The organism is Streptomyces roseirectus, from assembly GCF_014489635.1.
Classification (GTDB): Bacteria; Actinomycetota; Actinomycetes; order Streptomycetales; family Streptomycetaceae; genus Streptomyces; species Streptomyces roseirectus.
The window spans coordinates 856,022-971,364 of the sequence record NZ_CP060828.1; the positions used below are offsets into that span (position 1 = coordinate 856,022).

Below are 115,343 nucleotides of genomic sequence, written 5' to 3' on the forward strand. Positions count from 1 at the left end.
CCTCCTCGTCGGGCCGCAGCTTCTCGGGGTACTTGACGATCAGCTCGTACAGGGTCTTGAGCGCGTTGTACTTGGCCTGGACGGGGCAGATCGGGATGCAGCTGGAGTTGCCCTCGCAGCGCTGGCCGCGTTCGGCGTTCCCGGCGGCGCCGGTGATCCTGTAGTCGGGGGTGGTGGGCGTGGAGTTGCGGGCGACGGGGGTGTTGCTGATCTTGACCGGGAAGGTGTGCGTGGGCTTTTTCAGGTCGGGCAGCTTGATCTTCAGGTCGCCGATGGTGTGGCTGATGTACCGGTCGAGGTAACTGGAGGGGATCTCCGCCATCGGGAAGCTGTAGACGCCGTTCTTGAACTTGTCGGTGTTCGCGCTCTTGAAGTACGTCTTCGGGTCGTCGCCGATGCCCGGGTAGTACTGGTGGGCGACGTCCGCCGCGACGCCGAGGATGTCCCACTCGGCGCGCTCGTAGTACGGCTTGAGGTCGTCGTAGGTGAGCGGCCAGTCGACGGCCCGCTGGTAGACGGTGCGCATCCGGAAGTCGTTGGGCAGCATGCGCAGGCAGGTGCCGAGCCAGTGCAGGGTGGTGCCGCCGAGCGAGCGGGCGTAGTCGCTGCCGAAGGGCAGGGGGCCCTTCTGGACGAAGTAGCCCTGGGCGCTGGTGACCGTGTTGCCCTGCGCGTCCTTGAGCGGCCGGATGTCGAGGACGTCCGGCTGGGGCGCGGAACTGCTCGCCGGGTAGGGGGAGTTGGGGACCTTGAGGAGGGCTTCGTGGTACGCCTCGACGTAGGTGTCGTACTTGTCGGCGCTGAGCGCCGTGGCGCGGCCGGCCTCCAGGATCAGGATCCTCGGGTGCTCGTCGTCCGCCGCGCACTTCTCGATGACGGTCTTGGCGACGACGGCGCCCGAGATGCCGCCGCCGACGATGACGAGGTCGTAGTCGGGCTCGGTGGTCTCGGCGGGGTCGGTCATGGTTCCACCTCGGGTTCTCGGGGTCACAGGGGCAGGGCCGGGGGTTCGCCCCAGGAGCCGAAGCCCGGGGGTTTGGCGCCCATGGGGTGCGCTCCGGCGGCGACCCACACCAGGCCCTCGCGGTGGCTCTGGCCGGAGACGACGTGTTCGACGTCGTCGGCGGTCGAGCCGAAGCGGTCGCGGTAACCGGCGGGCAGGGGGTACCAGCGGCCGAGGTACCAGAGTTTGACCAGGGCGGCGGCGACCGGTCCGAAGCGGTCGCTGTCGACGATGGCCTCCTTGAACGCCTCGCCGGCGCCGGGGGTGGTCTCGCCGTCCTCGGTGAGGGCGTCGTCCGCGTAGCGCAGGAACTGGCCGGCCTCGCGTTCGCCGATCATCCGCAGGAGGGTCGCGTAGTAGGTGTCGATCATGCCGGTGCCGGCGAGTTCCGCGCGGTCGAAGCCGGTGAGTTCGACGGAGAGGTCGGTGAAGATGTTCTTGGGGGTGCGGGGGGTGTCGTTGCCCATGCGGGTGCTCCCGTGGGGTCAGAGGAGGGTGCGGTTGAGGGGGCTGAGGTCGAGGGGTGCGGACAGGTCGGGTTCGAAGGCGGAGTCGACGGACTGCTGGAACGTGAAGAAGCCCTCGGGGTCGGCGGCCTTCTTGATCCGCCGCAGCTCGGCCAGGTTCCGCTCGCCGTAGTAGGCGGTGGCCCACTTCTCCTGGAGGGGGTCGATGTAGTTGACGTAGGCGCCCTGGAAGTCGTCCTTCATCGCCTCGCCGAGGCGGACGGCCCACTCGACGTTGGCGCGGGTGTCGGCGGGGTCGGCCCAGATGGCCTTGACCTCGAAGACGTACCGCTTGTCGCGGTGCGGGTAGGGGCCCTGGCCCGCGAGTGCCGGGTCGGCGACCTTGCCCCGGCCGTGCGTCCACACGGCGAAGGTGTCGGTCGAGGGCGCGGTGGCCATCGCGTCCCGGAGGGTCCTGATCATCCCCGGGGTCCAGCCCTGCTGGTCGCCGATCATGCCGGAGCGGATGTACGCCAGCCGGTCGCCGACGAGGGTGGAGCGGCCGATGGCCATCTCCAGCCTGGGCAGCGGCATCGAGTGCAGGCGGACGTCGAGGGGGTTCAGCTTCAGCATCGGCGCGAGCAGCGCGGCGCCCTCGGCGTAGGGGCCGTTGTGGACCGGCGTGATGCGGAACACCGGGATCCTGCGGGTGGGTTCGGCGGGGTCGGGGTCGTGGCCGACATAGCCGTAGGCGGCCATCTGCGGCGGGAGTTTCGCCGCCCACGCGTCGTAGGCGGCGATGACCTCCTCGGCGCGCTCCAGGCGGTAGGAGAGGGCGCCGCCGAGGACGGTGTCGGCGGGCGGTTTGTGCAGTCGCAGGGTCATCTCGACGGCGACGCCGAAGTTCCCCCCGCCGCCGCCCCGGCACGCCCAGAACAGGTCCCGGTCCTCCTTCGCGGCGGCGTCGGCGGTGAGCGTGCGCAGGGTGCCCGAGGCGTCGACCAGCTTGATCATGGTGACGTTGTCGCTGCCGAGGCCGTAGGAGCGGGAGACGAAGCTGTAGCCGCCGCCCAGCAGGAAGCCGGGCAGCCCCACGGTGAGGCAGCCCCCGCCGACCGGGATCAGCCCGTCGCCGGCGCGGTCGGCGTACCCGTACACGTCGTTCCACAGGGCGCCCATCTGGACGGTGAGCTGTCGCGCCTCCTTGTGCGGGGTGATCGTCCGCATCAGGCCGAGGTCGAGGACGATGCCGCCCCGGTTGAGGCAGTACCCGGCGGCGCTGTGGCCGCCGCCGCGCACCGTCAGGGGGCGTTCGGTGTCTTTGGCGAACGCGAGGGCGAGGGCGACGTCGGCGGTGGAGTTCGCGCGGATCACGAGGGCCGGGGGTGTGCGGGTGCGGCCGTTGTCGATGGCGACCGTCCTCGCGTACTCGGCGCTGCCGGGTTCACAGACGTAGCCGCTGAGCCTGCGGGCCAGCTTGTCGACGGCGGTGCGGAAGCCGGGCACGGTCACTTCTCCTCCGCGGTGCCGAACGCGGTGAGCGCGCTCAGGCTCGGGACGAAGAAGTACTCGCCGCCGCGCATGGTCACCCACTGGCCGACGGCCTGCGTGAAGGTGTGGCTCATCGGCGTCGGGAAGTGCGGGGGCTCCGGCTGCGGCTTGGCGAAGTCGAGCTGGTTGTGGGAGGCGTAGATCTTGGGCCAGGGCTGCGGGACCTGCGTGGGCGGCGGGGTCCGTCGGGGCAGGGTGCCGATCACCGGGTCGAGGCCGCTGCCGGGGACGAGGAAGTCCTGGTAGTTCGCCCAGGCCGCCTGGATGAACTCGAACTGGTCGGGGATGCTGCTCTGCGCGCACAGGAACAGCAGGCCGACCTTGCCGTCCTCCGGCTTCGGGTCCAGGGTCACCTTGCCGTAGCTGATGCCCCGGCGGACGATCCGGTTGGCGCGCTCCTGGGTGAGCGGCACCCCGAACTGGCGCTGTTTGTCGCCGCGCGGGTTGGTCTTGCGGATGTGCGCCTGGAAGGGGCAGCGGACGGCGTCGACGTCCTCGTCGTAGGCGAAGTTGTTCGGCTCGGCGCCGAGTCCGGCCGTGTCGCGCTCCAGGACCGGGGTGCCGTCCTGGAAGCGGCCCACCATGTAGGCGCCGGCGAGGGCGACGTCGTGCGGGGTGGCCGGGGGTGTCGTGGGGTGGGCGTGCTGGGCGATCTTCGCGGCGAGGGCCTTCTCGCCGGCGCGGAAGGCGGGGACGTCCTGCTCCAGCTTGCGGTACACGAAGTAGGAGCCGTAGGCGGTGGACCTGTCGCCGCCGGGGTCCTTGAGGAGGACCAGGTCGAGGGGGGCGCTGGGGTCGTAGCGGTCGATGCCGCCCTGGCGGGTGCGGGCGCGGTCGATGTCGTCGGCGAAGAAGAGGGGCTGGCTGATGCCGTCGACGAAGCCGAAGTGCTCACGTACGGGGGCCTGGGCGTTCCACTGGCCGGACGCGTCCAGGCGCATCGCGGCGCCGGTCTCCTCGTGGAGGTGGGCGGCGATGTCCTTGAGGTCGTTCCTGAGCCGCTTGAGGAGCGGGTCGAGGCGGTTGGTGGCGTGGTCGTCTGCGGCGACGAGCAGGACGTGCAGGGTGTTGCGGAAGCCCGGCTCCCACTGGTCGTCCTTCGGGTCGTTGAGGAACCCCGCGCGCTGTTTGGCGCCGGCGAGGAAGGACGGGTCGTCGGGGGTGGCGTCCGGGCCGAGTCCCAGGTCGCGGTAGCAGGCGGCGGAGAGCATCACGCCGACGAAGACCTTGCTCGCGTCCTCGACCGCTTGCTGTGCTCCGGCGGGGTTCGCCTCGGTGGCCGCCAGCGTCGCCCGGTAGGCCCGCGCTTCCTCCCGCTGCCGGTGGGCGGAGGTGACGAGCTTCGAGGTGACCAGTCCGGCGAGCCACTGTCTGGCCTTCTTCCGGTCGGCCGCGTCGGCCGTCTTGAAGGTGACGAACAGGTGGCGGCTGTGGTCGCGGCCGTGGCTCTTGAGGATGTTGCCCTGGAGGTCCTTCAGCACCGCCACCAAGGCGGCCTGGGTGTTGCGGGTCGGCGGGATCTCCGGGAGGTCCGGATTGATGGCGGTCTGTTTGAGGTCGATGGCCATGCCGCCCTTACTGTCCGCGACGACCCGTGACTAATCTTGGCCAGCTCCTCGCCCTCCGCATCCGCCATGGGTGAGGAGAAACGTCGCGAACTGCACGGATGTGCGATGCCGCGGGGGGCCTGCGAGGCACGGGAACATCACTCGTTCGGTGTCGTGTGCCGAGGCTCAAACGCGCCGTGCGGGTGATGCCCGGTGAACACCTGAACGGGCGGCCGACCGGACCTCGCACAGGCGTGCGGCAGCCGGTCAGGCTGAGGAGGGGGGCGGTCGGTCGCCCAGGAGGCGAGCAGGCGCAGGCTGTCGTGAGTGGGGGTGCCGGCCTCGGCGGTCCAGACGATGATCTGGAGGTCCGGGTCGGCGGCCCAGGTGACGGCGTTCCAGTCGAGGTGCAGGTCACCGGCGACGGGGTGGCGCAGGTGCTTGGTGCCGGTGTCGCGGACGGCGACGTCGTGGGCGTCCCACCAGGCGAGGAACTGCTCGTCGCGGGCGGAGAGTTCGCGTTCCACGCGACGATCTCGGTACGCGGGCCGATCACGAACGCCGGGGTGTGCGCCATGTCGTCGATCATCCGCTGCGGTTGCGGCCGCGCCTCGCTCCTCGGCCGACTGCGCCGGGGCGGACGGAGGTGAACACGGCCATGGGTAGGTGTTGCGGACCGCGCGCAGGGGGTCGTCCTCGGTGCCGGCGCGCCACTCGCCGATGAGGGGCGGGAGGCAGGCCATGGTGGGCGTGACGAGGATGTCGAAGTTCGCGAGGAAGCCCTCGACGATGCGCCGGGACAGCTCCTGGGTGCGGCCCGGCCCTTCCGTGAACGCCCAGGAGTCGACGGCCCGTGCCGCCTCGCGCAGGGCGCGGTCGTGCGGTTCGACGCGGTCGGGGTCGGTGAGGCGCCGCCGACGTTCCACAGGGTCGTGAACGCCGTGACGAGGCCGTCGGCCGGCGGCAGCGGGAGCGGGGTGTCGACGAGGTGGTGGCCGGCCGCTTCGAGGGCCCGCAGGACGGTGTGGACGGCTTCGACGCGCGCCGGAGGCCGACGAGGCCGGTGCAGGAGGCGGGGATGCGGATCGAGCCGCCGCCGCCCTCGGCGTGGGCGAGCGGCGACGGCGACGGCTGCCCCGCTGGACGAGCCGCCGGGTGTGCGGTCCGGGTCCCAGGGGTTGCGGGTGATGCCCAGGGTGTCGTTCTCGGTGACGGGCAGGCTGCCGAACTCGGAGGTGGTGGTCTTGCCGAGCGGCACGAACCCGGCCTCCTCCAGGCGCCGCACGACCGGGTCCGGCTCCTTGGCCGGGGTGCGCGCGGTGGCGGCGGAGCCGTAGGTGGTCGACGTCGACGCAGCCTTGAAGGGCAGCGGCACGCCGTGGAAGGGCGGGAGGTCGCCGGTGTGCGCGGCGCGGGCCGCGGCGGCGGTGCGGTGGCAGAAGGCGTTCAGGCGGGGGTGAACGGGTCGATCGGCGGACGGGTCACGGGTGTTCCTCTCCTGACGGGACCGCCCCTGACGCACCCTGACATCCGTCAGGACCGCGATCGGCGTGCGGGTTCCTAGGGTTCGTGGTGTCTTCGAGCACCGCCCCGATCGACCGACCGAAAGGCATGCCCATGCGCGGAATCCTCCGGGGCGCCACCGCGCTCGCCGGTGCCGCCGTCCTGACCGCCGCGCTGCTGGTGACGGGCGGCGCGGCGGGCACCGCGCGGGCGGACGCGGCGTCCGTCCAGGTGCCCGCCGGCGTCACCGCGGGCGTCGCCGTGTTCGACCGGCGGACCGGCGCCTACACCGAGCAGCTGAACGCGAGCGCCCGTTTCCGGTCCGCGTCGGTCGTCAAACTGCTGCTGGCGCTGGACTTCCTGTGGGACCGGGGCCCCGAGTACACCGTGCCCGCCGCCGACCGGGCACGGCTGGAGCCGATGCTGCGCGGCAGCGACGACAGCGCCGCCAACCACTACTGGTCGACGTACGGGGGTTCGGCGATCGTCACGCGCATGGTCGCCCGGCTCGGCCTGAGCGACACGGCGCCGCCGCCCGCCGGGTACGAGGGCTACTGGGGCTACACCGCCCTGTCGGCCCGCGACACGGTGACCGTCTACCGGTATCTCCTGGACCAGGCCCCGGCGCCCGTACGGGACTTCGTCATGGGCAACCTGCGCCAGTCGACGCGCTGCGCCTCCGACGGCTTCGACCAGCACTTCGGCATCGCCGGGGCGTTCGACAAGCCGTGGGCGGTGAAGCAGGGCTGGGCGGGGTCGTCGTTCCCGGAAGGCACGTGCGGCACCCAAAGCACGGCGAGCACGGCGAGCGTGTCCAAGACGGCCGCCGCCATGGACGTCGACCTGTCCCGGCCCGCGCTGCACAGCACGGGCACGGTCGGCGCCGGGGACCGGTCGATCGTCGCGGTGTTCACGCTGCACCCGGCGGGGACGTCGTACGGGAAGGCGTTCACGGACATCGGGCGGCTGACGCGCTCGCTGGACGTGCCGGGGGCGGCGCGGCCGGCGGGGTGGTGGTACGGCACGTGGAGCGAGCAGGTGAACGTGCGCCGCGACCCCTCCACCGCGAACGCGCCGATGACACGGCTCCCGGCCGGCGTGGAGGTGCTGATCGGCTGCCAGAAGCGGGGGCAGGAGGTGCGCGTGCCGCCGTACACGAACGACTGGTGGGCGTACCTCCCGCAGTACGGCGGCTGGATCAGCAACGTCTACGTCACCTCGCCCGACAACCGGATCCCGGATGTCAGGGAGTGCTGAGTCACCGCCCGTAGACGGCGAGTTGGCGGAGTACCTCGTCCACGTACGGCTGTACGCGGGCGGGGACTCCGCGCTCCTCGATGACGGTGCGGTCGCTGGTGCGCCAGCCGGCCGCGATCAGGGCGGGGAGGTCGGCGGCCGGCAGTCCGGCCTGTTTGAAGCGCTGGTCGAGCCAGCAGACGTACAGGCTCATCGTGGAGATGGCGTCGGGCGGCGACCAGTAGTCCTTGTCGCCGTCCCCGTCGCCGTCGACCGCCCAGGCGCGGAACACGGACGGCGTCCACATCGCGATGCCGTACTCGTCCCGGCGGGAGGCGCGCGGGTCGAAGCCGCTCTCCGTCTTCAGCATCGCGGCGAGCAGCGCGGGGGTGACCTCGGCGTCGGAGCAGTGTTGCGCGGCGTCGACGATGACGGGGCGCAGGGCCTGGGGGACGTCGGAGTCCTCGGCGATGTTCCCGGCGGGGGTGACGACGGCGGGGGTGACGGAGGCGGGGGTCCGTCGCGCCGGCCGCTCCTCACCACCGTCCCCTAGCAGCGTGAACCCCGTGGCGGCGAGGGCTCCGGCGAGCGTCACCGCCGCCACGGCCGGCAGCAGCGCGCGCCGGGCGCGTTTCTCGCCAGCGAGCGCCCGGACGCGGGCCTCGATGCTCGCGGCGGTGTGTTTCAGGCGGGCCGCGTGGTCCGGGGCGAGGCAGTCGGCGACGATGCGGCGCCAGTCCTCGTCGAGCCCGGCGTCCAGGCGCAGGGGGGCGGTGCCGCGCGCGTACGCCTGGGCGGCGAGCGAGCGGGCGCGGGCGGTGGCGCCGGGGAAGGGGTGCAGGCCGCCGGTGAGGACCTGGTGGGCGAGGACGCCGAACGCCCAGATGTCGGCGGTGGGGCGGACGACGGCCCCGTCGGCGCCGGTCCGCTGGGACCACCACTCGGGCGGGAGGTGGTCGAGGGTGCCGAGCGGGGGCATGTGGGCGTGGGTGCCGTCGAGTTCGGTGGCCAGCCCGAAGTCGGCGAGCCAGACCTCGCCGGAGGCGCCCAGCAGGACGTTGGCGGGTTTCAGGTCGCCGTGCACCCAGCCGGCGCCGTGCATGTGGGCGAGGCCGGCGATGACGCCGCGCAGGACGCGCACGGGGTCCGGGAGCCGGCCGTCCTCGTCCAGGCTCTGGCGCAGGCTGGTCTCGGCGCGGTCCATGACGAGGGCGATCGCGCCGTCCAGTTCGGGCAGGTGAGGGGCGTCGACGGTGCACACGGCGTGGGTGCGGATCAGGTGGGGGTGGTCGGCCTCGGTGCTGAAGCGGACCTCGCGGGCGACGAGTTCGCCGAGCGCGGCCCGCTGGCCGGGGCCGAGGGCGCCGGTCGGCAGGACCTTGACGGCGGCGGGGGTGCCGTCGGCGAGGGCGTGGGCCTCGTGGACGGTGCCCCAGCCGCCCGAGCCGATGACGCCGCCCAGCTCCCAGCCGTCGATGCGGAAGCCCTCGGGGAGGGGGGCGGTCATGCGCAGGCTCCCTTGCGGGACGGCAGCAGGGCGAGGTGTTCCTCGCGGACCAGGCCGAAGCGCAGGGCGAGGGAGGCGAGGCGGGCGCGTTTGGCGCCGGTGCCGCCGGGGTCGTCGCCGGTGTCCAGGCGCAGTTTCGCGAACGCCAGGTAGTCGATGTGGTAGTTGACGGCGGAGCGGGTCAGGCCCCGGCAGCTGTCCAGCGGGCGCAGCCGGTCCGCGATGTCCCCGGCGCCGGGGAGGGTGGTGTCGGCGGGGTCGCGCAGGCGGGGTTCGCACAGGGCGACGAGGACCAGGAAGTACTTCGCCGTCGCGTCCAGGGCGTACGGGTGGACGGTCAGCTCCCCGGCGCCGGGGGCCGACCGCTCGTCCAGGTAGGCGTGTTGCGGGGCGAACACCTTGAAGTCGGCGGTGCCGCCCAGGGCGGGCAGGACGACGCGGGAGAACTCGAAGGGGACGGGGGCGCCGAGGCGGCCGGGGGCGACGGTGATGTACTCGCCGGCGCCCTCCAGGTTCTCGACGACGTACGCGGTGTCCCTGCTGTAGTTCGACAGCCGCCAGTAGTCCTCGGCCGCCTCCAGCCTGCCCGCGCGCCGGGAGATCCCGGGGTCGGGCAGGGTGATCGGCATCGTTTTGCCGGGGGCGCCCCGGCCGAACTCCGCGATGTCCCCCGGTCCCATGCGCAGCAGGTGCGGTCTGCCCGTGCCCGCGGCGTCCGGCCGCGTCGGACCGGGCGGCTGGACGATGATCGTTTCCATGCCGGCTCTCCCCCGATGTGTTTCCCGTGAATCCTACGGAGCGTTCAGGTCCGCGCCGCCGCGCTGTCGTGTGCGATACGTGAAGGGATGCCGGGGCTCCGGCGAAGACGGCTGCCGGTCGCGGCTACCACCAGGCGCCGGAGGTGTCCCGCAGGGTGTTCGTCCCGCAGTGCACCTCGCCCATGCCGAGGTGGTACGTGTAGTAGTCGTCGATGTAGGAGACGGTCAGGCCCGCGCCCCGGTAGGCGGCGGTGACGGCCTCGGTGAAGAGGTCCTTGCCGGCGACGACCGGGCCCCACTGCTTGGGGGCGAGGTAGTGGGTGCGGGAGAGGACGACGCCGTTGACGGCGCCGGGGACGTAGGCGCTGGTCTGGACGGTCGGGGCCTTACCGGCGGCGTCCGCGAGGTACTTCTGCTGGCCGTGTTCCCGCAGGGCCTGGGTGAGGCCGGCGCCCACGCGGGTCAGGCGGGGGACGCTGAGGTCGCCGCTGGGCTGGGTCTCGCGGAGGTAGAGGGCGGGCACGCGGACCACCTCGGCGTCGGTGACGCCCGTCTCGCGCCTCAGGATCGCCAGGTTCGCGGCGACGCGTTCGGCGGCGAGCTGGTTGTCGGCGACGAGGTGGGGGTTGGCGAGGGCCTGGTCGATGGTCTCCTTCGGGGCCTGGGCGCCGGACACCTTGGGGACGGAGAACATCTTCGTGCGGCCGTGGCCCGCCCGCTGGGCCTCGCGCAGCAGGCGCAGGCCCGCGTCGGGGTCGGCGAGGCCGACGCGCCAGCCGCGCGGGGTGTCGGCGGGCAGGAACTGGACGAACTCGTCGACGTGGCCGACGCCGAGCCAGGACGTGTCCAGCAGCAGGGGGTTCTGTAGGCCCTGCGAGGCGAGGAGGGTGCGCATCGCCTGGGAAGGGCGGGCGCCGCTGTCCTTGCGCTCGCCCATGATGATGCGGCCCGCCGGGTAGGAGCGGCCGGCGTGCGTGTGGGGCGGGATCGTCTCCAGGTTGCCCATGGAGTTGAGGGACCAGTCGGGGACGGTGTCCGGGCGGGCGATCTCCACGACGCCGGTGTCCCGGCCGCGCAGCTTCTCGAAGAGTTCCCGGCCCGCCTCGCGGCCGGGCTGGGCCGAGCGGAGCATCACGCGCATCGCCTGCCGCTTGCCGCTTGCCGCCGGGGCCGGTCATGCTCACGTACGCCGGTTCCACGAAGTCCTGCGCCCACGGGTCGTTGTACGCGTCGAAGGTGACCAGCGGGGCCGTGATCCCGGCCTTCCTCACCTCGCCGGCCAGGTTCTTCACGAACTTCCGCTGCTCCTGGCCGTACAGGTCGTCATCGTCGTTCGTGATCCGCGTGACCATCACCTGCCGGGCGTTCTGGAGGTGGTGGTGCGTCAGGAGGGGGGCGACGCGCAGGGTGACCTCGTCGGTCGTCGAGCCGGCCGGCGAGGTGACCGTCAGCCGGACGACGGCCCGGCCGTCCCACTTCTTCGTGTCCCGGATGACGTCCGTGGCCTCGACGCCGAGTTCGACGCCGACGCGCAGGTCGGCGGCGAGCAGGCGGGTCCTCGGGGTGACGAGGGTCCACTCGCCGTCGCGCTTCAGGAAGAGGCGCGTGTGGGTGGCCCCCACGGTGACCGCCACCCGCCCCCGCACGTTCGGCTTCACCCCGGCCAGCGGCGCCGTCCGGATCCGCGCCAGGTCGGCGGCGTCCGCCTCGCCGTTCACCACCAGGTCCTTCGCGTCGTCGCACGCCGCGAGCCGCGCGTCGGACAACGGCTTCCCCCCGGGCCCGGCGACCGGACAACGTCTGGAGTCATCATCGATGTTGGGCAGGAACACGGCCCCCCTCCCGACGCTCCACCCGTCCTCCCCCGCCGCGTCCGTGTCCCCAGCGACATCCACCCGCCCGTCCCGGTTCACGTCCACCCGCAGGTCCGCCCGCGGCACCTGCCCCGCGGCCACCGCCGGCACCACCAGCACCGACCCCGCGGCGGCCAACGCCAGCACCAGCGAACCAGCCGGGTGTATACGCGTACGACAACGCACGGAATCTTCCTCTCAGTTGGGGGTGTCGCCCAACTAGAGGGGTGCGGGTGGCTGTGAGTTCCCTGTGAAGGACGGATTCTTGACGGGGTGAAGGGCAGTCCCGGCACGCTGTCGCGGGCCGGGCTGGACGCCTACCGGGTTCCCGGGCGGCCGGCCCTGCTCGGCGGGCGCTTCGAGGCGGACGCGGTGCCCGGCTGGGGCACCACCGTCACCGGGGCGTGGGCCCGGCGCGCCGGATCCCCCAGGACCAGCGTCATGTCTTCGGGTACGACCGCGCCCTCCACCGGCACATCGCCGTCCTCCTGAATCACGTGGCCCGCCTGCGTGCCGCCTGGGTGAGCCCGGCCCGCAGGATCACGGCGTCCTAGTGTTCGTGCGGTTCCGGGCGGTGAGCGGGGCCGTGGGTGGTGTCGCGGTGGGGGGTGTCGGGGGTGTGGTCGAGCTGGAGGGTGGTGTGGGTGAGGGTGTGGTGGTCGCGGAGGACGTGTTCGAGGTCGCGGCGGACGGCGTGGCAGTCGGCGTCGGGGGTGACGAGGACGTGGGCGGAGAGGGCGGGTTCGCCGGAGGTGATGGTCCACAGGTGGAGGTCGTGGATCTCGACGACGTCGGGCCGGGCGGCGAGTTCGTCGCCGATGGCGTCGGGGTCGAGGCCGGCGGGCGCCGCCTCCAGGAAGATCCGCCCGGAGTCGCGGACGAGCCCGTAACCGGCCCGGACCATGAGGGCGACGACGACGAGGGTGGCGATGGCGTCGGCGCGCGCGAACCCGGTGAGGACGACGACGAGCGCCGCCACGGCCGTCCCGATGAACGCGAACAGGTCGTTGAGGATGTGCTGGTAGGCGCCCTCGACGTTGAGCGAACTCCGGTTGGCCTTGGACAGGCACCAGGTGGCGGCGAGGTTGACGGCGATCCCGGCGAGGGCGGTGGCCAGCATCAGGCCGCCTTCGACGTCGGGCGGGTCGATCAGGCGCCGGATCGCCTCGTAGGCGAGCCAGGCGCCGAGCAGGAGCAGGGTGAGGCCGTTGGCCTGGGCGGACAGGATCTCGGCGCGTTTGAGGCCGTAGGTGAATCCGCCGCGCGCCGGCCGCGCCGACAGCCGCATCGCGAGGAGCGCGAGGACGATCGAGACGGCGTCGGTGAGCATGTGGGCGGCGTCGGAGAGCAGCGCGAGGGAGCGGGCGGCGATGCCCACGACGACCTCGGCGGCCATGAACACCGTGATCAGGGCGAGGGCGGTGCCCAGCCAGCGGCGGTCGGCGTCCGCCGTCACTCCGTGGGAGTGCCCCGCCGTGTCGTGCCGTTCCATGCCGCCCGCCTTCCACCCGACGCTTTTCGGCCACTCACAGAAACTTTACGTGCGCACACCGTTAAGGTTTGCGCCCATGCGAGCCGCGTCAGCCAGCCGAGGCGTCCGCTCCGTGCACAGGGCCGGAGCGGTGCTGGTGTTCGCGCTGGTCGTGCTCGTGCACGTCTTCGGCTGCGCGCACGGGCCCACGGCGGCGGAACACGTGCGCACGGACGCCCTGGCGCTGACCGCCCCCGCCGCCTGCGAACCCCCGCCCGGCCACCCGAAGGCCCCCTCGCACGGCACCGAGTCGCACTGCTGCACCGAGGACGCCCCGCTCCTCCAGTCGGCCCCCGACCACGGCACCGCCGTGACCACCGCGGCCCCCGCGGACCTGCCGGCCGCGCCCGCGCTCCCCCACCTCTCCGGCACCCCTCCCCCGCCCCTGTCGCCCGGCAACGACCGGGCCCGTCTCGGCGTGTGGCGGACCTGATCGGACCGGCGTCCGATCAGCTTCCGACCACCCTTCGACCCACGGCCGGCGCCCCCGCGCGCACCGGCCGCAGGAGAGACACGCCATGACACGCCACACCCCCCACTCGCCGACCCCCTCGCCCCACGCCCCGGCTCCCTCCCCGGCCCACGCCCCGGCTCCGTCTCCGGCCCACTCGGCCAACTCCCAGGCTCCGTCCCCGGCTTCTCCCCCGGCCCACGCCCCGGCTCCCTCCCCGGCCCACTCGGCCAACTCCCAGGCTCCGTCCCCGGCTTCTCCCCCGGCCCACGCCCCGGCTCCCTCCCCGGCCCGTCTGCTGGCCGACGCGAAGCATCCCCTGCACACCCCCGCCGGGCTCGTCGGCGACACCCCGGTCCTGTGGATCGGCGAGCCCTTCACCGCCCCCGGGCGCGGTTTCTGGGCGAAGCTGGAGGGTCACAACCCCGGCGGTATCAAGGACCGCACCGCCCTGTTCATGGTCGACGCGGCCCGCGAACGCGGACTGCTGCGCCCCGGCGCCCGCATCGTCGAGTCGACGTCGGGCACGCTCGGCCTCGGCCTGGTCCTGGCCGGCGCGACCTACGGCCACCCGGTCACCGTCGTCACCGACCCCGGTATGGAGCCCCTGATGACGGGCCTGCTCACGGCGTACGGCGCCGAGGTCGACCTCGTCACGGCCCCGCACCCGCGGGGCGGCTGGCAGGAGGCCCGGCGCGAGCGCGTCGAGGAACTGCTCGCCCGGCACCCCGGCGCCTGGTGCCCGGACCAGTACAACAACCCGGACAACGTGGCCGCGTACACCCCGCTCGCCCACGAACTCGTCGCCCAGCTCGGCCGGATCGACACGCTGGTGGTGTCCGTCGGCACCGGCGGCCACTCCGCCGGGATCGCGTCGGTGCTGCGCGGCTGGTTCCCGTGGCTGAGGGTCGTCGGCGTCGACACCACCGGTTCGACGATCTTCGGCCAGCCCGCCGCGACGCGTCTGATGCGCGGGCTCGGCTCCAGCATCTACCCGCGCAACGTCGCCTACGACCTGTTCGACGAGGTGCACTGGGTCGCCGCCCCCGAGGCGGTGTGGGCGGCGAGGCACCTGGCGCGCCACCACTACGCGACCGGCGGCTGGAGCGTCGGCGCGGTCGCGCTCGTCGCGCGCTGGCTGGCGCGGACCCTGCCCGCCGAGAACCGCGTCGCGGCGGTGTTCCCGGACGGGCCGCAGCGGTACGTCGGGACGGTCTTCGACGACGACTACTGCCGCCGCAACGACCTGCTGGGACGGGCCCCGGCGGACGATCCGGACGAGATCGCCGCGAGCCACGAGCGGGTCGTCACCCGCTGGACGCGCTGCACCCACGTCGTCGACCCCCTCGCGGTCGCCGGGGCCGCCCGATGAGGAACCTGTGGCGGCAGACCGCCTCCTTCCCGCCGGCCGTCCGGCTGCTGATGGTCAACCAGTTCGCGATCAACCTCGCGTTCTACATGCTCATGCCCTACCTCGCCGCCCATCTCTCGGACGGGCTCGGGCTCGCCGCCTGGGCCGTCGGGCTGGTGCTCGGGGTGCGGAACTTCTCGCAGCAGGGGATGTTCCTGATCGGCGGCACGATCGCCGACCGGTTCGGGTACAAGGTGCCGATCATGGCGGGGTGCCTGCTGCGGACGGTCGGCTTCGGGCTGCTCGGCTGGGTGGACAGCCTGCCCGCGCTGATCGCCGCGTCGGCCGCGACCGGGTTCGCGGGGGCGCTGTTCAACCCGGCGGTGCGCGCGTACCTCGCCGCCGAGGCGGGCGACCGTCGGGTGGACGCGTTCGCGGCGTTCAACGTGTACTACCAGGCGGGCATGCTGCTCGGGCCGCTGGTCGGACTCGCCCTGCTGGCCGCCGACTTCCGGCTCGTGTGCGCGCTCGCCGCCGCGATCTTCGCGGGGCTGAGCCTGCTCCAGTGGCGGGCGCTGCCGGTGCGGCGCGGGGGCACTTCGGACGAGCGGGAGAGCGTGCTGGCGCAGTGGCGGACCGTCGTCGCCAACCGGCCGTTCCTGCTCTTCTCGGCGGCGATGATCGGCTCGTACGTCCTGACGTTCCAGGTGTACCTGGCGCTGCCGCTCGCGGCGGACGACGCCCTCGGGGCGCGCGGGACGGCGGTCACCAGCGGGCTGTTCGTGGTGTCCGCCGCCGTCGCCGTCGTGGGGCAGTTGCGGCTCACCGGCTGGGCGAAGGGGCGGTGGCGGGCCGACGAGGCGCTGGTGCGGGGGCTCGCGGCGATGGGGGTCGCGTTCCTGCCGCTGGCGCTCGTGCCGCGCGGGGTGCCGTACGCGGTGCTCGTGGGGCTGGTCGCGGCGGTGGTGCTGCTCGCGGTGGGGTCGGCGATCGTCTACCCCTTCGAGATGGACACGGTCGTCGCGCTCTCCGGGAACCGGCTCGTCGCCACGCACTACGGGCTCTACAACACCGTCTCCGGACTCGGCATCACCCTCGGCAACCTCCTCACCGGGGCGCTGTGGGACTTCGCGCGCCGGCATGACGCGCTCTGGCTGACGTGGACGGCGCTCACCCTCACCGGCCTCGCCTGCGCGGCGTCGGTGGCGGCGCTGGCCCGCCGCGGGCGGCTCGCCCCGCCGGTCGCGGCGTAGCCTTCGCCCCTACGGAAGGGGCGGTCCATGACCACGTACGAGTCCATCCAGGTGGAGACCCGCGAACGGGTCACGACGGTGGTCATGGACCGCCCCGAGCGGCGCAACGCCGTCGACGGGCCGATGGCCGCCGAACTCGCGGACGCGTTCCGTGAGTTCGACGCGGATCCCGACGCCGACGTCGCTGTGCTCTGGGGCGCCGGGGGGCATTTCTGCGCCGGCGCGGACCTCAAGGCGGTCGGGACCGGGCGGGGCAACACGGTCGCCGTCGACGGGGACGGTCCCATGGGGCCCACGCGGCTCCGTCTGAGCAAGCCGGTCATCGCGGCCGTGGAGGGGTACGCCGTCGCGGGCGGCCTGGAACTCGCCCTCTGGTGCGACCTGCGGGTGGCCGCCTCCGACGCCGTCTTCGGCGTCTTCTGCCGGCGCTGGGGCGTCCCCCTCGTCGACGGCGGCACGGTCCGGCTGCCCCGGCTGATCGGCCTCAGCCGCGCCCTGGACATGATCCTCACCGGACGCCCCGTCCCCGCACCCGAAGCCGCCGCCTCCGGCCTCGCGAACCGCCTCGTCCCCCCGGGCACCACCCGCCCCGAAGCCGAATCCCTCGCCCGCCAACTCTCCGCCTTCCCCCAGACCTGCCTCCGCAACGACCGCTGGTCGGCCTACGAACAGGCCGGCCTACCGGAAGCCGAGGCCCTACACGCCGAGACCGAGGTGGGACTCGCGTCCCTGCGCGCGGACGGGGTGGCGGGGGCGGCGCGGTTCTCGGCGGGGGAAGGGCGGCACGGGGTGTTCGGGTGAGGGGGCGGCCGGTGCCGTGGCAAATCACGTCCCGGACCCGGTCCGCGCTGGTGAACGACACTTCGTCGATCTCGCGTACCCGCACCGCTCCGTCACCGATCAGCAGCCCGACCGATCCGTCCGGCCCACAGCAGGCCCTTCGCCGCCGACACGGCGCCGCAGCCACGCCGCCTCCGCGGGCGTCAGATTCGGGTCGTCCAGTCTCGCCCGGACCACCTCCCGCATCCGTCCCGCCGGGTCGGTCCGGCAGCCGCTGCGTATACCGCGCAGCAGCAGCCCTCGTGCGAGGCGGGTGGTGAGTCCCGGTACGTTCGCGCCGCCTACGGTCACCATGGTCATCGCCACGTCGGCAGCGGGATCGCCGGCGCCCGCGTTGCACCAGTCGATCACCACCGGGCCCCGCCCGGTCAGGATGACGTTGCCTGGGTGCAGGTCCAGATGCAGTACCCGGTCACCGTCTCCTGTGCTGAACCGCTTGGGCAGCCACTCCGGTGCCGGCAGTGCATGGAGTCGGTCGTGGAGGCGGCCCAGCTCCCGGCCGAGAGAACCGACCCGCCACGGGCGCCTGGCCAGCTCGTCCAGCATCGTCGGCCCGGCCAGCCGCTCGAGAACCATGTCGGTGTCGGTGATCTCGTACACCCGTGGCACCGGATACCCGCATGCCGCGAGGTGCGTCATCAAGCGTGACTCCAGACCGGTGGGCCCACCACGCCGGTATCGCCGCAGCACCCTGGACTCGTCCAGGGCATACACATCAGCATCACGGCCCTGCGCGATCAACTCCATGCGGTGCAGTGTGCATTGACGGCCCGGCCCCCGCCAACAGGGTGGGCCGGTGAGGGTGAGGAGGTGTTCGAGGGAGTGGGCCGTGGTGTATCCGATGCCGGCCGGTGCGGTGCGCGCCAGCGCCCCGGCCGTCAGCATGAGCGTCGGCACGAGAGCGCGACGAGGCCGTAGAGGTGAGCGTTCACCGGACCACCTCGCGCCGCAGTTGCCACGTGTACGCCGGCGGCAGGTTCGCCCACACCGTCCAGCGGCCGACCGCGTGGCGGCGCTGGTACGTGGTCAGTACGTCGTCGACCTCGGCATGGCGGCGGGCCTCGGTGCGGGAGGAGGTGAGGGTGCGGGCGCGGCGGGTGCCGAGGTAGGCGAAGTAGGTCAGGGTGCCGCCGGGGTGGAGGAGTTCGAGGAGGCGGGACATGATCTTGTCGACGTCGGAGGGGGCGAAGTTGGTGAGGGGGAGGCCGGAGATGATGACGTCGTAGCGTTCGTCGGTGTCGAGGTCTTCGATGCGTTGCTCGTGGACGGTCGTGTGCGGGGGCAGGCCGGGAAGGGCGCGGAGGCGGGCGGCGAAGCGGGGGTTGGCCTCGACGAGGTCGAGACGGCTGCCGCGCGGCAGGTCGGCGGCGAGGACGCGGGTGACCGCGCCGGTGCCCGCGCCGACCTCCAGGACGGACAGGGGGCGCGGCGCGCGGGCGCGGACGGGTTCCGTGAGGGCGCGGGCGAGGGCCCGCCCGCTGGGGGCGACGGCCCCGGTGGTGCGCGGATCGCGGGCCGCCTCCCGCAGGAACGCCCAGCTGTCGTGATCGGTCATGGATTCGACGCTAGGAATCGGCGCCGGACATCGAATCAGCCGTTGTGCCGTGGCTTCCCCCTACGAAAGTCGGGGGTGGGCGTCGTCGTTCGTCGAGGGCGGGGCGTCCGCGTGCTGCCTAGGATGAGCGGCGTGAGCGGGACGGAGAGCCGCGGGTGGGCCCGGTACGGGCGGGCGTTGGTGATCGTGCTGTGCACGGTGACCACGCCGGTCGGGCTGGACACGGGGTTCCTGGTCCTGGCGACAGCCGTGGCGGCGGTGTGCGGGGCGCTGCTGCTGGTGCCGGCGCTGCGGTGGCCGGTCGCGCCGCTGGTCGTGACGGTGGCGACGGCGTGCCTGGGCCGGCCGCTGCTGCCGTTGCTGGCGGTCGCCCTGTTCGACACGGCGGTGGCGCTGCGGACGCGGGCGGCACTGGGGCTCGCGGTGGCGGCGCTGGCCGGGAACGTGCTGGGCCCCCGGGCGACCGCGCTGTGGACGGCGGACACATACGCCGCGTCGCTGCTGGGACCGGGCCTCGCCGTCGTCAGCGGGCTGTGGCTGGGCAACCGGCGCCGGCTGCTGGCCGCGCTCACCGCCGACCTCGGGCACCTGCGGGTCGAGGCGGGGCTGCGGGAGGAGGCGGCGCGGGCGGCGGAGCGGTCGCGGATCGCCGCCGAGATGCACGACGTCCTCGCGCACCGGCTCAGCCTGATCGCCCTGCACACGGGCGTCCTGACCACCCGGGACGACCTGCCCGCGCCGGTCGCCGAGCGGCTGGCGCTGCTGCGGTCGACGTCCACCGAGGCGCTGAACGACCTGCGGGACGTGCTCGGGGCGCTGCGCGACACCGCATCCCCGGCGGCTCCGGCGTCCGCGGCGCTGACGCCGGTCGTGCGGGACGTGCGGGAGCTGGTCCGGGAGGCGCGGGCGGCCGGTCAGCAAGTGGCGCTCGCCGTCGACGGTGCGCCGGAACTCGCGCCCACCACACATCGCCTGGCCGTCTACCGCCTCGTCCAGGAGGCGCTGACGAACGCCCGCAAGCACGCGGACGGGGCCCCCGTCACCGTCCGCGTCTCCTACAGTCCGCCGGCCACGCTCGTGGAGGTGGTCAATCCGCCCGGGGAGAGCCGGGCGGACGCGGTGTCCGGGTACGGCATCGTGGGGCTGCGGGAGCGGGTGGCCGCGCTCGGCGGGCATCTGGGCGCCGGTCCGGCGGGCGCGGGCGCGTGGCGGCTGGCCGCGCGTCTCCCCCACCCCTCGACCCCGGGACCGCCATGATCCGCGTGCTGATCGTCGACGACGACGCCCTGGTCCGCCTCGGTCTCGCCGACCTCCTCGGCGCCGACCCCGGCATCACGGTGGTCGCGCAGGCCGCCGACGGCCTCGACGCGGTCGCCCTCGCGACCGCGCACCAGGTCGACGTCGCCCTCGTCGACGTCCGCATGCCCCGGATGGACGGCATCACCGCGACCGCGCGGCTGCGGGCGCTGCCCCGGCCGCCGAGGGTGATCACGCTGACCACCTTCGATCTCGACGAGTACGTGTACGACGCGCTCGCGGCGGGGGCGGACGGATTCCTCCTCAAGGACACCGACCCGGCGGAGATCCTGCGGGCGGTGCACCTGGTCGCCGGGGGCTCGGCGATGCTGCACCCCAGTGCCGCGCGCCGGCTGATCGACCGTTACCACGCGGCCGGCGGGCCCCGCGCGAGCGCCGCCCACACCCTGCTGGCCCGCCTCACGCCACGCGAGCGCGACGTCCTCGCGCTGGTGGCACGCGGCGACACCAACGCGGACATCGCCGAGCGGCTGGCGATGCGCGAGAGCACGGTCAAGGCGCACGTCAGCCGCATCCTGACCGCGCTGGAGGTCACGAACCGGGTACAGGCGGCACTGCTGGCGCGTGACGCGGGGCTGGGCGGCTGAGACGGGGGCGCCCGTGAGGTGCACGGACGCCCCCCTCCTTCACCTCAGCCGCGACGTCAGCCGGTACGAGCCCGAGGTCAGGCGGTAGGAGGAGACGCCGGCCTCGTGGCCGAGGAACTGCGCGCCCTGTGCCCGGGACAGCGGGGTGCGGCCCTCGCGGACCGCGTCGGGGGACGCGGCCGGCAGGGAGAGGGTCGCCTCGCTGCCGGGCGGCACGGCCGCCTCGTAGCTGAGGGTGCGGGCGTCGGCGTCGAGCGACCACTCGCTGCGGATCTCGCCGTAGGGGGAGAGGTGGGTGGCCGCGACGTGGCCGATACGCCCGGTGGGGTCGAGGTGGGGGCGCAGGACGAACCGTCTGAAGCCGGGGTGCGCGGGGTCGCGGGCGATGCCCGCCATGTAGGCGTACATCCACTCCATGATCGCGCCGTAGGCGTAGTGGTTGAAGGAGTTCATGCTGACGGGCCCGAACCCGTCGGCGCGGGAGTAGGAGTTCCACCGCTCCCAGACGGTGGTGGCCCCGCCCCGGACGGAGAACAGCCAGGAGGGCATGGCGTCCTGGTGGAGGAGTTCGTAGGCGAGGTCGGAGCGGCCCTCGTCGCTGAGGACGGGGGCGAGGACGTTGACGCCGAGGAAGCCGACGGAGAGCGTGTTCTCGGCGTAGCGCACCCGGCTGCTGTCCGGGTGGGCGGCCTTGTACGCGGCGTCGTTGCCGATGTTGTCGGCGAGCAGGCCGATCAGGCTGCGGCGTTGGGCCTCGGTCTCGTAGAAGCCGAGTTTGAGGACCCACAACAGGGCGCTCTGGGTGTTGTCCTCGGTCTTCTCGTTCGGATCGGCGCCCGGTTCGATCGGGGAGGCGGGGCCGAGGCTGGACTTGACGACGGTCCGGCCGCCCTCGGTGGCGAGGTACTTGGCGATGAAGGCCCGCTTGATGTGCGCGAACAGCTCCTCGTAGGCCCGGCCCTCGGCGGCGCGGCCGATCGCGGGCGCCATCTGGGCCATGAGGCGGGCGACATAGCCGTAGTAGACGTCGCTCATGAGTTGGGCGCTGGTCTTCTGCGGGGCGAGCCAGTCGCCGGTGAGGGAGCCCTGTCCGGCGTAGGTGTCGCCGGTCCGCTGCCGGATCCAGTCGAGGTACCTGACCATGGCGGCCCAGTTGTCGCGCACGACGGTGTCGTCGCCGGTCATCTGCCAGAGGGTCCAGGGCAGGACGACGCCGCAGTCGGCCCAGCCGCTGCCGCCGCCGGGGAAGTTGTAGCGGCCGCCGGGGGCGACGCCGGTGAACTGGAGCTTGTCCTCGCCGTAGAGCGTCTGGGAGTCGACGACGGTGTCCTGGAAGTGGGCGAGGAAGGGGCCCGCGTCGGCGTTGTAGAGGCCGGTGGTGGCGAAGATCTGGGTGTCGCCGGTCCAGCCGAGGCGTTCGTCGCGCTGGGGGCAGTCGGTGGGTACCCAGAGGTAGTTGCCGCGCTGGCCCCAGCGGATGTTGCTGATCAGCTGGTTGACGTCGGCGTCGTCGGTGGTGAGGGTGGACCGTTCGTGGATCGCGGAGGTGGCGACCTTGCCGGTGAACGAGGTGAGGGTGACGGTCTCGCTCGCGGTGACGGCGACGTACCGGAAGCCGTAGAAGGTGAGGGAGTCCTGGTGGGTCTCGCCGTGCGGGTCGCCCTTGAGGACGTAGGTGCTGGTGGCCTTGGCGCTGCGGAGGTTGGCGCGGTAGACGGAGCCCTCGGGGCCGTCGGCGCCCGCGCTGTCGTCGTTCAGCATCTCCGCGAACCGGAACTCGACCCGGGCGCCCGCCGGTCCGCGCAGCCCGTAGCGGGGGACGCCGACCATGTTCTGGCCGAGGTCGAGGACGGCGGTGTCGCCGGCGCCGATGGTGACGTGCGCGGTCGCGGCCTTGGCGGGGTCGATGACCGTGCGTCCGGGGTCGACGACGACCCGGCCCCGCCCGCCCGCGCTGCCCTCCTCGCCGGTCACACCGGTGCTGACGGTGACGGACTGCGGGCGGCGGTCCCAGCGCGCCATGAGACGCGCGGTGTCGGCCGGGTAGGCGAGCAGCTTGGCGCCGGGGTGGGCGACTTGTTCGACGTCGCCCCAGGAGCCGGTGTCGTAGCCGGCCGCCGTCCAGCCGGGGAGTTCCTGGCGGGCGTCGTAGGTCTCGCCGTCGTAGATGTCGTCGGCCCGCCAGGGTCCGGTGTCGGTGGCCTTCCAGGCGGCGCCGGGAGTGGTGACGACGGATTCGGTGGTGCCGTCGGTGTAGCGGATCAGGAGCCTGGCCTTGAGGGCGAGGGGGTTGCCGTCGGGCCTGTAGTAGGTGCTGCCTTCGGAGATGCGGCCGTTGTACCAGCCGTTGCCGAGGACGGCGGCGAGGGTGACCGTGCGCGCGCCGCCGATGTGGCCGGTGACGTCGTAGGTGAGGTAGTGGGCGCGGACGTCGTAGTTGGTCCAGCCCGGGGGCAGGAGTTCGACGGTGGTGGCGTCGTCCTGGGGGACGGTGAGGCGGCGGCCGTTGACGTGGACGTCGTAGACGCCGAGCGCGGCGACGTACAGGCGGGCCGCGCGGACCCGGCTCCTGAGGGGGGCCTCGGTGCGCAGCAGGGGGGCGCCGGGGGTGTGGGGGGTCTTGCCCTTCATGCCGATCCAGCGGGCGTCGTCCCAGCCGGTGGTGCCGTCGGTGCTCATGAGGCCGGTCTCGAACCAGGCGGCGAGCGCGGTGCCGACGGTGCGGCCCTCGGCGTCCCAGACGGTGACCGTCCAGTGGTAGCGGGTCGAGGGGCGCAGGGCGGGGCCCGCGTAGCGGACGGCGACGGAGTCGGTGGAGGTGACGCGCCCGCTGTTCCAGACGTCGGCGCGGGCGGGGGTGAGCCGGTCGGGGGAGGACGCGACGAGAAGCTGGTAGGCGCCCTGACCGCGGCCCCGGGTGAAGGCGCGCACGCGCCAGCCGAAGCGGGGGCGGGCGGCGTCGATGCCGAGCGGGTCGGTGCGGTGCTCGACGGTGAGGCCGGTCACCGCGCCGCCCCGGGCGCGAGGAGCCGCCGCTGCCGGGGGTGCGGGGATGCCTGCGCCGGCCGCGGTGACCGTGCCGGCGGTCGCGGCGAGGACGGTTCGGCGAGGGAGACCCTGGGCGCTGTGTGGGTCATGGTTCACACCGGTTTCCTTTCGGGTGGGGGGTTGGTCAGCGGTTTCGTCCGGCGCGGTGGTCGGCGTCCATGTCCTTGAGGAGCCGGTCGGGGGCGGACTGGCCGCTGAAGATCTCCTGGAGGCCGCTGAGCAGGGTCTGCTGGACCTTCGGGGAGGGCCACAGCTGGTCCATGAAGGGCACGGTGCGGCCCGCTTCGACGTAGGCGGCGAGTTCGGCGAGCGCGGGGTCGGCCTTGTTGCCGGTGTCGGGGAGGGAGGGGAGGCTGCCCTGTCTGCCGGTGAAGAGGTTCATGCCCTCGGGGGACATGACGAAGTCGACGAATTCCAGGGCCAATTCCTCGTTCTTGGCCTTGGCCTTGGCGTTGACGCCGTAGCCGGCGCCGGCCGCGGCGGGGACGAGGGTCGCGTCCGGGTCGTCGGTGGCGGGCAGTGCCTTGAAGGTGAAGGTGCGTCTCGTCACGGGCCGACCTCTTCTATGAAACGTTTCAAAGAGTCGTGCGGGCGGGCGTCGGCCGGGTTCGGCGTCGGGGAGCGTGGTGCGTGGTGAGTGGGTAACGTTTTCCAAGGGGTGCTGCCAGACCCTAAGGACCAGCTCGGGGGACGTCAAGACACTGCGCAGTACACTGCCGGGCAACGTTTTCCGCCCGCCGGAAGGACACCGGGATGCCCGCGCCCACGCCGCCCCGCCGCGTCACGATCGTCGACGTCGCCCGGCACGCCCAGGTGTCGACGACCGCGGTGTCCAAGGTGCTGCGCGGGGCGTACGGGGCGAGCCCCGAGATGCGGGCCAAAGTGCGGCGCGCCATCGAGGAGTTGGGCTATCGGCCGCTCGCCGCCGCGCGGGGGCTGCGGGGGCGGACGTACACGGTCGGGGTGATGCTGCCCGACATCCGCAACCCCTTCTTCCCCGAGGTCCTGGACGGGATCACCGCGCGGCTCGCCGCCACCGAGTACCAGGTGTTCCTCGGGACCGGCTGCAACGGGGAGGCCGCCGAGGCGCGGGTCACAGAGGCGATGATCGACCGCGGCATGGACGGGCTCGTCCTCATCGCGCCGGTCTCCTCGCGGGGGCATCTGGAGCGGGTCGCCGCGGCCGTGCCGACCGTCGTCGTCGGGCGGCACGGGCGTTCCGACGCGTACGACACCGTCGTCGACGACGACGTCCTCGGCGCCCGTCTCGTCGTCTCCCACCTCGTCGGGCTCGGGCATCGGCGCATCGCCCACATCGAGCATCACGACACCGACCCCACGCGGGTCGCCGAGATGCCCAACTCCCTTCGCGCCGACGGCTATCGGCGCGCCATGCGCGAGTTCGGCCTCGTGGACGACATCGTCTCCACGAGTTACACGCACCAAGGCGGCTACGACGGCGCCCGCGAACTGCTGGCCCGTGTTGAGGTACCCACCGCGATCTTCGCCGGCGCGGACATCGTCGCCATGGGTGTCCTCCAAGCCCTCGACGAAGCCGGTCTGTCCGTCCCCCACCACATCTCCCTCGCCGGCTACGACAACACCGCCTTCGCCGCCCTCTCCCCCATCTCCCTCACCAGCGTCGACCAAGCGGGCCGCCAGATCGGCGACAACGCCGCCCGCCTGCTGCTGGAACGCGTCGAGGACCGGGGGAAGGGCACGGAACAGGTCAAGTTGGAACCGGGGTTGGTGGTACGGAGGAGCACGGGGGTGCCGGCGGGGTAGGGGGTGGGGGTGGCGGCAGGAAGGTCTGGGGGCTTCCGGTGGGGTTGGCGGGGCGGCGCCTCGGCGCAAGGGCAGGGGCAGGGGCAGGGGCAGGGGCAGGGGCAGGACATCGTCTGACGAGGCTCGGTGCTGTGCGGAAGACCGCCGCGGGAAGGGCCGGCCCGTGGCGAGAAGGCGTGCCGCACTCGACACCGGCGTGGAGAGGGCGCGTCGGGCGACAGCCCCCTCCTCACAAGAAGCACCGGCCCATGCGGGCGGCTCCCGGCGAGAAGGCACGCCGCGCGGAGCGCTCGGCGCAGGACGCTCGGCGCGGGGCGGTGTCCGTCGGGGCTCACGGGGCGAAGGGCGTCGGGCGGCAGCCCGCCTCACAAAAACACCGGCCCGCGCGGGCGGCTCCCGGCAAGAAGACGCGCCGCGCGGAGCGCTCGGCGCGGGGCGGTGTCCGTCGGGGCTCGTGGGGCGGGTGCGCGGGGCTTCGCTGCGCGGGGTTGCCGGGTGGCGCCCGTTCGAGTCGAGGGGGCGTCACCTTCCCCATGTCCACGCCCCGCCGGGTGGTGTGCCCCTGCGGGGTTGTCGGCCTCCGCCTGGAGCCGTAGCGGGCGTCGCGGGTCTGTTCGCCCGGTCATAACGCGTGCTGTTCAAGGCGTCAGTGCCCCGGTGCGGTCCACCGGCGACGGCCCCGGCGAACTGGCCTGCCAAGCCATCGGCTGCACGCCGGTCCGCCGCCCCCCTCGCGCGCGGCCCGTCACCAATGCCGGCTCGGGGGTCTTAGTGCTTTCTGCTGAGGGGTGATGCGTCGGGAGACCGATCTTTTGTGGGGGGAAGGTTCGTAGGGTCGGGGCATGAGTGACGCGGCGGAATTCGCCTCTCGTGATCGTGCCCTCGGGGTTCTGCGGGCGTATGCGGATCGTGATGCAGATGGGGTGGAGGGGGCGCTCGCGGGGTTGGGGGAAAGTGGGTGGGTGGAGGTTTACGCCGTGCTCAGTGGGCTGTTGCACACCACCGTGGGGATTGTGGAACTGACCGGGATTCGGGAGCAGTTGGGGCGTGTGGTGCGGTGTGCCGATGAGGTCGCCGCGGTGGCGCCGCCGCATTACGAGTTCGCGATCGCGGAGGCGACCAGGGCGTGGGCGCGGGGGGATCAGGGGGCGATGCGGGCGGTGTCGGGGCGGGATCTGCCGGGGGCGGTGCACATGACGGCCGTGTTCGTGACGGTTCTCGGGGTCGCGTTGTGGGGTCGGAGCGGGTTCCTGGGGGTACTGCGGACCTTCCACGACACGCTCTCTTCCCTCGATCAGCCGCCCGCGCCATGACCACTCACCGACTTCACGAAGCCCCGCTCGCCCCATCATGAACCTCGCCGGCTTCATGAAGTCCCACTCCCCCTTGGACCTCGCCGCCCTCTGAGATCTCGCCGGCACCATGAACTCCCGCCGGCCCTCTGAACTCCCGCCGCCCCCATCCCCCCGTCCACCCCACAAACTCTCGCCGGTCGCGTCGTCGATGCCACCCGTCTTCGGGGCCGGCGAGAATCCCCCGTCAGGAGTGCCGTGAATTTCGAGTCGCCTCTTTCCGCGCTCTTCCCCGGCACCTCAGGCCGGCTGGTCGGCGCGCTCGTCGGTCACCATGTCATGGAACCCGAACGCCCGCTTCCGCTGGTCGAGTTGACGAGGCGGGCGGCGGTGACGGGGACGCAGGCGGAGGCGGCGTTGTTTCGGCTGGGGCTGTTGGGGCTGCTTGCGCCCCGGCGTCAGGGGGAGGACGTGTGTCTGGTGCCGGGGCATGTCGTGTGGGGTGCGCTGCGTCAACTCGCCGATCTGCGGGGCCGCGTGGCGGAGAGGGTCCGTGCGGAGGTGGGCGCGTCTCTCCAACCCCCGCCCCTGCACCTCGCGTTGAGCGGCCCGGTCGCCGAGGGCAGGGCCACCAGCCCCTCGGACGTCCTGGAGCTGGTCGCCGTCCCGCCGCCGGACGCGCCGGACGAGTGGACGGAGGCCGTGCGCGCGTTGGCCGTCCGGCTCTCCCGGGACCTGGGGAACGTGGTCGTCCACCGGAGCGTGATCGGGCCCGGCGAGACGGTGACCCTCTGGTGAGGCGGGCGGGCTCAGAGGGGGTACAAACTCGACCTCCCTCTTCGCGCGCGCGTGGCTACCGTTGAGGGCATGGACCACTCCGACGACAACCGGGCGCAGATCCGCGACTTCCTCACCAGCAGACGGGCCCGTATCACCCCCGAGCAGGCCGGGATGGCGGCGAGCAGCAGGCGCCGGGTACCGGGCCTGCGCCGCGAGGAGGTCGCCGTGCTCGCCGGGGTGAGCACGGAGTGGTACACGCGGCTGGAGAAGGGCCACATCGCGGGCGTCTCCGAGGACGTGCTCGACGCGGTCGCGCGGGCGCTGCGGCTGGACACGGACGAGCGCACGTACCTGTTCGACCTGGCCCGCGCCGCCCGTCCGGCGCGGCATGCGCCCGCCCGGCGCAAGGAGGTCGCGGCGCCGCCGCGCGTGGAGTGGCTGCTGGACTCGATGACGCTGTCGGCGGCGTACGTCCGTGACGGCCGGATGGACGTCATCGCCTCGAACGCGCTGGCCCGCGCCCTGTTCGCGCCGTTGTTCGAGAGTCCCGCCACGAAGGAGCGGGGGCGGGCCAACATCGCCCGGTTCATCTTCCTCGACCCGGCCGCCCGGGACTTCTACGTCGACTGGGACCGGGCCGCCGTCGTGACGGCCGCGCTGCTGCGGGCGCAGGCGGGGCGCGAGCCGCACGACCCGGTGCTGCGGGAGCTGATCGGTGAGCTGTCGACGATGAGCGCGGTGTTCCGTACGCACTGGGCGGCGCACGACGTCCTGATCCACCACCACGGGACGAAGGAGCTGCGCCACCCCGCGATCGGGGACGTCGAGCTGACCTACCAGTCGGTGGACCTGCGCCTGTCGGACCGGGGCACGCCGCACGACATGACCTTCTACACCGCCGAACCGGGAACCCCGGACGAGGAACGGCTGCGCCTGCTGGCGAGCTGGGGCGCGCCCGGCGGAGGCGAGGGGGCGGCGGGGTCCCCCGGGAAGGCGACGGCGTCCCCGGGGGCCTGATCAGGCGGTCGCGGCGATGAGGGCCGTGAGGTCGTCCTCGTAGGTGAGGTAGCGGCCGGTGAGGGCGTCCGCCTCGCCGGAGGCCAGGCGCAGGAGGTTGGTGAGGGCGACGGGGAGGGTGGTGTAGCGGCCGGCGCGGCGCTGGGCGGCGAGCCAGGAGTCGACGCGGCGCTGCCACGGGTCGCCGACCTCGCCGGCGGGGGCGGCGCCGATGCCGGTGTCGAGGAGGCCGGGGTGGTAGCTGAAGGCGGCGATGCCGTGCGGGAGGAGTTCGATCGCCAGGTTCTCGGTGAGCTTGTTGACCGCCGCCTTGGACACCGAGTACCCGCTGACGTACGGCCAGCGGGTGTGCCCGGCGTGACTGGAGATCGTGATCACCCGGCCCCGGCCGCGTTCGATCATCCCCGGCAGCACCGCGCGGCACGCCGCGAGGGCGCCGCCGAGGTTGACGTCCATCACGCGCTGCCACTCGGCGGGGTCGCTCTCCCACGCGGGCCCCGCCGGGCCGGGGATGCCCGCGTTGTTGATGAGGACGTCCACGCCGCCCAGGCGGTCGGTGGCGAGTTTGACGGCGGCGGCCAGTTCGGCGGCGTCGGTGACGTCGGCGACGGCCGTCAGGACCTCGGGGACTTGGTCGAGCCCTTCGGCGGCGCGGGCCTGCGAGTCGGCCGTCCGCGTCGTCAGGACCAGGTGCGCGCCGGCCGCGTGGGCGGCACCGGCGATCGCCCGGCCCAGGCCGCCCGCCGCGCCGGTGAGCATGATCCGCAGGCCCGCCAACGCTGTCGGGTCCGCCGGGCTGAGTGACATCACGACCTCCATCGCGCTCTCATGATCGACTTCTGTTCCGGTCATCCGACCACACCGTCCGCGGCCGCCATCTCCCGGCCCAGACGCTCCGCGAGGCCCCTCGGCTCGGAGTGGTCGAACACCAGCGTCGCGGGCAGCCGCAGGCCGGTCAGCGCGCTCAGCCGGTTGCGCAGCTCCACCGCCGTCAGGGAGTCGAGCCCGAACTCGTGCAGGCTCGCGTCGAGCGGCAGTGCCTCGGCGTCCTCGTGGCCCAGCAACTCGGCGGCGATCGCCCGGACTTCGGTCAGCAGCCGCTCTGCGCGCGCGGCCGGGTCCAGGTCCCGCAGGCGGACGGCGGGTGCCGGGGCCGGCGTGGCCGGGACCAGGCCGCGCAGCAGGGCAGGCGCGCCGCGCGTCCGCAGCTTGCCGAGGTCGAAGCGGGCCAGCGTCAGGGCGGCGTCGTCCTGGCGCAGCGCCTCGTCGAACAGGGCCAGCGCGAACGGCGTCGGCAGGGGCAGCGTCCCGTCGGGGAAGTCGCGGTCCCGTACGACGGCCGTCATCGCGGAGATCTCCTCCCAGAAGCTCCACGCCTGGGCCTGCGCCGGCAGCCCCTGGGCCCTGCGCCACTCGGCGAACGCGTCGAGGAACGCGTTCGCGGCCGCGTAGTTGCCCTGGCCGCCGCTGCCGAGCACCCCGGCGACGGACGAGAACAGCACGAACGCGGCCGGCGGCCGGTCCCGGGTCAGCTCGTGCAGGTTGAGGGCGCCGTCGACCTTGGGCCGCAGCACGCGCTCCACCTGGTCCTCCGTCAGCCCCGTCACCACGCCGTCCGCCAGCACGCCGGCCGCGTGCACGACCCCGGTCAGCGGGTACGCGTCCGGGACGAGGTCCAGGGCGTTTGCGAGGGCGTCCCGGTCGGCGACGTCGCACGCGGCGACGGTCACCTCGGCGCCCAGCTCGCGCAGTTCCCCGGCGAGCGTGTCCCCTCCCCCGCTTCTGCTGGTCAGCAGCAGGCTGCGCACGCCGTACTCAGTGACCAGGTGGCGGGCCAGCAGCGAGCCGAGGGTGCCGGTGCCGCCGGTGATCAGGACGGTGCCGGCGGCGAGGTCCGGGCGTTCGGCGCGGGACGGGGCGACCCTCGCCAGCGCCGGTTCCCTGAGACGGCCCTCGCTGATCCGCACGTGCGGGCGAGCCGCCGCCACCGCCTCCGCGACCCGCCCCGCCGAACGCGGGTCGTCGTCCGTCTCGACGACCAGGAAACGGCCCGGGTGCTCGGACTGCGCCGACCGCACCAGGCCCCGCGCCGCCGCGTGCCCGAGGTCGTCGACGCGGGTCAGGACGGCGAGGGGAGTGTCCGCGTCGGTCTCCAGCGCGCGCTGGATACGGCGCAGGGTGGCCATGGTCGCCGCGCGCGCATCGCCTGCCGGCGGGGTCCAGACCTCGACGCCGGACACGGCTGCCGTGGCCGGGTCCATCGCCGGGGTCGTCGCCGGCAGCTCGGTCCACCGCATCCGGTACACCGAGTCCGTCGGGACCGCGCCGGTCAGCTCCCGCAGCGCGACGGTCCGCAGGCCGAGGGTGCCCCGGAACATGGGCTCGCCCGCGAGGGTCGTCAACGTGACGGCGACCTCCGAACCGGCAGGCGCCAACCGCACGTACGCCTCCGTCTCCTGCCGCTCCCCCGCCCACACGTCCCGCCACACGAACGGCAACCTCACCTGCCCGTCCTCGGCAGCCGCCGTGAACACGAGCGCGTGCAGCGCGGCGTCCCCGAGCACCGGGTGCAGCCCCCTCCCACCGAACCCACCCGGCGCCTCCTCGGGCAACCGCAACTCGGCGTACAGGACGTCACCGTGCCGCCACAGGGCACGTACCGCCTGGAACGCGGGCCCGTACTCGTGCCCGCGCGCGGCAAGGGCGGGGTAGTCGACGGGGAGGGATTCGGCGCCGGGGGGAGGGAAGGGGGTGGGGAGGTCACCGGAGCCTGCCGGGTCCTCACCGGCGAGAGCATGCGGTGCGGCTTGCGGCTCGGCGACGCGGGCCTCGGGGTCGCCGTGGGGCTCGACGGCGCGGGCACGCGGGCCGCTCTGCGAGCCGGCGGCCGGAGCCTCGGAACCGCCGTGCGACTCGACGACGCGGGCGCGCGGGCCGCTGTCCGAACCTGCGACGGAATCCTCGGGCCCACCACACGGCTCGACAGCGCGGGCGCGCGGGCCGCCGTGCGGCTCGGCGCGGCTCTCGGGCCCGACTGCCGTCGCCTCCACAGCGCCCCTGGACGCGGCAGCGAACGCCGCTGCGCCGCCTCCGGCTTCAGCACCCCGCACCAGCCCAGCACCACGACCCGGCTCACCACTCCCGGCCCCAGCCCCAGCCCCAGCCCCAGCCCCAGCCCCAGCCCCAGCCCCAGCCGCCAACTCCCCCGCGCTACTCCGGGATTCGGCCCCGGGCCTCAGTCCGTCGGTCCGTCCCGGCGCGCCGGTCGCCTCCGTCAGCGTCCCCTGTGCATGCCGTACCCAGCGGCTCCCGGGCTGCTCCGGCCTGCCGAAGATCTCCACGGTTCCCTGGGCGGGGTCGGTCACGACCTGGAGGTCTACGGATCCCTGGTGGGAGAGGAGGAGCGGGGTTTGGATGACGAGTTCGGTGAGAGTCGCGTCGGGGGTGGAGCGGAGGGCGAGGTCGAGGAGGGCGGTGCCGGGGAGGAGGCAGGTGCCGGCCACGGCGTGGTCGGTGAGCCAGGGGTGGTCGGAGGGGGAGACGCGGCCCGTGGCGACGAGTTCGCCGCTGCGGGCGGACTCCACCGGGGCGCCGAGGAAGGGGTGCCCGGTGCCGGTGCGGTGCGCGGTGGTCGTGGTGAGCCAGAAGCGACGGCGCCGGAACGGGGTCGTCGGCAGCGGGACGGGGCGTCCGGCAGCGGACGTGAGGCGGACGCCGTCCACGCCGCGTACGTACAGGCTCGCCGCGGACGTGAGGAATCGTGCGGGGCCGCCGTCGTCGCGGCGCAGGGTGCCGGTGACGACGGCGGTCGTGCCGGCGTCGTCCAGGATCTCCTCGGTCGCGGCGGTCAGGACGGGGTGCGCGCCGGACTCCACGAAGACGCGGAAGCCGTGCCCGGCGAGGTGTTCGACGGCCTGTTGGAAGCGGACGGGCTCGCGGAGGTTGCGGTACCAGTACCCGGCGGTGAGGGCGGCGCCGTCGGTCCAGTCGAGGTCGACGGTGGAGTACATCGGCACGGAGGGCTCCCGCGTGCGCACCTTCCCCAGCGCGGTCAGGAACTCCTCCCGCAGCGCCTCCATGCGGGGCGAGTGGGAGGCGTAGCCGATGCGGACGCGGCGCGCGTGGACGCCGTCGAGCGCGCACTCGGTGAGGAGGCCCTTGAGGGCTAGGTCGTCGCCGGCGACGGCCGTGGCGGACGGCCCGTTGAGGCCGGCGATCCACAGGCGGTCCGGCCAGCGTTCGAGGAGCCAGTCGACCTGCTCGCGCGGCGCGCCGACCGCCACCATGCCGGTACCGGCGCCGAGGCCCGCGGTGACCCGTCCGCGCACGGCGACGATCCGCGCGGCCTCCTCCAGGGACAGCGCGCCCGCGACGTGTGCGGCGGCGATCTCGCCGACGGAGTGCCCGAGCACCGCGTCCGGTTCGACGCCGTGGGCCCGCCACAGCGCGGCCAGCGCCACGGTGACCGCGAACAGGGCGGGCTGCACGACGTCGGTCCGCTCCAGCCGCTCGGGGTCGGCCAGCACCTCCGTCAGTTTCCAGTCGACGTGCGGCGCGAGGGCCCGCTCGCACGCGAGGACCGTCTCGGCGAACACCGGCACGCCCATCAGCCCTGCCGCCATCCCGGGCCACTGGCTGCCGTGGCCGGGGAACACGAACACAGTCCTGCCGTCGACGTCGGCGACACCCGCGACGACGTTCGCCGCCGCCTCACCGCCCGCCACCGCCCGTACGCCCGCGAGGAGTTCGTCCCGCCCGGCACCGACGACGACCGCGCGGTGCGGGAAGCGGGTACGGGTGGTGGCGAGGGAGTACGCGAGGTCACGGGGCGCGGCGGTACCGGTGACGGAAAGGAGGGCAGCGGCCCAGTCTCGGAGGCGGTCGGGGGACTTACCGGAGAGGGGGAGGGCGACGGGGGCGGGTTCGAGGGCCTCCGAGGGCACAGGGTCCGCCGGAGGCGCGGGGGCCGCCAGGGGCTCGGAGACCGCCATGGGCTCGGAGACCGCCAAAGACACCCGGTCCGCCGAAGGCGCGGAGGCCGCCGAAGGCACGCGGTCCGCCAGCGGCTCGGAGACCACCGAGGACACCCGATCCGCCGGAGGCACGCGGTCCGCCAGCGGCTCGGAGACCGCCATGGGCTCGGGACCCGCCGGAAGTACAGGACCCGCCGAGGGCACGCGGTCCACCGAAGGCACGCGGCCCGCCAGGGGCTCGGGGTCCGCCAAGGGCACCCGGCCCGCCGGAAGTGCAGGGCCCGCCGAGGGCACGCGGTCCACCGAAGGCACGCGGTCCGCCGGAGACGCCAGGTCCATCGGCGGTTCCTCCAGAATCACGTGCGCGTTCGTCCCGCTGATCCCGAACGACGACACCGCCGCCCGCGCAGGCCGGCCGGTCTGCGGCCACGGGATGCTCTCCGTCAGCAGCCGCACGTCCCCCGAGGCCCAGTCGACGTGGGGGGACGGCGCGTCGATGTGGAGGGTCTTCGGGAGGGTCCGGTGCCGCATCGCCTGGACGACCTTGATGACGCCGCCCACGCCGGCGGCGGCCTGGGTGTGGCCGACGTTGGACTTGAACGAGCCGAGCCACAGGGGGCGTTCGCGGCCCTGCCCGTACGTCGCGAGGAGGGCCCCCGCCTCGATGGGGTCGCCGAGCCGGGTCCCGGTGCCGTGCGCCTCGACGGCGTCGACGTCGGCGGGGGTGAGCCCGGCGTCCTTCAGGGCGAGGCGGATGACCTCGCGCTGGGCGGTCCCGCTGGGCGCGGTGAGGCCGTTGGACGCGCCGTCCTGGTTGACGGCGGAACCGCGGAGCACGGCGAGCACGGGGTGCCCGGCGCGGCGCGCGCTGGAGAGCCGTTCGACGACGGCCATCCCGGCGCCCTCGGCCCAGCCCGTGCCGTCGGCCGCCGCCGCGAACGGCTTGCACCGGCCGTCCTCGGACAGCGCCCCCTGTCTGCTGAACTCCAGGAACCCCTGGGGGGTGCCCATCACGGCGACCCCGCCGGCCAGCGCGAGCGCGCACTCGCCCCGGCGGACCGCCTGCGCGGCGAGGTGCAGGGCGACCAGCGAGGAGGAGCAGGCGGTGTCGATGGTCAGCGCGGGCCCGCGCAGCCCCAGCGTGTAGGCGATCCGCCCGGACGCGACGCCGCCCTGGACGCCGGTGGCGAGGTAGCCCTCCAGTTCGCGGGGGACGCGGCCGGCGTCGCCGAGGTAGTCGTGGAGCATCAGCCCGGCGTACACGCCGACGCGTTCGCCGCGCAGGGACGCCGGGTCGATCCCGGCGCGCTCCAGGGCCTCCCACGCGGTCTCCAGGAGCAGCCGGTGCTGGGGGTCCGTGGCGAGTGCTTCGCGGGGCGAGATCCCGAAGAACTCGGCGTCGAAGTCGGCGGCGTCGTGCAGGAATCCGCCCCGGCGCGTGTGCGAGTTCGCGGCGAGCCGTTCCAGGTCCCAGCCCCGGTCCTCGGGGAACCCGGAGGTGGCGTCGGCCCCGTCGGCGACGAGCCGCCACAGGTCGTCGGGGGTGGTGACACCACCGGGGTAACGGCAGGCGAGCCCGACGAGGACGACGGGGTCGTCGTCGGCGTCGGCCGAAGAGCCCGGAGCGGCCGATGCGGCCACGGAGGCCGGTGTCTCCCCGCCCCCGGCGAGTTCGTCCCGCAAATACCCGGCGATGGCCCGCGCCGACGGATGGTCGAAGACCAGCGTGGTCGGCAGCGGCAGCCCCACGGCGGCGGCGATCCGGTCGCGCAGCCGCACGGCGTCCGCCGAGGTCAGCCCGTACTCCCGCAGCGCCCGCCCGGGTTCGACGGCCCCGGACTCCCCCAGGACGTCGGCGACTTGACCGAGCACGAGGTCGACGAGGCCGGCGAGACCGGTGCCGGTCAGGGCCGCGCGTGCGGGCAGCGGCTCGGGGCCGGCGGCGCGCACGGCGGTGACGAGCGTGCTGCCGGGCCGCCCGACGGCGACGTCCACGGCGTCGAGGATCCGCCGCTCGCCGAGCCCGTCGGCGAGCAGCAGCGTCGTGCCGTCGACGGTGACGGTGGATCCGGTGACGGTGACGGCGAGCCCGGCGTCCGCGCGCCGCGCGCCGTGCGCGTCGGCCAGGTGGGCGGCGATCAGCTCGACGAGCCGCCGGTCGTCCCCGGTGACGGTCACCGCGCGCCCGGCGAGGGACCGCAGCGGCTCACTCCCCGGCACGGGCGTCAACTCACCTCCGGCGCCGACGAGTTGGAGCCCTTCGTGGACGCCGGGGACGCCGAGGAGGCGGCTGGGGAGGTCGGCCAGCGGGGCACGGAGCAGTTTGCCGGTGGCCGTCCTGGGCAGGGCGGCCACCGCGCGGACCTCCACCGGCACCTTGAAGTAGGCGAGTTCACGCCGGCAGCGGGCCAGCAGGTCCGCTACGTCGACGCCGCCGTCCCCGTCCGGTACCACCAGCGCGGCCGGGACCTGGCCGAACTCCTCGTCGGCGAGGCCGTGGGCGGCGGCGTCGCGGACGCCGGGGGTCTTGAGGAGGACGGCTTCGATCTCGGTGGGGTGGACGTTCTCGCCGCCCCGGATGATGACGGCGCTGCGGCGGCCGGTGATCCAGAGGTAGCCGTCGTCGTCGCGCCGTCCGAGGTCGCCGGTGCGGTACCAGCCGTCGCGCAGGGCCTCGGCGGTGGCGTCGGGGCGGTTGTGGTAGCCGAGCATCATGTTGGGGCCGCTGACCCAGATCTCGCCCTCGGTGCCGGCGGGGAGGTCGGTGCCGGTGTCGGGGTCGACGACGCGCAGGCCGAGGCCGGGCACCGGGCGCCCGCAGGAGCCGGGCCTGGGGTCCTCGCCGGGGCGCATGGTCGCCATGGGGCCGCTGGTCTCGGTGCAGCCGTAGGTGTCGGTGAGGCGGACGCCGAAGGCGTTCTCGAAGGCCGCGGCGAGCGCGGGGGTGGTGACGGCGCCGGCGACCAGGCAGACGCGCGGCGCGGGCGGGGTGCGGTCCTCGTGCGCGGCGGCCTGTTTCTCGGCGGCCTGTTTCTCGGCGGCCTGGACGAGGTTGTGGTACATCGTCGGCACCCCGACGAGGAGGGTGTAGCGGCGGACTCGCAGTTCGTCGAGGAGTTCGGCGGCGGAGAAGCCGGGCACGAGGTGCGCGGAGGCGCCGACGACGGTGACGCCGAACACGCACAGGTTGTGCCCGAAGGAGTGGAACAGGGGCAGCGGCCACAGCATCGTGTCGTGCTCGGACAGTCCGACGAGGGGCGTGTAGCAGGCGGTGATGTTCCACAGGACGGCGCCCAGCGTCGACAGCACGCCCTTGGGGAGGCCGGTGGTGCCGGAGGTGTAGAGGAGGAACGCGGGCTCGTCGGGCCCGAGGTCGTCGCGGGCCGGGGCGGCGGGGTCGCGGGTGACGATCTCCTCGTACCCGTCGTCGACGACGACGAGGTGCCGTTCGCCGGGCGGGAGCACGGCGCGGACCTGGTCGGCGTGGGCGGTGTCGGTGATGACGGCGCGGGCGTCGCTGTCGGTGAGGACGTGGGCGAGTTCGGCGTCGGAGGAGTGCGGGTTGACGGGGACGCCGACGCAGCCCGCGCGGTGGACGCCGAGGTAGCTCTCGACGATCTCGACGCGGTTGCCGAGCAGGATCGCGACGCGGGCGCCGCGCGGCAGCAGGGCGGCGAGGTGGCCGCCGAGGCGTGCCGTGCGGCGTTCGAGGTCGGCGTAGGTGACGGTGCGCCGGGGGTCGGAGAAGGCGGCCTTCGTCCCGCGCGACTCGGCGTGCCCGCGCAGCAGTTCGGGCAGCGGGCGGACCTGGTCGCTGGGTGTCGCGGGCATGTGGTGCCTCTTCTCGCGGTGCGGTCGGGGAGGGGTTCTCGTCAATGATCCGGCTTCGGCGGCCGGGACACGCCGGGCGCCGTCAGGCGAGCGCCCCGGTGACGGCTTCGACGGCGTCCAGGACGTCCCCGGAGGCGACGAGGCCGACAGTGTCCTCGATCTCGGGCGCGAGGTAGCGGTCGGGTCCTGGCCGGCCGTGTTCGCGCAGGAGTCTGACGACGGACGCGGTCGCGGCGGACGGCGCGAGGGGCGCGCGCAGGTCCAGGGCGCGGGCGGCGGTGAGGAGTTCGACGGCGACGACGCGGGTGAGGCCGTCGACGGCGCGGCGCAGTTCGCGGGCGGCGCCCCGGCCGGTCGGGGCGGGCGGCGTGAGCCGTTTGAGTTCGGCGACGATCGCGGCCTGCGTGTACTGGGCGACCATGTGGCCGCTGTCGGCGGTGGGGTCGTCGGCGAGGAAGGCGGGCAGGCCGTTGCTGCGGGCGGCGTCGAGGAAGCGGGCGGTGCGGCGTTCGCTGATGGCGGCGGCGTCGGCGACCGCGAGGGCGAGGAGGCCGAGGGCGTGGCCGACGGGCTCGGCGTGGCGGTCGCGTGGGTCGTCGGGGGTGTCCGGGCCGCCGGTGGCGAGGGCGCGGGCGGCGACGTCGGCGGCGTGTTCGACGGTGTCGCGGACGGCGCCGTGGACCTGGGGTGTGCGGCGCAGGGAGTGGGCGTCCCGGGCGGGGGTGCGGCCTTGGGGGGAGGCGAGGACGCCGGAGCCCTCCAGGACGGCGACGAGGTTGGCGCCGGCGGCGGCCCGGCCGGGGTGCGGGGCGAGTGAGTCGGGCGCGTACGCGCGGTCGGTGCCGAGCAGGGCCTCGACGGACATGGCGGCGGCGACGTCCAGGGTCTTCAGGAGCCGGCGCAGGTCGGTGACGGCGAGGACGAGGTGGGTGAGGGCACCGTCGAGGAGGGGGGTGCCGTCGAGGAGGGCGGCGGCTTCGTGTGCGCGCAGGTCGAGGGGGGTGAGTCCGGCGGCGGCGAGGGCGTCGGCGGCGGGCATGAGGACGCCGGACGCGTCGCGGGCCTCTCCTTCGCCGGTGAGGGCGGGGGCGAGGCCGCCCGTGCAGCCGAGGGCGTCGTGTTCGCGGACGACCGGGGTGATGCCTGCGGAGAGGAGGGCGGCGATCCGGCGGGCGGTCTCGGGGCGGACGCCGGTGCGGCCGGTGGCGAGGGCGGACAGGCGCAGCAGCATGGCGCCGCGCACGATCTCGGGGTCGGCCTCGGGGCCGGTGGCGGTCAGTGGTGGGGTGCGCAGGCGGGCGGGCCGGTCGTGCGGGGTGTGTCCGGCGGTGCGGTCGCCGTTGTCCAGCGCGGTCAGGGCGTCGTCGCCGAGGCGGACCTGGGCGCCGTCCCGGGTCACGGCGACGACGTCGGCGAAGGAGAGCGCGCCGGTGCCGACGGTCACGGTCCTCATCGGTCGGGGCCGGGTCCACTGGGGGTGTCCGTTCACGGCGTTCCTTCCTGTCGAACCGGTGTGGGGGGACGGTGCCGGGGCCCGGAGCGGGGGTCGACGACGCCGGTCGCACGTCGGACAGCACGTTCCGCGTCGGATCTCCCGCCGCCTTCGGTCGGAGAACTCGGGCCGTCCCCCAGGAAAGACGCTGACCATGCGGTGGTCACGCCGTCGTGCCGCACCGTGGCACGGCGGCTGAGCTGCGTACACTGCCCGGCCCGCGGTGCGGGGCCCGCGTCTACAGTGGTCGCGTGTCCTCAGGAAACGCGATGGTGGCGCACAACATCCGGCTGCTCAGGGAGCGGCGCGGCCTCTCCCTGGCCGAACTCGCGCGGCAGGCGGGGCTGGCGAAGCAGACGCTGTCGCGGCTGGAGCAGGGCACCGGGAACCCGACGGTCGACACGCTGTTCGCGATCGCGGCGGCGCTCGGTGTGCCGGTGACGCGGCTGGTCGCCGACCACGGGCAGACGGTCACCGTGCAGCGGGGCGACGAGGTGGTCTGGCAGTGCGACGCGGGCTTCGAGTCCCGTGTCCTGGGCCAGGTGTACGGGTCCGGCGTCGTCCGCAACTACCTGGTGCGCCTCGGCCGCGTCCCGGGCCGCCCCGGCTGCTCCTCCGAGCCGCATCCGGCGGGGACGCTGGAGCACCTGTACGTGGTGAGCGGGCGCGTACGGGTGGGGCCCGCCGACAGCCCGGTGACCCTCTCCGCGGGCGACTCCGCCCGCTACCCGGGCGACCGGCCGCACGTGTACGAGTCACTGGGCGGCGAGAGCGTCGTCCACGTGGTGCTGACCGTCCCGTACGGGGGCGGACGGCGGTAAGAGCCTGGTGTCGCATCCCCGGCCGGATCTGGGGGTGCCCCCTCTGGGGGAGCGCGTCGTCTGGTGCTCCCCCAAGCTCTGCCAAGCAGGGGGTACCCCCTGCTCGCAAGGCGCCGGAGCGCCCGCGATGGGGGTGCCCCCTGGTCGAGCGAAGTCGAGAGCTCGGGGGAGTGCGTGCCAGGCTGCGCGCGCCCGGCCGGGGATGCGACACAGGCTCTTGGGGCAGGCTCTCAGGCGGCCGGGCGGGTGGTGATGGCGCGGGAGGCCGCGTGGGCGACGCGGCGCAGGGCGGGGGCGTGGCGGGCGGGGTCGAAGCGGTGGTCGGAGCCGGCCACGGAGAGCGCGGCGACGGGGCGTCCTGAGGGGCCGAGGACGGGGACGGCGACGCAGGTGAGGCCGAGGGTGGCCTCCTGGCGGTCGTAGGCGATGCCGTCGCGGCGGATGTGGCCGAGGGCGGCGTGGAAGCGGCCGGGGTCGGTGAGCGTGTACTCGGTGCGGGCGGGCAGGCCCGCGGCGACGGCGGCCTCGGCGGCGTCGTGGTCGAAGGCGAGGAGGGCCTTGCCGACGCCCGTGCAGTAGGCGGGCAGGCGGGCGCCGATCCGGGAGGGCGAGCGGGTGACGCGGTGGCCCTGGATCCGGTTGACGTACACGATCTCGGTGCCGCGCAGCACCGCGAGGTGGACCGTCTCGTGGGTGAGTTCGTACAGGTCGGCGAGGTAGGGCTGGACCCGGTCCTGGAGCAGTTGCGGGGTGGGGCCGTAGACGCGGTTGCCCATCTCGAAGAGCTGGGTGCCCAGCCGGTAGTTGCTGCCGACCCGCTCGACGAGTTCGTTGCGCTGGAGGATGCCGAGCAGGCGGAACGCCGTCGACTTGGTGAGCCGTGCGCGGCGGGCCAGTTCGCTGACACCGATGTCCCCGTCCTCCTCGGCGAGGGACTTGAGGAGGACCAGCGCCTTGTCGACCGCGGTCTGCCGGGCGGGGGCCGCGCTGTCGGAAGTGGCGGGAGCAGGCATGGGGGACTCCAGGGGAAGAAGCACCTGGCGACCATTGAAGTGGACGCCTGTCCAACCTATGAGACACATGCGGCGGTTGTAAATGTCTCGTGCGCACGGCCCCGGGCCCGGCGCGCGCCCCGCGCAGGTCAGGCGCGGTCTCCTGGCATACGCCGGGCAACTCGCCCTGGAACGCGGCGAGTCGAGTCGGTGGCGGGTTCGCGGATTCGGGTCCCCCCGGGCCGGGGATGCCATAGAGTGCGGCCACTGTTCTCGGGGACGGGGGAACCCCAGTGCTGTCACATCGGCGGATCGCGGGTACGGGGACGAGCGGGCGCGGCCTGTGGATCATGCTGGCGGTGCTGGTCGTCGCGGGCAGCCCGTGGGTGCAGCGGCCCCTCTTCGACTACTACGTCCGGCACTACTTCGACCACGAGACGCTGACCTGGTTCCTGCGGGCGGCGATGGCGCCGGGCTGGGAGTACCACTCCGACTACTACGGCGGCGGCTCCTACCTCGCGGCCAACACCGCCGTCACCGCGCTGCTGTTCGCCGGGATCCTCCTGCTGCCCGCACGGCTGCCGGCCGCCGTGCCGGGGTGGCTGCGCTGCCTGCTCGGGTCTCTGCTCGCGTCGGAGGCCGTGTACGTGCTGCTGTGGACGGCGCCCGAGTGGTTCCGGCCCGACGCGGAGGAACTGACGTACAACGGCGAGGTCCTGAAGATCTTCCTGCGCTCGGGCCTCATCTTCGGGCTCGCGGCGGGGCTGTTGCTCGCACTGCTGACCAGAGGGTCCCCCGGAACACGCGTGTCCGCCAGGAGGGTGAGGGCGTTGTCGAGTCGAAGGAGCCGGATCACAGGAGCAGGAGAGGGGACCGCGATGAGGAACGTGCCACTGACCATGCCGCTCGGCCGCGCGCCGGGGGACGTCACCCGGTACCTGTGCGCCGCGGCCTACACGGACGAGAACTTCGCCCGCCGGGTGGTGGACGAGGTCCTGGCCGACGAGGCGAGCGCCGTCGCGCCGTCCCCGGACGTCGACCTGGTGGCGGTCACGCTGCACAGCCTCGCCGCGCAGAAGCTGAGATACGCCCGCGACCTGCGGCTGTCGGGGGCGTTCGCGCTCGTCGCGCTGGTCGCGCCGCTGTGGCTGCTGCCCGCCGCGATGCTGGTCGGGCTCGCGCAGCGCCCGGTGCAGCCGAGCCTGTCGACGCGCGGCCACCACCAGCCCGAGAGCCGAGTCCTGTTCGGGGCGGCGGTGACGGCCGGGATCATCACGCTGGTCACGTTCTACTTCGGGGTCCTGCTGTCCTCGCTGCCGGTGCCCGGGTTCATCGGGTGGCTGCTCGGCGCGTACGCGGGCGGTGTCCCGGCCGTCCTCGCGGCGCTGGCCGCGGCGGCGTTCGCGTACGCGCAGGTCGTCCAGCACGACCTGAGGACCGACCAGTTGCTGCGGGCGACGATGACCCGCGCGACGTTCGGCACGGTGCCGCCGCCCGCGCCGCCGAGCAAGGACTGGGTGACGCGCAGGCTCGCGGCGATCGGCGAGGCGCAGAACGGCAACGTCACGATCTACAGCGGCTACACCCCGTGGATGGGCTACGGCAACACCGTCTCCAAGTACCCGCTGACGGTGCCGCTGCTGCCCGCCGACGACCCCACCGGCCGGCCCGGCAGGCCGACGCCGTTCACGGTGACCGAGCTGATCGACCACGTCCGCGGGCGCCTCAAGGCCACCGCCGGGGAGGAGGCGCTGGGCTCCCTGACGATCGAGGACCGCGTCTTCGTCAACGGCACGACCCTCACGGACGACGAGCGGTTCCTGCGCGACGACCGGCTGACGCCGGTCACCCGGCTGTCCCCGGAGACCGTCGGCGAGATCATGCGCCGGCCCACCGGGCACGTCCGCCACTACCTGGCCGTCCATGTGCCGCTGTGGGGCGGCGATGTCGTGCCGAGCGTGCTGCTGCACTTCTCGACGGCGAGCCAGACGCTTCAACTGCACATCGACAACCACGTCATGAGCCCGGTGCGCGCCGGGTACCACGCGGTGGACCGGCTGCGCGGCTCGGGGCTCGGGAGTGACGCGAAGCGCGGGGTGCTGCTGAACGCGCTCGGGCGCACGGGCGGGGCGCTGCTCGCGGCGCCGCTGCGGGCCCTCCACCACGGCCGGTTCGAGAAGCTGCACGCGCGGCGGATGGACGACGAGCTGAAGGCGATGGAGCAGGACCCGGGGTACGACTACGGGGCGCGGGTCAGCGTGCGGGAGATGGCGCTCGGGCCCGAGTACCAGAACTATTTCCAGGTGCTCGACGCCGACCGGGTCACGGCGCTGATCCAGCGGCACACCTTCGCCGCGATCCGTGAGTTCCTGGACGCCCACGGGTACGACACGACCGACTTCCGGGCCCAGCAGCAGACGATCCTCAATCAGGGGGTCATCCAGCAGGGCGGGACGAGCATCATCGGCAACCAGGCGATCGGGGCGGGGGCGACCGCGCTCCAGGGCATCCCGCAGCAGCAGTCGGGGGCGCCGGCGCCGAGTCCGGCGGGCGGGTCCACCAAGTGAGGGGTTTCTTCCATGCGTGACGACGGGCGTCAGGGTCCGGTGATCAACCAGGGTGTCGTGCAGTACGGCGGCACCAGCAACGTCGGCAACCAGGCGCTCGGGCCGGGGGCGACGGCGTACTCGGGTGCGGTGTCCTTCCAGTCCTACGACGCCGGGCGGACCGCCGAACTCCTCGCCCGTGTGGAGGAGTTGCTTGAGGCCCACCGGTCGTCGCTGACCGATCCGGAGGGGACGAGTGTCGAGCTGCGGCGGCTGCGGGAGGAGTTGGCGGAGGACCGGCCCGAACCAGGGGTGTTGCGGCGGGCGTTGACCCGGCTGAACGATTTCGTCCAGCCGGTGACGCCGCTGGTGGTGGCGGTGGGGCAGCTCGCGCAGTCGATGCAGGGGATCCCGGGGTTCTGAGTCGGTCGGCGGGGCCTGGTCCCAGGTCCCGCTTCCCGTGTCTCAGGCCCCGCTTCCGGTCGCCGTGTCGCTTCCGGTCGCCGTGTCGATGACGTGCCGCAGGAAGCCCGCCGCCGTTCCTCCGTCGCAGACGCGGTGGTCGAAGGTCAGGGAGAAGTGGGCGACCTTGCGGATCTCGGCGCGGCCGTCGACCGCCCAGGGCCGGTCGGTGAGGCGGCCGACGGAGAGCATCGCCGTCTGGGGGTGGTTGAGGAGCGGGGTCGCGCCGTCGACGCCGAGCGGGCCGTAGTTGTTCAGCGTGAACGTGCCGCCCGTGCGGTGTTCGGCCGGGAGCGCGTCGCGGCGGGCGAGGGCGGTGAGGCGGGCGAGTTCCGCCGCCAGGGCCTCCAGGGAGAGGGCGTCGGCGTCGCGGACGACGGGGACGACCAGGCCGTGCGCGGTCTGCGCGGCGAACCCCAGGTTGACGTACGGGAGTCGGAGCGCCTGGGCGCGGTCGGTGTCGACGCGGGCGTTGAGTTCGGGGTGTTTCGCGAGGGCGGCCAGGCAGGCGTGGGCGAGTTGGGGCAGCAGGCCGATGCCGGTTTCCTCGCGGGTGGCGAGGAGGGGGGTGGCGTCGGCGTCGGCCCAGATGGTGACGGCGGGGGTGTCGCGGTGGGTGCGGAGGTATTTCTCGGCCGCGGGGTCCAAGGGGGCGGGGGTCGGGGGGAGTTGGGTGCGCGGGAGGGCGGGGAGGGTGTCGTGCGCGGCACGCTGCTCGGGCAGCACCGGCAGGGTGTCGTGCGCGGTACGCCGTTCGGACAGCACACTCGTCCGGCCGGTTCCGTACCCGGTGAGGACGGCGCCCGACTCGTCGTCCGCCGGCCGCGTCTCCGAGATCGACAGCAGGGGCGCGCCGACCTCGACGGTGTCGCCCGCGCGGCAGTGCAGGGCGGTGACCGTGCCGGCGTAGGGGCTGGGCAGGGCCACGAGGGACTTCGCGGTCTCGACCTCGGCGACGGTCTGGTCGTGGGTGATCTCGTCGCCGACGGCGACCTTCCACTCCAGCACCTCGGCCTCGGTCAACCCCTCGCCGAGGTCGGGGAGTTGGAAGGTGCGGACGGTGCGGGTGCCGGCCGGAACGGGCCGGGCGGGGCGCCGTGCGGTCACGGGGGCGGCGGGCAGGAGCCGGTGCAGGGCCGTCAACACCCTTTCCGTGCCGGGGAGATGGGCGTGTTCCAGGAGCGGCGGCGGGTAGGGGATGTCGAGTCCGGTCACGCGCAGGACGGGACCCTTGAGCGCGTCGAAGCAGCGTTCCTGGACGCGGGCGGCGATCTCGGCGCCGACTCCGGCGAACCCCTGTGCCTCGTGGACGATCACGCAGCGCCCGGTGCGGCGGACGGACGCGGTGAGGGTGGCGTCGTCGAGGGGGACGAGGGTGCGCAGGTCGACGACCTCCACGTCGATGCCGTCGGCGGCTGCCTCGCGGGCGGCTTCGAGGGCGACGGGGACGGACGGCCCGTAGGCCACGAGCGTCGCGTCGGTGCCGGGGCGGCGTATCGCGGCGGTGCCGAACGGCTGGGCGCGGTGCGGGAGTTGGACGTCGGCCTTGGTCCAGTAGAGGCGTTTGGGTTCGAGGAGGACGACGGGGTCGGGGTCGTCGATGGCCTCGCGCAGGAGGGCGTAGGCGTCCTCGACGGTCGCGGGGGTGACGACCTTCAGGCCGGCGGTGTGGGCGTAGTACGCCTCGCTGGAGTCGCTGTGGTGCTCGACGCCGCCGATGCCGCCGCCGTAGGGGACGCGGATGACCATCGGGAGGCCGAGCGCGCCGCGCGTGCGGTTGCGGAACTTGGCGACGTGGGAGGCGATCTGCTCGAACGCCGGGTAGGCGAACGCGTCGAACTGCATCTCGACGACGGGGCGCAGGCCGCTCATCGCGAGGCCGACCGCGAGGCCGACGATGCCGGCCTCGGCGACGGGGGTGTCGAAGCAGCGGTGGGCGCCGAAGTCGGCGGCGAGGCCGTCGGTGACGCGGAAGACGCCGCCGAGGCGGCCGACGTCCTCGCCGAACACGAGGACGCGGTCGTCGGCGGCCAGCGCGTCGCGCAGGGCGGTGTTGAGGGCCTTGGCCATGGTGAGGGTCATCTCAGCGCCTCTCCAACTCCACGCGCAGCGCGGCGCGTTGTTCGGTCAGGTGGGGGGTGGGGACGCTGTGGACGTGGTCGAACAGCGTGCGGGGGTCGGGCGTGGGGTCGGCGGCGAGGCGGGTGCGCAGCCGGGCGGCGTACTCCTCGGCCTCGGCGGCGACGGCGGTGACGTCGGCGTCGGTGAGCAGTCCGCGTCCGCGCAGCCAGGTCTCCAGCCGTGCGACGGGGTCGCGCCGGCGCCACAGGTCGGCCTCCTCGGGGGCCCGGTAGCGCGCGGGGTCGTCGGCGCTGGTGTGCGGGCCGACGCGGTAGGTGTGCGCCTCGATCAGCCAGGGTCCGCCGCCCGAACGCGCGTCCTGGACAGCCCTGTCGAGCACGGCGAGGACGGCGGGCGCGTCGTTGCCGTCGACCTGTTCTGAGCGGACGCCGTAGCCGATCCCCTTGTAGGCGAGGGCGGGTGCGGCGCTCTGTTCGGCGAGGGGGACGGAGATGGCGTACCCGTTGTTCTGCACGAGGAAGACGACCGGTGCCTTCAGCACGCCCGCCAGGCCCAGGGCTTCGTGGAAGTCGCCCTCGCTGGTGGCGCCGTCGCCGAGGAGGGCGAGGGCGACGGTGTCGGTGCCCTTGAGGCGTTCGCCGTGGGCGAGTCCGGTGGCGTGGGCGGCGTGGGTGGCGAGCGGGGTGCACTGCGGGGCGGTGCGGTGGCGCACGGGGTCGTAGCCGCAGTGGGCGTCGCCGCGCATCAGGGTGAGCGCTTCGACGGGGTCGATGTCGCGGCTGACGAGGGCGACGCAGTCGCGGTAGGTGGGGAAGAGCCAGTCGGTGGGGCGCAGCGCGAGGGCGGCGCCGATCTGGCACGCCTCCTGGCCGAGGCTGGAGGGGTGGACGGCGAGGCGGCCCTGGGTGGCGAGGGCGGTGGCCTGGATGTCGAAGCGGCGGCCGACGGCCATGCGCCGGTAGGCGGCGACGAGTCGTTCCGGGTCCGGGAGTTGATAGGCCGATGACGATTCCGAGGGGTCGTCTTTTCCGTCCCATGACAGAAAACGGACCGGAATTTGGGACGGTAGCCATCGCGAAGGGGAAAGCGGATTCCCCGCCTTCCCCGTTTCATGCGTGTCGCGCATTCAATCGCCGTCCTCTCGTCAAGGAGCACGCGCCCCGGGCTGCCATCCAGGACTAACACGCGCTCAGCACCACGTCTGAGAAGGGAAAATGAAGCGGAACTGAACATTCGACAGGTCTACACCACTGCGGCGCGGGTCACCGAGAATCAACCGACCGTTGGGCCGATGGACATGCGCGCTCCCCTTGCCCTTTGCGATGTCCCGGTTGCAATTGATCAGCGATGCACGGCCCTGCGGAAGGCATTGGAATGTCCGGAGTACACCCCCAGGTACCCCCGGTTGACCGGCACTACTGTCTCGTCTGCTCCTCCTGCGGAACGCGCTACGAGGACGACGGACTCGTCCTCGACTGCGCGCGTCCGCACGAACCGGCGTTCCTGCGCACCGAGTACGACGCGCCCTTCACCGGCCCCTTCGGCACCGGCCTGTTCCGCTACGGCGCGGCCCTCCCGGTGGCCCGGACGTTTCCCGGCGTGCCCGGCCCCGCCGTCCACCACGCCACACGGCTCGGCCGGCTGCTGGGCCTGGACCGGCTGTGGGTGGCGTTCAACGGCCACTGGCCCGAGCGCGGCGCCGAGTTGCCGACCTGCACGTTCAAGGACCTTGAGGCGTACACCGTGCTCGGCCGGCTGCCCGCCGAGCCGCCCACCCTGGTGATCCCGTCGGCCGGCAACACGGCCGCCGCGTTCGCGTGGGCGGCGACCCGCCACCGGGTGCCGTGTCTGATCGTCGTCCCCGCCCCGGCGCTGGACGGCATGCGCTTCCCCGGGCCGCTGGATCCGTGCGTACGGATCGTCGTCCTGGACGGCTCCGCCACCTACAGCGACACCATCGCCTGCGCCGAGCTGCTGTCCGCGCTGCCCGGCCACCACGCGGAGGGCGGCGCGCGCAACGTCGGGCGCCGGGACGGCCTCGGCACCGTGATGCTGGCCGCCGCCGACGCGATCGGGCGCCTGCCGCAGACGTACGTGCAGGCGGTCGGCAGCGGCACGGGTGCCCTCGGCGCGCACGAGGCGGCCCGCCGCGTCCGGGTGGACGGCGAGCCGCTGCCGCGCCTGATGATGTGTCAGAACGCGCCGTTCGCCCCGCTGTTCGAGGCGTGGCACGGCACCGGCACGGCGCCGGCCGACCGCGAGCACGAGCCATTGGCCCGTGAACTCACCAACCGGCGGCCCCCGTTCGCCGTGCGCGGCGGGGTGCGGGAAGCGCTCACCGAGAGCGGCGGCGATGTCCTGCGCGTGGACAACGGTTCCGCGCTCGCCGCGATGGCCCTCTTCGAGGAGACCGAGGGCATCGACATCGAGCCCGGCGCGGGCGTGGCCGTCGCCGCCCTCGCGGAGGCCGCCCGCACCGGGCGGATCGCGCGCGACGAACTCGTCCTCCTCAACATCACCGGCGGCGGCCGCGCGCGCCAGGCCCGTGACCTCACCCTCGTGCCGGCCGAGCCGTGGCTGCGGGTGCCGTGGCCGGGCGGACAGAACGGGCCCCGGCTGGTCGCGGAGCTGGTGGCCCGGCAGTTGTCGTACACCCCTGCCGGGGCGGCGAGTTGACGCACCCGCTCCCCCGCCGTACGTCCCCCCACTTCGACTCCCCCACCGGAGCCCGCCGATGACCGCCCCGCGCGAACTGACCGCCGCCCAGCGTTCCATGTGGTTCGGCCAGCGTCTCGACGACGGCACCGCCGCCTACAACGTCGGCGAGTACACGGAGATCCACGGCCCCGTGGACCCCGAACGGCTCACCGACGCGGTACGGCGGGTCGTCGCCGCGACCGAGACCCTGCGCTCGCGCTTCACGGCGGACGACGACGTACGCCTCGTCGTCGACCCGGCGCCCCGATGGGCCATGCCCGTGGTCGAGTTGGCCGATCTGGAGGCGGCGCGCGCCTGGATGGCGGCGGACTTCGCCGTCCCGTTCGACCTGGGCCAAGGTCCCCTGTTCCGGTACGCGCTCCTGCGGCTGGGCGCCGGGCACTGGATCTGGTACCAGGCGTACCACCACATCGCGGTGGACGGCTTCAGCTGCTCCCTGATCGCCCGCCGCGTCGCCGACGCGTACTCCGCGCCCGCCGCCCCGGTTCCGCCCGCGCCCCTCGCGGTCCTGGCCGACGCCGACGACGCCTACCGCGCGAGCGAGGCGTACGAGCGCGACCGCGCCCACTGGACGGACGCCCTCGCCGACCGGCCCGCCCCGGTGGGCCTCAGTGGGCGCCCGCCGCAGGTCACCGCCGGTTTCCTGCGCCGCACCGGTCATCTCCCGCACGCGGCGGGCGAGTTGGTGCACGCCGCCGCCGAGGGGTCCGGCACCCGCTGGTCGCGCGTGGTCCTCGCGGCGACGGCCGCCTACGTCAGCGCCCTGACCGGTGCCCGGGACGTCGTCCTCGGGCTCGCGGTGACCGGCCGCACGGGCGAGGCCGAACTCGCGACGCCGGGCATGGCGTCGAACGCGCTCCCGCTGCGGCTGCCGGTCCGGCCGGACGCCCCGGCCGCCGACCTCGTGCGCGAGGCCGCCCGCGCCACCCGTGACCTGCTGGCCCACCAGCGGTACCGGGGCGAGGAGTTGCGGGCCGCGCTGGACTGGCCGCAGGACGGCCGGCGGTTCTTCGGGCCGGTCGTCAACATCATGGCGTTCGGGCCGGAGTTGAGGTTCGACGGGCATCCGACGACCCGTCACAACCTGTCCACGGGCCCGGTCGAGGACCTGGCGGTCAACGTCTACGACCGCGCGGACGGCGACGGCATCCGCGTCGACCTCGACGCGAGCCCCGCGCACTACACCGACGCCCGACTCACCGCCCACCACGGCCGTTTCCTGCGCTTCCTGGAGCGGTTCGCCGAGGCCGCCACGACCGACACCCCCGTCGGCCGCGTCCCGGTCACGCTCCCCGGCGAGGACTCCCGTCTCGACGGCAGCGCCCCGCGGCCCGACCACGCGACCGTCCCGGACCTCGTCGCCCGCACCTCCGACGCCCCGGCCCTCGTCCACGGCGACCGCACCACCACCTACCGCCAACTGCACGCCCGAGCCAATCAGTTGGCCCACCGTCTCCTGCGCCACGGCATCCGCCCCGAGGAGCGCGTCGCCGTCCTGCTCCCCCGCTCCGACACCCTCCTCGTCGCCCTGCTGGCCGTCCTCAAGGCGGGCGGCGCCTACGTCGGCCTCGACCCACTCAGCCCGAATGCCCCCGCCGACACCGGCGCCCGGCTGCTCCTGACGAATGGCGACGGCGCGGCGGACTCCGGTCTGTGTGTCGTCCGCGTCGACGACCCGACGCTCGCCGACGAGCCGGACACCGACCCCGTCGTGCCGCTGTACCCGGACCAACTCGCCTACGTCAGCTACACGTCCGGCTCCACCGGCGCCCCGAAGGGGGTCGCCGTCACGCACCGGGACGTCGTCGCGCTGGCCGGTGACTCGGCGTTCGGGGGCGGGGCGCACGCGCGGGTGCTGGTGCACTCGCCGACGGCGTTCGACGCGTCGACGTACGAGATGTGGGTGCCGCTGCTGAACGGGGGCACGGCGGTGGTCGCCGGGCCCGGTGAGGACGTGGACGCGGGCGCGGTGGCCCGGCTGACCGCGCGGCACGGGCTGACGGCGCTGTGGCTGACGGCCGGTCTGTTCCGGCTGGCCGCCGAGGCGGACCCGGCGTGTTTCGCGGGGCTGCGGCAGGTGTGGGCGGGCGGCGAGGCCGTCCCGGCGGCGACTGTGCGCCGGGTCCTGGCCGCGTGCCCGGGGCTGACCGTCACGAACGGCTACGGGCCGACCGAGACGACCACGTTCGCCACCGCCCGCTCCTGTGCCGACGCCGCGTCGGTGCCCGAACTCCTGCCGATCGGCGGCCCGTTGGACGGCATGCGCGCCTACGTCCTGGACGGCGCGCTGCGTCCGGTGCCGCGTGGCACGGCCGGTGAGCTGTACGTCGCCGGGGCCGGTGTCGCGCGCGGCTACCTCGGCCGTCCGGCGGCGACCGCCGAGCGTTTCACCGCCGACCCGTACGGGCCGCCCGGCGCCCGCATGTACCGCACCGGGGACCGTGTGCTCCTCACCACCGAGGGGGAGTTGGAGTTCCACGGGCGCGGTGACGCGCAGGTCGAGCTGCGCGGGGTGCGGATCGAGCCCGGCGAGGTCGAGGCCGCGCTCACCGCGTGTCCGGGGGTCGGTCAGGCCGTCGTGCTGGTCCGTGAGGAGCGGCTGATCGCGTGGGCGGTCACGAACGAGGATCCGGCCGTCCTGCGCGCCCGGCTGGCGGACCGGCTCCCGGAGCACCTGGTGCCGTCGGCGATCGTCCCGCTGGCCGGGCTGCCGCTGACGGCCCACGGCAAGGTGGACCGGGCCGCGCTTTCGGCACCGACGGCCTCGGCCGGCGCGCGCACCCCGCTGGAGTCGGCGCTGTGCGGTCTCTTCGCGGACGTGCTGGGGCTGCCGTCCGTGGGCCCCGAGGACAGTTTCTTCGCGCTCGGCGGGAACTCGCTGCTCGCGCTGCGCCTGGTGGGCCGCGCGCGGGACGAGCTGGGGGTGCGGCTGACGCTGCGGAACGTGTTCGGGGCGCCGACCCTGGCCGCTCTGGCGGAACGTGTCGCGCCCGCCGAGGCCGCTGTTCCCGCGCGGCCTGCCGCACCCGCCGTCTCCCGGCCCGTGCCGGGTGCCGTGCCCGACGAGGCTCCGCTGTCGTCGGCCCAGCGCCGGCTGTGGTTCCTGGACCGGCTGGAGGGCGCGGGCGCCGCGTACCACATCCCGCTGGCGGTACGGCTGACCGGCCGCCTCGACCAGGACGCCCTGCGCGCCGCCCTGGCCGACCTGGTGGAGCGGCACACCGTCCTGCGGACGGTCTACCCGGACACCGACGGAACACCGCGCCAGCGCCTGCTGAAGGCGGTCCGGCCCGAGCTGCACGGCGGGACGACACTGACGGAGGCGGCGAGCCGGGAGTTCCGCCTGTCGGACGACATCCCCTTCCGCGCCCACCTGTTGCCGGACGGCCCGGACTCCCACACCCTCCTCCTCGTCCTGCACCACATCGCCGCCGACGGCCAGTCCATGCGCCCCCTCCTGCGCGACCTGGCGACCGCGTACAGCGCCCGCCGGGAGGGCCGCGCCCCGGCGTGGGCGCCGCTGCCCGTGCAGTACGCCGACTTCGCGGTCTGGCAGCAGAACCTGCTGCGGGACGGCGAGTTGACGGGCACTCAGCTCGCGTACTGGAAGGAGGCGTTGGCCAATCTCCCCGACGAGCTGCCCCTGCCCACGGACCGGCCCCGCCCGCCGCGCGCGACGCATCGGGGCGGTGACGTCCCGGTCCGCTTCGACGGGGAACTGCACGCCCGGATCCGGGAGTTGGCCGCGCGGACCGCGACGACGCCCTTCATGGTGGTCCAGGCCGCCTTCGCCGCCCTGCTGACCCGGCTCGGCGCGGGCACCGACATCCCGCTCGGGACGCCGGTCGCGGGCCGGACGGACGGCGTCCTCGACAACCTGGTCGGCTGTTTCCTCAACACGCTGGTCCTGCGCACCGACACGTCCGGCTCCCCCACCTTCCGGGAGCTGCTGGGCCGGGTCCGGGAGACGGACCTCGCCGCGCACGCGCATCAGGAGCTGCCGTTCGAGCAGGTGGTGGACGCGCTCAACCCGCCGCGCTCGCTCGCCCGGCATCCGCTGTTCCAGGTGATGCTGGCGTTCCGGCCCGGCGACACCGACCCGCACCTCGTCCTGCCCGGCCTGACGTCCGAGCCGCTGCCGGTGGAGACGGGCGCCACGAAGATCGACCTCACGCTCAACCTGGGCGAACGCGGCACGTCGGGCGGCATCGAGGGCATCCTCCAGTACAACGCCGACCTGTTCGACCGGGGGACGGCCGAGGCTCTTGCCGTCCGGCTGGACCGGCTGCTGCGGGCCGCCGTCGCCGATCCGGACCGGTCCATCGGCGCGCTGGACCTGCTCGGCGCGGACGAACGGCTCCTGCTGCTGGAGGAGTTCAACGACACGGCGCGTGCGGTGCCGGAGGCGACGTTCCCCCGGGTCTTCGAGGCGCGGGCGGCCGAGGTGCCGGACGCGGTGGCGGTGACGGACACCTCGGTGAGCCTGACGTACCGTCAACTCGACGGTCGGGCCGAGTGGTTGGCGCGGGCGCTGGTCGCGCAGGGGGCGGGTCCGGGGCAGGTCGTCGCGTTCTGTCTGCCCCGGTCGGTCGAGATCGCCGTCGCCGTGCTGGCGGTGCTCAAGGCGGGGGCCGCCTATCTGCCGCTCGACCCGGACCATCCGGCGGAGCGGACGGCGTTCCTGCTGGCCGACGCGCGGCCGGTGTGCGTGATCGCTCACGAGTCAACGGGCTTCGATCTCCCGGTAGTCGCCCCGGACGCCGAAGGCCCCGAGGTCGAACTCCCCGAGGCGCGGCCCGCCGATCCGGCGTACCTGATCTACACCTCCGGCACGACGGGGCGGCCCAAGGGTGTCGTCGTCGAGCACCGCAACCTCACCAACTACGTGGCGCGTTGCGCGCGGGCGTACCCGAGTCTGCGGGGTGCCTCGCTGCTGCACGCGACCATGTCGTTCGACGCGACGGTGACGACGCTGCACGGGGCGCTGGCGGTCGGCGGGCGCGTGCACATCGCGGCCGTCCACGAGGCGGGCGCCGAGCCGCTGCCCGGCGGGTACACGTTCCTCAAGGCGACCCCGAGCCACCTGGCGCTGCTGCCCGCGCTGCCCTACGACCTGTCCCCCGCCGAGGAGTTCATGCTCGGCGGCGAGGCCCTGGTGGGCGAGGCGCTGCGGGCCTGGCGGCGTGAGCACCCGGGCGTCCGGCTGGTCAACCACTACGGGCCGACCGAGCTGACCGTCGGCTGCACCGACCACCGCATCGAGCCAGGCGACGACCTCCCGTCCGGTCCCGTGCCGGTGGGGCGGCCGATGTGGAACACCCGCGCGTACGTGCTGGACGCGTGGCTGAACCCCGTACCGGCCGGTGTGGAGGGCGAGTTGTACGTGGCGGGCGCCCAGGTCGCCCGGGGGTATCACGGGCGGCACTCGCTGACCGCCGAGCGGTTCGTCGCCGACCCGTACGGTCCGCCGGGCACGCGGATGTACCGCACGGGCGATCTGGCGGTGTGGCGCGCGGACGGCGCGCTGGAACTGCGCGGGCGCGCCGACGGCCAGCTGAAGGTGCGGGGGCTGCGGATCGAGCCGGGCGAGATCGAGGGCGTGCTGACCGCGTACGAGGGCGTGGAGCAGGCGGCCGTGGTGGTGCGCGAGGACCGGCCGGGGGTACGGAAGCTGGTCGGGTACCTGGTCGGGACGCCCGGGGACGACGTACGGGCGTACGCGGCGGGGCGGTTGCCGGAGCACATGGTGCCGGAGGCGTTCGTCGTGCTCGACGCGCTGCCGATGACGCCCAACGGCAAGCTGGACCGGGCGGCGCTGCCGGCGCCCGCCGTGGAGACGGGGAGCCGGGCGCCGCGCACGGCGGCGGAGGAGGCGCTGCGGGGCCTGTTCGCCGAGGTGCTGGGGTGCGCGCCGGACCAGGTCGGTGTGGACGACGGGTTCTTCGACCTCGGCGGCGACAGCATCGCCTCGATCCACCTCGTGAGCCGCGCCCTCGCGGCGGGGTTCGGGCTGAGCCCGCGTGACGTGTTCGAGCACCGGACGGTCGCCGCGCTGGCGGCGGTCGCGGTGAACCGCCCTGTCACGGCACGCCGTTCGGGCTCCCCGACCGGCCCCGTGCCGCTGACCCCGGCGATGTGGCGGCTGCGTGAACGCGGGGGCCCGGTCGGCTCGTTCAGCCAGTCGGTGCTGTTCGTGCTGCCCGCCGGGACGGACGCCAAGCGGCTCCAGGACGCCCTGGACGCCGTCGTGCGCCACCACGACGTGCTGCGGATGCGGGTGGCGACCGAGGGCGACTGGACGGCGCACATTCCGCCGGCCGGTGACGTGTCGGTGCCGCTGGAGCGGGTCGCGGACCTGGCGGCGCTGCTCGACGCTCCCACGCCTCGACTGCGGCCGGACGAGGGCGAGTTGGTGCGGGCGCTGTGGTGCGAGGGCAGGCTTTTGCTGACGGTGCATCACCTCGCGGTGGACGCCGTGTCGTGGGGCGTGCTGCGCGACGACCTGGCCGCCGCGTGGCGCGGTGAGCAACTGCCGCCGTGCGGGACGCCGTTCCGGGAGTGGGCGCGCCGGCAGCAGCGGGACGCGGTGGCGCGGGCGGGTGAACTCGACGTGTGGCGCGGGGTGTTCGCCGGGTTCCCGGTCCTCGACCCGGTGCGGGACGTCGTGGGCTCGATGCGGCACCTCACCCGTGAACTGCCGTCCCCGCTGACGGCGCAGGTGTTGACGGAGGTGCCCGCCGCGTTCCACGCGGGTCCCGACGACGTGCTTCTCGCCGGGCTGGCGCTCGCCTTCGCGCGGGTGCGGCGGGAGCCCGCGGTGCTGGTGGACGTCGAGCGGCACGGCCGTGAGGGTGCCGAACTGGCGCGCACGGTCGGCTGGTTCACCAGTGTCGTGCCGACCCGGCTCGACCTCACGGGGCTCGATCCGGCGGACGCCGGGCAGGTGCTGCGGGCGGTGAAGGAGCAGGTGCGGTCGGTGCCGGACCGGGGTGTCGGGTACGGCCCGCTGCGGCACCTCAACCCCGAGACGGGCCCGGTGCTGGCCGCGCTGCCCGCGCCCCGGGTCGGCTTCAACTACCTGGGCCGCACGGCCGTCGAGCCGGTCGCGGACTGGTCGTTCGCCCCGGAGAAGCTGTCCGGCGCGCTGTCCCTGGGCGCCGCGCACGACCCTGAACTGCCGGTCGCGCACGGCCTGGAGGTGACGGCCGTGGCTGGCGCGGACGGGCTGCGCACGACGTGGTCGTGGGCGCCCGGTGCCTGGTCCGAGGCCGAGGTGGCGGCGCTCGCCGAGGCGTGGCACGAGGCGCTGGCCGTGCTGGCACAGGCCGGTCCGGCGGGCGGTCACACGCCGTCCGACCTGCCGCTGGTGTCCCTTTCGCAAGCCGAGATCGACGAACTCGAAGCCGAGTTCGGGAACGAGTGGAGGTAACTCGCGGTGACCCGGTCCGGAATCTCCGACGTCCTGCCCCTGTCGCCGTTGCAGGAGGGGCTGCTGTTCCACGCCCAGTACGACGACGAGGGCGCCCCCGACGTCTACGCCGCCCAGCTCGTTCTCGAGCTGCCGGGCGACGTCTCCCCCGCCGCCGTGCGGGCGGCCGGTCAGGCGCTGCTCGACCGGCATCCCAACCTGCGCGCCTGCTTCCGCCGCCGGGAGTCGGGGCCGCCGGTGCAGATCGTGCCGACGGACGTCGAACTCCCGTGGTCCGAGGCCGACTTGTCGGCGTCCGACGGTGCCGGCCGGGAGGCGGCCTGGCAGCGGCTGCTCGACGAGGAGCGCACCCGGCGCTTCGACCTGGCCCGGCCCCCGCTGCTGCGCCACCTCCTCGTGCGGTGGGCGCCGGACCGCTACCGGCTGGTGGTCACCAACCATCACATCCTGCTCGACGGCTGGTCGAAGCAGTTGCTGGTACGGGAGCTGGGGGCGCTCCTCGCGGGCGAGCACCCGACCGCGCTGCCGCACGTGCCGCCGTTCCGTGACTATCTGGCGTGGCTGGCGCGCCAGGACCGGCCGGCGGCCGAACAGGCGTGGCGGGACGCCCTGTCGGGGGCCGAGCCGACGCTGCTGGCGCCCGGTGTCCCGACCGCGCCGGTCCTGCCGGACGAGCTGGTCGTGGAGCTGTCCGAGGAGGTGACCGCGCGCGCCGAGGCGACGGCACGGGCGCTCGGCGTCACCCTCAACACGGTCGTGCAGGGCGCGTGGGGTGTGCTGCTGGGCCGGCTCACCGGGCGCGGCGACGCCGTGTTCGGGCAGACCGTTTCGGTGCGTCCGCCGGAGCTGGTGAACGTGGCGTCGATGGTCGGCTTCTGCATCAACACCGTCCCGCTGCGGGTGCGTTGGGACGACGGCGAGAGTGTCGCCGACCTCCTCACCGGGCTCCAGGCGCGGCAGGCGGGCCTGTTGCCGCACCAGCACATCGGCCTCGCCGGCATCCGGCACGCCACCGGCACCGGTGACCTCTTCGACACCCTCTTCGCCTTCGAGAACCACCCCGCGACGGGGTCCGCCGCCGGTCTCGCCCAGCTCGCGGGCCGCGACGCCACGCACTACCCGCTGACCCTCGCCGTCCTGCCCGGCACGCGCCTCGCGCTGCGCCTGTCGTACCGGCCCGAGGTGTTCGACGAGCAGGGCGCGCGTACGCTGCTCGACCGGTTCGCCGTGGTGCTGGAGGCGTTGACCGGCGATGTGAAGCGCCGGGTCGGTGAGGTGGAGGTGCTGCTGCCGGGCGAACGGGAGCGGCTGACGGGGCGGTCGGCGGAGGTGCCCTCGGACGACACGATCCCCGCCCTGTTCGCCCGCCAGGCGGCCCGCACGCCGGAGGCGACGGCCGTGGTGTCCGGGACGACCCGGCTCACCTACGCCGAGCTGGACGAGCGGTCGGACCGGCTCGCGGGGCTGCTGGCCGAGCGGGGAGCGGGCCCGGAGCGGCTGGTGGCGCTGGCCCTGCCGCGCGGCGCCGATCTCGTCGTGGCCGTGCTGGCGGTCCTCAAGTCCGGTGCCGCGTATGTGCCGTTGGACCCGGACTACCCGCAGGAGCGGCTGGCGTTCACGCTGGCGGACTCGGCCCCGGTGCTGGTGGTCACGGACGGCTCCGTGCCGCCGGGCTGCGCGGTTCCCGTGGTCACGGTCGCCGAGTCCCTGAACCACCCGCGTGTGCCGGTGCCGGTGTCCGCCGCCGCCGACAACGCCGCGTACGTCATCTACACCTCGGGCTCGACGGGCCGCCCCAAGGGCGTCGTGGTGCCGCACCGCAACGTCGTCCGGCTGCTCGCGGCCACGCGCGGCTGGTTCGACTTCGGGGCGGACGACGTGTGGACGCTGTTCCACTCGTACGCCTTCGACTTCTCGGTGTGGGAGCTGTGGGGCGCGCTGCTGCACGGCGGCACGCTCGTGGTCGTGCCGCACGCGGTGAGCCGTGAACCGGCGGAGTTCCTGCGGCTGTTGGCGCGTGAGCGGGTGACGGTCCTCAGCCAGACGCCGTCGGCGTTCGGCGAACTGGTGCGCGCCGACGCCGCGTTGCCCGAGGTGGGGCGGGAACTGGCGTTGCGGTACGTGGTGTTCGGGGGTGAGGCGCTGGACGCCGGGCCGGTCGCGGAGTGGTTCACGCGGCACGCGCCGGACGCGCCGGTGCTGGTCAACATGTACGGGATCACGGAGACGACCGTCCATGTCACCGCGCTGCCGCTCGCCGAGGAGGCGGCCGGTGACGGGCGGGGGCGGATCGGGCAGGCGATACCCGACCTGCGCGTGTACGTCCTGGACGCGGGGCTGCGGCTCGTGCCGCCCGGCGCGACGGGCGAGTTGTACGTCGCCGGCGCCGGACTCGCGCGCGGGTACCTGGGCCGGCCGGGTCTGTCGGCCGGGCGGTTCGTGGCGGATCCGTTCGGCGGGCCCGGGGAGCGGATGTACCGCACGGGGGACCTGGCGCGCTGGTCGGCGGACGGCGGCCTGGAGTACGCGGGACGCGCGGACGACCAGGTGAAGATCCGGGGGTTCCGGATCGAACCGGGTGAGGTCGCGGCGGCACTGGCCAAGGTCGCGGGGGTCACCCAGGCGACCGTGGTGGTCCTCGACGGAAGGCTGGTCGGCTACGTCGTCGGTGACGGCCTCGACGCCGAGACGGTCCGCCGCACCGCCGCGCGGACCCTGCCGGAGCACATGGTCCCGGCCGCCGTCGTCGCCCTGGACCGGCTGCCGATGACCGCGAACGGCAAGGTGGACCGGGCCGCGCTGCCCGCCCCCGCCGCGCACGGCCGGGGCCGCGCCCCGCGCACCCCGCGCGAGGAGATCCTGTGCGGCCTGTTCGCCGACGTCCTCGGCGTCGCGGCGCACCGACTCGGCGCGGACGACGGCTTCTTCGCCCTCGGTGGCGACTCCCTGCTCGCGATGCGCCTCACCGACCGGATCCGGGGCGCCTTCGGTACGGCGCTGCCGGTCCGCGCGGTGTTCGAGGCCCCGACCCCGGCCGGGCTCGCGACGCGGCTCGGCGCGGCGGACGGGGTGAGCCGGCCCGACCTCGTGCGGTACGAGCGCGGTCCCGCCCCGCTGCCGCTGTCGTACGCCCAGCAGCGGCTGTGGTTCCTCGGCCGCCTCGACGGCGGCAACACCACGTACACCGTCCCCTGGGCGCTGCGCCTGACCGGACCCCTCGAACGGGTCGCGCTGGAGGCCGCGTTGGGCGATGTGGTCGCCCGGCACGAGCCGTTGCGCACCCTGCACCCCGACTTCCAGGGCGCCCCCTATCAGCACATCCTCGGCCCGCGGGAGGGCCGCCCGGCGCTCACCGTCACACCGGCCACCGAGGCCGCACTGCCCGCGCTGATGACGGCCGCCGCCCGCCACCGCTTCGACCTCGCGACCGAACTCCCGCTGCGGGTCACCCTGTTCACGCTCGACGCCGACACGCACGTCCTGCTGCTGCTCGCGCACCACATCGCGGTCGACGGCTGGTCGATGGCCCCGCTGCTGCGGGACCTGTCGCAGGCGTACGCGGCCCGGCTCACCGGCGAACCGCCGCAGTGGGCCGAACTCCCCGTGCGGTACGCGGACTTCGCGCGCTGGCAGCGTGAGCTGCTGGGGTCGGCGAGCGACCCGGACAGCCTGATGAGCCGTCACATCGCTTTCTGGCGCGACGCCTTGGCCGGTGCCCCGGACGAACTGCCGCTGCCCGTCGACCGGGTGCGGCCCGAAGAGCCCAGCGGGGACGGAGCACGGGTCGCGTTCACGCTCGACGCCGAGCTGCACGCCGGGCTCGTGGCGCTCGCCGCCGAGGCCCGGGTGACGGTGTTCATGGTGCTCCAGGCGGGCCTGGCCGCCCTGTTGACCCGGTTCGGCGCGGGCACGGACGTCACGCTGGGGACTCCGGTCGCCGGGCGGGACGACAGCGGGCTCGACGATCTCGTCGGGTTCTTCGTGAACAGCCTGACCCTGCGCACGGACACCTCGGGCGACCCCGCGTTCCGTGAACTGCTGGACCGGGTCCGGGAATTCGACCTCGCCGCGTACGCCCATCAGGACGTGCCGTTCGATCTGCTGGTGGACGCCCTCGCGCCGAAGCGCAGCCTCGCCCGGCATCCGCTGTTCCAGGTCGTGCTGGCGTTCACCGGGCACAGCTCGCAGGCGGACCTCGCGCTGCCCGGCGTGGAGGCGAGCCATGAGCTGGTGGAGACCGGGGCGGCCCGTTTCGACCTGTCCCTGTACCTGAACGAACGCCGTTCCGAGGACGGCGTGCCGGCCGGGGTCGACGGGATCGCCGAGTACAGCACCGACCTGTTCGACGCGGACACCGTGGAGCGGCTGGCGCGGGCGCTGGTCCGGTTCCTCGGGGCCGTCGTCGCCGATCCGGCGGTGCGGATCGGGGCGGTGGACCTGGCGGGGGACGAGGTGCGGCGGTGCCCGGCGCCGGTCGCGCAGACGCCGGGCACGGCACTGCCCGGGGCCGCGCCGGAGCCGTCCGGCAACCCGGCCGAGCGCGTCCTCGCCGAACTCTTCGGAGAACTGCTCAACCTGTCCGAGGTCCCGCTGGACGAGGACTTCTTCGCCCTCGGGGGTGACAGCATCACCTCGATCCGGCTGGTCAGCCGGGCCGCCGAGGCCGGGGTGGTGATCACCGCGCGGGACGTCTTCAAGCACCAGACGGTCCGGGAGCTGGCGGCGGTGGCGCGGGGCCCGGTCGCCGCCGGGGGCGCGGACGACGGGGTGGGGGCCGTGCCGCTCACTCCGGTGATGCGGTGGCTGCTCGAACGCGGCGGTGAGATCGGGCGGTTCAGCCAGTCGGGGGTGCTGACGGTCCCGGCCGGGGCCGGGCTGTCCCACCTCACGGGCGCGCTCCAGGCCGTCCTCGACCGGCACGACATGCTGCGGTCCCGTCTCGTCCTGACGCCGGGGCAGGCACCGCGGCTGGAGGTGGCGCCGGCCGGCGCGGTACGGGCGGACGAGGTGCTGAGCCGACGGGACGTGTCCGAGGCGGACGCCCGCACCGAGGCGACCCCGCTCCACACCGCCGTCGCCGAGGAACACACCGACAGCCTCGCCCAACTCTCCCCCACCACCGGCGACATGCTCCGCGCCGTCTGGTTCGACGCGGGCCCGGACCGACCCGGCCGGCTCCTCCTCACCATCCACCACCTCGCCGTGGACGGCGTCTCCTGGCGCATCCTGATCCACGACCTGGAGACCGCGTGGACGGCGCTGAAGGAAGGCCGCACGCACCGACTCCCCCGGGTGGGGACCTCGTTCCGCCGCTGGGCGCACGCCTTGGAGGAGCAGGCCCGTACCCGCGCCTCCGAGGTGGACCTCTGGCGCGGCATCGTCCAGGCCCCGCAACTCCCCCTGGGCGCCCGCCCCGTGGACCCGGACCGGGACACCACGGCCACCGCCCGCACCCTCCGCGTCTCCCTCCCCCCGGAGACCACCGCCTCCCTCCTCACCACGGCCCCGGCCGCCTTCGGCACCGGCGTCCAGGACGTCCTCCTCACCGCCCTCGCCCTGGCGGCGGCCGCCCGCTACGGCACCCGGCACGCCGTGATCGACGTGGAGGGCCACGGCCGCGAGGAGCTGACCCCGGACCTCGAACTCTCCCGCACCGTCGGCTGGTTCACCTCCCTCTACCCGGTCCACCTCGACCTGGACGGCACGGACGTCACCGAGGCGCTGGCGGGCGGCCCCGCGGCCGACCTGGCCGTCACGAGGATCGCCGCACACCTCCGTCAACTCCCGGACCACGGCGCCGGATACGGCCTCCTGCGCCACCTGAACCCGGACACGACCCCCGAGTTGGCGAAGGCCCCCACCCCGGCACTCTGCTTCAACTACCTGGGCCGCTTCGACGCCCCCACCGGCACCCCGTGGACCCTCGCCCCGGAGTCCGACGCCCTCGGCACCGGCGCCGACCCTGACCTCGCCGCCGCCCACGCCCTGGAAGTGACCGCGATGGTCCGCGACACCGCCGACGGCCCCCGCCTCCACGCCGACTGGACCTGGCCGGACGGCGTCCTCACCGAGCCCGAGGTCCAGGCCCTCGCCGAGTCCTGGTCGGCCGCGCTCACCGCACTCGTCACCCGCGCCGGAGAAGCGGGCGAAGCCGCCGATGCCGCTGAACCTGCCTTCTCCCAGGACGAGTTCGACGAGCTGACCGCCGGCCTGGACGACTGAGAGCGAACCCCATGACCCAGCCCGAGATCCTTCCCGTCACCCCGCTCCAGGAGGGCCTGCTCTTCCACGCCCTGTACGAGCGCGAGCGCGACGCACCGGACGTGTACGTCGTCCAATTGGTCTTCGACCTCGAAGGCCCCCTGGACGCCGCCCTCTTGCGCACCTGCGCGCAGTCCCTCCTGGACCGTCACCCCGCCCTGCGGGCCGCGTTCCGGCGCCGCCGGGCCGGTCAGCCCGTCCAGGTGATCCCCCACCGGGCGGCCCTCCCCTGGACCGAGACCGACCTGACCTGCACGGACACCGACACCGACAAGGCATGGACGGACCTCCTGGACCGCGACCGCGACCAGGGCTTCGACCCCGCCACCCCGCCCCTCCTGCGCTGCACCCTGGCCCGCACGGGCGACCAGCGGCACCGCCTCCTGATCACCCACCACCACGTCCTCCTCGACGGCTGGTCGGTCTCCGTCCTCCTGCGGGAACTCCTCGCCCTGTACTCCGCCGGAGACTCCCCCGCCGCCCTCGCCCCCGCGCCCCGGTACCGCACGTTCCTCGACTGGCTGGACCGCCAGGACCGCACCGCCTCCGAGGCGGCCTGGCGCCAGGCGCTGGAAGGCGTCACCGAACCGACGCTCCTGGCCCCGGACGCCCCGCCCGGTGCGGGTCAACTGCGGCAGGCCCGCGTCGAGTTGACGGAGGAGACCGGCGCCGCGCTCGCCGCCCGGACGCGCGCGCTCGGCGTCACCCTCAACACGTTCGTGCAGTCCGCGTGGGCGATCCTGCTCGGCCGGCTGACCGGCCGCGACGACGTGGTGTTCGGCGCGACCGTCTCGGGCCGCCCGGCCGAACTCCCGGGCGTGGAGGGCATGGTGGGCCTGTTCATCAACACCGTCCCGACCCGGGTGAAGCTGCGCCCCGCCGACTCGGTGACCCGCCTGCTGCACGAGGTGCGTGACGGGTACGTCGGCCTCCTGGACCACCACCACGTGGGCCTGGCGGAGATCCAACGGGCGGCGGGCGTCCCGGAGTTGTTCGACACGCTGGTGGTCTTCGAGAACTACCCGACCGACCCGGCGGCCCCGACCGGCGACCTGCGCCTTGCCGGTACCGGCGGCCGGGACGCCACCCACTACCCCGTGACCCTGGTCGCCCTCCCCGGCACCCGCCCGCGCTTCCGGCTCGCCTACCGCCCCGACCTGTTCACCGCCGAGTGGGCCGAGAACACCCTCGCCCAACTGGCCCGCATCCTGGAGGACATGGCCGCCGACCCGGCCGCCCTCCAGGCACACCTCGCACCGCCCCCGTTCCCCGCGCCGCCCCACCTCCCGCCTCCCGGCACGCGCACGCTCACCGACCTGTGGTCCGCCCAGGCCGCGGCGACCCCCGACGCCGAGGCCGTCCTCGACGGCACCCGCAGCCTGACGTACGCCGAACTCGACGCCCGCGCCGAGGAGTTGGCGCGGCGCCTGAAGTCCGTCGGCGCGGGCCCGGAGCAGGTCGTCGGCATCGCGCTGCCGCGTACGGCGGACCTCGTCGTCGCCGTGCTCGCGGTGCTCAAGTCGGGTGCGGCGTACCTGCCGTTGGACCCGGCCTACCCGGCGGACCGGCTCGCGTACATCGTCGACGACGCGCGCCCGGTCGTCGTGCTGGCGACCACCGAGACGGCCGGGGCGCTGCCGGAGGGGACGCGGACGCTGGATCCGGGCGAGCGGGGATCTGATGATCACACCGGACACCGCCGGCACCGCACCTCCAGCCCCAGCCCCGCTCACCCCCAACGCCCCACCCCCGCCTCCCTCGCCTACATCACCTACACCTCCGGCTCCACCGGCCGCCCCAAGGGCGTCCTCGCCACCCACGGCAACGCCGCCGAGTTCGTCGAATGGACCCACACCGAGTTCGGCGCCCCGCAGCTCTCGAAGGTCCTCTTCGCCACCTCCCTCAACTTCGACGTCTCGGTCTTCGAGATCTTCGCCCCCCTGACCTGCGGCGGCCGCATAGAGATCGTCGAGAACCTGCTGGCCCTCACCGACGGCACCCCCCGCGACGCGGGTCTGATCAGCGGCGTCCCCACGGTCCTCGCGAGCGTCCTGCCCGAGCGCCCCGCCGTCCGCCCACACACGATCGCCCTCGGTGGCGAGCCGATCACCGCGCGGCTGCGGGCCGACATCGAGGCCGCTTTCCCGGGCGTCCGCCTGGTCAACTTCTACGGTCCGACCGAGGCGACGGTGTACGCCACCGCGTGGCGCTCCGACACGGACCCGGTCGACGGCCCCCCGCCCCTGGGCCGCGCCCTCGCCCGCAACCACGTCCACCTCCTCGACCACGCCCTGCGGCCCGTCCCGGACGGCGCGGTCGGCGAGGTCTACATCGCGGGCGGCGGCCCGGCACGCGGCTACCTCGGCCGCCCCGCGCTGACGGCCGGGCGTTTCGTCGCCGACCCGTTCGGCGCCCCCGGCGAACGCCTGTACCGCACGGGCGACTTGGCGACGTACGGCCCCGACGGACACCTCCGTTTCCTGGGCCGCGCCGACCACCAGGTCAAGGTGCGCGGCTTCCGCGTCGAACTCGGCGAGATCGAGGCTGCCCTGACGACCCATCAGGACGTCGCCGAGGCGGCGGTGACGGCGCGTCAGGATCCCCGGGGCGAGGCCCGCCTGATCGCGTACGTCGTCGCCGATCATGCCCTCGCGCCCGACACCCTCCGCGACCACCTCGCCCGCACGCTCCCCGCGCACATGATCCCGGCGACGTACGTCCCCGTCGCCGCTCTCCCCCGCACCGCCAGCGGCAAGCTGGACCGCGCGGCCCTCCCGGAGCCGGACGCGGCGGCCCTCACCGAGAAGACGGCGCCCCGCACCCCGGCCGAGCGCACCCTGCGCGCCCTCTTCGCCGATGTCCTCGGCGTCGAAGAGCACCAGGTCGGCGTCCACGACAGCTTCTTCGACCTCGGCGGCCACTCGCTCCTCGCCCCGCGCCTCACGGCCCGCATCCGCGCGGAACTCGGCACCGAGACCACCTTGCGCACCCTCTTCGACACCCCGACGATCGCGGCCCTGGCCCGCCACGACACCCCCGCGAACGGCGGCACGGCGCCCCTCGGCCCGCTGCTGCCCCTGCGCACCGAGGGCGACCGCCCGCCCCTGTTCTGCCTGCCGCCCGGCTCCGGCCTGGCCTGGGGCTTCGCCGGCCTCGCCCGGCACCTCCCCCAGGGCCGCCCGCTGTACGCCCTCCAGTCCCGCGGCCTGCTCCCGGACGAGTCCCCGGCCGCCACCCTCGCCGAAGCGGTCGCCGAGCACATCGCGCGCATCCGCGAGGTCCAGCCGCACGGCCCGTACCACCTCCTCGGCTACTCGATGGGCGGACTGGTCGCGCACGAGATCGCCGCCACGCTCCAACAGGCCGGGGAACAGGTCGAGTTGCTGGCGCTCCTCGACGCCTTCCCCGGCTCCTGGATCCGGCAGGGCCCGCCGTCCTCCGACCGCCCGGCGCTCCTGCGCGGCCTCCTCACGATCCTCGGCCGCCCGACCCCGGCCCCCGGCGACGAGCCGCTGACGGACGCCCGTTTCGCCGAACTCCTGCGCCGCGTACCGGACATGCCCGGCGGCCTCGACGACGCCGAACTCGCCGCGCTGATCACCGTGGCCGCCAACAACCGGCTGCTGCTGGGCGAGTTCACGGCCACCCGGTTCGACGGCGACCTGCTCCTGTTCAGCGCCGCCGCCGACCCGCACGCGGTCCCCGGCCGGCACGCCGACTGGCAGCCGCACGTCACCGGCCGCGTCGAACACCACGACGTCCCGTGCGCGCACGGGGAGATGACCAGCCCGGCGGCGCTGGCCCGGATCGGCCCGGTGCTGGCCGCCCGCCTCGCCAAATAACCCACGAAGAGGAGTACCCATGACCACCAACCCCTTCGACGACGACACCATCGAGCACCTGGTGCTCGTCAACGACGAGGGCCAGCACTCCCTGTGGCCCGCGTTCGCCGAGGTCCCGGCCGGCTGGCAGGTCGTCCACGGCAGGGCGAGCCGCCAGTCGTGCCTGGAGTACGTGGAGGCGCACTGGACCGACATGCGCCCCAAGAGCCTCGTCGAGGCCATGGGCGAGTGAGCGGCCGGACAAAACCCTGAGCCGGACAAGAACCCGATCCGGACAACGACCCGACCCTGTGGAGACAACGACCATGACTGACACGACCAAGCTGGTGTGCCTGCCGTTCGCGGGCGCGGGCGCCTCCTTCTACCGCCCCTGGACGGCCCTGGCCGGTGCCGAGTTGGAGATCGTCGCCCTCCAACTGCCGGGCCGGGAACGGATGATCGACGACGAGCCGTACCGGGACGCGCACCGGGCCGTCGACGGGCTCACCGCCCAACTCGGCGGCACGAAAGGCCGGTTGGCCCTCTTCGGGCACAGCCTCGGCGCGGTGCTCGCCTTCGAGCTGGCCCACCGCCTGTCCGCCGCGCCCGGCGTCGAGGTGGCGCACCTGTTCGTCAGCGGCTCCCCGGCCCCCGACCGGGGCCGCGAGGGCCGGGCCACCGGCCTCTCGGACGACGAGTTCCTGGCCCGCGTCGGCGAGTTCGCCGGCTACCACCACCCCGCCTTCGACGACCCGGAGATGCGGGAGCTGCTGCTGCCGACGCTGCGGGCCGACGTCGAGATGCACGAGAGCTACACGCCGTCGACCGCGCTCCCGCTGGACGTGCCGATCACGGTCCTGCGCGGCGCGGACGACGAGCTGGTGTCCGCCGAGGACGCCGAGGCGTGGAGCAAGGTCGCGGGCCTGACCTGCGAGTACGTCGAGGTGCCCGGCGGTCACATGTACCTCACCGACGCGGCCCCGGAGCTGCTGCGGCTCGTCACGTCGGCCGTGCGGTGAAGGGGGCGGCGATGCGGCTGGACGGCAAGGTGGTGCTGGTGACCGGCGCCGCGCGGGGGCTCGGGCGGGCGACCGCGGTGGCGTGTGCCGCCGAGGGCGCCGATCTGGTGCTGCTCGACCTGTGCGCGGATCTGCCCGGGGTGCCGTATCCGCTGGGCACGCGGGGGCAGTTGGAGCACACGGCGGAGCTGTGCCGAGCAGCGGGGGCGGCCGTGCTGACCCAGGTGACCGATATCCGGGACCTGTTGGCCGTCCGTGAGGCGGTGACGCTCGCCGGGGACCGGTTCGGGCGGATCGACGTCGTCGTCAACAACGCGGGGATCGCGGCGCCTTCGGGCAAGCCGGTGCACGAGATCGACGAGGACGAGTGGGCGTTGATGATCGACGTCGACCTGTCCGGGGCCTGGCGGGTGATCCGCGAGGTCGGCAAGGCGATGGGCGCGCGCCGCGCGGGGAGCATCGTCAACGTCGCCTCGACGGCCGGGCTCGTGGGGTACCGGCACTTCGCCGGGTACGTCGCCGCGAAGCACGCCGTGGTGGGGCTGACGAAGGCCGCCGCGCTGGATCTCGCGCCGCTCAAGGTCCGGGTCAACGCGGTCTGTCCGGGCTCGGTGCGCGACGACGCCCGGGTCGAGGGGCGGATGCTCGCGGAGATCGCGCGGGCGCTGGACGTGCCGGTGCACGAGCACGAGAAGACGTTCACCGAGGCGCAGCCCATGAACGCGCTGATCGAACCGGAGGACGTCGCGGCGGCGGTCGTCTTCCTCGCCTCGGACGAGTCCCGGCAGATCACCGGGTCCGTCCTGACCGTGGACGGCGGCTTCAGCGCCCGCTGACCCCTGAATTCCCCTGACGTACCGAGGAGTTGCCCTGTGTCTGTCGCCGCGCGCTGTCATGCCCTGCGGATCCCGTCGCCGTCCTCGGACGAGGGCGCCTGGGTGGAGGACGTCCCTGTTCCGGCCGGTCACCCGGTCGCCGCGCGCCGCCGGGAGGTCGAGCTGGCGCGGGCCTGCGAGGCGCCGCGCAGGGTGCTGTTGCGGTACACGGACGGGGCGCGCGATCTGATCGTCGTCGCGCCGCGCGAAGCGGCCACGGGCGCGGCGCCCGAGTTCCCGTCACCGCCCGCCTGGGGCCTGGGCGATCCCACGGCGACCGCCGCCCCGGTGACCGTCCCCCTCGACGCCCCCGGCGACGAGGCGAGCTGGCTCGCCGCCCTCGCCGTCACCCTGCGCCGCTACGACCCCGGCACCGAGCCGGTCGTCGGCACGGACCACGGCGTGTTCACCGTCACCGAGGAGAAGCCGGAAGAGGCCGAAGGGCCGGTTCTCGCGGGCCTGTTGTTCGCGGACGCCGACCTCCCGCCCGGCACGGAGTACGTCCCGTGCCTGGCCCCGCCGTTCCCGCTGACGTTCTCCGTCTTCCGTGCCCCGGACGGCGGTTGGCTCCTGCGTGCCGACCATCTCCCCGGTCACGTCTCCCCGGAGATCGCCGCCCAGTTCACCCGCCACCTCGCCCACGTCCACCGCCAGATGCGGGACCAACTCCCGTGGGACGAGATCGAGTTGCTGGACGACACGGAGCGGGACCGGGTGCTGGCGCTCGGTCGTCCCCGGCGCACGATGACGAGTGAACCGGTGAGCCTGCCCGAGGCGTTCGCCCGCGTCGCGGCGGCGACCCCGGACCAGGAGGCGGTGACCGACGGCGAAACGCGCCTGACGTACCGTCAACTCGATGAGCAATCCACCGACTTGGCCCGAGCCCTGGTGGACCGTGGCGTCACCCCCGGCGACCGCGTCGGCGTCTGCCTCGACCGCGCCGCCGAACTCGTCGTCACCCTCCTCGCGGTGCTGAAGGCGGGCGCGGCCTACGTGCCCCTCGACCCCGCCTACCCGCGCGACCGGATCGTCCACACCGCGCGGGACGCGGGGCTGGCCCTGACCGTCACCCGTGGCGCGGAGTTCCTGCCCACGGACCGCTGCGCGCCCGACGAGCAGGGCACGGGCCCTCTCCCCGAGGTCTCCGCCGACGCCCCCGCGTACGTCATCTACACCTCCGGCTCGACCGGCCGCCCCAAGGGTGTCGTCGTCCCGCACCGCAACGTGGTCGCCCTCGTCGACGCGACCCGCGACGAGTACGGGCTCGGGGCCGAGGACGTGTGGACGTGGTTCCACTCCGCCGCGTTCGACTTCTCCGTCTGGGAGATCTGGGGCTGTCTGCTGACCGGCGGGCGCCTGGTCGTCGTGCCGTACTTCGTGTCGCGCGAGCCGGACGCCTTCCGTGACCTGCTGGTGGCGGAGAAGGTCACCGTGGTGAGCCAGACCCCGTCCGCGTTCGCGCAGTTGATCGACGCCGAGCGGGGCGAGACCGGCGTCCGGCTGGTCGTCCTCGGCGGGGAACCGCTGGACGCGCGGCTGCTGTTGCGCTGGTTCGACCGGCATCACGCGTGCCGGACGGTGAACATGTTCGGCATCACCGAGACGACCGTCCACGTCACCGAGCAGACCCTCACCCGTGCCCTCGCTCTCGCCGGGACGCGGTCGGTGGGGTCCGCGCTGCCGGGCTGGGAGGTGACCGTGCGGGACGGGTCGGGCCGGCTGCTGCCGCCGGGTCCGGCGGGCGAGATCTGGGTGGGCGGGGCCGGTGTCGCGCTGGGCTACCTGGGCCAACCGGAGCTGACGGCGAGCCGGTTCGTGCCGGATCCGGCGTCCGGCGGCACCCTGTACCGCAGCGGCGACCTCGGGCGGCTGCGTCCCGACGGGAGCCTCGAACACCTCGGCCGTATCGACAGTCAGGTCAAGATCCGGGGGTTCCGTATCGAACTCGACGAGATCCGGGCGGTGTTGCTGGAGAACCCGGCGGTGCGCTCGGCGGCCGTCGCGGTCCGCCGCACCGACCCCGAGGACCCGGCGACGGCCCGCATCGACGCGTACGTGGTCCTCGCGCCCGGCGCCGGATCCGCCACGATCCGCGAGCAGGCGGCCACGACGCTCCCCGACCACATGCTCCCGGCGACGGTGACCGCGCTGCCCGCGCTGCCCCTGACGGCGAACGGCAAGCTGGACACGTCCCGCCTCCCGGAACCGGCCACGATCACGCCAACTCCCGTGACGCAGGCGTCCGATGACACTCTCACCGCTGACACTCTCACCGCGACCCTCGCCGGTATCTGGTCCGAGGTCCTGGGCGTCCCCGTCTCCGTCGACGACGACTTCTTCGAGCTCGGCGGCAACTCCCTGTCCGCCGTGCGTATCGGCGCCGCGCTGCGTGCGCGGGGGCTGCCGTCCGTCCGGCTGAGGGAGCTGTACCGCAATCCGACGGTGCGGGGCATGGCGGCGACTCTGGAGTCTTCCTGACGCCAACCCCACAGTCCTCCTAGCGCCAACTCCACAGTCCTCCTAGCGCCAACTCGGCGCAAAGCGGCCGTAAAAATCAAGCCTTCCCTTTGGCTTGATCCCTATGAGACGATCTCCGCGCCTTCGGGGGAAGGCAGGGGGACGGCGTGCTCGACCGGCACGTCAGGGGGACCAGAGATCTCTTTCCGCAGCGGCGTCCGGCCGACCACCGGACGCGGCCCGCTTCTCCTGGGGATGACATGTACCTGGAAGAAGTGGCTGAACTGTGCAGAGAGCTTGGCGAAGAGACCCGCGCGCGAGACGCGCGGCCCTGACCCGGGGTGTGGCGGGAACCGCGCTGACCACCGCGGCGGCCCTGCTGACCGGCCTGGTGTACGCCGTCCCGGCGCACGCCGACGAACCGGGCGACAACCCGACCGACCCCTTCCTGCGGACCCTGCGCATCAGCCTGGGCGCGCAGGCCCGCAAGGACCGCTGCCAGGTGGGGCAGGCCGTGCCCTTCGGCGGCCCGGAGATGAAGACGGTCGCGAACACGGCGCTGTCCGGTTCGGACGCGGACGTCGCGGCGGCGTGGAAGGACTGGTGGTACGGCACCGGCCCGCTCGGCGAGGCCCAGAACCGCGACGAGGCGGCGCAGACCGCGCGGAGCACGGCGTTCCGTACCCGCCAGGAGAAGCTGAACGAGTCGAACAAGCCGTACGCGTCGGTCAACTCCCAGGGCGGGCGGGACTACCACGCCCCGGAGTTCGGCGCGGACATCCTCGCGTTCGCGCGGGCGGAGCGGGAGTTCTCGTACAAGGTCAGCGGCGATCCGACGCCGAAGCCGGGCAAGGCGGCGCTGGCGAAGGCCAAGGAGGTCCTGGCGGCCTTCGACACCTCCGGCGACACCTGGGCGACGAACTACAAGCCGTTCGCCGAGACCGAGCTGTTCGGGATGCCGGACGGTCCGGTGACGGGTTCCGCGAACGACGTCGCGAGCGTGCTGCGGTTCGGCGGCTTCGCGACGAAGGCGCCCGAGCCGGGGTCGATGGAGGAGCGCGCCGAGGTCGAGAACCTGAAGGCGGCGTGGGCGAGTTGTGACAGCGCCAACCCGATCGACCACTACCGGGTGCTGAGCGGTGTCGTCCTCCAGGCACACGCCGAGTGGGAGGCGGAGTACGGCTCGCAGGCCGTGCAGCGGAGGGACATCGTGGCCGCCGAGACGGCCGCGTCGAAGGAGGTCAGGACCGCCACGGAGGCCATGACCGAGGCGATCCGGCAGGCGTGGCTGGCCGATCAGGTCCTGTACTTCCAGAAGTACTGGGCGGCCAACCCGAACAGCATCCTGAAGCCGAAGCCGGCCGTGTTCACGAAGGCGGCGGCGGACCTCGCGGCGGCGAAGGCGGCTGCGGCGGCTCAGGTGGCGGTCGCGGACAAGGCGGTCGCGGCGGCGAAGGCGGCCTCGGAGAAGGCGACCGCGGCGCAGACGTCCGCGTGGGCGGTCGCGGACACGAACAAGACGCCGCGCGGCCGGGGCCTGATGTACGCGCAGCGGTCGGTGCAGGTCACCAAGGCGTCGTACGCGGCCGCGCAGGCGGCGGCGAAGACGGCGCTGACCGCGTCGAACGCGGCGAAGGCGACGGCGGCCGACAGCGCGGCGCTGCTGGCGCTCGCCAAGACGCAGTCGCACGCGTTGCGGACGGAGTTCCGCAAGGCGGCGGCGCTGGAGGCGGCGGCGCAGGCGAAGGCCGCGGCCGAGGCCGCCGACAAGCAGGCCAAGGAGGCCGCGGCCAACGCGACGAAGGCGAAGAACGCGCAGGCCACGGCCGAGGCGGCGGAGAAGACCGCGCAGGCGGGCGCCGCCGAGGCGAAGCGGCAGCGCGGCATCGCCGAGCGGGAGAAGGCGAACGCGTCGGCGGCCCGCGCGGACGCGGCGCGTGAGCGCGGCAAGGCCGCCGAGGCGGAGCGGCGCGCGAGCGCCGAGCGCGATACGGCAGGTCAGGCGCGCGGCGCGGCGGAGACCGCCGGGGCGACGGCCGCCCAGAAGCGTGAGGAGGCCGAGGAGGCCGAGGCCGAGGCGTACCTGGCGCGTGACCTCGCGGCGGCGGCCGAGCGGGAGAAGAAGGCGACCGAGTCGCGGGCGCGTGCCCTGGAGGCCGCTGCCGCCGCTGCCGTGGGGACGGCGGCCGCGGGCGAGGCCCGGGAGGCGGCGACCGAGGCGCGCGGCGCGGCCGACGACGCGTCGGACGCGGCGGTGCGGGCGCGGTCGGCGGCGAACGACGCGTCGACGGCGGCCGTGAACGCGCGGGCCGCCGCGACCCGGGCGCAGGGTGCCGCGTCGCGGTCCCGGGCGGCGGCGGACGCGGCCTGGTCGGCGTACACCACCACGCACGCGGCGGCGGCGACCGCGCACGCGGCGGCGGCCGACGCCATCGACGCGGCGGCGGCGGCCAACCGCAACGCCCGCAACGCCGAGGCCGAGGCGAAGAAGGCGCAGGCGGCGGCGATCAAGGCGCGCCAGGAGGCGACGGCCGCGCAGGCAGAGGCCGTGAAGACCGCCGCGTGGGCCGTGAGGACGGCCGGGTTCGCGCTGGCGGCGAGCCAGGCGGCGACGGCGGCCCGGGACGCGGCGGACGCGGTGACGAAGGCCGCCGACACGGCGATCTCGCTCGGTGCCCCGTACCAGGAGCTGGACGTGTCGGCGGCGTTCGCGGTGCTGGTCGGGCAGACGTCCAAGACGCTGGCCGAGCAGCAGGCGACGGCGGCGAAGGCCAAGGCCGACGAGGCGAACAAGGCCGCCGCGACCGCGAAGGCGCTGGCCGACAAGGCGGCCGGGGACGCGAAGATCGCGGCCCAGGCGGCGGCGAGCGCGGCGGCGGACGCCGTGAAGGCGCTGGCGTCGGTGGCGGCGGCCCGTGCCTCCGCCGCCGAGGCCGACAAGGCGGCGGCAGCGGCGAAGAAGGCAGACGCGAACGCGCAGCGCTACGACCAGCAGGCGGGCGTGGACGCCGTGTACGCCGGGTACGCGGCGACCGACGCGGAGTCGGAGGCGGCAGCGGCGGACCGTGAGGCGACGGACGCCGAGCGCGACGCGGCGAGCGCCCGTTCGTCGGCGTCGGCGGCGGAGTCGGACGCGGCGAGCGCCCGGTCCACGGCGACGAAGGCCGAGCAGGACGCGACGGCCGCCGAGACGGCCGCGAAGAACGCGGACGGCGCCGCCAAGGACGCGGACGCCAGTGCCGACCGCGCCGAGGCCGCCGAGCGCAAGCGCCTCGAAGAGGAGCGCAAGGCCGCGATGGACAGCGGCGACACCGGCACCGACGGCCCCCAGGAGCCGGGGCTGAGCGCGAGCGACGAGGCGATCCTGCTGGCCCAGTGCGGTCAGAAGTGCGTCGACGAGTACCGTGCGGCGCTCGCGGCCGTCAACAAGTCGGTCATCGACTGGGTCAAGGAGAACGGCGGCGAGATCCTTCTCGAGGTGCTGGGCGTGAACAACGTCAAGCGCTGCATCGGGTCGGGTGACATCGAGAGCTGCCTGTGGTCGCTGGTGGACGTCGGCAGCCTCGTCCTCGTCGTGGGCAAGCTCCCGGCGGTCGGCAAGGCGATCGTGCGGGTGGTCAGCGGGATCGCGAAGTTCTTCGAGAACGCCCAGCGGGGCCGCAAGACCCTCAAGACCCTGAAGTCGATCATCGAGAAGGCCCGCAAGGGCGAGGAGCTGGGCGAGTGCGTCCTGGACGCGGCCGAGCTGTACCCCGGGGTGAGCGCCCGCACGGCGTTCTCGGCGAAGGCCGCCGGGGGCAAGAAGCGGTTCTGCGGGATCAAGCACATCTCCCCGGTCAGCCGTGACTGGTGCACCAAGAAGGGGGCGCACGTCAACCTGCTGAACGGTGCCGAGGTCGGGCTGCAGACCACGCACGTGCCCGGCGGTCTGATGGCGGTCCCGCTGCGCATGAAGGACGACAAGGTGCCGACCGACGCGGAGATGAAGGCGACGATCCAGGCCCTCATCGACGACGACATGCTCCGCGAGGACCTGATCTCCAAGTCCCGTGAGGCGATGGAGATCTTCAACCAGGACGCCAACAACCAGCGCTACAACGACAGTCTGCCGGTCGGCGGGAAGCGCAAGCCGCTCAAGTTCGGCTGCGCGACCAACTTCGCGCCGAAGCTGAAGCGGCTCATCGACGCGCTGAACATCATCACCGAGCAGAAGGCGGGCCACCGCTGACCCGACCTGATCCGTGAGGGTCCAGGGCCGTCCCGCGATCTCGTGGGGCGGCCCTTTCGGCATTCCCCGGACTCGACTCCCCCGCGCGGTCTACCGTACGGACACGAGGCGTCGCCCACCGTGACCGTCCGAGGAGGATTCCCGTGCCCTCGCCCTGTGACCCCGCGTTCGCTCCCATCGGCGACGTGAGCACCGCGCTCCTGCTGATCGACTCCCGGCTCAAGACCGTCCACAGCGGCCGGACCGAGTTCGATCCGCAGCAGAAGGAGCTGATCGAGCACTACACCGCGTCGATGGGCCCCGACGAGGTGCAGGACGTCCTCGACGGGGCCTGCACCCTGATCTTCATGTATATGAAGTGGCTGCGGCTGGCCCACGAGGACGCCGGGAAGGACGTCATCGAGTACGTCGTGCCGACCCTCGTGGCGACCATGCGGCAGATGCCCCGGAGCATCCCCACCGAGACGATCCCCACCATGGTCGGCCTGGTCGTCGCGGCGGGCACCGGCCTCAGCCCCAGCCTGTGGCGGGCCCAGTACGGCGACTGGACCAAGGCCGAGATGACGCCCCTGGAGGCCACCGTCTTCCTCGTCGCGGAACACATCAACCGCATCACCGACGACCAGGACTTCGCGACCCGCCTGATCACGGACGCGCTGTCCCGGGCGGAGGCGGGGGAAGGACTGGACGACGAGGACGAGGACGACGACTCCGTCGGCGCCTAGCAGGTGTGCTCTGCGTCCTTCGCGATCACGCTGTGCAGGGTGGCGGAGTCCGGCGCGGCGGGGTCGGGGACGGTGAACGTGTAGTGGACGTCTTTCGGGTACTCCCCCGCGATGACGGTGAGCTGGTCGGTCAGCGTCGGCATGGTCCACAGCTCCCACTCCGTCCCCGCCTCCGCCAGCGCCTCCTTCAGCTCCCCGAACGTGACCTCCGACCCGAGGGTCACCAGTTCCCCCGGCCGCCCGCCCGGCACCTCCACCGTCCCGTTCCCGGTGCTCAGCGCCACCTGGAAGATCTCCCGGCAGCCGCACACCTCCAGCCGCACGTCCCCGTACGCGAACGTCCGGGGCCAGCTCCCCTCCGGGTTCGGGAAGTAGTCGGCCTCCACCGGCGCCCCCAGCACCTCGGCGACGTCCTCCAGCCGCGCCCCGGGCCTCACCACACCGACGCCGCCGGTCCGCGCGTACTCCGTCAGCACCTGTCTCATGTCCACCCTCATGTCCATGCCGGAAATGATCTCAGGCCCCGCCGAGCCCGTGCCGCAGTCGGCGCAGCCCCCGCCGGGTGTGGCTCTTGACGGTGCCCAGCGGCCACCCCGTGCGCTCGGCGATCTGCCGCTGGCTGAGGCCCTCGTAGTAGGCGAGGTCCAGCACCCGGCGCTGGTCCGGGGGGAGCCGGGCGAGTTCGGCGCGGACGAGGAGCCGGTCGAGGACCGCCTCGGGGCCCGGAGGACCGGCAGGCGCCGCGAGGCCGGGCGGCGGGGTGCGCCGGGTCCGGGCGGCGTGCGCGTCGGCGATGCGGTGACGGGCGATGCCCATGATCCAGCCGGGGAACGTGCCGAGCTGGGGCCGGTAGCCGTGCCGGCCGCGCCAGACGCCGAGGAAGACCAGCTGGGTGACGTCCTCGGCCTCCTTCGGGTCGCCCAGGGAGCGCCGGGCGACGGCGTGGACCTGCGCGGACCAGCGGTCGTAGGCGGCGGCGAGGCACGCCTCGTCGCCCGCGACGACGCCTCGGGCCAGTTCGTCGTCCGCCGGCGCGGCGTGGTTCATGGCGGGTCTCCTCACCTCGGGGGCGCCCATCGTGCGCGGGGGCGCGCCGCCCCTCAACCTGCGTCGGTCGTGCGTCGGTTCACGCGAGGATCGGGCCATGGACAAGGACCCCGGCGTCACCACCGGCACCCTGGCCCGCCGTCTCGGCGTGGCCCCCACCACCCTGCGGTCCTGGGACCGCCGGTACGGCATCGGGCCGGCCGCCCGCGCCGCCGGCCGGCACCGCCGCTGGTCCCCCGGGGACGTCGCCGTCCTGGAGGCGATGTGCCGGCTCACGGCGTCGGGTGTGCCCCCGGCGGAGGCGGCCCGCGCAGCCCTCGCCGGGCCGCTCCCCTCCGACGCCCGCACCGCCCCCGAACCGGCGGCGCCCGATGTCCTCCCCCTCGGCGACGTCCGTCAGGAGTGCCGGGGCCTCGCCCGCGCCGCTGTCCGGCTCGACGCGCCCGCCGTGGCACGGCGGTTGACGGCGGCCGTCGAGTCGTACGGCGTGGTCGCGGCCTGGGAGGAGGTGATGGCGCCGGTGCTGCACGCGGTGGGCCGCGCGTGGGCGTCGTCCGGGGAGGACTACGTGGCGGTGGAGCACCTGCTGTCCTGGCACGTGTCGTCCGCCCTGCGCCGGACCGGCGCCCCCGTGGCCGGGCCGGGCCCCGTGCTGCTGGCGTGTGTGCCGGGCGAGCAGCACACCCTGGCGCTGGAGGCGTTGCACGCCGCGTTGACCGAACGGGGCGTGCCGGCGCGGATGTTCGGGGCGGCCGTGCCCGAACCGGCGCTGACGGCCGCGGTGGACCGGCTCGGCCCGTCGGCGGTCGTCCTGTGGGCGCAGTCCCGTGCCACGGCGGACCCGGCGACGGCCCGGCGGGTGGCGGACGCGCGGTGGGGTGTGCGGGGTGCGCGGCGGGGTCCTTCGGTGGTGCTGGGCGGGCCGGGGTGGCTGGGGCGGGTGGGGGCGGGGATGGTGTGGCCCGGTGGTCTGCGGGAGGCGCTGGGGGTCATCCGAGGCCCCGGGCGCGGGTGAAGCGGGCGAGGCCGTCGGCGAGGTCGACGATCCGGTCGGGGTAGCCGTCGGCGCCGCCGAGGAGCCAGGGTTCGTGGATCGACGGGCCGTCGAGGTGCGCGAGTTCGGGTACCCAGCGGCGGACGTACGTTCCGTCGGGGTCGTGGCGCTTGGCCTGGGTCACGGGGTTGAGGACGCGGTTGGGGCGGGAGTCGGTGCCGGTGCCGGCCATCCACTGCCAGTTGAGCTGGTTGTTCGCGAGGTCGCCGTCGACCAGCAGCTCCAGGAAGTGCGCGGCGCCCACCCGCCAGTCGATGTACAGGGTCTTGGTGAGGAAGCTCGCGGCGAGCAGGCGGCCCCGGCCCGGCAGCCGGCCCTCGTGGCGGAGCTGGCGCATCGCGGCGTCGACGATCGGGTAGCCGGTGCGGCCCTCCCGCCACGCCTCGGTGTCCTCGCGGGCGTCCTTCCCGGTGCGCCAGCGGTCGTGTTTCGTGCGGTAGTCGGCGCAGGCCGCGTCGGGGCGGGCGGCGAGGACCTGGCGGTGGAAGTCGCGCCAGGCGAGCTGCCGCAGGAACGCCTCCCCGCCCGGTCCGCGCACCGTGCGGGCCAGGTGGACGAGTTCCACCGGGGAGAGCGTCCCGAGGTGCAGGTGCGGGGAGAGCCGGGAGGTGGCGTCGGGCGCGAACTCGTCGCGCCGCTCCCCGTACGTGTGCACCCCGTCGCGCAGCCAGGCCGCGAGCCGCGCCCGGCCCGCCGTCTCCCCGCCCTCGTCCTCGCTCTCGCCCTTGGTCCGCGGGAGCGGTTCGGAGGCGAGGCCGTCCGGGACGCGTACGGTGTGCGGCGCGGGGAGCGGGTCGCGCAGCGGGGTGGTCGCCCAGCGGCGGTGGTACGGCGTGAAGACGGCGAAGTGGTCCGAGCCGGCCGGGAGGACGGCGCCCGGCGCGATCACGGTGTTGACGGTGTCGTGGACGTGCGCGCGCAGCCCCGTCCGCCGCAGCCGCTCCTCGCGGCGCCGCGCGTACCGGCTCACGTCGGCGGCCAGGTGCACCTCGCCGGCGCCGGTCTCCTCGGCCACCCGCCGGACCTCCTCGGCCACGTCACCGCGCCGCAGGACCAGCCGTCCGCCCCGCTCCCGCAGCCCGGCGTCGAGGTCGCGCAGGCTCTCCGCGAGGAACGCGAGCCGCCGCTGCCCCGCCCGCACCGCCGGGTCCAGGACGAACAGCGGGACGATCTCGCGGGCGCTGTCCAGGGCGGCCCGCAGCGGGGGGTGGTCGTGCAGGCGCAGGTCGGAGGTGAACAGGACGACCGAGACGTTCATGGCGCGTACTCCGGTGAGCGGGACGGGATGCTTCCGTCCTTCCCTTCCGCGCTCCGGCCCCGGCCGGATGCACCCGGTCTCAGGTCGGTGTGCCCTCGGGGGCGAGGAGGCCGGTCACGGCCCGTGCCGTCTCCCGGTGCCACAGGCGGTGGTGGCGCAGCATCGCGTGGTCGCCGCCGGTGACGAGGGTGAGGTCGGCGTGGGCGGCGACGTCCCGGGCGCGGCGGACGAGGTCGGCGGTGTCGGCGGGTGAGGTGACGTGGTCGCGGTCGCCGTGCAGGGCCAGCAGGCGCCGTCCCGCCGTCTGTTCGACCGGCTCGCCGCGCGGCCACCAGGGGGCGAGGCCGACGACCGCGTGGACCAGGGGGTGTCCGGCGGCGTGCAGTGCGGCCCGGCCGCCCATGGAGTGGCCGACCAGCACGGTCGGTACGGGGCCGGCGAGGGCGGCGAGTTCGTCCAGGGCGCGGCGCGTGTCGTGCACGGGGTCGGCGTCCGTGCCGTTCCAGCCGCGCACCCGGTAGCGGACCCGGGCCACCAGCACGTCGTCCGCCAACTCCCCGGCCAGGGACCGCACGACGGGGTCCATCCGCAGGGCGGCGAGCTGCCAGGACCGGGCGGGGCGCACGCCCTTGACCTGGCCGCCGTGCAGGACGAGGACGGCGGCGCGGGGGCGGACGGAGGTCCGGTGCAGAAGCAGCGCGGGCCCCGTCACGGGCTGTTCGAGCACCGTCGCCTCTCTTCCTTCCGGTTCCGTCCTTGCCGGTCGAACGTCCGGCCACCCCGCAGCGTTCCCGCGCGTCACACCGTTCACGCGTCGGGCGCGCCGCTCACCGCCTCGGTGACTTCGTCCGTCGTCGCCGGGCCCGCTCACTCCAGGGGTTCGTAGGTGAACCAGTCGACGTGGACGGTGCCGTGCGCCGCGTATGTGCCGATGACCCGGCCGGTGAAGCCGCCGGCGACCTCCGTGGAGAGGTAACGGCCGTCCAGAGTGGCGAGTTCGGTGAAGGTGCCGTCGGGGGACTCGGTGCCGAGGGTGATCGTGTCGGGGCCGGTGCGGGGGCCGCCGGGCGGTGCGGGGGTCACGTCGACGCGGAGGGTGACCGGGCCCGGCGGGAGCGCGCGGGTCGCCACGACCGGGTCCAGCGTGCCGACGCGGGCCCGGACGCGAACCTCGCCGTCCCCGGCCTCGATGGCGTAGTGGTGCCGCTCGTCGAGGCGGACGGCGAGACCGCCGGTGCCCTGTGCGACGTCGACCAGGGCGCGGGCCCGGCAGGCGAGGTGCTGCTGGCGGCGGCCGAGGAACGTCACGCCGGTGTCGTCCAGGGAGGCGCCCCGGGCGTGGAGGGTGAGCCAGCCGGGGCGTTCCCCGGTGGTGCAGTCCGCCGGGGAACGGTGGCGCGGGGAGACCCAGTACGGGGCGAGGCCGGTGTCGTCGAAGTCGTCGCGGGACGGCTCGGCGGTGTGCGGGCCGTCGATGTGCTCGCCGACGACCGGCCAGCCGTCCTCCCAGGTCACGGGGGCGAGGAACGTCTCGCGGCCGAGGACGTGCCAGCCGGGGGTGCCGCCACGCGCGCGGACGCCGAGGTGCACCATCCACCAGGTGCCGTCGGGGGCCTCGACCAGGTCGGCGTGGCCGGTGTTCTGGACGGGGTGGCGGGTGCCCCGGTGGGTCAGGACGGGGTTGGCGGGGCAGGGCTCGAACGGGCCGTCGGGGGCGGGGCCCCGGGCGATGGAGACGGCGTGGCCGCGTTCGGTGCCGCCCTCGGCGATCAGGAGGTACCAGTACGCGCCGATGCGGTGGAGGTGGGGTGCCTCGGGGGCGAGCGCGCCGGGTGTGCCGGACCAGATCTTCCGGGCGGGGCCCAGGGTTTCGCCGGTTTTCGGGTCGATGCGGTACTGGCTGACGCCGGCGACCGTGCACCAGCAGGTGCCGTCCTCGTCCCAGGCGAGGTCGGGGTCGATGCCGTGCACGTCGGGCAGGAACACCGGGTCCGACCAGGGGCCCGCCGGGTCGGTGGCGGTCACGATCAGGTTGCCGTCGCCGCTGACGTTGGTGACGATCAGCCAGAACAGGCCGTCGTGGTGGCGGAGCGTGGGGGCGTAGAGGCCGCCGGAGGACGCCGTGTCGGGCGGGAGCCGCAGCTGGGTCGGCCTGTCGAGGGCGTTGCCGATCTGCGTCCAGTGCACCAGGTCCCGGCTGTGGAAGACCGGGACGCCTGGGTAGTACTCGAAGCTGGAGCAGGCGAGGTAGTAGTCCTCGCCGACCCGGCAGACGCTGGGATCGGGGTGGAAACCGGAGATCACGGGGTGGGTGCCGACCATGGGACGCATGATCTCCGGGGGCGTCACAGCTTGGCAAGTGTCGTGCGGGAGTTGAGAAAGTTTCGCAGGAAACCGCCTGCGTCGCGCGGTGAGAAAGTTTCCAGGTCGACTCTCCGGCAGAGCACGAGCCGACGGACGCTCCGGCGGCCCGCCAGGGAACACCGTCCCGGAGTCAGGGGTTGTCACATCGGGCAGGCTTGCCTGGTCCTGTCTGTGCAGTGGTCGTGTCGGTCCGTTCGAGGAGGGTTCCATGGTTCGGCAGACTCCGTTGGTGCTGGATCCGACCGGTGTCGGGCGGGAGGGCGAGCTGCGGGAGTTACGGGCTCGGGGAGCGGTGGCCCGGGTGGACGTGCTGGGGGTGGAGGCGTGGGCGGTGTCGGATCCGGGGCTTATCAAGGCGTTGCTGACGAGTCCGAACGTGTCCAAGGACGCGCGGGCGCACTGGCCTGAGTTCGCGGAGGTGGTGCCCCGGTGGCCGCTCGCCCTGTGGGTGGCGGTGGAGAACATGTTCACGGCGTACGGAGGGAATCACCGCAGGCTGCGGCAGTTGGTGGCGCCGTCGTTCACGGCCCGGCGGATCAAGGCGCTGGTGCCGACGGTGGAGGGCATGGTCAGCGAGCTGGTGGCGGCCCTGCCCGTCGGCGCGGACCCCGTCGACCTGCGGGAACGTCTCGCGTACCCCCTCCCCATCGCCGTCATCAGCCACCTGTTGGGCGTCCCGGCGGAGCAGGCGCACGGCTTCCGGGACGTCGTGGACGGCGTCTTCGACACGACGCTGACCCCGGAGCAGGCGCAGGCGAACACGGCGCTGCTGTACGAGCGCCTCGAGCGGTTGATCCGGACGAAGCGCGCGGCGCCGCAGGATGATCTGACCTCGCAGTTCATCGCGGCGAGGGACGACGACGGCACCGGCTTCTCCGGCGAGGAGCTGCTGGGCACGCTGGTGCTGATGCTGAGCGCGGGCTACGAGACGACGGTGAACGTCATCGACCAGGCGATCACCCTCCTGCTGACCCACCCCGACCAGCTGGCCCTGGTCAGAAGCGGCGAGCGGGAGTGGAAGGACGTCGTCGAGGAGACCCTGCGCCTGGAGCCGTCCGTCACCCACCTCCCGTTGCGCTACGCCCTCACCGACATCGAGGTCCCCGGCGTCGGCACGATCGCGAAGGGCGACGCGATCCTCGCCTCGTACGGCGCCGCGAACCGCCACCCCGGCCTGCACGGCGAGAGCGCGGACGTCTTCGACGTGACCCGCGCCGACAAGGAGCACCTGGCCTTCGGGTACGGCGTCCACTACTGCCTGGGCGCCCCGCTGGCGCGGCTGGAGGTCACCGAGGCCCTGCGTCAGCTCTTCGCCCGCTTCCCCGACGTCCGTCTCGCCGTCCCGCCGGGCGAACTGCGTCCGCTGGCCTCGCTGATCAGCAACGGCCATCAGGAACTCCCGGTCCACCTGGGGGCGCCGGCCGCCGTCCCCCTGCGGTGAACTCGTTGTCCGGAAGGTCTGTCGGAGGACCCCCATAGCCTCCACAATCAGGCGCATGACGATCAGCGCGGGCGTTGCGCCCCGGCACGGCACCCCCCTCGATCTGCTGCGGGGTCTCCTGACGGGCGCGGTGATCGGGGTGTCGCTCGCGGGGTTCGTCGTCGGGGTCGTCGTCGAGCGGGTGCCGCTGTTCGTGACCGCGCTGGTGCTGCCGGCGGTCTACGGGCTGCTGGTCTTCCTCACGGGTGTCCCGCGCCGGGCCCGGGAGGCGGCCGTGGTGCCGTGCACGGCGCTCGGGGTGATCGAGGACGTGGAGGCGCGCGCGGGCCGGACGACGGACGTGCCGGTGCGGTTCGAGCTGACCGTGGTGCCGGACGACGCGCCCGCGTTCCGGGTCCGGTTCAGCCAGGACGTCCACGTCTCGGAGCTGCCCGACTACCGGCCGCGCGGGGTGGTCGTCGTCACCTATCCGCCGGACCGGCCGTGGACGGCGCGGATCGTGCGGCGGCCGACGCCTCGGTGGGAGGAGCGGGCCGCCGCCGCGTTCCTGGACTCGGCGCCGGGTCCGGTGCTGGAGAGCGACGAGCGGGAGGGGTGCGCGGCCGGGCTCGTCACGCTCCTCGCGCTGCTGCTGGGCGCGGCGGCCGTCGTCCTCCTGTTCCGGGCCGACCTGTTCGGCTCCGGCGCGGAGGCGGGCGCGCCGGCGGCGTCCCGGTCGGAGACCAGCGTCGTGACGTCGGCGGACGCGACGGTCTCCCTCGGCCCCGGCCAGTCGATGCTCGACCCCGGTGAACTGCGGCGCTCCGTGGACGCGTTGGCGCGGGGCGGAACCGGGCACGAGGCGCTGAGCGTCGTCGTGCGGGAACGGCTGCTGACGGTCGTCTTCGCGCCCAGTGACGCGAAGGGCACCGGCTTCGACCTCCGCTCACTGCCCTACGACCGCATTCCCGGCCTGGTCGAGGAGGCGGGGGACGGCCTCGGGGCCCGGCGGAGCTGGCGGGTCGACGCCGGCGGCACCGGCGCGGCGGTGACGCTCCGGGTCACGGTGACCGGCACCGGCGGCACGCGCTCGCTGGAGGCGGACGGGCGCGGCGACGTCGTACGGCGCGACGGCCGCTGAGGAGGGCGCGTGGGCGGGTATCTGGTGGGGTGGTGCGCGGTGCTGGGGGTGGCCGCGCTGGCCGGGTACGGCAGGTCGCTGGCCGGGCTGACGCGGGCGCAGCGGGCGGTGCGGGCGACGGGGCGGATCGTGCGGGTGCGGGAGCCCCGGCACGGGGGTTCGCGCCGGGGCGGCGTCTCCGTTGTCGTCGCGTACACCGATCCGGCGACCGGGGGCGAGGTGGTGGTGACGAACGAGGGCGAGCGCGGGGACGTGATCACGGCGGCGTGGCCGGGCCGGGAGATCGGGGTCAGCCATCCGCCGGGCAGGCCGCACGCCTACCGGTTCACGACCGCCCCCGGGGAGCCGGGACGGGGGCTGGGGTGGCCGAACTTCGCGGTGTTCCTGATCTACGCGGGGGTGGTGGTGTACCTCGCGGTGGAGCGGGCGTGGCCGTGGGCGCTGGTCGGGTTCTGCGGGCTGTGGGCGCTGTTCGGGCTGGCGTACGTGCCGGGGAGCGTGCGGGCGAGCAGGCGGCGGGCGGCGCGGCTGGCGGCGATGGAGACCGTCCCCGGGAAGGTGGTCGCGGTCCTCAAGGACGTCAGCGACGACTCCGAGGGCGGCACGATGACCACCATCACGCCGGTCGTCTCCTTCACGACCGCCGACGGGACGACCGTCACGGCGCACTGCGAGTCCGGGATCCCCCGGCCGAAGGACGCGTACGGGCGGGACGTCCTCGTCCACTACACGCCCGGTGACCCCGCCGACTTCACGCTCGATCTCGCGGGCGAGCGGCGTGCCGAGCGGCGGGAGGTGCCGTTCGTGCTGCTGGCGCTGGCCGTCCTTGTGGGGGCGGCGGTCACGGGGGCGGTGCTGCTGGTCTGAAACAGCCCGGTCCGCGCGGTGACCAACGGGCCTGTTTCTCCCTCTTCACAGGTGACCGAACCTACTGGGGGAACGATGAAGAGGGCCATGGCCACCGCCGTCGCCGGTCTCCTGCTGTGCGGATGCGCGGGCGCTGCGGACGCGGGCGGCTCCGCGCACACCCCCCGCAGGACCACGTCCGCCGCCCCGAGTCCGGCGGCGCCCGCCGTCCGGCCCAGCCTGATCCTCAACGGCGAGACCGACGCCCGACCCGGTGAGCTGGTCCACCTGATGCTGTACGGCGTGGGGCGCGCGCAGGGCGGGGACGCGGTCGTCGCCCGCTCGCCCGCGCTGGCCGGTCCGGTGCGGCTGAGCTGGGAGGACGACCACTTCTGGGCGCTGGCGGCGCTGAAGATGACGAACCGGCCCGGCCGCTACCCCCTGACGGTCGAGGTGCGCGGCCGTGCCGTCGCGAAGGACGCCGTCCAGGTCGTGCGGTCCCAGCGGCCCTCCTTCACGATCCCCGAGGCGCGGGACGTGCTGCGGCCCGGTCAGCCGGTGTGGCTGGGCTTCGACGACCTGTACCCCGGCGAGCGGGGCACCGACTTCACCGTCCGCTCGGCCGCGCTGTCCGCGCCGGTGCGGCTCGTCCACGACGACGCCACCGACTTCTACAACCCGCGCGCGTTCTCCGCTCGGCCGGCGCTCCGGCAGGGCCTCGCGGACGGCACCTACACCGTCGGGCTGTACGGTCCCGACGGCCGCCGCATCGCCACGCGGCACGTGAAGGTCCGCGCGGCCCGCCCCGGCGACCGGGACTACCTGGGCAAGGCGTCCGGACCCGACCTCTTCGACCCCGGCCAGAGCTACTGGGGCGACGCACCCCCGTTCCGTCCGGCCGCCGGGGGCCGCGTCTCCGTCATGTGGCACGACGACTACCCGGACCCCGGCGAGGAGACCCGCCTCACGGCAGTGTCCCCCGCCTTCACCGGGCCGCTCCGGCTGCGCCACGACGACAGCAAAGGCGCCGACGGCGACTCCCCCCGCTTCTCCGGCACCGCCACAATCCGCCCCGACCTCAAGCCCGGCCGGTACCCGGTGACGGTCGTCGCGCACCATGGGCGGGTGAAGAGGACGGGGTATGTGACGGTGACGGGGCGGCGGGCTTCGGCCGGGACGGTGAGGGGGCGGTGAGCCTCGGCCACGACGGTGAGGGGGCGGTGAGCCTCGGCCACGACGGTGAGGGGGCGGCCGGCCACGGCCACGACGGTGAGGGGCCGGGCGGGCCACGGCCACGACGCTGACGGACCGACCGGCCACGGCCGTGACGGCCGGTGAGCCTCGGCCGTGACGCCTCAGCGCCGGGGCGCCGCCCGTCGGCCTCGCTGGGCCGCTGCCTGCCGGTCGCCTCCCCGGCGCCCGCTGCCCACCGGCCCGCCGCTTCTCCCGGCCCGCGTGCTCTCCCCTCACCCCCTGAGCACCCCGCGCCCCCCGGTGCCAGAATGGCCGGCGGTACACGGCTGACCTGCCCCGGAAGTGACGATGGCCGGCATCCAAGCGGGTGGCTTCACCAGTCCGGCGCGGGTGGGGGGCGTTCGAGGGGGCGGTGTGTTGGCGGCAGTTGGGGGACCTGACGGTGATCGATCTGAGGGCGGAGCGGTTCAGTACCCGCTACAAGCCCGGTACGGATCCGCCCACTAGGGTGAGGCCAAGTGGACAGTGATCCGATACGGAGAACGTAGCGGACGAATGTCCGGTTGATCAAGGGTCACGGGAGCGGGCCCGGGAGGAGGAATCGTGGAGCCGCGGCACGAGGGGCCCCAGCGCTCGGACGCGCAGCGCAACCGTGAGCGCATCCTGGAGGTCGCACTGGTCGAGCTGTCCCGCTCGGCGGACGTCCCGATGAGTGTGATCGCCAAGAAGGCGGGGGTCGGACAGGGCACGCTCTACCGCAACTTCCCCCACCGCGAGGCCCTTGTCCTGGAGGTGTACCGGCACGAGGTGAGCCAGGTGACCGACCGCGCGGCCGAACTCCTCAAGACCTCGCCGCCCGACCAGGCCCTGCGCGCCTGGATGGACCGCCTCGCCCGTTTCATCATGGCGAAGACCGGCCTCGCCGAGGCCCTGCGCCAGGCCGCCACCACCCCCGGCGGCGACTTCTCGGGCTACTCCCCGGTCGTCGAGTCGATCCAGCTCCTCCTCAACGCCAACCACGAGGCCGGCACCATCCGCCCCGGCGTGACCACCGACGACTTCCTCCTCGCCATCGCCGGCATCTGGCAGATCGACGTCCGCGGCGACTGGCACGCCCAGGCCACCCGTCTCCTGGACATCATCATGGACGGCTTGCTCACGGGAGCGCCGGGACGGCGGGACCAGGGCTCCCCGCACTGACCGGACAGCAGTCCACTACAACCCCGAGTATCGGACACCTGTCCGCTTCCCGCGCCAGCGTCCGCGCCACCCCCACCACCTCGTCGTCCCCCACCGCCCCCGGCGCCACCGGCCCCTCCCCCGTGCTCGCGTACGTCAGCACCCAGGTCCGCGCCCCCGCGTTCCACACCGTGAACGTGACGTTCTGGTGCGCCTGCGTCTGGTAGGCGGTCTCCCGGAACGCCCGCTCCCCCAGCCCGCTCACGGTGTCGACGCGGACGCCGCTCATCCCGGCCGGTGCCGGGTCCGCGCGCAGGGAGTACGCGGCGGCCAGCTCGGCGGCGTAGGGGCGGGTGGCCGGGGTGAGGGAGACCGACCCGCTGCCGTCGGGGGAGGTGTAGGCGCAGACGTCCGGCGCGGTGCCCTTGTCGGGTCCGACCTGCGCGGTGAAGCGGGCGCCGGGGACGAGTTCCCGGGCGGCGTCCGCCGTCAGGGCGGCGCACAGGCGGGACGGCAGCAGCGTCCGCATCGCGCCGGGGGAGCCGGGGGTGGGGCTCGTGGCCGCCGTGGTCGTGGAGGGGGCCGGGGAGTCGCAGGCGCTCAGCGGGGCGCAGGCCGCCAGGGTGAGCGCGGCGGCCGGGAGAAGGCGGCGCACCGTCATCGGGGTCTCGTTCCTGTGGGCGCCCGGGGGATCCGGGTCAGGACCAGACGTGGTAGGTCCCGTAGTCCTGGACGGCGATGTTGCTCGTCCACCTGCCCCAGCGTTCGTTCGGGGACCAGGTGTAGAAGTGCGGCTTGGCGTTGATGTCGCCCGGGGAGGGCAGGCAGGGCTTGCCGGTGGAGTGGTAGACGCCCTGGTAGGCGCCCTGCGTCCAGCGGCGTTCGACGACCTGGATGGGCGCGGCGAACTGGCCGGGCTTCATGGTGATCTGCCAGGTGTAGGTGGTCGTGGTGGAGCCGCTGCGGTTGTAGGAGGGGGTCAGCCCGGTGCCCCCGGCGCGTGCGCAGACCCGTGCCAGGGCCCGTGCGGTGTCGACGGTGTACCGCTGGAGGGGCACGTGCGCGCTGCTCGCGTACACGGTGGTGCCGTCGGCGGCGAAGGCGAGGGAATCGATCTCCTCGCCGGGTGTGGTGAGCGGTCCGCCGAGCGGCTGCTGGGTGGCGACGCCCCAGAGCTGGAGGCTCCCCGCGTCGCCGGCGACGGCGAGGGTGCGGCCGTCGGGGCTGAAGGCGAGGGCGCTGACGCCTTCGGAGGCGGTGAGGACGTCGCGCAGGATGCCCTCGCGGTGGCGCAGGTCGCGGTCCCAGAGGGTGACGCGGCCCGACTGGTCGCCGGCCGCGAGGAGCGAGCCGTCGGCGGTGAAGGCGAGCGCGCCGACCTCGTCGCCCTGCACGAGGTCGCGGGGTGCGGCCGGGCCCGAGGGCAGCCGGGCCGCCTTGCCGTCGCCGGCCAGCAGCCGGCCGTCGGGGCGTACGGCGAGGTGGCTCGCGCCGACGCCGTCGACGGTCAGGGTGCGGCGCCCGCGGGCGAGGTCCCACACCTCGTCGCGGACGTCGCCGGTGGGCGTGGAGCGGGCGACGTACAGGGTGCCGGTGCCGAGGGCGGTCGCCAGCACCGAGCCGCCGGGGAGGTCCAGCGTGGTGACGGGCCTGCCGCGCGGCAGGTCCCACACCGTCAGCGGCTGTGCCGCCGTCCGCCGGCCGGGGGGGCGGAGACGCCGTAGGCGAAGCGGGTGCCGTCGGGGCTGAACGCCAGCAGGGGGAGGGTGCCCGCCGGGTCGACGGGCAGGGCGGGGTCGGTGGAGACCGGGACGGCGGCCGGCGGGAGGGTGCGCAGGAGACGGCCGTCGGAGGTGGCGCGGAGGGTGACGGTGTAGTGGCCGCCGGTGCGGCGGGCGACGGCGTAGGCGCGGCCGTCGGGGCTCAGGCGCACGCCGTCGGCGGGTGGGCCCCAGGCGGTGGTGACGGCCGTCCCCGCGTCGACGGTGTGGACGGTGGCGCCCTCTAGGTAGCGCAGGGTGTGGCCGTCGTCGTCCCAGACCAGGCCGCCGTAGAGGTGCTGGTTGCCGAGGGCGTGCCGGAAGACGGGCAGGGCTGGGTCGGTGAGGCGCCAGACGCGTAGTTCGGTGGTGTCGGCGGTGGCGAGGAAGGCGCCGTCGGGGCTGAAGGAGGCGTCCTGCGTGTCTTTGTCGTCGGTGTCGGCGAGGCGGGTGCCGGTGGCGGTGTTCCAGACGCGGAAGCCCCTGTCCGTGCCGGCGGCCAGCCTGCCGTCGGTGAGGGCGAGGAAGCCGGTGTCGTCGCACAGGCGGTCGCGCTGCCAGGCGCCGGGCAGGGCGCGGCCGGTGGCGGTGTCCCAGAGCCGGGGTGCCCCGCCGGCGGGGCAGACGGCCACCCGGCGGCCGTCCGCGCCGAGCGCGGTGAGCGCGGGGCGGGTGGTCGTGGTCTCGAACAGGACGCGTCCGTCGCCGGCCCGGCGCAGCCGGACCCGGTCGCCCTCCGTGGTGAGGACGGCCCGGCCGTCGCGGGTGAAACTCGGGCGGACGGCGGCCCTCGGCGCGGGGCCGGCCCAGCGGCGGGTGGTGGTGTTCCACAGGCGGACGCGGCCGTCGGCGCCGGTGACCGCGAGCAGCCGGCCGTCCGCGCCGGCGGCGGTGACGGTGCCCGCCGGGACGCGGCCCGAGCCGGTGGCGCGGCGCCCCGGCACGTCCCAGGTGTGCCAGGCGGTGCCGTCGGCGCTGACGAGGGTGTGGCCGCCGTCGGCGAGGGCACGGTAGGGGCCGTCGCCGGGGGCCGGGTCCGTGAACGTGTCCGTCTCCGCCTGGTCGAGGGAGCCGAGCAGGGCGCGGCGCGTCTCGGGCAGACCGGCGATCCGCCAGGCGGCGGCGCCCAGCAGGAGCGCGGTGCGGGGGTCGGTGGTACGCAGCGCGTCGGCCACGTCGGCGACGCGGCGCGCGGCACTGTGGATCCGCTGGGTCCGCGCGGCCTCGTACTCACGCCGGACCACGAACGCCGTGCTCATCGCCACGGCGAGGACGGTGATCAGGGCGCCGGTGAGGACGCGGTGACGGCGGCCGATCCGGGCCGCGGCCCGCCGCTCGGCGTCCCGCGCGGCGAGGGCGGCGTTCAGGAAACGGCGTTCGGGGGTGGTGAGGACGGGGCCTGTGGGGTGAGCGGGGTTCGTGGGGCGGCCGGGGTCTGTGGGGTGGCCGGGGTTCTCGGAGTGTCCGGGACCCGTGAGGTGAGCAGGGCTCGTGGAGTGGTCGGGGCCCGTTGGGCGGAGGGGGGCCATGGGGCGGGCAGGGTTTTTGCGGCGACCGGGGCCTGTGAGGCGGGCAGGGTCTGTCGGGGGGGGCGGGACTCGCGAAGTGGGCGGGGCCCGTGCGGCCGGCATGGTCCGTGGGGTGGCCAGAACTCGCGGAGTGGTCGGGGCCCGTGAGATGAGCGCAGCTCACGGGATGGTCGGGGCTCGTGGGGTGGTCGGGGAACAGTTCCTCGGCGCGGGCGAGCAGCGTGCCCCGGTACAGGGCGCCGGGGTCCTCGTCGTGGTCGGCCCAGGCGCGGGCCGCCCCCGCCAGCATGCGGTGCTGGAGGAGGCGTTCGCGGTCGTCGTCGATCCAGGCGCGCAGGCGGGGCCAGCAGGTGAGGAGGGCGTCGTGGGTGAGGCGCAGGCCGTCCTCGTCGGCGGTGAGGAGGCGGGCGTCCGTCAGGTGTCCGGCGACGGCGGGGACGTCCGGGTGGGGCCACTGGGCGAGTTCGGCGCGGGTGAGCGGGCGGCTCGTGTCGGGGGTGCCCTGGCCCGGGACGACCATGCGTTCCAGGAGGAGGCGGGCGGCGTGCGCCTGTGCCGGGGCAGGGCCTCGTAGGTCTCCTCGGCGAGGGCGGCCAGGGCGCCGGGCACTCCGCCCGCGGTCTCGTGCGCGGCGAGGGTGAGGAGGCGGCCCCTGCGGCGGTGCCAGTTCTCCAGCAAGGCGTGGGAGAGCAGGGGCAGTGCGCCGGGGGCGTCGGCGGTCTCCTCCAGGAGACGGGCGGTCAGGGCCCGTTCGACGATCAGCCCCGCGTGCTGGGCGGGGCCGACCATGGCCTCCCGCAGCTCCCTCGCGGTCATCGGGGGGAGGGGCAGCCAGGGGTCCGCGAGGGCGGGGTGGTCGGCGCGGTGGGGGTGGAAGTCGGCGCGGACGGCGAGGAGGAGGTGGGGGCCGGTGGCGTGGGTGCGGGCGGTGTGGAGGAGGTCGAGGAAGGCGGCACGTTCTCTCAGGTCGGTGCAGCGGGTGAAGACCTCTTCGAACTGGTCGATGACCACCCAGCGTTCGGGGACGTCGATGGGGGCTTCAGCAGGGGCTTCCGCGAGGGCGAGGAGATGACCGTGGGTCGTGGCGGGGGCCGGCCCCGGGGTGATGAGGTGCGCCTCCCCCAGCGCAGGAACCACACCGGCCCGCAACAGAGAGGACTTCCCACTGCCCGAGGGCCCGGACAGCACCACGAACCGCCTCTCCCGCACAAGACCGATCACCTCGTCGACCACCCCACCCCGGCCGAAGAACAGATCCCCGTCCCCGACCTCGAACCGATCGAGCCCCCGGTACGGCCCCCGGCTCCGACCGGGCCCCTGTTTCAACTCGTCGAAAACCCCGCCACCTTCGCCATCGTCCGATACGACGGACTCCCCGCCCCCCTCCGCAACTCCCTCAGCTCCCCCGCGAGCCGCCCCACCGGCCCACCCTCCGGATCCAACTTCCTCTCCGGACGCCCCATACCCGCATAGCTCCGTCACACCTGCCGAGACCCACATCAGGCGCGACGACGATACGGGGACCAACACGGCAACCATCCGGACAACGGACAACAGCCAAGTAACAGACCAGAAGCCGCCGTGTTCAGGAGCTGTCCGGTAGTCCTGAGCGGACGTGGCCGCGGAGCCAGTCCTCTGTGTTGCTGACGTGCATGAGGGCGGCGGCCTGGCTGAGGACGGCGTCGTGGGCGGAGAGGGCGTGGTAGATGGCTTCGTGTTCGGCGAGGGTGCGGCCACCGGCCTGGTCGTCGACGAGGCCGCGCCAGATGCGGGCGCGCAGGGTGCGGCCGGACACGCCTTCCAGGAGGGTCAGCAGGGTTTCGTTGCCGGTGGCGGAGACGACGGCGCGGTGGAAGGCGGCGTCGTGGGAGTTGAGGAGTTCGACGTCGTCCCGGGCGTCCCGCATCGCGTCGAGGTGCCGTTTGACCTCGGCGAGCTGTGCCTCGGTGATCCGCGTCGCGGCGAGCGCGGTGGCGACGGGTTCCAGCAGACGCCGGACCTCCATCAGGTCCAGCAGCGCGGCGGAGTCCCCCTGGAGCAGTTCGACCGCGCCGCCGAGCCCTTCCAGCAGCAGACTCGGTTGCAGGCTGGTGACGTACGTGCCGTCCCCCCGCCGCACCTCCAGCACCCGGGCGACGGCGAGCACCTTCACCGCCTCCCGCGCCAGGTTCCTGGACAGCCCCAGCTGTGCCGCCAGCTCCGGCTCCGGCGGCAGCTTCGACCCCGGGGCCAGCACACCCGTCCGGATCAGTTCACGGATCTGCGCGATGGCCTTGTCCGTCAGGGACAACCTGGTCCCCTTTCCCTGGTACCCGCATCAAACGTGACGCCGATCATAGTTCCGGACCAACGGGCCGGCGGACCCACGGTCACGGAACCGACGGGCCGCTGATGCGGCGGCCCTGCCGGTCGTAGGGCCAGGCGTTGGGGACGCAGCCGTGGAGCCCTTTTATCTGTTGCATCATCGCGGGCGCGGGCGCGCCCTTCGCGGGGCACGTCTCGTGGCCGTGGCCCAGGAAGTGGCCCACCTCGTGGTTGATGACGAGGGCCCGGTAGGCGGGGATGTCGTCGGGGTAGTACCGGGTGGCCGTGAGCCAGCGGCGCAGGTTGACCATGACCTTGTGGGAGACGTTGCAGTTGAGTTCACCCCGGGTGTCCAGGCCGTACTCGGCGCAGGTCGCGTCGACGGTGGCCGGGGTCGCCACGCGGACCACGAAGTCGGCGGGGCCGGACGAGACCCGGCGGAAGGCGGTCCGGCCGTCGGCGGTCCAGCCCCGGGAATCGGCGAGGATCCGCTCGACCTCCGCCGCGGTGTCCGTCAGGGAGAGGCCGAGGTCCTTCTCGATCTCCACCTTGTAGCGCCAGAGGTTTCCCCGGCCCGTTCGGCGGCCGGTCCCGGGGGCGGTGCGGTAGACCCCCGAGCCGCGTTCGAGGATCGAGACGGACGGCGACGGCGACGCCGATACCGATGCCGATGCCGATGCCGATGCCGAAGGAGGCTCCGCAGCAGGGGACTTCACGCCCGGCACCCCCTCCACCCTCGATCCCACCCCCGCCCCCGCCCTTGTCCCCCCGCCCGTCTCCCACGCCGCCACTCCCCCGATCCCCCCGACCGCAGCCACCGTCGCCAGCACGGCCGGCGCGAGCGACCGCCTGCGCGGAGCGGCACGGCGACGACGACGGCGCCGACGGGCACGGGGGCGGGAGCGAGGTTCTTCGTGAGCTGTCACGAGGCTCCAAGGTGGCCGCGCCATGTGATGACCCTTGGCCCAACCGACAACGAAACGGTAACGGGTGTTTGGTTCTGTGGTTTCCTGAGCGCTAGTTGACCGTTACTGACCCAATGTCACGTGTACTTCTGATCGAGGACGACCGAGCCGTACGCGAGGGAGTCGCCCTGGGCCTGCGCCGCCAGGGCCACGACGTGTGCGCGACGGCGACCGGCGAGGAAGGACTCGACCGGCTGCGCACGTTCCGCCCCGACCTCGTCGTCCTCGATCTGATGCTGCCCGGCATGCCGGGCCTGGAGGTGTGCGGACGGATCCGCGCGGCCGACCAGACCCTCCCGCTGATCATGGCGACGGCGCGGGGCGACGAGGTGGACATCGTGGTCGGCCTGGAGGCCGGCGCCGACGACTACGTCGTCAAACCGGTGACCGCCCGCGTGCTGGACGCCCGGATCCGGGCGGTGCTGAGACGGGCCGGCGGCACCGGCGCGGACCTCCCGAGGATCGACACCTTCGGCGAACTGACCGTCGACCGCGCCGGCGTGACCGTCACGCTCAGGAACACCCCGGTCGCCCTCGCCCCCTCCGAGATGCGCCTGCTGCTGACCCTCTCCGCCTCACCGGGCCAGGTGTTCAGCCGGCAGCAGTTGCTGGAGGCGGTGTGGGAGCACGACTATCACGGCGACGCCCGTCTGGTGGACGCCTGCGTCAAACGCCTGCGCACCAAGCTGGACGAGCCCTCGCGCGCGCCCCGGTACATCCACACCGTGCGCGGCTTCGGCTACCGCTTCGCCACCGGCCGGTGAACCGCCCGCTGCGCGGCCTGCGTCCCCGTCTCATCGTCGCCTTCGTGCTGGTCGCCGCCGTCGCCACGACCGCGACCGGCGCCCTGACGCTGCGCGAGGCCCGCACCGGCATCCTCCGGCAGAGCCAGGACGCGGTGATCCACCAACTCCGCACCCGGGTGAGCCAGCAGGCGCCCGCCCTGCGCTACCCGCCCGCGCGGGCGGACCTGCGCGCGTTCGCCGACGGCATCGCGGAGGCGGACGGCCGGTGGCGGGTGCTGGCCGAGTACCGGGACCTCGGCGCCGGGGACCGGCTGGACGAACTCACGCCGGAGATACGGGAGTCGGTGTCCGACAGCAGGGCGACCGTGTTCCAGCGGGTGCGCGCGGACGGCCGCACCTCGCTCCTGGTCGGCATGTCCGTCGTCTTCACCGACCGGAGCACCACGGCCTCCGGCGTCCGGGTGTTCCTGTCGGTGCCGCAGACGGTGGAGCAGCGGTCCGTCGACGCCCTGGTCACCGGCGTCGAACGGGCCATGCTGGGCGCTCTGGTGCTCGCGGTGGCGCTCGCGCTGTTCGCGGCGCGCGGGGTGCTGGTGCCGGTGCGGGCGCTGCGGCAGGCGACGCGGCGGATCGCCGAGGGCCGGCTGGACACCCGGCTCGCGGTGCACGGTTCGGACGAACTCGCCGACCTGTCCCACACGTTCAACGAGACGGCCGCCGCCCTTGAGGCGTCGGTCGCGGAGCTGCGGGAGATGGAGGCGCGGGCACGCCGGTTCACCGCCGACGTCTCGCACGAACTGCGCACGCCGCTGGCCGCGATGTCGGCGGTGACGGACGTCCTCGACGAGGACGCGGCCCGCCTCGACCCGGACACGGCCACCGCCGTGCGGCTGATCAGCGAGGAGACGGGCCGGCTCGCCTCGCTCGTCGACGACCTGATGGAGATCTCCCGCTTCGACGCGGGCGCGGCGGCCGTGCACCGGGACGTGATCGACCTCGCCGAGTCGATCCGCCGCACGCTCGCCGCGCGGGGCTGGACGGACGCCGTCGAGGCCCAACTGCCGTACCCGGTGCGGGCGGACGTCGATCCGCGCCGGGTGGACGTCGTCGTCGCGAACCTCGTCGGCAACGCGCTGCGGCACGGGGAGCGGCCGGTGAGCGTGCGGCTCGCGTCGGACGGGCGGGAGGCGGTGATCGAGGTGCGCGACAGCGGGCCGGGGATCGCCGGGGACGTCCTGCCGTACGTGTTCGACCGGTTCTTCAAGTCGGACTCCGCGCGCACCCGTTCGGAGGGCAGCGGGCTCGGGCTCGCGATCACCGCCGAGAACGTCCGCGCACACGGCGGATCGGTCCACGCGGCGAACCATCCGGCCGGCGGCGCCGTCTTCACGGTCGCCCTGCCACTCACGCACGAGTCCCCGCCGCCCGAACCGGAGCAGCCGTGATCGCCGCCCGCCGAGCCCTCCCCGCGCTCGCGCTCCTCGCGCTGCCCTCCTGCGGCATCCCCACGACCGGCATTCCCGCGACCGACGTCGTCGAGGCGGGTCCACCGGCGACGGGGATCGCGCCGGTGGCGGCCGTGTACTTCGTGCGCGGCGGCGCGCTGACACCGGTGCTGCGGCTGACCGAGGCCCCCGGTGACCCCGAGGCGGCGCTGGCGCTGCTGCTGGGCGGACCGCCGGCCGAGGACCACGTCACGTCCGAGCTGCCGGCCGTGGGACTCGGCCCGCAGGACCAGCCGGCACCGGCGGAACCGGCGGCACCGGCGGTGTCGGTCGACGGCAACGCGATCACCGTCCGGTTGCCTGCGGAAATCCGCAACGTGAACGCGCTTGCCGTCGCCCAGGTCGTGTGCACGGTCGCGGCGGCCCGCCGGATGACGTCACGGGACAGCTCGCCGGTGACGGTGGATCTCAGTGCGGGCGGCGTCCGGCTGGCCAGGGAGTCGGACGCGCGCTGCCCGCAACCCGGCAATGCCTGAGCCCTCGAACGCCGTTGGCGGAGCGTTCACCGTGAACGTTCCCATCTCGGTAGCGGCCGCAAAACGTTTCGGAGGGTGTCTCGGTATATCCGTACTGTGCGCGGTCGTGACGGTGTGACAACGTCATCTCGCCGTTACCAGCGGAGGGACGATCCATGTTGAGCACGTCCGATGACAAGAAACCGCGACCGGGGGCCAGTTCGCTCGCCGGTGCCGCCGAGATCCGTGCGCGGGTCGAGGTGCCGGTCCGCAGCAGCGACGGTTCCTGGCGCACCGCCGAGATGATCAGCTTCACGGGGCTCGCCGACGGCCGGGAGCACATCGCCGTCGTGTTCCCGTCCGCGAGTCCCGTCCCCCTCGTCCGTGTGCATTCGGAATGCCTCACGGGCGACGTGTTCGGTTCCGCCCGGTGCGACTGCGGGCCGCAGCTCGCCGAGGGCGTCGACCAGTTCGCCGAGAAGGGAGGGATCCTGCTGTATCTGCGTCAGGAGGGACGCGGCATCGGGCTCTACAACAAGCTCGACGCCTACCGGCTCCAGGACCAGGGCCTGGACACGTTCGCCGCGAACCGGGAGCTGAACTTCTCGGACGACATGCGTGACTACGGGGTCGCGGCCCAGATGCTGGCCGCGCTGGACGTGTCACGGATCCGGCTGCGCACCAACAACCCCGACAAGGTGAAGCAGTTGGAGGAGTACGGCATCGCCGTGGAGGAGGTGATCCCGACAGGGATCCACCTCAACGAGCGCAACGAGCACTATCTGCGCGTCAAGGCCGAGTGGGGCGGGCACACCATCAAGTTTGCGGGAGAGTCCATATGATCCAGCACCGCGGACCCATCAGCGGCATCGCCGCCTGGCGGGACGAGTACGTCGCCACGGCCGGCTACGACAACCAGGTCATCTGCTGGGACCAGCGCACCGGCCGCGCGGTGTCGCGCTCGTTCCACGACCACCTGGCCAACCAGTGCCAGTTCTCGCCGGACGGCAAGCACCTGCTGACCTCGTCCAGCGACTACACCGCCCGGCTGTGGACGGTTCCCGAACTGCGGCTCGTGGCGGTCCTCGGGGACCAGCGGGACGACGTGGAGATGTCGGTCTTCCACCCCACGAAGGAGCTGATCGCGACCGCGTCGCGCGATCACCGGGTGCGGGTGTACGACTTCACGGGCCGGCTGCTGCACCGCTTCGAGGGGCACACGGCCGACGTCATCTCGGTCGAATGGGCGCGCGGCGCCGACGAGTTGATCTCCTCCAGCGACGACGGCACCATCAAGCGCTGGTCGCTGGTGACCGGCGGGATGACCGACGACCTGGACATGGACGGCATCGAGACCGACACCATCGCCATCTCGTCGTCGGGCACGATCTTCGCCGGCAACGACGAGGGACAGATCATCGTCGTCGAGGGGGCGGAGACCGTCACGGTGCCCGCGCACGACGCCGGGATCAAGCGGCTCGTCCTCGATGACACGCGTCACCTGCTGGTGAGCCTGTCGTACGACCGGACGATGCGGCTGTGGGACGTGTCGTCGGGCTCGCCGGAGTCCCTGGACACGGCGGATCTGCCGCCGGACGTGTGGCCGCGCTCCTGCGCCTTCGCGGGCGGCACGCGCCTGGTGTTCGCGACGTTCGGCGCGACCTACCGGGGCTACGACTACCAGACGCGCGCCTGGGACACGGCGACCGTGCCGGCCACCGGCGGGGTCAACGCGGTGCTGCCCGAGCGCGGCGGTTCGACGCTGACGGTCGGCGACGCGGGTGTGGTGCGCCGGGACGGCGAACCGGTCGCGGAGACCGGCAGCCTGTGCAACTTCCTCACCCCGCTCGGCCCGCTGGTCCTCTCCGGCGGCCAGCTCGGCAAGGTCTTCGACGCGCTGACCGGCCGTGAGCTGTACCAGCACCGCTCCCCGCTGAACTGCGGCGTCGCCTTCGAACGCGACGGCGAGCAGTACGCGGTGATCGGCGCCTACACCGGCGAGGGGCTGCTGCTGCGGCTGACCGGGGACACCGTCGAGCACGTGCGGGACCTGGAGCTGAACGTCAACGCGGTCAAGGACGTCGCGGTCTCCGGCGACTTCCTGTTCTCCGTCGCCGCCGACGCCTCCGCGACCTGGTACCGGATCTCCACGCTGGAGAAGGTCGCCACGGTCGAGGACGCCCACGACAAGATCGCCAACGGCTGCACGGGGCTCGTCGACGGCTGGTTCGCGAGCATCAGCCGTGACCTGAAGCTGCGGATCTGGCACCCGGACCGCACCGCCGAGGTCGTGGACACCCCGCACACGCACTCCATCAAGTGCGTCGCCGCCGACACCGACGGCCGGCTGATCGCGGCCGGCGCCTACGACGGCCACGTCGCCGTCTACGACCGGGTCGACGGCCGCTGGACCGTCGTCGACCGGCCCACCACCTCGGGCATCTCCTCCCTCGCCTACGACGCGCGCCGCAAGCTGTTCGTCGCGGGCTCCTACGACGGGCAGGTCTACCCGGTCGCCGGCTGACCCACCCGCCCGCGGGAGCGGGGGCCGTGCCGCTGTCCGGCCGCCGCGCCTCGTCCTCGTCCTTCTCCGACAGGTCCTTCGCGCCGCTTCCCGTACCGACGCGCCGGAGCCGTATGCCCGCTCCGCCGCCCTCGTGTGCCCGGCCCCCCTCCCGCGCCCCCGGCCACCCGTGCCCTCCTCACCCGTACACGACAGGACGTCATCACCCATGCCCAGCCACCGGATAGCCGCCCGCTACACCCTCACCCCCGCGTCCGGACCGTCGCTCGACGAGTCGGCGTACGCGGATCTGCTGCGCACCGACTTCCAGGACCACTACGCGGGCGGCCGTGACGTGTGGACCGCCGAGACGGCCATGCGCGAGGCCCCCCGTCTGCTGCTCGCCGCCCTCGGCACCCGCGCCGACGCGCCGCACGTCCTCGACATCGGCACCGGCCGTGGTCTGGACGCCGCGATCCTCGCCGAGGCGGGCTGCCGGGTCACCGGCATCGACCTCGTCGAGTCCCCGGAGTGGGCCGCGCTCACCGCCCGCACCGACGGCCGCGCCCGCTTCGACGCCTGCTCGCTGGCCGACCTCGCCGGCACGGCGGTCTACGACGGCGTCCTCGACAACGGCTGCCTGCACCACCAGCACCCCGACGGCTACCCCCGCTACCTGGAGCGGGTGCGTGAACTCCTGCGCCCCGGCGGCCTGTTCACGGTCTCGGTGTTCGAGTCGGCGGACGGCCCCGGCAAGCTGTACGCGAACGACGCGCAGCGCCTGTACCGCGAGTTCACCGAGGAGGAGCTGACCGGTCTGGTCACCGCGTACGGCTTCGCCCTCGCCGACGTCGCCTCGGTGCCCCGGGGCACCGGTGACCTGCGCTACCTGGTCGGCACCTACCGCGCGACCGCCGAGAGCCGATGAGCGGCGCCCGGTGGACGCCCGTCGCCGGAGCGCTGCTGAGCGTGGCCCTGCTGGGCGCCGCCCCCTCGGCCGTGGCCCAGCCGCGCGCCGGGGAGTGGGCCGGCACCTGGGGCACCGCGCCCGCGCCCGCCGCGCCGGACGGGATCTCCCGCGAGGGGTTCACCAACCGGACGGTGCGGATGGTCGCGCACACCTCGATCGGTGGTGACGAGGTCCGGCTGCGGCTGTCCAACGCGTACGGCACGGGCCCGCTGGCGCTCGGCCGGGTCACGGTCGGGCTGGCCGTCTCTCCGGGTTCGGCGGTGGCGGTGCCCGGCAGCCTGCGCGCGGTGACGTTCGGCGGCGCGCCGGCCACGACTCTCGCGGCGGGCGCGCAGACGGTCAGCGATCCGCTGCCGTACCCGGTGCCGGCGGGCGCCGATCTGCTGGTGAGCGTGCACCTGCCGGGGCCGACGGGTCCCGCGACCTGGCACTGGCTGGCCCAGCAGACCGCCCACGTATCGGAGCCCGGCGACCACACCGGCGAGCAGGCGGCGACGGCGTTCACGCGCCAGGAGACGTCCTGGTTCTTCCTGACCGGCGTGGACGTGCGCGGCACGGGTGCGCGCGGCACGGTCGTCGCGCTCGGCGACTCGCAGACCGACGGCTCCGGCTCGACCCTGAACGGCAACGGCCGCTGGACGGACGCGTTCGCCCGGAAGGTCGCCCCCTCGGGGGTCGGTGTCCTCAACAAGGGCATCGGCGGCAACCGGGTGCTGCGCGACGGCAGCGAGACGGAGCGTCCGCAGCGCGGGACCAGCGCGCTCGGCCGGCTCGACCGGGACGTCCTGGACCAGTCCGGGGTGTGCGCGGCCGTCCTGTACGAGGGCATCAACGACCTCCAGCTCGCGCCTTACGCGAGCGCCGGTGAGGTTCTTGACGGGCTGCGCACCCTCGCCGGACGGGTGCGCGCACGCGGGATCCCCGTGGTCGTGGGGACCCTCACGCCGTTCAAGGACTCCCCGTTCTGGACCGAGAAGGCCGAGGCGCAGCGTGTGGCGCTCAACGCGGCGCTGCGCACGTCCGACGCGTTCGACCACGTCGCCGACTTCGACGCGGCCGTGCGTGACCCCGCCGATCCCGAGCGGGTGCGCGCGGGCTTCGACTCCGGCGACCACATCCACCTCAACGACGCCGGCTACCGCGCGGTCGCCGACGCCGTACCCACCGCCGCGCTCGCCGCGTGCGCCCCGCAGAGGAGGAGCCGATGACCGACGCCCCGGTGCTGGCCAACCCCAACACCCTCTCCGACCGGGCAGCGATGGGGCTGCCCGACTCCTTCCGGTCCCGGTCGGGACCGTGGCCGGTGCGTGACCACCGCGACCTGCTGTCCGTGCCCGCCGAGACGCTGGTGGCCGTCGCCGAGGACCCCGAGTCGTCCTTCGCGCGCCGGCACGCGGCGGGCACCGTCCTCGGGCTGATCGGCGATCCCCGGATCCGCCCGGACGACCCGCCGATGGTGGACGTCCCCGGCGCCCGCGTCCGCCTGGGCCTCGCCCCGGGCGACGTCGGCCCGGTCACCGCGCGCTGGCGGCACGCCGGGGTGATCGAGGACTGGATCGCCAAGGAGTGCCCGGTGTACGAGGTGGAGCTGCCGGGGTTCCGGATCGGCCTGCACCCGGTCACCAACACCGAGTACCGGCGTTTCCTGGAGGACACCGGCTCGACCGAGCTGCCGACGTCGTGGCGGTTCGGCGTCCATCCCGACGGGTTCGGCAACCACCCGGTGTGGACGGTGACGCCGGAGGCCGCCGACGCGTACGCGGCGTGGCTGTCGCGGCGGACCGGGCGGGCGTTCCGGCTGCCGAGCGAGGCGGAGTGGGAGTACGCCGCCGCCGGGCACGCGGGGCGCGAGTTCCCGTGGGGCGCGGAGTTCGACGCGGAGCGCGCCAACACCGTCGAGGCGGGGCCGCTGACGACGACGCCGATCGGGGTGTACCCGGGCGGGCGGTCGCCGTTCGGGGTGTACGACATGGCGGGCAACGTCGAGGAGTACACGGCCGACGACTACCGGCCCTACCCCGGCGGCAGCGCCGTCGCCGACGACCTCGCGGTCACCCGGGGCACGTACCGGATCGCGCGCGGCGGCAGCTTCACCCGGTTCGGGGACCTGGCGCGCACGCGGCGCCGGCACGGCTGGTACGAGCGGGACATCTACGCCATGGGCTTCCGGCTCGCGGAGACGCCGTGAGCGCCGTGACGGCGGCCGAGGAGGCCGCGATGCGGCGTGCCGTGTCGCTCGCCGGGGCCGGCCTCGGTCGCACCAGTCCGAATCCGGCGGTCGGCTGTGTGGTCCTCGGCGCGGACGGCACGGCCGTCGGCGAGGGGTTCCATCCGGGCGCCGGGCAGCCGCACGCCGAGGTCGAGGCGCTGGCGATGGCCGGGGAGCGGGCGCGGGGCGGGACGGCGGTGGTCACGCTGGAGCCGTGCGCGCACACCGGGCGCACCGGCCCGTGCGCGGACGCGCTGCTGGCGGCGGGGATCGCGCGGGTCGTGTACGCGGTCCCGGACCCGAACCCGGCGGCGGCGGGCGGCGCGGCGCGGCTGCGCCGGGCCGGGGTGGAGGTCGTCGGCGAGGTCCTGCGGGCGGAGGCCGAGCGGGGCAACGAGCTGTGGCTGACGGCCGTGCGGCGCGGGCGGCCGTGTGTGACCTGGAAGTTCGGGGCCACCCTCGACGGGCGCACCGCCGCGCCCGACGGGACGTCCCGCTGGATCACCGGGCCCGACTCGCGCCGTGACGCCCACGCGCTGCGCGCCGCGCACGACGCGGTGCTCGTCGGGTCCGGGACGCTGCGGGCCGACGATCCCCATCTGGGGCTGCGGCACGGGGTCGAGGGGCGGGCCCCGCTGCGGGTCGTCCTCGACCGGGACGGCACGATCCCGGCGGACGCGCGGGTCCTCGACGACGCGGCGCCGACCCTCGTCGTGACCGGTCCGCACACCCCGAAGCCGGTGCTCGGTGACCGGCACGAGGTGCTGCGCGTGCCGCTCGTCGACGGGTCGCTCGACGTGCGCGTGCTGCTGGACGAGCTGTGGGCGCGTGACGTGCGGTCCGTCCTGCTGGAGGGCGGGGCCCGGCTCGCGGCGTCGTTCGTCGGACGGGGGCTGCTGGACCGGGTCGTGGCGTACGTGTCGCCGCTGCTGCTCGGCGCGGGCGCGCGGCCCGTCCTCGACGACTTCGGGGCCTCGACCCTCATGGCCGGCCTGCGGCTGCACCTCGGTGAGGTGAGCCGGCTCGGTGACGACGTGCGGCTGCTCCTGCGGGTGCGGGCGCTGCCCGGGGAGGCGCCGTGAGCCCCACGATCGCCGTGATCTACCACAGCCGGCGCGGCACCGTCCGGGCGCTGGCGGCGCTGGCCGCCGAGGGGGCCCGGGAGACGGGCGCCGAGGTGCGGCTGCTGCGCGTCGCCGACGACGCGGCGTCCGCCGGCGACTGGCCCGAGCGGATCGCCGAGCCGGAGGACGTCCTGCACGCGGACGGTCTGGTGCTGGCCGCGCCCACCTACTACGGGATGGTCTCCTCCCCCTTCAAACGGTTCCTGGAGTCGACGTCCCCGCTGTGGGGTCAGGGGCTGCTCGCCGACCGGGTGGCCACCTGCGTCACCGCGTCCACGCAGCGCCACGGGGGCCGTGAGGCCACCCTGACCTCGCTGCACCACACCCTGACCCACTGGGGCTGCTGGGTCGCCGGGGCCGACCCGGGGGACCCGGTGACCCTGGCCGCCGGCGGAACGCCGTACGGGCTCGTCGCCGACAACAGCAAGGGCATGCCGGGAGCGGCCGAACAGACGGCCGCGCGGGCCCTGGGGCGCCGACTGGCCGAACTGACCGCGCGGGCCCACCCGGAGGGACGCCGGCTGCGGGGTCCGGCGCCGGAACAGCGGACGGTACTGGCCACGCCGGGCGGGCTGCGGGGGGCGGGGGCCGTTTCCGGCGACCTGCCGCCGGCCGCACCGCCGTCGACCGCACCGCCGCCGGGCACGTCCGCCGCACCGCCGGGCCCCGGCATGCCGTTGCGCCCCGTCCGTCTCACGGTCGTCTATCACGGCGAGGACGCGGCGACCCGGATCCTCGCGCAGGAGGCGGCGGCGGCCGCACGGGCGCTGGGGGCCGGGGTGCGGCTGCGGTGTGTGGCCCGCGAGGGCGCCTCCCGGGACGCGGACTGGCTGGGGCCGAGGGCCACGCCGGCCGGTGCCGAGGACATCGCGTGGGCGGACGCCGTGCTGTTCGGCGCCCCCGCGCGGCTGGGCGCCCTGGCCGCGCCGCTCCTGGAGTTCATCCAGTCGCTGGCCCCGACGGACACCGCCCCGGGCCCCCTGTGGGGCAAGCCGGCCGGCGGTTTCACGGTCGTCCCCACACCTCACGCGGGCGCCGAGACCGCCCTCCTGGACCTCGGCCACATGCTCCTCCACACGGGCGCGGTCCTGGTCCCGCCGGGCTACACCGATCCGTCGGTGGAGGCCGCCGGCGGCAACCCGTACGGCACTTCCTGGTCCCTCACCGAGGGCCCTCTCCCCACCCCGGAGGCCACCGCCGCCGCGGCTCACCAGGGCCGTCGGACGGTCCTGGCGGGCGATCTGCTGCGCCGGTCCCCGGCCATGGCGCCGGCCCCGGATCTCGTCACCCCACCCACCCCACCCGGCCCCGTCGGGCCCGCGGCGTCCGTAGGGAGCACGGTATGAGCGTCAGTGTGCGGCAGTACGACGGCATCGGTGAGACGTACGAGGGTTTCAAGTCGCTGCCGATGGCGCGCTGGGCGGAGTGCCCGAGCTTCCTGGGGATGCTGGGCGACGTGCGCGGCAAGTCGGTGCTCGACCTGGCGTGCGGGACCGGGTTCTACACCCGGTGGATCAAGCGGCTGGGCGCGGCGGAGGTGCTGGGGACGGACGTCTCGGCGGGGATGGTGGAGGCGGCGCGGGCGATCGAGGAGCGGGATCCGCTCGGGGTGCGGTACGCGGTCGCGGACGCGGCCGAACTGCCGGTCCCAAAGCGGCCGTTCGACGTGGCGAGCGCCGTGTACCTGCTCAACTACGCGCAGGACGAGGACGAGATGGAGGCGATGTGCCGGTCGGTGCGCGGGAGCCTCGCGCCCGGCAGCCGGTTCTTCGTGCTGACGCAGGCCCCCGAGTACCGCTTCGACGGCCCGTCGATGGCGAAGTACGGCTTCACGTACGACCCGGTGGCCCACAGCCCGATCGGCCCGCGCGTGCGGATCGTGGCCCAGCTGGATCCGCCGGTGGAGTTCGTGACGTCGTACCCGCGCCGTGAGGTCTTCGAGCGGAGCCTGACGAAGGCGGGGTTCGACGGCGTGACGTGGGTGCCGTTGCGGGTGTCGGAGGAGGGGCTGCGTGAGCGGGGCACGGAGTACTGGGCGGACTTCCTGGCGAACCCGCCGCTGATCATGCTGCACTGCACGGCCGTCTGAACGCGCGTCGGCCTGGCCGCCTGTCCCGGGAGGGGGAGGCGGCCAGGCCGTGTGCCGTGGGGAGGTGACACACCAGGCTGCGGGGGAACTGCCCCGCGCCCGCACCGCCCCACGGAAGCCCCGCCCGGTTGCCAAGCCGGGCGGGGCTTCCTCGTGCCGCCGGGGCGGGTCCGGCGCGGCGGCGTGCGCGCGACGGGGGAACGAACACGCACACCGCCCGCCGGGAGGTGCCCCGGCGGCACGTCCCGGCCGGGCCTGAGCCCGGCCGGGAGCCGGTGTCACCCGGCGGTGGCCGGGGCCCGCAGCCTGCGGGCGAGGACGACGCCGATCAGGGCGAGGACCGCCGTCAGGCCGAACAGGGAGCCGAGCGCGACGCGGGTGCCCGCGTCGTAGTGCTCGCTGATCGCGAGGGCCGCGCCGCCGAGGCCGGCGATGACGCCGGTGGCGAGGGTCTGCGCGAGCTGGAGCGCCCCGCTCATCTCGCCCTGCCGTTCGGCGGGCGTCTGCTCCAGCGTGTCGGTGGTCGACGCGTTGAAGCCGATGCCCATCCCGATGCCGCCCACGGCCCAGCCGAGGACCGCGATCCAGCCCGGGACGGCGTGGGTGAGGATCGACAGCGTGATCAGGCCCACCCCGGCCAGCAGGATGACGAAGCCGAGGACGACGCTGCCGGTGCGCCCGCCGGGTGTGGCGTCCCGTTTGGCCTGCCAGGCGGAGCCGAGCACCCAGGTGATGGCGCCGGCCGAGAGGCCGAGCCCCGCCTCCCAGGCGCTCTGTCCGCGCAGCTCCTGGAGGCCGAGCGGGAGGTAGGCCTCGCTGCCGAAGTACACCCCGCACAGCAGCCCGCGGATGACGACGCCCGCGCCGAGTCCGGGCCGCGCGGTGAGGGTCCCCTCGGGGGTGACCCGGCGCAGCGCGGGCAGGGCGACGGCGGCGCCGGCCACCGCGAGGACGGCGAGCAGGACCAGGTTCTCCAGCAGGAGCGCCTGGAGGAGCACGCCGGTGCCGACGGTGAGCAGGACGGAGTTGGCGAGCGGGCCCTTCCACCAGGGTTCGGCGGGGGCCGCCGTCCGCTCCGCCTGCGGGCGTTCCAGGCGGCGCAGTGCGGGGAGGCTGAGCACCGCGGCGACGGCCACGATGGGCAGCATGATCAGGAACACCGTGCGCCAGGTGGTGGCGTCGGCGAGGGTGCCCGCCAGGACCGGGCCGATCAGGGAGGGGATCGTCCAGGCCGAGGAGAGCAGGGCGAACATGCGGGCCCGCAGGTGTTCGGGGTAGGCGAGGCCGATCACCGTGTAGGCCATGGCCATGACGGCGCCGACGCCGAGCCCCTGGAGGAAGCGGCCGGCGAGGAACAGCGGCCAGTTCCCGGCGGCGCCGGCGAGGGCGCAGCCGAGGGCGAAGACGGTCATGCCGGCGACGGCGGGGGCCCAGGGTCCGCGCTGGTCGGCGGTGCGGCCGGCGAGGACGGTGCCGATGATGTTGGCGAGCATCAGGGCGGACAGGCCCCAGCCGTAGGCGCCGAGTCCGTCGAGGTCGCGGGCGATGTCGGGGAGGACGGTGGCCACGCCGAGGGATTCGAACGCGACCATGCCGACGGACAGGATCACGCCGAGGCTGAGCGCCCGGTACGGGCCGGAGAAGACGCTCTCCGAGCGTTTCGGCGGAGCGTCCGTGGGCTCGGGCGTGGGCTCGCCCAAGTCGTCCGGTAACTCGTCGACGTGCTGGGACATGAGGTCACCTCGTGTGAGAGAATTACTTTCCGATGCGGAACGGAATCATAAAGGTAGGGGAAGCTCGGTGAACACACCACAGGGCACTCGGGGCGCGGACTCCCTCACGGCGCAGCGTTCGCGGGGCCGTCCGCGCGACGAACGCATCGACACCGCCGTCCGCAGAGCCGTGATGGAGATCCTGAACGAGGTGGGCTACGGCCGGCTGACGCTGGAGGCGGTGGCCGCCCGCGCCGGGACGACGAAGCCGACGCTGCGGCGGCGCTGGCGTTCGCGCCAGCACCTCGTGGTGAGCGCGCTCGTGCAGACGATGGGTTCCTCCCCGACGCCCGACACCGGCTGCACCCACTGCGACCTGATCGCCGGCATCCGCACCCTGAGCCACGCGTTCACCACGACCGTCGGCCGCCGCGCGCTGCCCGCGCTGATCGCGGACCTGGCCGACGACCCGGAGCTGGAGTCGGAGTTCCTGAGCGAGCTGTTCCACCCCCGCCGGGCGGCGACGGCCGCGGCCCTGCGCCGGGGCATCAGGCGCGGTGACATCCGTCCCGACGCCGATATCGACCTGCTGCTCGACATGCTGGCGTCGACGGCCTACTACCGGATCCTCTTCGGGCACCTGCCGCTCACGCCGACGCTCGCCGAGGACGTCGTGGAGGTCGTCCTCAAGGGCGTGGCCACCCCGCAGTGGCACAGCAACCACGGGACGGTGCACGACCTCTGAGCCTCGCGGCGCCCCGGGTCACGCCGCCCCGGGGCGCACCACCGCGCCGCCCGGACCGCGTACGGCACGCGGGGCGCGGGAGCCACCGCACTTCCGGGGTCCTCGGGACGAGAAAGGGAATCCTGTGCTCAGCCGCGACTGTGAAATGTCCGAGGTGCAAAAGGCCCTCGCCTCCGCCGCCTCCGGATCGGGGGCCAGTCTTCTGTTCGAGGGGGGCATCGGGTCCGGCAAGTCGTACCTGATGCGGGCCGCCGTCAGAACCGCCCGTGCGCACGGCTTCGAGACGATACCCGTGCGCGCCCGGCCCTCGGGCCCCGTGCTCGCCCACGACGTGCTGCGCCGGCTGGACGCGGTTCCCTTACCCACGGACCCGGCGCGCTCCGGGTACGACGCGCTCGACGACGTCCGCCCGGGGCACCCGGCCGGTTCACGCAAGCCGCTGCTGCTCGCGGTGGACGACCTGCACTGGGCCGACGCGCAGTCGCTGCGCTGGCTGGAGCGGCTGTCGGCCCGCCTTGAGGGGCTGCCGGTGGCGCTGCTGGGGTCGCTCACCCCGGGGCTCGCCCCGCCCCAGGAGGAGGCGCGGGGCGACGGACGGGGCACGCTGGCCCGGGTGGTCTCCGACTTCCACCACCACACGGTGCTCTCCGGCCTCGACCCGGACGCGGTCGGCTATCTGCTGGCCTCCTTCTTCGGGCGTCCCGTCGCCGACGTCCTGGTGCGCGCCTGTCACCGCGCGACCGGCGGGAACCCGCTGCTGACCCAGGCCCTGCTGCGCGAGCTGCGCCGGGCCGGGGCGACGGGTGAGCCGACGCGGGACCAGATCGCGGCGCTGGGTTCGGTGGAGGTCGCCGAGACGGTCGTGGCCCGCTTCGAGGACCGCTTCCCCGGTATCGGGCGAGCCCTGGACGCCGTCGCCGTCACCGGGCGGGCCGCCACCGCGTCCCTGGTCGCCGAGCTGATCGGGGTGCCCGGGGTGGAGGCGGCCGACATGCTGCACGTCCTGGTGCGCTGCGGGGTCCTGCACGAGGCCGGTGAGGGGGCGGTGTTCGCGCAGCCGCTGGTGCGGGCCTCGTTCCTGGCGGCGCTGGCGCCCAGCGAGAACGCCCGGCTGCACGCGGCGGCGGCGCACGCCCTGCACCGGCTCGGCGCCCCCGGCGAGGAGGTCGTCCACCATCTGCGCCGGGCCCCGCGCATCGGTGAACGCTGGGCCCAGCGGCTGCTGTTCGACGCCACCTGCGCCGCCGTCGCCCGGCACGACGTGGAGGAGGCCCGCGCGCTCCAGGAGCGATGCGCCCTGGAGGACGGGCCGGACGGCCGCGCCGAGCTGCTGCGGCGCCTGGGCCGCGCGGAACTCGTCGCCGACGCGCCCGCCGTCGCCGCCGGCCGGCTGCGCGCCCTGGGCCGGCCGCCGGTCGACGACGCGGCCGGCGCGGTCACCCTCGTGAACCTCGCCCTCGCCACCCTGCTCGACGGCGACCTCGCGGGCGCCCGGCGCGACCTGCGGACCGGGCTCGCCGCCCTCGGCCCCCTCGACCCCGCCCGGGAACCGGCCGCCGGAGCGTTCGCCGTGCTCGGGGTGCTCACCCTGATCGGCGGCACCAGCCGGACCACGCTGCCCGTCCTGCCCGTCGTCCCGGCCGCCCGGACGCCGTGGGTGCGGTGCGCGCAGTCGACGCTGGCGGCGCTCGCGGCACGGCAGCACGGCGGGCGGCGCGAGGAGGCCGTCCGGCACGCGCGCGCGGGGCTCGCCGAACCCGTCGTGCCCACCGACGTGCCCACCGCGCCGTTCCGGCTGCTGCTCGCGCAGGTGCTGTGCGACGCCGGGGAGCACCACGAGGCGATCGAGGTGTGCCGTGCGGTGGCCGCGGGCGCCCGCCAGGAGGGCGCGCGGACCATGGCGGCCCTCGCCGAGGCCGCCCTCGCCGCGTGCTGCCACCGGGCCGGGCTGCTGCGCGAGGCGGTCCGGGCCGCGCGCACCGCGCTGACCGACGGGCCGCCCGGACCGTGGCTCGGCAGCGCGCTGGCCCGCTGTCGGCTGGCCGGGGTCCTCGTCGACACCGGGGACCTCGACGGGGCGCGCCGGCTGCTGCTCGACGAGCACGCCCCGGCCCCGCTGCCCGAGCCGGTCCTGCCCGGTCTGCTGCTCCAGCGGGCCCGGCTGCACGCGGCGCTCGGCCACCCCGAGGCGGCCCTCGCCGACCTGGAGGAGTGCGGGCAGCACCTGCGCGACGCCTGCCACCACGAACTGTCGCCCTGGCGCCGGACGGCCGCCGTGCTGCACGCGCGCGCCGGTGACCTGGAGACGGCCGAGCGGCTGGCCCGCGAGGAGCTGGACGCCGCCCGCGCCTGGGGCGCCCCCGCCACCGTCGCCGCCGCCCTGCACACGCTGGCCCGGGTCGACCGGGGCGGGCAGAGCCTGCCCCTGCTGTACGAGGCGGCCGGGCTGCTGCGGGGGTCGGCGGCGCCGCGCCTCGAACACGCCCGGGTGCTGCGCTCCCTCGGGCACGAGTTACAGCGCCTGCGCAAGGTCCGTGACGCGCGCGAGCAGTTACGTTCGGCGCTCGCGCTGGCCGAGGAGTGCGGGGCGCGCACCCTGGTCGACGACCTGCGCGACGACCTCGCCTCGGCGGGCGCCCGGCCCAGACGGGGCACCGAGACCGGCCTCGACGCGCTGACCCCGGCCGAGTACCGGACGGCCCTGCTCGCGGCGGAGGGGCTGACCAACCGGGAGATCGCCGACCGCTGCTACGTCACCCGGCGGACCGTGGAACTCCATCTGAGCCGGGTCTACCGGAAGCTGTCGGTGTCGGGGCGCAGCGACCTGCCCGGCGCGGTCGGGGGCTCACCCCGGCCGGTGGTGCTGCGGCCGGCCTCGTGAGGGCCTGTGTCACATCCCCGGTCGGATAGCGCGCGTCGTCTGGTGCTCCCCCAAGCTCTCCCGAGCAGGGGGTACCCCCAGATCGCAAGGCGCCGGAGCGCCCGCGACGGGGGTGCCCCCTGGTCGAGCGAAGTCGAGAGCTTGGGGGAGGAGTCACGTGGGCGGTTCGGCAACGCGGCTGGGGGCACCCCCTGCTCGCAGAGCTCGGGGGAGTGCGTGCCAGACGACGCGCGCCCGGCCGGGGACGTGACACAGGCTCTGAGGGGGCGCCCGTGAGCGCCCGGTGTCCGCCGGGGCCCTGTCACGGGCGGGCCAGGTACGTCAGGACCATGTCGACGCTCTGGCCGGTCAGTTCCGGGGTGACGGGGCCGTGGCCGAACAGGGCCCGGTAGTAGAGCGGGGCGGCGAGCGCGTCGAGGACGAACTCCATGTCGAAGTCGGGGCGGATGTCGCCGCGCTCGACGGCCGTGCGCAGCCGGCGGGCCGTGGAGGCGCGGCGGGGGCGGAACACCGAGTCGAGGAATTCCCGGCGCAGTTCGGGCTGCCCGGCGAGGTCGGCGACCAGACCGGGCAGGACCTGGCTCATGCCGGGCGCGGCGAAGGCGGCGCCGAGCGTGCCGATGCCGGTGACGAGGTCGGCGCGCAGGTCCCCGGTGTCGGGCGTGGGCTCGTGGCCCAGCACGGTGACGACCGCCTCCGCGACCAGGTGCTGTTTCGTGGGCCAGCGGCGGTAGATCGCCGGGCGGTAGACGCCGACGCGGGCGGCGACCTGGCTGATGGTCAGGCCCGCGTACCCGGTCTCCGCCAGCAGTTCGAGCGTGGCGGCGAGGACGGCCCGGTCGATCTCCGGGTCCTTCTTGCGACCTGCGGTACGGGGGGTGGTGGGCACGGGGGTTGCCTTTCGGTGCGGGCGCGGTCGGTGAGGGCGGTCCGGCGCCGGGTGACGCGGTCACGAAATGATTCAGTACGACTTGTATCGTAATCATGTCAGCGATGCCTCCCCACAGATCGGACACGTGACATGCCTCTCGACTCCCCCGCCTCCACCCGCGAGACGGACCGCCCACCGGCATCCCGCCGGGCGGCGGTCGGCGGGCCGTTACTGCTCGCCGCCCTGATCCTGCTCGCCCTCAACCTCCGCTCCCCCATCACCTCGGTCGCCCCGCTGCTCAACCCCCTCCAGGCGGACCTGGACCTCAGCGAGACGACTGTCGGTGTCCTCACCTCCCTGCCGGTGCTCTGCCTCGGCCTGTTCGCGTTCGTCGCGCCGGGGCTCGGCCGCCGCTACTCCCTGCGCGCGCTGCTGACGCTGTCCCTCGTCGTCCTGACCGTCGGGGCGCTCGTGCGGGCCGGTACCTCGCCGGTCGCGCTGTTCGTGGGGACCGTGCTGGTCGCGGCGCCGATCGGGATCGCCAACGTCCTGATACCGGGCCTGATCAAGCGGCGTTTCCCGGACTCGGTGCCGAGGGTGTCCGCGTTCTACTCCAGCGCGCTCACGTTCGGCGCGGCCGGCGGTCCCGCGGTCGCGGTGCCGCTCGCCGACGCGACCGGGTCGTCCTGGCGGACGCCGCTGCTGATCCTCGTCGTCCCGCTGTCGGTGCTGACGGCCGTCGTCGTGCTGCTGGCGCTGCGCCGGGAGCCGCCCGCCGCGCCGGCCCCGCCGCCCGCGCCCGGCAGCCGCAAGGGGCTGTGGCGGGAGCGGCTGGCCTGGCAGGTGACCGTCTTCTTCGGCGCGCAGGCGCTGCTGTCGTACACGGTGTTCGGCTGGCTGCCGACCATCTGGCAGGACCGGGGGCTGAGCGCGACCTCCGCCGGGCTCGCCCTGTCCCTGTGCAACGCCGTGGGTGTCGTCGGCGCCTGGATCCTGGCCGCCGCCGGGAAACGCCTCCCCGACCAGCGGCCCGCCGGGGTGACGGTCGCCGTCCTCACCGCGTGCGGCCTGCTGGGCGTCGTCCTCGGCCCCAAGGCCCTGCTGTGGCCGTCCGTCGCCGTGCTCGGGCTCGGGCTCGGTGCCGGGTTCGCGCTGGCGCTCAGCCTCTTCGCCCTGCGCTCCCCGGACGCGCCGACCACGGCCGCGCTCTCCGCGATGGGGCAGGGCATCGGCTATCTGATCGGCGTGCTCGGTCCGCTGGGCGCGGGCGCGCTGCACGACGTCACCGGGGCGTGGACGCTGCCGCTGACCGTGCTGCTGCTGGCCTGCGCCGTGCAGATCACGGTCGCCTTCAGCGCCGGGCGCGCCCGGACCGTGGGGGCGCTCGGGAAGTGACGTCCGGTCAGCCGACGGTGTCCTTCCGGCCTGCGAGGAGGGCCGCCTGTCCGGTGAGGAACGCGGCCAGGGGGCCGGGCGCCGAGTAGAACGGGGAGTGGTCGCAGTCGAGTTCGAGGCGGGCGACCGCGTGGGCGGCGCAGGCGCGCTGGGCCTCGGGGCGGACCGTCCGGTCGGCGGCGCAGACGACGTAGGCGCTGGGGACGGCGAGCCACGCCGGGTCCGTGAGGGGGGCGGCCGGGACGCGGCTGCGCATCGGGCGCCAGCGGGCCGCCGCGCGGTCGGCGAGCGGGGCGGGGGTGCGGGAGTACAGCGCGTCCCTGGCCGACGGCAGGAGGGTGAGCGTGCCGTCGTCCGCCTCGTGGAGGGCCGCGCGGAAGGCGGGGTCGGTCCAGTCCAGGTCCGCCGGGGGCTCGCCGGGGCGGGGCATGCGGGCGGCGACGTACACCAGCCGGTCGGCGCCGTGCCCGCCGGCCGACACCGGCAGGCCCGCGTAGCTGTGCGCGACGAGCAGCACCGGGCCGTGCCGGGCCCCCTCCGCCACGGCGTCCCGGACGGCCTCGGTGTCGTCGGCGCAGGAGGTGAGGGGCAGGTCGACGGCACGGGCGCGCAGGCCGGCCGCCCGCAGCCGGGGCGTCACCTCGTCCCAGCACCAGGCGCCGTGGTGGGCACCGTGCACGAGCAGGACGTACGGGGGCCTCATCGCGGGGGCCCGGGGTCGGGGGCGGCGCGCGGGGGTTCCGGGTCGAGGGTGGCGCGGCGACCGGACTCCGGGTCGGGGGCGGTGCGGCGGCCGGGCTCCGGGTTGGGGGCTATCGGGCGGTTGTTCAGGTCGACGGAGAGGAAGATGTCGTTCGCGACGGGGGTGCGCATCTCCTCGGCGAGCTGTCCGATCAGGCCCGCCGTGCGGGCGAGCAGGGCGAAGCCGCGCAGCAGCGGGATGGGGAGGTCGAGGTCGGCGAGGGCGGCTCCGCAGACGCCGGCGCCGTTGAGGGGGAGCGTCCTGCCGAGGACCTGCGGGTGGGTGCGGCCGATCGCGGCGAACAGGGCGAGGTGGGGACCGAACTGGCCCTCCTCCTCGGCGATCCGCATCAGGCGGGGGGTGCGGGGGTCGCCGTCCTTGTGCACGTGGTGACCGAGGCCGGGCAGGAGACGGCCGGCCTGCCGCCGGTCGCGGACGGTGCCCAGGGCGAGCGCGTCCCACCCCGCCTCGTCCTGCGGCAGCGCGCCCGCGTGCCGTTCCAGGACGTCGTGCAGGAAGGCGCCGGTGTCCTCGGTGACGCCGAGGAAGCGCGAGCCGCCGCCCAGCAGGCCCGCCGCGAGGGCGCCTTGGACGGAGTCCGGGGCGGAGAGGTAGGTGAGGCGGGTGACGATCGCGGTCGGGGTGAACCCGTGGTCGGCGAGCGCGGCGAGGACCGCCTCGAAGACGCGGACCTGGCCGGGGGTGGGGCGGCGCTGGGTGGCCAGCCGGAAGGCGAGTTCACCGAAGCCGACGTGGCCCATGATGTCGGTGGCGAGGTCGTCGCCGAGGAGGGTGATGGAGGTGCGGGAGGAGGCGCCGAGGGCGGTGGGGTAGGACGGGCCGGCCGTTTGTTCCCGCTCAGTCACGGCTCTCCCCCTCTCCCGGTCCCGCCAGCCACTTCCGCAACTCCGGCCCGTGCTCGTCCAGTTCAGGCGGCGGCAGCTCGTAGCGGGCCGGGGTCACCGAGAAGCTGATCGGGTGCCGGGCCATGGGGACGGCCCGCTCCCCCTCCCCCACCTCGACGACCGGGTCGAGCCCGAACCGTTCGGCCGCCGCGAACCCGCCGTCGATGGTGTTGATCGGCGCGGCGGGCACCCCGGCGGCGACGAGCGCTTCGAACCACTCGCCCGCGCCCCGGGTGGCGAGGCGTTCGACGAGCAGCGGGCGCAGTTCGGCGCGGCGGGCGGTGCGGTCCTTGTTGTGGGCGAAGCGGGGATCGTCGGCGGTCCGGGGGATGCCGAGGACGTCGCACAGGCGCCGGAACTGGCCGTCGTTGGCGGCGGCGACGATGAGGTCCCGGTCGGCGGTGGGGAAGGGTTCGTAGGGGAAGACGCTGGGGTGCGCGTTGCCCATCCGGTAGGGCACCGTGCCGCCGGCGACGTACGCGGAGCTGTGGTTGACCAGCCCCGACAGGGCCGAGGAGAGCAGGTTGACCTCGACGTGCTGGCCCTCGCCCGTGGCGTCGCGGTGGCGCAGCGCGGCGAGGATGCCGATCGCGGCGTGGTTGCCGGCCATCACGTCGAAGACGGAGATCCCGGCGCGGAAGGGCTCGCCGTCGGGGTCACCGGTGAGGCTCATCAGGCCGGAGATCGCCTGGACCATCAGGTCGTAGCCGGGGACGTGGGAGCCCGCGCCGGGACCGAAGCCGGTGATCGAGGCGTACACGACACCGGGGTTGGCGGCGCGGACGGCGTCGAAGCCGAGGCCGTACTTCGCGAGGGCGCCCGGTTTGAAGTTCTCGATGACGACGTCGGCGCGGCGCGCGAGTTCCCGGGCCGCCGCCGCGTCGTCGCCGTCGCGCAGGTCGAGCGCGAGGGAGCGCTTGCCCCGGTTGACGCCGAGGTAGTAGGTCGACGTCTCGCCCCTGACCGGCGGTGTCCAGGTGCGCGTCTCGTCCCCGGCGGGCGCCTCGACCTTGATCACCTCGGCGCCGAGGTCGGCGAGCAGCATGGTCGCGTACGGGCCCGCGAGGACGCGGGAGAAGTCGGCGACCAGCAGCCCGGACAACGGTCCCGCACCCCGGCCCTCCGGCGTGGACATCTCCATGAAATCTCCCCTCCGACCGCACAGCGGACACATGTCCGCCGACTTCGGATTGTGACACGCCGGGCCCCCGTCCTGGCAAGGGCGGGTGTTCAGCCTTGAACGGCGGCCACCGCGCGCGGGACGGCCGTCAGGCGGGCGAAGTCGGCGCTGATGTCGCCGGCGGTCTGGAGGAGCGCGGGCAGGTGGCGGTCGCGCAGGTCGTCCAGGGAGGTCTCGGCGGCGTGGGCGTTGACGTTGATCGCCGCGATCACCCGGCCCTCGCCGTCGCGCAGGGGCACCGCGACCGAGCGGATGCCGAGGGCCAGGTCCTCGTCGGCCAGGGCCCAGCCCCGCGCGCGCACCTCGC

At 74.3% G+C, this 115,343-nt stretch carries 79 protein-coding genes and 4 pseudogenes (2 of these 83 running past the window's edge); 45 read left to right on the plus strand and 38 right to left on the minus strand.

The features are described 5' to 3' along the window. From IAG44_RS03385 to IAG44_RS44180, 6 genes and pseudogenes are all read right to left on the minus strand, one after another. On the minus strand, positions 1-964 hold the beginning of the coding sequence (locus IAG44_RS03385) for a GMC family oxidoreductase (protein WP_187745649.1). 1,007 nt of this gene lie to the left of the window's left edge; only the first 964 of its 1,971 coding nucleotides appear in the window; the start codon lies at positions 962-964; its stop codon lies beyond the left edge, outside the window. 23 nt (positions 965-987) lie between these two features. Then, positions 988-1,470: a hypothetical protein gene (locus IAG44_RS03390; RefSeq protein ID WP_187745650.1), complete on the minus strand. Its 483-nt coding sequence runs from the start codon at positions 1,468-1,470 to the stop codon at positions 988-990. Between the two features lie 18 nt (positions 1,471-1,488). Beyond that, a complete protein-coding gene (locus IAG44_RS03395) occupies positions 1,489-2,955 on the minus strand; it encodes an FAD-binding oxidoreductase (protein WP_187745651.1) in 1,467 nt (488 codons plus the stop codon). 2 nt (positions 2,956-2,957) lie between these two features. After that, positions 2,958-4,568 carry a Dyp-type peroxidase gene (locus tag IAG44_RS03400; protein ID WP_187745652.1) on the minus strand — a complete coding sequence of 537 codons (1,611 nt, stop codon included), beginning with the start codon at positions 4,566-4,568 and terminating at the stop codon, positions 2,958-2,960. 137 nt (positions 4,569-4,705) lie between these two features. Then, entirely contained in the window at positions 4,706-5,473 is a 768-nt protein-coding gene (locus IAG44_RS43185) for an MmyB family transcriptional regulator (protein WP_246561405.1), read from the minus strand. Between the two features lie 197 nt (positions 5,474-5,670). Beyond that, positions 5,671-6,069 (minus strand): annotated as a pseudogene (locus tag IAG44_RS44180) (amidase family protein); the annotation flags it as partial. Between the two features lie 95 nt (positions 6,070-6,164). Here IAG44_RS44180 and IAG44_RS03415 point away from each other — a divergent pair. After that, complete coding sequence (locus IAG44_RS03415; RefSeq protein ID WP_187745653.1) at positions 6,165-7,307, plus strand: hypothetical protein; 1,143 nt, start codon at positions 6,165-6,167, stop codon at positions 7,305-7,307. A 1-nt stretch (position 7,308) separates the two neighbouring features. Here IAG44_RS03415 and IAG44_RS03420 read toward each other — a convergent pair whose 3' ends face one another. The 3 genes and pseudogenes from IAG44_RS03420 to IAG44_RS03430 all read right to left on the minus strand — a co-directional run bounded on the left by IAG44_RS03420 (position 7,309) and on the right by IAG44_RS03430 (position 11,590). Further along, positions 7,309-8,793, minus strand: coding sequence for a protein kinase domain-containing protein (locus IAG44_RS03420; protein ID WP_187745654.1), 1,485 nt, complete (start codon positions 8,791-8,793; stop codon positions 7,309-7,311). Then, complete coding sequence (locus IAG44_RS03425; protein WP_187745655.1) at positions 8,790-9,551, minus strand: serine/threonine protein kinase; 762 nt, start codon at positions 9,549-9,551, stop codon at positions 8,790-8,792. Before IAG44_RS03425 ends, IAG44_RS03420 begins: the two co-directional genes overlap by 4 nt. A gap of 124 nt (positions 9,552-9,675) precedes the next feature. Next, positions 9,676-11,590: pseudogene (locus IAG44_RS03430) on the minus strand (protein-arginine deiminase domain-containing protein). Between the two features lie 87 nt (positions 11,591-11,677). Between IAG44_RS03430 and IAG44_RS03435 the strand changes: the two are divergent. After that, entirely contained in the window at positions 11,678-11,896 is a 219-nt protein-coding gene (locus IAG44_RS03435; RefSeq protein WP_187745656.1) for a hypothetical protein, read from the plus strand. Between the two features lie 58 nt (positions 11,897-11,954). Here IAG44_RS03435 and IAG44_RS03440 read toward each other — a convergent pair whose 3' ends face one another. Beyond that, on the minus strand, positions 11,955-12,896 hold the full coding sequence (locus IAG44_RS03440; protein WP_187745657.1) for a cation diffusion facilitator family transporter: 942 nt from the start codon (positions 12,894-12,896) through the stop codon (positions 11,955-11,957). A 76-nt stretch (positions 12,897-12,972) separates the two neighbouring features. On the opposite strand from IAG44_RS03440, the gene IAG44_RS03445 reads away from it, so the two are divergent. The 4 genes from IAG44_RS03445 (at position 12,973) to IAG44_RS03460 (ending at position 16,791) form a co-directional block, all read left to right on the plus strand. Then, positions 12,973-13,368: a hypothetical protein gene (locus IAG44_RS03445; protein ID WP_187745658.1), complete on the plus strand. Its 396-nt coding sequence runs from the start codon at positions 12,973-12,975 to the stop codon at positions 13,366-13,368. A gap of 85 nt (positions 13,369-13,453) precedes the next feature. Further along, positions 13,454-14,758, plus strand: coding sequence for a PLP-dependent cysteine synthase family protein (locus tag IAG44_RS03450; protein WP_246561407.1), 1,305 nt, complete (start codon positions 13,454-13,456; stop codon positions 14,756-14,758). Continuing rightward, positions 14,755-15,990, plus strand: coding sequence for an MFS transporter (locus tag IAG44_RS03455; RefSeq protein WP_187745659.1), 1,236 nt, complete (start codon positions 14,755-14,757; stop codon positions 15,988-15,990). Before IAG44_RS03450 ends, IAG44_RS03455 begins: the two co-directional genes overlap by 4 nt. 27 nt (positions 15,991-16,017) lie before the next feature. Next, complete coding sequence (locus IAG44_RS03460) at positions 16,018-16,791, plus strand: crotonase/enoyl-CoA hydratase family protein (protein ID WP_187745660.1); 774 nt, start codon at positions 16,018-16,020, stop codon at positions 16,789-16,791. 99 nt (positions 16,792-16,890) lie between these two features. Here the strand turns inward: IAG44_RS03460 and IAG44_RS03465 are convergent, their stop codons facing one another. After that, entirely contained in the window at positions 16,891-17,727 is an 837-nt protein-coding gene (locus tag IAG44_RS03465) for a phosphotransferase (protein ID WP_246561409.1), read from the minus strand. 31 nt (positions 17,728-17,758) lie between these two features. After that, complete coding sequence (locus IAG44_RS03470; protein ID WP_187745661.1) at positions 17,759-18,385, minus strand: class I SAM-dependent methyltransferase; 627 nt, start codon at positions 18,383-18,385, stop codon at positions 17,759-17,761. Between the two features lie 123 nt (positions 18,386-18,508). Between IAG44_RS03470 and IAG44_RS03475 the strand changes: the two genes are divergently transcribed. Further along, entirely contained in the window at positions 18,509-19,642 is a 1,134-nt protein-coding gene (locus IAG44_RS03475) for a sensor histidine kinase (protein ID WP_187745662.1), read from the plus strand. Then, on the plus strand, positions 19,639-20,289 hold the full coding sequence (locus IAG44_RS03480; RefSeq protein ID WP_187745663.1) for a response regulator: 651 nt from the start codon (positions 19,639-19,641) through the stop codon (positions 20,287-20,289). The genes IAG44_RS03475 and IAG44_RS03480 overlap by 4 nt, the downstream gene beginning before the upstream one ends. 39 nt (positions 20,290-20,328) lie before the next feature. Here IAG44_RS03480 and IAG44_RS03485 read toward each other — a convergent pair whose 3' ends face one another. Beyond that, entirely contained in the window at positions 20,329-23,433 is a 3,105-nt protein-coding gene (locus tag IAG44_RS03485; RefSeq protein WP_187745664.1) for an alpha-L-rhamnosidase, read from the minus strand. A 28-nt stretch (positions 23,434-23,461) separates the two neighbouring features. Beyond that, positions 23,462-23,887 (minus strand): type 2 periplasmic-binding domain-containing protein, encoded by a 426-nt coding sequence (locus IAG44_RS03490; RefSeq protein WP_246561411.1) that lies wholly within the window; start codon positions 23,885-23,887, stop codon positions 23,462-23,464. Between the two features lie 203 nt (positions 23,888-24,090). On the opposite strand from IAG44_RS03490, the gene IAG44_RS03495 reads away from it, so the two are divergent. The 4 genes from IAG44_RS03495 (at position 24,091) to IAG44_RS03510 (ending at position 28,211) form a co-directional block, all read left to right on the plus strand. Further along, on the plus strand, positions 24,091-25,122 hold the full coding sequence (locus IAG44_RS03495) for a LacI family DNA-binding transcriptional regulator (RefSeq protein WP_187745665.1): 1,032 nt from the start codon (positions 24,091-24,093) through the stop codon (positions 25,120-25,122). Between the two features lie 842 nt (positions 25,123-25,964). After that, positions 25,965-26,435 (plus strand): hypothetical protein, encoded by a 471-nt coding sequence (locus tag IAG44_RS03500; RefSeq protein WP_187745666.1) that lies wholly within the window; start codon positions 25,965-25,967, stop codon positions 26,433-26,435. 237 nt (positions 26,436-26,672) lie between these two features. Further along, entirely contained in the window at positions 26,673-27,212 is a 540-nt protein-coding gene (locus tag IAG44_RS03505) for a hypothetical protein (protein ID WP_187745667.1), read from the plus strand. Between the two features lie 69 nt (positions 27,213-27,281). Continuing rightward, entirely contained in the window at positions 27,282-28,211 is a 930-nt protein-coding gene (locus IAG44_RS03510) for a helix-turn-helix domain-containing protein (protein ID WP_187745668.1), read from the plus strand. Here the strand turns inward: IAG44_RS03510 and IAG44_RS03515 are convergent, their stop codons facing one another. The 3 genes from IAG44_RS03515 to IAG44_RS03535 form a co-directional block, all read right to left on the minus strand. Next, on the minus strand, positions 28,212-29,063 hold the full coding sequence (locus tag IAG44_RS03515) for an SDR family oxidoreductase (RefSeq protein WP_246561413.1): 852 nt from the start codon (positions 29,061-29,063) through the stop codon (positions 28,212-28,214). After that, positions 29,060-37,015 (minus strand): type I polyketide synthase, encoded by a 7,956-nt coding sequence (locus IAG44_RS43195; protein WP_246561415.1) that lies wholly within the window; start codon positions 37,013-37,015, stop codon positions 29,060-29,062. Before IAG44_RS43195 ends, IAG44_RS03515 begins: the two co-directional genes overlap by 4 nt. Before the next feature lie 82 nt (positions 37,016-37,097). Continuing rightward, positions 37,098-38,468 (minus strand): aromatic amino acid lyase, encoded by a 1,371-nt coding sequence (locus IAG44_RS03535; RefSeq protein WP_187745669.1) that lies wholly within the window; start codon positions 38,466-38,468, stop codon positions 37,098-37,100. 290 nt (positions 38,469-38,758) lie between these two features. On the opposite strand from IAG44_RS03535, the gene IAG44_RS03540 reads away from it, so the two are divergent. Then, on the plus strand, positions 38,759-39,328 hold the full coding sequence (locus IAG44_RS03540) for a helix-turn-helix domain-containing protein (protein ID WP_246561416.1): 570 nt from the start codon (positions 38,759-38,761) through the stop codon (positions 39,326-39,328). Positions 39,329-39,558: 230 nt separating this feature from the next. Here IAG44_RS03540 and IAG44_RS03545 read toward each other — a convergent pair whose 3' ends face one another. Further along, the gene (locus IAG44_RS03545) at positions 39,559-40,341 is read right to left on the minus strand and encodes an IclR family transcriptional regulator (RefSeq protein ID WP_187745670.1); all 783 of its coding nucleotides are present in this window, start codon (positions 40,339-40,341) and stop codon (positions 39,559-39,561) included. A gap of 272 nt (positions 40,342-40,613) precedes the next feature. On the opposite strand from IAG44_RS03545, the gene IAG44_RS03550 reads away from it, so the two are divergent. Both IAG44_RS03550 and IAG44_RS03555 read left to right on the plus strand, forming a co-directional pair. After that, on the plus strand, positions 40,614-42,887 hold the full coding sequence (locus tag IAG44_RS03550; protein WP_343075716.1) for a hypothetical protein: 2,274 nt from the start codon (positions 40,614-40,616) through the stop codon (positions 42,885-42,887). Between the two features lie 12 nt (positions 42,888-42,899). After that, positions 42,900-43,289 (plus strand): hypothetical protein, encoded by a 390-nt coding sequence (locus tag IAG44_RS03555; RefSeq protein ID WP_187745671.1) that lies wholly within the window; start codon positions 42,900-42,902, stop codon positions 43,287-43,289. A gap of 42 nt (positions 43,290-43,331) precedes the next feature. Here the strand turns inward: IAG44_RS03555 and IAG44_RS43200 are convergent, their stop codons facing one another. The 3 genes and pseudogenes from IAG44_RS43200 to IAG44_RS03565 all read right to left on the minus strand — a co-directional run bounded on the left by IAG44_RS43200 (position 43,332) and on the right by IAG44_RS03565 (position 46,536). Next, positions 43,332-44,474 carry a dihydrolipoamide acetyltransferase family protein gene (locus IAG44_RS43200; RefSeq protein WP_246563635.1) on the minus strand — a complete coding sequence of 381 codons (1,143 nt, stop codon included), beginning with the start codon at positions 44,472-44,474 and terminating at the stop codon, positions 43,332-43,334. Beyond that, positions 44,451-45,410 (minus strand): annotated as a pseudogene (locus IAG44_RS43205) (alpha-ketoacid dehydrogenase subunit beta); the annotation flags it as partial. The gene IAG44_RS43200 and the pseudogene IAG44_RS43205, both read right to left, overlap by 24 nt. Position 45,411: 1 nt before the next feature. Continuing rightward, complete coding sequence (locus tag IAG44_RS03565; RefSeq protein WP_187745673.1) at positions 45,412-46,536, minus strand: thiamine pyrophosphate-dependent enzyme; 1,125 nt, start codon at positions 46,534-46,536, stop codon at positions 45,412-45,414. Positions 46,537-46,784: 248 nt separating this feature from the next. On the opposite strand from IAG44_RS03565, the gene IAG44_RS03570 reads away from it, so the two are divergent. The 10 genes from IAG44_RS03570 (at position 46,785) to IAG44_RS03615 (ending at position 74,943) form a co-directional block, all read left to right on the plus strand. Next, complete coding sequence (locus tag IAG44_RS03570; RefSeq protein WP_187745674.1) at positions 46,785-48,086, plus strand: cysteate synthase; 1,302 nt, start codon at positions 46,785-46,787, stop codon at positions 48,084-48,086. A gap of 58 nt (positions 48,087-48,144) precedes the next feature. Then, positions 48,145-55,557 carry a non-ribosomal peptide synthetase gene (locus IAG44_RS03575; RefSeq protein WP_187745675.1) on the plus strand — a complete coding sequence of 2,471 codons (7,413 nt, stop codon included), beginning with the start codon at positions 48,145-48,147 and terminating at the stop codon, positions 55,555-55,557. 6 nt (positions 55,558-55,563) lie between these two features. Beyond that, positions 55,564-61,779: a non-ribosomal peptide synthetase gene (locus IAG44_RS03580; protein ID WP_187745676.1), complete on the plus strand. Its 6,216-nt coding sequence runs from the start codon at positions 55,564-55,566 to the stop codon at positions 61,777-61,779. Between the two features lie 11 nt (positions 61,780-61,790). Further along, positions 61,791-65,660, plus strand: coding sequence for a non-ribosomal peptide synthetase (locus tag IAG44_RS03585; RefSeq protein WP_187745677.1), 3,870 nt, complete (start codon positions 61,791-61,793; stop codon positions 65,658-65,660). A gap of 19 nt (positions 65,661-65,679) precedes the next feature. Further along, positions 65,680-65,892: an MbtH family protein gene (locus tag IAG44_RS03590; protein ID WP_187745678.1), complete on the plus strand. Its 213-nt coding sequence runs from the start codon at positions 65,680-65,682 to the stop codon at positions 65,890-65,892. A 73-nt stretch (positions 65,893-65,965) separates the two neighbouring features. After that, positions 65,966-66,658: a thioesterase II family protein gene (locus IAG44_RS03595; protein ID WP_187745679.1), complete on the plus strand. Its 693-nt coding sequence runs from the start codon at positions 65,966-65,968 to the stop codon at positions 66,656-66,658. Between the two features lie 11 nt (positions 66,659-66,669). Further along, on the plus strand, positions 66,670-67,494 hold the full coding sequence (locus IAG44_RS03600) for an SDR family oxidoreductase (RefSeq protein ID WP_187745680.1): 825 nt from the start codon (positions 66,670-66,672) through the stop codon (positions 67,492-67,494). Positions 67,495-67,530: 36 nt separating this feature from the next. Beyond that, entirely contained in the window at positions 67,531-70,011 is a 2,481-nt protein-coding gene (locus IAG44_RS03605) for a non-ribosomal peptide synthetase (protein WP_425508417.1), read from the plus strand. Between the two features lie 322 nt (positions 70,012-70,333). Further along, positions 70,334-74,218 (plus strand): hypothetical protein, encoded by a 3,885-nt coding sequence (locus IAG44_RS03610; protein WP_246561418.1) that lies wholly within the window; start codon positions 70,334-70,336, stop codon positions 74,216-74,218. 143 nt (positions 74,219-74,361) lie between these two features. Continuing rightward, positions 74,362-74,943, plus strand: coding sequence for a hypothetical protein (locus tag IAG44_RS03615; RefSeq protein ID WP_187745682.1), 582 nt, complete (start codon positions 74,362-74,364; stop codon positions 74,941-74,943). Here the strand turns inward: IAG44_RS03615 and IAG44_RS03620 are convergent. Both IAG44_RS03620 and IAG44_RS03625 read right to left on the minus strand, forming a co-directional pair. Then, positions 74,940-75,446: a hypothetical protein gene (locus IAG44_RS03620; RefSeq protein ID WP_246561420.1), complete on the minus strand. Its 507-nt coding sequence runs from the start codon at positions 75,444-75,446 to the stop codon at positions 74,940-74,942. The two genes, IAG44_RS03615 and IAG44_RS03620, sit on opposite strands and share 4 nt — an antisense overlap. Positions 75,447-75,459: 13 nt before the next feature. Further along, positions 75,460-75,990 (minus strand): RNA polymerase sigma factor, encoded by a 531-nt coding sequence (locus IAG44_RS03625; protein WP_246561422.1) that lies wholly within the window; start codon positions 75,988-75,990, stop codon positions 75,460-75,462. A gap of 97 nt (positions 75,991-76,087) precedes the next feature. On the opposite strand from IAG44_RS03625, the gene IAG44_RS03630 reads away from it, so the two are divergent. Continuing rightward, the gene (locus tag IAG44_RS03630) at positions 76,088-77,005 is read left to right on the plus strand and encodes a MerR family transcriptional regulator (protein ID WP_187745683.1); all 918 of its coding nucleotides are present in this window, start codon (positions 76,088-76,090) and stop codon (positions 77,003-77,005) included. Here the strand turns inward: IAG44_RS03630 and IAG44_RS03635 are convergent. The 3 genes from IAG44_RS03635 to IAG44_RS03645 all read right to left on the minus strand — a co-directional run bounded on the left by IAG44_RS03635 (position 76,980) and on the right by IAG44_RS03645 (position 80,633). Beyond that, a complete protein-coding gene (locus tag IAG44_RS03635; protein WP_187745684.1) occupies positions 76,980-78,302 on the minus strand; it encodes a cryptochrome/photolyase family protein in 1,323 nt (440 codons plus the stop codon). The genes IAG44_RS03630 and IAG44_RS03635 overlap by 26 nt on opposite strands. Before the next feature lie 79 nt (positions 78,303-78,381). Continuing rightward, entirely contained in the window at positions 78,382-79,029 is a 648-nt protein-coding gene (locus IAG44_RS03640) for a dienelactone hydrolase family protein (protein ID WP_246561423.1), read from the minus strand. Between the two features lie 140 nt (positions 79,030-79,169). Continuing rightward, a complete protein-coding gene (locus tag IAG44_RS03645) occupies positions 79,170-80,633 on the minus strand; it encodes a glycoside hydrolase family 43 protein (RefSeq protein WP_187752483.1) in 1,464 nt (487 codons plus the stop codon). Positions 80,634-80,874: 241 nt separating this feature from the next. On the opposite strand from IAG44_RS03645, the gene IAG44_RS03650 reads away from it, so the two are divergent. The 5 genes from IAG44_RS03650 (at position 80,875) to IAG44_RS03670 (ending at position 86,467) form a co-directional block, all read left to right on the plus strand. Continuing rightward, on the plus strand, positions 80,875-82,107 hold the full coding sequence (locus tag IAG44_RS03650; protein ID WP_187745685.1) for a cytochrome P450 family protein: 1,233 nt from the start codon (positions 80,875-80,877) through the stop codon (positions 82,105-82,107). A 55-nt stretch (positions 82,108-82,162) separates the two neighbouring features. After that, positions 82,163-83,227 carry a hypothetical protein gene (locus IAG44_RS03655; protein WP_187745686.1) on the plus strand — a complete coding sequence of 355 codons (1,065 nt, stop codon included), beginning with the start codon at positions 82,163-82,165 and terminating at the stop codon, positions 83,225-83,227. 9 nt (positions 83,228-83,236) lie between these two features. Next, positions 83,237-84,094, plus strand: a complete 858-nt coding sequence (locus tag IAG44_RS03660; protein ID WP_187745687.1) for a DUF3592 domain-containing protein — start codon at positions 83,237-83,239, stop codon at positions 84,092-84,094. Between the two features lie 87 nt (positions 84,095-84,181). Beyond that, on the plus strand, positions 84,182-85,267 hold the full coding sequence (locus IAG44_RS03665; RefSeq protein WP_246561429.1) for a hypothetical protein: 1,086 nt from the start codon (positions 84,182-84,184) through the stop codon (positions 85,265-85,267). Positions 85,268-85,870: 603 nt separating this feature from the next. After that, positions 85,871-86,467 carry a TetR/AcrR family transcriptional regulator gene (locus tag IAG44_RS03670; RefSeq protein WP_187745689.1) on the plus strand — a complete coding sequence of 199 codons (597 nt, stop codon included), beginning with the start codon at positions 85,871-85,873 and terminating at the stop codon, positions 86,465-86,467. Here IAG44_RS03670 and IAG44_RS03675 read toward each other — a convergent pair. The 6 genes and pseudogenes from IAG44_RS03675 to IAG44_RS03700 all read right to left on the minus strand — a co-directional run bounded on the left by IAG44_RS03675 (position 86,424) and on the right by IAG44_RS03700 (position 92,989). Next, complete coding sequence (locus tag IAG44_RS03675) at positions 86,424-87,107, minus strand: hypothetical protein (protein WP_187745690.1); 684 nt, start codon at positions 87,105-87,107, stop codon at positions 86,424-86,426. The two genes, IAG44_RS03670 and IAG44_RS03675, sit on opposite strands and share 44 nt — an antisense overlap. A gap of 37 nt (positions 87,108-87,144) precedes the next feature. Continuing rightward, entirely contained in the window at positions 87,145-88,119 is a 975-nt protein-coding gene (locus IAG44_RS03680; RefSeq protein ID WP_187745691.1) for a WD40 repeat domain-containing protein, read from the minus strand. A gap of 2 nt (positions 88,120-88,121) precedes the next feature. Then, on the minus strand, positions 88,122-89,735 hold the full coding sequence (locus IAG44_RS03685) for a WD40 repeat domain-containing protein (RefSeq protein WP_187745692.1): 1,614 nt from the start codon (positions 89,733-89,735) through the stop codon (positions 88,122-88,124). 301 nt (positions 89,736-90,036) lie between these two features. Next, positions 90,037-91,274 (minus strand): annotated as a pseudogene (locus IAG44_RS03690) (nSTAND1 domain-containing NTPase); the annotation flags it as partial. A gap of 46 nt (positions 91,275-91,320) precedes the next feature. Beyond that, complete coding sequence (locus IAG44_RS03695) at positions 91,321-92,025, minus strand: FadR/GntR family transcriptional regulator (protein ID WP_187745694.1); 705 nt, start codon at positions 92,023-92,025, stop codon at positions 91,321-91,323. A gap of 79 nt (positions 92,026-92,104) precedes the next feature. Next, positions 92,105-92,989, minus strand: coding sequence for a DUF3152 domain-containing protein (locus IAG44_RS03700; protein ID WP_187745695.1), 885 nt, complete (start codon positions 92,987-92,989; stop codon positions 92,105-92,107). Between the two features lie 89 nt (positions 92,990-93,078). On the opposite strand from IAG44_RS03700, the gene IAG44_RS03705 reads away from it, so the two are divergent. The 11 genes from IAG44_RS03705 (at position 93,079) to IAG44_RS03755 (ending at position 104,605) form a co-directional block, all read left to right on the plus strand. Next, a complete protein-coding gene (locus IAG44_RS03705; RefSeq protein WP_187745696.1) occupies positions 93,079-93,768 on the plus strand; it encodes a response regulator transcription factor in 690 nt (229 codons plus the stop codon). After that, on the plus strand, positions 93,765-95,195 hold the full coding sequence (locus IAG44_RS03710) for an ATP-binding protein (RefSeq protein ID WP_187745697.1): 1,431 nt from the start codon (positions 93,765-93,767) through the stop codon (positions 95,193-95,195). Before IAG44_RS03705 ends, IAG44_RS03710 begins: the two co-directional genes overlap by 4 nt. Further along, entirely contained in the window at positions 95,192-95,731 is a 540-nt protein-coding gene (locus IAG44_RS03715; RefSeq protein WP_187745698.1) for a GerMN domain-containing protein, read from the plus strand. The genes IAG44_RS03710 and IAG44_RS03715 overlap by 4 nt, the downstream gene beginning before the upstream one ends. Positions 95,732-95,886: 155 nt before the next feature. Then, on the plus strand, positions 95,887-96,552 hold the full coding sequence (locus IAG44_RS03720; RefSeq protein WP_187745699.1) for a GTP cyclohydrolase II: 666 nt from the start codon (positions 95,887-95,889) through the stop codon (positions 96,550-96,552). Continuing rightward, complete coding sequence (locus tag IAG44_RS03725) at positions 96,549-98,234, plus strand: WD40 repeat domain-containing protein (RefSeq protein WP_187745700.1); 1,686 nt, start codon at positions 96,549-96,551, stop codon at positions 98,232-98,234. The genes IAG44_RS03720 and IAG44_RS03725 overlap by 4 nt, the downstream gene beginning before the upstream one ends. Positions 98,235-98,442: 208 nt before the next feature. Further along, the gene (locus IAG44_RS03730) at positions 98,443-99,141 is read left to right on the plus strand and encodes an SAM-dependent methyltransferase (protein ID WP_187745701.1); all 699 of its coding nucleotides are present in this window, start codon (positions 98,443-98,445) and stop codon (positions 99,139-99,141) included. Then, the gene (locus tag IAG44_RS03735) at positions 99,138-100,391 is read left to right on the plus strand and encodes an SGNH/GDSL hydrolase family protein (RefSeq protein WP_187745702.1); all 1,254 of its coding nucleotides are present in this window, start codon (positions 99,138-99,140) and stop codon (positions 100,389-100,391) included. The genes IAG44_RS03730 and IAG44_RS03735 overlap by 4 nt, the downstream gene beginning before the upstream one ends. Then, positions 100,388-101,371 (plus strand): formylglycine-generating enzyme family protein, encoded by a 984-nt coding sequence (locus IAG44_RS03740; RefSeq protein ID WP_187745703.1) that lies wholly within the window; start codon positions 100,388-100,390, stop codon positions 101,369-101,371. Before IAG44_RS03735 ends, IAG44_RS03740 begins: the two co-directional genes overlap by 4 nt. Before the next feature lie 29 nt (positions 101,372-101,400). After that, positions 101,401-102,474 carry a bifunctional diaminohydroxyphosphoribosylaminopyrimidine deaminase/5-amino-6-(5-phosphoribosylamino)uracil reductase RibD gene (gene ribD / locus IAG44_RS03745; RefSeq protein WP_187752484.1) on the plus strand — a complete coding sequence of 358 codons (1,074 nt, stop codon included), beginning with the start codon at positions 101,401-101,403 and terminating at the stop codon, positions 102,472-102,474. Continuing rightward, on the plus strand, positions 102,471-103,862 hold the full coding sequence (locus IAG44_RS03750) for a flavodoxin family protein (RefSeq protein WP_187745704.1): 1,392 nt from the start codon (positions 102,471-102,473) through the stop codon (positions 103,860-103,862). The genes ribD and IAG44_RS03750 overlap by 4 nt, the downstream gene beginning before the upstream one ends. Continuing rightward, positions 103,859-104,605, plus strand: coding sequence for a class I SAM-dependent methyltransferase (locus IAG44_RS03755; RefSeq protein WP_187745705.1), 747 nt, complete (start codon positions 103,859-103,861; stop codon positions 104,603-104,605). Before IAG44_RS03750 ends, IAG44_RS03755 begins: the two co-directional genes overlap by 4 nt. A 278-nt stretch (positions 104,606-104,883) precedes the next feature. On the opposite strand, the gene IAG44_RS03760 is transcribed toward IAG44_RS03755, so the two are convergent. Next, the gene (locus IAG44_RS03760) at positions 104,884-106,338 is read right to left on the minus strand and encodes an MFS transporter (protein WP_187745706.1); all 1,455 of its coding nucleotides are present in this window, start codon (positions 106,336-106,338) and stop codon (positions 104,884-104,886) included. 67 nt (positions 106,339-106,405) lie between these two features. Here IAG44_RS03760 and IAG44_RS03765 point away from each other — a divergent pair, with 67 nt between their 5' ends. Both IAG44_RS03765 and IAG44_RS03770 read left to right on the plus strand, forming a co-directional pair. Beyond that, positions 106,406-107,062, plus strand: coding sequence for a TetR/AcrR family transcriptional regulator (locus IAG44_RS03765; RefSeq protein WP_187745707.1), 657 nt, complete (start codon positions 106,406-106,408; stop codon positions 107,060-107,062). 124 nt (positions 107,063-107,186) lie between these two features. Then, positions 107,187-109,943: an AAA family ATPase gene (locus IAG44_RS03770; RefSeq protein ID WP_281404269.1), complete on the plus strand. Its 2,757-nt coding sequence runs from the start codon at positions 107,187-107,189 to the stop codon at positions 109,941-109,943. A gap of 301 nt (positions 109,944-110,244) precedes the next feature. Here the strand turns inward: IAG44_RS03770 and IAG44_RS03775 are convergent, their stop codons facing one another. After that, positions 110,245-110,832, minus strand: coding sequence for a TetR/AcrR family transcriptional regulator (locus IAG44_RS03775; protein ID WP_187745709.1), 588 nt, complete (start codon positions 110,830-110,832; stop codon positions 110,245-110,247). Between the two features lie 132 nt (positions 110,833-110,964). Between IAG44_RS03775 and IAG44_RS03780 the strand changes: the two genes are divergently transcribed. After that, complete coding sequence (locus tag IAG44_RS03780; RefSeq protein ID WP_187745710.1) at positions 110,965-112,209, plus strand: CynX/NimT family MFS transporter; 1,245 nt, start codon at positions 110,965-110,967, stop codon at positions 112,207-112,209. A gap of 7 nt (positions 112,210-112,216) precedes the next feature. On the opposite strand, the gene IAG44_RS03785 is transcribed toward IAG44_RS03780, so the two are convergent. The 4 genes from IAG44_RS03785 to IAG44_RS03800 all read right to left on the minus strand — a co-directional run. Further along, positions 112,217-112,912 carry an alpha/beta fold hydrolase gene (locus tag IAG44_RS03785; RefSeq protein ID WP_187745711.1) on the minus strand — a complete coding sequence of 232 codons (696 nt, stop codon included), beginning with the start codon at positions 112,910-112,912 and terminating at the stop codon, positions 112,217-112,219. Beyond that, the gene (locus IAG44_RS03790; protein WP_187745712.1) at positions 112,909-113,817 is read right to left on the minus strand and encodes a citryl-CoA lyase; all 909 of its coding nucleotides are present in this window, start codon (positions 113,815-113,817) and stop codon (positions 112,909-112,911) included. The genes IAG44_RS03785 and IAG44_RS03790 overlap by 4 nt, the downstream gene beginning before the upstream one ends. Further along, positions 113,810-114,997, minus strand: coding sequence for a CaiB/BaiF CoA transferase family protein (locus tag IAG44_RS03795; RefSeq protein WP_187745713.1), 1,188 nt, complete (start codon positions 114,995-114,997; stop codon positions 113,810-113,812). The genes IAG44_RS03790 and IAG44_RS03795 overlap by 8 nt, the downstream gene beginning before the upstream one ends. Positions 114,998-115,086: 89 nt before the next feature. After that, on the minus strand, positions 115,087-115,343 hold the end of the coding sequence (locus IAG44_RS03800) for an IclR family transcriptional regulator domain-containing protein (protein WP_187752485.1). The gene runs 553 nt beyond the window's last position; the window shows 257 of its 810 coding nt (coding positions 554-810); the start codon falls outside the window, past its right edge; it ends in the stop codon at positions 115,087-115,089.

What these genes read in the sequence shown, in the direction of transcription:
- IAG44_RS03390 (WP_187745650.1), bottom strand. Translation starts at nt 1,470, where the DNA reads ATGGGCAACGACACCCCCCGCACCCCCAAGAACATCTTCACCGACCTC.
- IAG44_RS03400 (WP_187745652.1), bottom strand. Translation starts at nt 4,568, where the DNA reads ATGGCCATCGACCTCAAACAGACCGCCATCAATCCGGACCTCCCGGAG.
- IAG44_RS03415 (WP_187745653.1), top strand. Translation starts at nt 6,165, where the DNA reads ATGCGCGGAATCCTCCGGGGCGCCACCGCGCTCGCCGGTGCCGCCGTC.
- IAG44_RS03420 (WP_187745654.1), bottom strand. Translation starts at nt 8,793, where the DNA reads ATGACCGCCCCCCTCCCCGAGGGCTTCCGCATCGACGGCTGGGAGCTG.
- IAG44_RS03425 (WP_187745655.1), bottom strand. Translation starts at nt 9,551, where the DNA reads ATGGAAACGATCATCGTCCAGCCGCCCGGTCCGACGCGGCCGGACGCC.
- IAG44_RS03440 (WP_187745657.1), bottom strand. Translation starts at nt 12,896, where the DNA reads ATGGAACGGCACGACACGGCGGGGCACTCCCACGGAGTGACGGCGGAC.
- IAG44_RS03445 (WP_187745658.1), top strand. Translation starts at nt 12,973, where the DNA reads ATGCGAGCCGCGTCAGCCAGCCGAGGCGTCCGCTCCGTGCACAGGGCC.
- IAG44_RS03450 (WP_246561407.1), top strand. Translation starts at nt 13,454, where the DNA reads ATGACACGCCACACCCCCCACTCGCCGACCCCCTCGCCCCACGCCCCG.
- IAG44_RS03455 (WP_187745659.1), top strand. Translation starts at nt 14,755, where the DNA reads ATGAGGAACCTGTGGCGGCAGACCGCCTCCTTCCCGCCGGCCGTCCGG.
- IAG44_RS03460 (WP_187745660.1), top strand. Translation starts at nt 16,018, where the DNA reads ATGACCACGTACGAGTCCATCCAGGTGGAGACCCGCGAACGGGTCACG.
- IAG44_RS03470 (WP_187745661.1), bottom strand. Translation starts at nt 18,385, where the DNA reads ATGACCGATCACGACAGCTGGGCGTTCCTGCGGGAGGCGGCCCGCGAT.
- IAG44_RS03475 (WP_187745662.1), top strand. Translation starts at nt 18,509, where the DNA reads ATGAGCGGCGTGAGCGGGACGGAGAGCCGCGGGTGGGCCCGGTACGGG.
- IAG44_RS03480 (WP_187745663.1), top strand. Translation starts at nt 19,639, where the DNA reads ATGATCCGCGTGCTGATCGTCGACGACGACGCCCTGGTCCGCCTCGGT.
- IAG44_RS03495 (WP_187745665.1), top strand. Translation starts at nt 24,091, where the DNA reads ATGCCCGCGCCCACGCCGCCCCGCCGCGTCACGATCGTCGACGTCGCC.
- IAG44_RS03500 (WP_187745666.1), top strand. Translation starts at nt 25,965, where the DNA reads ATGAGTGACGCGGCGGAATTCGCCTCTCGTGATCGTGCCCTCGGGGTT.
- IAG44_RS03510 (WP_187745668.1), top strand. Translation starts at nt 27,282, where the DNA reads ATGGACCACTCCGACGACAACCGGGCGCAGATCCGCGACTTCCTCACC.
- IAG44_RS03515 (WP_246561413.1), bottom strand. Translation starts at nt 29,063, where the DNA reads ATGACCGGAACAGAAGTCGATCATGAGAGCGCGATGGAGGTCGTGATG.
- IAG44_RS43195 (WP_246561415.1), bottom strand. Translation starts at nt 37,015, where the DNA reads ATGCCCGCGACACCCAGCGACCAGGTCCGCCCGCTGCCCGAACTGCTG.
- IAG44_RS03535 (WP_187745669.1), bottom strand. Translation starts at nt 38,468, where the DNA reads ATGAGGACCGTGACCGTCGGCACCGGCGCGCTCTCCTTCGCCGACGTC.
- IAG44_RS03545 (WP_187745670.1), bottom strand. Translation starts at nt 40,341, where the DNA reads ATGCCTGCTCCCGCCACTTCCGACAGCGCGGCCCCCGCCCGGCAGACC.
- IAG44_RS03555 (WP_187745671.1), top strand. Translation starts at nt 42,900, where the DNA reads ATGCGTGACGACGGGCGTCAGGGTCCGGTGATCAACCAGGGTGTCGTG.
- IAG44_RS03565 (WP_187745673.1), bottom strand. Translation starts at nt 46,536, where the DNA reads ATGCGCGACACGCATGAAACGGGGAAGGCGGGGAATCCGCTTTCCCCT.
- IAG44_RS03570 (WP_187745674.1), top strand. Translation starts at nt 46,785, where the DNA reads ATGTCCGGAGTACACCCCCAGGTACCCCCGGTTGACCGGCACTACTGT.
- IAG44_RS03575 (WP_187745675.1), top strand. Translation starts at nt 48,145, where the DNA reads ATGACCGCCCCGCGCGAACTGACCGCCGCCCAGCGTTCCATGTGGTTC.
- IAG44_RS03585 (WP_187745677.1), top strand. Translation starts at nt 61,791, where the DNA reads ATGACCCAGCCCGAGATCCTTCCCGTCACCCCGCTCCAGGAGGGCCTG.
- IAG44_RS03590 (WP_187745678.1), top strand. Translation starts at nt 65,680, where the DNA reads ATGACCACCAACCCCTTCGACGACGACACCATCGAGCACCTGGTGCTC.
- IAG44_RS03595 (WP_187745679.1), top strand. Translation starts at nt 65,966, where the DNA reads ATGACTGACACGACCAAGCTGGTGTGCCTGCCGTTCGCGGGCGCGGGC.
- IAG44_RS03600 (WP_187745680.1), top strand. Translation starts at nt 66,670, where the DNA reads ATGCGGCTGGACGGCAAGGTGGTGCTGGTGACCGGCGCCGCGCGGGGG.
- IAG44_RS03620 (WP_246561420.1), bottom strand. Translation starts at nt 75,446, where the DNA reads ATGGACATGAGGGTGGACATGAGACAGGTGCTGACGGAGTACGCGCGG.
- IAG44_RS03625 (WP_246561422.1), bottom strand. Translation starts at nt 75,990, where the DNA reads ATGAACCACGCCGCGCCGGCGGACGACGAACTGGCCCGAGGCGTCGTC.
- IAG44_RS03630 (WP_187745683.1), top strand. Translation starts at nt 76,088, where the DNA reads ATGGACAAGGACCCCGGCGTCACCACCGGCACCCTGGCCCGCCGTCTC.
- IAG44_RS03635 (WP_187745684.1), bottom strand. Translation starts at nt 78,302, where the DNA reads ATGAACGTCTCGGTCGTCCTGTTCACCTCCGACCTGCGCCTGCACGAC.
- IAG44_RS03645 (WP_187752483.1), bottom strand. Translation starts at nt 80,633, where the DNA reads ATGCGTCCCATGGTCGGCACCCACCCCGTGATCTCCGGTTTCCACCCC.
- IAG44_RS03650 (WP_187745685.1), top strand. Translation starts at nt 80,875, where the DNA reads ATGGTTCGGCAGACTCCGTTGGTGCTGGATCCGACCGGTGTCGGGCGG.
- IAG44_RS03655 (WP_187745686.1), top strand. Translation starts at nt 82,163, where the DNA reads ATGACGATCAGCGCGGGCGTTGCGCCCCGGCACGGCACCCCCCTCGAT.
- IAG44_RS03665 (WP_246561429.1), top strand. Translation starts at nt 84,182, where the DNA reads ATGGCCACCGCCGTCGCCGGTCTCCTGCTGTGCGGATGCGCGGGCGCT.
- IAG44_RS03675 (WP_187745690.1), bottom strand. Translation starts at nt 87,107, where the DNA reads ATGACGGTGCGCCGCCTTCTCCCGGCCGCCGCGCTCACCCTGGCGGCC.
- IAG44_RS03685 (WP_187745692.1), bottom strand. Translation starts at nt 89,735, where the DNA reads ATGGCCCCCCTCCGCCCAACGGGCCCCGACCACTCCACGAGCCCTGCT.
- IAG44_RS03700 (WP_187745695.1), bottom strand. Translation starts at nt 92,989, where the DNA reads ATGGCGCGGCCACCTTGGAGCCTCGTGACAGCTCACGAAGAACCTCGC.
- IAG44_RS03705 (WP_187745696.1), top strand. Translation starts at nt 93,079, where the DNA reads ATGTCACGTGTACTTCTGATCGAGGACGACCGAGCCGTACGCGAGGGA.
- IAG44_RS03720 (WP_187745699.1), top strand. Translation starts at nt 95,887, where the DNA reads ATGTTGAGCACGTCCGATGACAAGAAACCGCGACCGGGGGCCAGTTCG.
- IAG44_RS03725 (WP_187745700.1), top strand. Translation starts at nt 96,549, where the DNA reads ATGATCCAGCACCGCGGACCCATCAGCGGCATCGCCGCCTGGCGGGAC.
- IAG44_RS03730 (WP_187745701.1), top strand. Translation starts at nt 98,443, where the DNA reads ATGCCCAGCCACCGGATAGCCGCCCGCTACACCCTCACCCCCGCGTCC.
- IAG44_RS03735 (WP_187745702.1), top strand. Translation starts at nt 99,138, where the DNA reads ATGAGCGGCGCCCGGTGGACGCCCGTCGCCGGAGCGCTGCTGAGCGTG.
- IAG44_RS03740 (WP_187745703.1), top strand. Translation starts at nt 100,388, where the DNA reads ATGACCGACGCCCCGGTGCTGGCCAACCCCAACACCCTCTCCGACCGG.
- ribD (WP_187752484.1), top strand. Translation starts at nt 101,401, where the DNA reads ATGCGGCGTGCCGTGTCGCTCGCCGGGGCCGGCCTCGGTCGCACCAGT.
- IAG44_RS03755 (WP_187745705.1), top strand. Translation starts at nt 103,859, where the DNA reads ATGAGCGTCAGTGTGCGGCAGTACGACGGCATCGGTGAGACGTACGAG.
- IAG44_RS03760 (WP_187745706.1), bottom strand. Translation starts at nt 106,338, where the DNA reads ATGTCCCAGCACGTCGACGAGTTACCGGACGACTTGGGCGAGCCCACG.
- IAG44_RS03780 (WP_187745710.1), top strand. Translation starts at nt 110,965, where the DNA reads ATGCCTCTCGACTCCCCCGCCTCCACCCGCGAGACGGACCGCCCACCG.
- IAG44_RS03785 (WP_187745711.1), bottom strand. Translation starts at nt 112,912, where the DNA reads ATGAGGCCCCCGTACGTCCTGCTCGTGCACGGTGCCCACCACGGCGCC.
- IAG44_RS03795 (WP_187745713.1), bottom strand. Translation starts at nt 114,997, where the DNA reads ATGGAGATGTCCACGCCGGAGGGCCGGGGTGCGGGACCGTTGTCCGGG.